The sequence below is a fragment of the Adhaeribacter rhizoryzae genome, from assembly GCF_008629685.1.
Classification (GTDB): domain Bacteria; phylum Bacteroidota; class Bacteroidia; order Cytophagales; family Hymenobacteraceae; genus Adhaeribacter; species Adhaeribacter rhizoryzae.
The window spans coordinates 1-115343 of record NZ_VWSF01000004.1 but is presented as its reverse complement, the minus strand read 5'-3'; the positions used below and the strand labels follow the sequence as shown (position 1 = coordinate 115343).

100 protein-coding genes and 1 tRNA gene (1 of these 101 running past the window's edge) are annotated in these 115343 nt (G+C 42.6%); 34 read left to right on the top strand and 67 right to left on the bottom strand.

Annotation, left to right across the window (positions count from 1 at the left end; all coding sequences use genetic code 11):
- Positions 1 to 478, bottom strand: the beginning of a protein-coding gene (locus tag F0145_RS07420; RefSeq protein ID WP_150087685.1) for a TonB-dependent receptor domain-containing protein. Its footprint begins 1958 nt before the window's first position; 478 of the gene's 2436 nt are visible here — the first part of the coding sequence; it begins with the start codon at positions 476 to 478; its stop codon lies off the left edge, out of view.
- A 523-nt stretch (positions 479 to 1001) separates the two neighbouring features.
- On the opposite strand from F0145_RS07420, the gene F0145_RS07415 reads away from it, so the two are divergent.
- On the top strand, positions 1002 to 1274 hold the full coding sequence (locus F0145_RS07415; protein WP_150087684.1) for a GNAT family N-acetyltransferase: 273 nt from the start codon (positions 1002 to 1004) through the stop codon (positions 1272 to 1274).
- A 265-nt stretch (positions 1275 to 1539) separates the two neighbouring features.
- The gene (locus F0145_RS07410; RefSeq protein ID WP_150087683.1) at positions 1540 to 2076 is read left to right on the top strand and encodes a YceI family protein; all 537 of its coding nucleotides are present in this window, start codon (positions 1540 to 1542) and stop codon (positions 2074 to 2076) included.
- 138 nt (positions 2077 to 2214) lie between these two features.
- Here F0145_RS07410 and F0145_RS07405 read toward each other — a convergent pair whose 3' ends face one another.
- Together F0145_RS07405 and F0145_RS07400 are read right to left on the bottom strand one after the other, a co-directional pair.
- Positions 2215 to 4401 carry a xanthine dehydrogenase family protein molybdopterin-binding subunit gene (locus tag F0145_RS07405; RefSeq protein WP_223815874.1) on the bottom strand — a complete coding sequence of 729 codons (2187 nt, stop codon included), beginning with the start codon at positions 4399 to 4401 and terminating at the stop codon, positions 2215 to 2217.
- A gap of 10 nt (positions 4402 to 4411) precedes the next feature.
- The gene (locus F0145_RS07400; protein WP_150087682.1) at positions 4412 to 4864 is read right to left on the bottom strand and encodes a (2Fe-2S)-binding protein; all 453 of its coding nucleotides are present in this window, start codon (positions 4862 to 4864) and stop codon (positions 4412 to 4414) included.
- A 1041-nt stretch (positions 4865 to 5905) separates the two neighbouring features.
- Between F0145_RS07400 and F0145_RS07395 the strand changes: the two genes are divergently transcribed.
- Positions 5906 to 6445, top strand: coding sequence for a DinB family protein (locus tag F0145_RS07395; protein WP_150087681.1), 540 nt, complete (start codon positions 5906 to 5908; stop codon positions 6443 to 6445).
- Between the two features lie 117 nt (positions 6446 to 6562).
- On the opposite strand, the gene F0145_RS07390 is transcribed toward F0145_RS07395, so the two are convergent.
- From F0145_RS07390 to F0145_RS07340, 11 genes are all read right to left on the bottom strand, one after another.
- A complete protein-coding gene (locus F0145_RS07390; protein ID WP_150087680.1) occupies positions 6563 to 7777 on the bottom strand; it encodes a zinc ribbon domain-containing protein in 1215 nt (404 codons plus the stop codon).
- Positions 7778 to 8693: 916 nt separating this feature from the next.
- Positions 8694 to 11270: a phosphoenolpyruvate carboxylase gene (locus tag F0145_RS07385; RefSeq protein ID WP_150087679.1), complete on the bottom strand. Its 2577-nt coding sequence runs from the start codon at positions 11268 to 11270 to the stop codon at positions 8694 to 8696.
- Between the two features lie 342 nt (positions 11271 to 11612).
- Positions 11613 to 11861, bottom strand: a complete 249-nt coding sequence (locus tag F0145_RS07380) for a hypothetical protein (RefSeq protein WP_150087678.1) — start codon at positions 11859 to 11861, stop codon at positions 11613 to 11615.
- Between the two features lie 367 nt (positions 11862 to 12228).
- Positions 12229 to 12630 (bottom strand): phage holin family protein, encoded by a 402-nt coding sequence (locus tag F0145_RS07375; protein ID WP_150087677.1) that lies wholly within the window; start codon positions 12628 to 12630, stop codon positions 12229 to 12231.
- A 114-nt stretch (positions 12631 to 12744) separates the two neighbouring features.
- Positions 12745 to 13770, bottom strand: coding sequence for a bile acid:sodium symporter family protein (locus tag F0145_RS07370; protein ID WP_223815872.1), 1026 nt, complete (start codon positions 13768 to 13770; stop codon positions 12745 to 12747).
- A gap of 453 nt (positions 13771 to 14223) precedes the next feature.
- Positions 14224 to 15528: a Gfo/Idh/MocA family protein gene (locus F0145_RS07365; RefSeq protein ID WP_150087676.1), complete on the bottom strand. Its 1305-nt coding sequence runs from the start codon at positions 15526 to 15528 to the stop codon at positions 14224 to 14226.
- A gap of 238 nt (positions 15529 to 15766) precedes the next feature.
- Entirely contained in the window at positions 15767 to 16573 is an 807-nt protein-coding gene (locus tag F0145_RS07360; protein ID WP_150087675.1) for an MBL fold metallo-hydrolase, read from the bottom strand.
- Positions 16574 to 16702: 129 nt separating this feature from the next.
- Positions 16703 to 17950 carry a carboxylate-amine ligase gene (locus F0145_RS07355; protein WP_150087674.1) on the bottom strand — a complete coding sequence of 416 codons (1248 nt, stop codon included), beginning with the start codon at positions 17948 to 17950 and terminating at the stop codon, positions 16703 to 16705.
- Positions 17934 to 19412 carry a RimK family protein gene (locus F0145_RS07350; protein ID WP_150087673.1) on the bottom strand — a complete coding sequence of 493 codons (1479 nt, stop codon included), beginning with the start codon at positions 19410 to 19412 and terminating at the stop codon, positions 17934 to 17936. Before F0145_RS07350 ends, F0145_RS07355 begins: the two co-directional genes overlap by 17 nt.
- 15 nt (positions 19413 to 19427) lie before the next feature.
- Entirely contained in the window at positions 19428 to 20153 is a 726-nt protein-coding gene (locus tag F0145_RS07345; RefSeq protein ID WP_223815870.1) for a C39 family peptidase, read from the bottom strand.
- 163 nt (positions 20154 to 20316) lie between these two features.
- The gene (locus F0145_RS07340; RefSeq protein ID WP_150087672.1) at positions 20317 to 20583 is read right to left on the bottom strand and encodes a hypothetical protein; all 267 of its coding nucleotides are present in this window, start codon (positions 20581 to 20583) and stop codon (positions 20317 to 20319) included.
- A 243-nt stretch (positions 20584 to 20826) separates the two neighbouring features.
- Here F0145_RS07340 and F0145_RS07335 point away from each other — a divergent pair, with 243 nt between their 5' ends.
- Positions 20827 to 21411 carry a TetR/AcrR family transcriptional regulator gene (locus F0145_RS07335; RefSeq protein ID WP_150087671.1) on the top strand — a complete coding sequence of 195 codons (585 nt, stop codon included), beginning with the start codon at positions 20827 to 20829 and terminating at the stop codon, positions 21409 to 21411.
- A 142-nt stretch (positions 21412 to 21553) separates the two neighbouring features.
- Here the strand turns inward: F0145_RS07335 and hisIE are convergent, their stop codons facing one another.
- The 8 genes from hisIE to hisG all read right to left on the bottom strand — a co-directional run bounded on the left by hisIE (position 21554) and on the right by hisG (position 28704).
- Positions 21554 to 22168, bottom strand: coding sequence for a bifunctional phosphoribosyl-AMP cyclohydrolase/phosphoribosyl-ATP diphosphatase HisIE (hisIE, locus tag F0145_RS07330; RefSeq protein WP_150087670.1), 615 nt, complete (start codon positions 22166 to 22168; stop codon positions 21554 to 21556).
- Complete coding sequence (hisF, locus tag F0145_RS07325; RefSeq protein ID WP_150087669.1) at positions 22165 to 22920, bottom strand: imidazole glycerol phosphate synthase subunit HisF; 756 nt, start codon at positions 22918 to 22920, stop codon at positions 22165 to 22167. The genes hisIE and hisF overlap by 4 nt, the downstream gene beginning before the upstream one ends.
- Positions 22914 to 23636 (bottom strand): 1-(5-phosphoribosyl)-5-[(5-phosphoribosylamino)methylideneamino]imidazole-4-carboxamide isomerase, encoded by a 723-nt coding sequence (hisA, locus tag F0145_RS07320; RefSeq protein WP_150087668.1) that lies wholly within the window; start codon positions 23634 to 23636, stop codon positions 22914 to 22916. The genes hisF and hisA overlap by 7 nt, the downstream gene beginning before the upstream one ends.
- Positions 23633 to 24214 (bottom strand): imidazole glycerol phosphate synthase subunit HisH, encoded by a 582-nt coding sequence (hisH, locus tag F0145_RS07315; RefSeq protein ID WP_150087667.1) that lies wholly within the window; start codon positions 24212 to 24214, stop codon positions 23633 to 23635. Before hisH ends, hisA begins: the two co-directional genes overlap by 4 nt.
- Before the next feature lie 169 nt (positions 24215 to 24383).
- On the bottom strand, positions 24384 to 25487 hold the full coding sequence (gene hisB, locus F0145_RS07310; RefSeq protein ID WP_150087666.1) for a bifunctional histidinol-phosphatase/imidazoleglycerol-phosphate dehydratase HisB: 1104 nt from the start codon (positions 25485 to 25487) through the stop codon (positions 24384 to 24386).
- Positions 25488 to 25490: 3 nt separating this feature from the next.
- The gene (gene hisC, locus F0145_RS07305) at positions 25491 to 26558 is read right to left on the bottom strand and encodes a histidinol-phosphate transaminase (RefSeq protein ID WP_150087665.1); all 1068 of its coding nucleotides are present in this window, start codon (positions 26556 to 26558) and stop codon (positions 25491 to 25493) included.
- A gap of 5 nt (positions 26559 to 26563) precedes the next feature.
- On the bottom strand, positions 26564 to 27856 hold the full coding sequence (hisD, locus tag F0145_RS07300; protein WP_150087664.1) for a histidinol dehydrogenase: 1293 nt from the start codon (positions 27854 to 27856) through the stop codon (positions 26564 to 26566).
- Positions 27853 to 28704 (bottom strand): ATP phosphoribosyltransferase, encoded by an 852-nt coding sequence (gene hisG / locus F0145_RS07295; protein ID WP_150087663.1) that lies wholly within the window; start codon positions 28702 to 28704, stop codon positions 27853 to 27855. Before hisG ends, hisD begins: the two co-directional genes overlap by 4 nt.
- 103 nt (positions 28705 to 28807) lie before the next feature.
- Here hisG and F0145_RS26125 point away from each other — a divergent pair, with 103 nt between their 5' ends.
- Together F0145_RS26125 and F0145_RS07290 are read left to right on the top strand one after the other, a co-directional pair.
- Positions 28808 to 28972: a hypothetical protein gene (locus F0145_RS26125; RefSeq protein ID WP_190277488.1), complete on the top strand. Its 165-nt coding sequence runs from the start codon at positions 28808 to 28810 to the stop codon at positions 28970 to 28972.
- 135 nt (positions 28973 to 29107) lie between these two features.
- A complete protein-coding gene (locus tag F0145_RS07290) occupies positions 29108 to 29977 on the top strand; it encodes a DUF2911 domain-containing protein (protein ID WP_150087662.1) in 870 nt (289 codons plus the stop codon).
- On the opposite strand, the gene F0145_RS07285 is transcribed toward F0145_RS07290, so the two are convergent.
- The 5 genes from F0145_RS07285 to mnmA all read right to left on the bottom strand — a co-directional run bounded on the left by F0145_RS07285 (position 29974) and on the right by mnmA (position 36644).
- Positions 29974 to 32415: a TonB-dependent receptor gene (locus tag F0145_RS07285; protein WP_150087661.1), complete on the bottom strand. Its 2442-nt coding sequence runs from the start codon at positions 32413 to 32415 to the stop codon at positions 29974 to 29976. The two genes, F0145_RS07290 and F0145_RS07285, sit on opposite strands and share 4 nt — an antisense overlap.
- Positions 32416 to 32419: 4 nt before the next feature.
- A complete protein-coding gene (gene rpe / locus F0145_RS07280) occupies positions 32420 to 33079 on the bottom strand; it encodes a ribulose-phosphate 3-epimerase (protein ID WP_150087660.1) in 660 nt (219 codons plus the stop codon).
- 86 nt (positions 33080 to 33165) lie between these two features.
- Positions 33166 to 34836, bottom strand: a complete 1671-nt coding sequence (locus F0145_RS07275; protein ID WP_150087659.1) for a S8 family serine peptidase — start codon at positions 34834 to 34836, stop codon at positions 33166 to 33168.
- Between the two features lie 2 nt (positions 34837 to 34838).
- Complete coding sequence (locus F0145_RS07270; protein WP_150087658.1) at positions 34839 to 35534, bottom strand: hypothetical protein; 696 nt, start codon at positions 35532 to 35534, stop codon at positions 34839 to 34841.
- A 3-nt stretch (positions 35535 to 35537) separates the two neighbouring features.
- Positions 35538 to 36644: a tRNA 2-thiouridine(34) synthase MnmA gene (mnmA, locus tag F0145_RS07265; RefSeq protein ID WP_150087657.1), complete on the bottom strand. Its 1107-nt coding sequence runs from the start codon at positions 36642 to 36644 to the stop codon at positions 35538 to 35540.
- 226 nt (positions 36645 to 36870) lie between these two features.
- Here mnmA and trpF point away from each other — a divergent pair, with 226 nt between their 5' ends.
- Entirely contained in the window at positions 36871 to 37491 is a 621-nt protein-coding gene (gene trpF, locus F0145_RS07260; RefSeq protein ID WP_150087656.1) for a phosphoribosylanthranilate isomerase, read from the top strand.
- 98 nt (positions 37492 to 37589) lie between these two features.
- On the opposite strand, the gene trmB is transcribed toward trpF, so the two are convergent.
- From trmB to holA, 9 genes are all read right to left on the bottom strand, one after another.
- Positions 37590 to 38261 (bottom strand): tRNA (guanosine(46)-N7)-methyltransferase TrmB, encoded by a 672-nt coding sequence (gene trmB / locus F0145_RS07255; protein WP_150087655.1) that lies wholly within the window; start codon positions 38259 to 38261, stop codon positions 37590 to 37592.
- 7 nt (positions 38262 to 38268) lie between these two features.
- Positions 38269 to 39561, bottom strand: coding sequence for a bifunctional folylpolyglutamate synthase/dihydrofolate synthase (locus F0145_RS07250; protein WP_150087654.1), 1293 nt, complete (start codon positions 39559 to 39561; stop codon positions 38269 to 38271).
- Positions 39562 to 39583: 22 nt separating this feature from the next.
- Complete coding sequence (locus F0145_RS07245; RefSeq protein ID WP_150087653.1) at positions 39584 to 40450, bottom strand: energy transducer TonB; 867 nt, start codon at positions 40448 to 40450, stop codon at positions 39584 to 39586.
- Position 40451: 1 nt separating this feature from the next.
- Positions 40452 to 40856, bottom strand: a complete 405-nt coding sequence (locus tag F0145_RS07240; RefSeq protein ID WP_150087652.1) for an ExbD/TolR family protein — start codon at positions 40854 to 40856, stop codon at positions 40452 to 40454.
- Positions 40857 to 40858: 2 nt separating this feature from the next.
- Positions 40859 to 41572 carry a MotA/TolQ/ExbB proton channel family protein gene (locus F0145_RS07235; RefSeq protein WP_190277487.1) on the bottom strand — a complete coding sequence of 238 codons (714 nt, stop codon included), beginning with the start codon at positions 41570 to 41572 and terminating at the stop codon, positions 40859 to 40861.
- 1 nt (position 41573) lies between these two features.
- Positions 41574 to 42785: an HU domain-containing protein gene (locus F0145_RS07230; protein ID WP_150087651.1), complete on the bottom strand. Its 1212-nt coding sequence runs from the start codon at positions 42783 to 42785 to the stop codon at positions 41574 to 41576.
- 1 nt (position 42786) lies between these two features.
- The gene (locus F0145_RS07225; protein WP_150087650.1) at positions 42787 to 44508 is read right to left on the bottom strand and encodes a TonB-dependent receptor; all 1722 of its coding nucleotides are present in this window, start codon (positions 44506 to 44508) and stop codon (positions 42787 to 42789) included.
- A 3-nt stretch (positions 44509 to 44511) separates the two neighbouring features.
- The gene (locus F0145_RS07220) at positions 44512 to 47571 is read right to left on the bottom strand and encodes a tetratricopeptide repeat protein (protein WP_150087649.1); all 3060 of its coding nucleotides are present in this window, start codon (positions 47569 to 47571) and stop codon (positions 44512 to 44514) included.
- Between the two features lie 188 nt (positions 47572 to 47759).
- Positions 47760 to 48803 (bottom strand): DNA polymerase III subunit delta, encoded by a 1044-nt coding sequence (holA, locus tag F0145_RS07215; protein WP_150087648.1) that lies wholly within the window; start codon positions 48801 to 48803, stop codon positions 47760 to 47762.
- Between the two features lie 205 nt (positions 48804 to 49008).
- Between holA and tyrS the strand changes: the two genes are divergently transcribed.
- The gene (tyrS, locus tag F0145_RS07210; protein WP_150087647.1) at positions 49009 to 50316 is read left to right on the top strand and encodes a tyrosine--tRNA ligase; all 1308 of its coding nucleotides are present in this window, start codon (positions 49009 to 49011) and stop codon (positions 50314 to 50316) included.
- A 161-nt stretch (positions 50317 to 50477) separates the two neighbouring features.
- Here tyrS and F0145_RS07205 read toward each other — a convergent pair whose 3' ends face one another.
- Positions 50478 to 50693, bottom strand: coding sequence for a histone H1 (locus F0145_RS07205; protein ID WP_150087915.1), 216 nt, complete (start codon positions 50691 to 50693; stop codon positions 50478 to 50480).
- Positions 50694 to 50812: 119 nt separating this feature from the next.
- Positions 50813 to 52060, bottom strand: a complete 1248-nt coding sequence (locus F0145_RS07200) for an aminotransferase class I/II-fold pyridoxal phosphate-dependent enzyme (protein ID WP_150087646.1) — start codon at positions 52058 to 52060, stop codon at positions 50813 to 50815.
- Between the two features lie 207 nt (positions 52061 to 52267).
- On the opposite strand from F0145_RS07200, the gene accC reads away from it, so the two are divergent.
- Entirely contained in the window at positions 52268 to 53770 is a 1503-nt protein-coding gene (gene accC, locus F0145_RS07195) for an acetyl-CoA carboxylase biotin carboxylase subunit (RefSeq protein WP_150087645.1), read from the top strand.
- On the opposite strand, the gene bshB1 is transcribed toward accC, so the two are convergent.
- The 8 genes from bshB1 to F0145_RS07155 all read right to left on the bottom strand — a co-directional run bounded on the left by bshB1 (position 53767) and on the right by F0145_RS07155 (position 62440).
- Complete coding sequence (gene bshB1, locus F0145_RS07190) at positions 53767 to 54486, bottom strand: bacillithiol biosynthesis deacetylase BshB1 (RefSeq protein WP_150087644.1); 720 nt, start codon at positions 54484 to 54486, stop codon at positions 53767 to 53769. The two genes, accC and bshB1, sit on opposite strands and share 4 nt — an antisense overlap.
- Positions 54487 to 54490: 4 nt before the next feature.
- On the bottom strand, positions 54491 to 55567 hold the full coding sequence (locus F0145_RS07185; protein WP_150087643.1) for a M23 family metallopeptidase: 1077 nt from the start codon (positions 55565 to 55567) through the stop codon (positions 54491 to 54493).
- Positions 55568 to 55692: 125 nt separating this feature from the next.
- Positions 55693 to 56631, bottom strand: coding sequence for a thioredoxin-disulfide reductase (gene trxB / locus F0145_RS07180; RefSeq protein ID WP_150087642.1), 939 nt, complete (start codon positions 56629 to 56631; stop codon positions 55693 to 55695).
- Positions 56632 to 56815: 184 nt separating this feature from the next.
- The gene (locus F0145_RS07175; protein WP_026464485.1) at positions 56816 to 57679 is read right to left on the bottom strand and encodes a sigma-70 family RNA polymerase sigma factor; all 864 of its coding nucleotides are present in this window, start codon (positions 57677 to 57679) and stop codon (positions 56816 to 56818) included.
- Positions 57680 to 57909: 230 nt separating this feature from the next.
- Positions 57910 to 60051: a polyribonucleotide nucleotidyltransferase gene (gene pnp / locus F0145_RS07170; protein ID WP_150087641.1), complete on the bottom strand. Its 2142-nt coding sequence runs from the start codon at positions 60049 to 60051 to the stop codon at positions 57910 to 57912.
- Positions 60052 to 60161: 110 nt separating this feature from the next.
- Positions 60162 to 60437, bottom strand: a complete 276-nt coding sequence (rpsO, locus tag F0145_RS07165; RefSeq protein ID WP_150087640.1) for a 30S ribosomal protein S15 — start codon at positions 60435 to 60437, stop codon at positions 60162 to 60164.
- Positions 60438 to 60544: 107 nt separating this feature from the next.
- Positions 60545 to 61966 (bottom strand): LptF/LptG family permease, encoded by a 1422-nt coding sequence (locus F0145_RS07160; protein WP_150087639.1) that lies wholly within the window; start codon positions 61964 to 61966, stop codon positions 60545 to 60547.
- Positions 61967 to 62044: 78 nt separating this feature from the next.
- Positions 62045 to 62440, bottom strand: a complete 396-nt coding sequence (locus F0145_RS07155) for an START-like domain-containing protein (protein ID WP_150087638.1) — start codon at positions 62438 to 62440, stop codon at positions 62045 to 62047.
- 116 nt (positions 62441 to 62556) lie between these two features.
- On the opposite strand from F0145_RS07155, the gene F0145_RS07150 reads away from it, so the two are divergent.
- Positions 62557 to 62630, top strand: a tRNA-Met gene (locus F0145_RS07150).
- Between the two features lie 132 nt (positions 62631 to 62762).
- Here F0145_RS07150 and rplT read toward each other — a convergent pair.
- The 8 genes from rplT to F0145_RS07110 all read right to left on the bottom strand — a co-directional run bounded on the left by rplT (position 62763) and on the right by F0145_RS07110 (position 72916).
- Positions 62763 to 63107, bottom strand: coding sequence for a 50S ribosomal protein L20 (gene rplT, locus F0145_RS07145; RefSeq protein ID WP_150087637.1), 345 nt, complete (start codon positions 63105 to 63107; stop codon positions 62763 to 62765).
- Positions 63108 to 63178: 71 nt separating this feature from the next.
- Positions 63179 to 63373, bottom strand: a complete 195-nt coding sequence (gene rpmI / locus F0145_RS07140) for a 50S ribosomal protein L35 (protein ID WP_150087636.1) — start codon at positions 63371 to 63373, stop codon at positions 63179 to 63181.
- Positions 63374 to 63440: 67 nt separating this feature from the next.
- Positions 63441 to 63971, bottom strand: a complete 531-nt coding sequence (gene infC / locus F0145_RS07135) for a translation initiation factor IF-3 (RefSeq protein ID WP_150087635.1) — start codon at positions 63969 to 63971, stop codon at positions 63441 to 63443.
- 102 nt (positions 63972 to 64073) lie between these two features.
- Positions 64074 to 66014 carry a threonine--tRNA ligase gene (gene thrS / locus F0145_RS07130; RefSeq protein WP_150087634.1) on the bottom strand — a complete coding sequence of 647 codons (1941 nt, stop codon included), beginning with the start codon at positions 66012 to 66014 and terminating at the stop codon, positions 64074 to 64076.
- Positions 66015 to 66026: 12 nt separating this feature from the next.
- Entirely contained in the window at positions 66027 to 67160 is a 1134-nt protein-coding gene (locus tag F0145_RS07125) for a tetratricopeptide repeat protein (RefSeq protein WP_150087633.1), read from the bottom strand.
- A 356-nt stretch (positions 67161 to 67516) separates the two neighbouring features.
- Entirely contained in the window at positions 67517 to 68302 is a 786-nt protein-coding gene (locus F0145_RS07120) for a tetratricopeptide repeat protein (RefSeq protein ID WP_150087632.1), read from the bottom strand.
- Positions 68303 to 68349: 47 nt separating this feature from the next.
- On the bottom strand, positions 68350 to 71049 hold the full coding sequence (locus F0145_RS07115; protein ID WP_150087631.1) for a DNA gyrase/topoisomerase IV subunit A: 2700 nt from the start codon (positions 71047 to 71049) through the stop codon (positions 68350 to 68352).
- On the bottom strand, positions 71042 to 72916 hold the full coding sequence (locus F0145_RS07110) for a DNA topoisomerase IV subunit B (RefSeq protein WP_150087630.1): 1875 nt from the start codon (positions 72914 to 72916) through the stop codon (positions 71042 to 71044). Before F0145_RS07110 ends, F0145_RS07115 begins: the two co-directional genes overlap by 8 nt.
- A gap of 340 nt (positions 72917 to 73256) precedes the next feature.
- Here F0145_RS07110 and F0145_RS07105 point away from each other — a divergent pair, with 340 nt between their 5' ends.
- From F0145_RS07105 to F0145_RS07090, 4 genes are all read left to right on the top strand, one after another.
- On the top strand, positions 73257 to 74390 hold the full coding sequence (locus F0145_RS07105; protein ID WP_150087629.1) for an AI-2E family transporter: 1134 nt from the start codon (positions 73257 to 73259) through the stop codon (positions 74388 to 74390).
- Between the two features lie 117 nt (positions 74391 to 74507).
- A complete protein-coding gene (locus F0145_RS07100; protein ID WP_150087628.1) occupies positions 74508 to 74981 on the top strand; it encodes a ferritin-like domain-containing protein in 474 nt (157 codons plus the stop codon).
- 482 nt (positions 74982 to 75463) lie between these two features.
- Positions 75464 to 76861 carry an exonuclease domain-containing protein gene (locus tag F0145_RS07095; RefSeq protein WP_150087627.1) on the top strand — a complete coding sequence of 466 codons (1398 nt, stop codon included), beginning with the start codon at positions 75464 to 75466 and terminating at the stop codon, positions 76859 to 76861.
- Positions 76862 to 77278: 417 nt separating this feature from the next.
- Positions 77279 to 78754, top strand: a complete 1476-nt coding sequence (locus tag F0145_RS07090) for a hypothetical protein (RefSeq protein ID WP_150087626.1) — start codon at positions 77279 to 77281, stop codon at positions 78752 to 78754.
- Positions 78755 to 78784: 30 nt separating this feature from the next.
- Here the strand turns inward: F0145_RS07090 and F0145_RS07085 are convergent, their stop codons facing one another.
- Positions 78785 to 79864 (bottom strand): DNA topoisomerase IB, encoded by a 1080-nt coding sequence (locus F0145_RS07085; protein WP_150087625.1) that lies wholly within the window; start codon positions 79862 to 79864, stop codon positions 78785 to 78787.
- A 273-nt stretch (positions 79865 to 80137) separates the two neighbouring features.
- Between F0145_RS07085 and F0145_RS07080 the strand changes: the two genes are divergently transcribed.
- A complete protein-coding gene (locus F0145_RS07080) occupies positions 80138 to 80962 on the top strand; it encodes a M48 family metalloprotease (RefSeq protein ID WP_150087624.1) in 825 nt (274 codons plus the stop codon).
- A 165-nt stretch (positions 80963 to 81127) separates the two neighbouring features.
- On the top strand, positions 81128 to 82300 hold the full coding sequence (locus F0145_RS07075) for an App1 family protein (RefSeq protein WP_150087623.1): 1173 nt from the start codon (positions 81128 to 81130) through the stop codon (positions 82298 to 82300).
- Between the two features lie 180 nt (positions 82301 to 82480).
- Here F0145_RS07075 and mtgA read toward each other — a convergent pair whose 3' ends face one another.
- The gene (mtgA, locus tag F0145_RS07070) at positions 82481 to 83203 is read right to left on the bottom strand and encodes a monofunctional biosynthetic peptidoglycan transglycosylase (RefSeq protein WP_150087622.1); all 723 of its coding nucleotides are present in this window, start codon (positions 83201 to 83203) and stop codon (positions 82481 to 82483) included.
- Positions 83204 to 83347: 144 nt separating this feature from the next.
- On the opposite strand from mtgA, the gene F0145_RS07065 reads away from it, so the two are divergent.
- Together F0145_RS07065 and F0145_RS07060 are read left to right on the top strand one after the other, a co-directional pair.
- Entirely contained in the window at positions 83348 to 83983 is a 636-nt protein-coding gene (locus F0145_RS07065; protein WP_150087621.1) for an LON peptidase substrate-binding domain-containing protein, read from the top strand.
- Between the two features lie 46 nt (positions 83984 to 84029).
- Positions 84030 to 85220, top strand: a complete 1191-nt coding sequence (locus tag F0145_RS07060) for a metallophosphoesterase (RefSeq protein ID WP_150087620.1) — start codon at positions 84030 to 84032, stop codon at positions 85218 to 85220.
- 2 nt (positions 85221 to 85222) lie between these two features.
- Here F0145_RS07060 and F0145_RS07055 read toward each other — a convergent pair whose 3' ends face one another.
- The gene (locus tag F0145_RS07055) at positions 85223 to 86131 is read right to left on the bottom strand and encodes a diacylglycerol/lipid kinase family protein (protein WP_150087619.1); all 909 of its coding nucleotides are present in this window, start codon (positions 86129 to 86131) and stop codon (positions 85223 to 85225) included.
- A 14-nt stretch (positions 86132 to 86145) separates the two neighbouring features.
- Positions 86146 to 86955 (bottom strand): M48 family metalloprotease, encoded by an 810-nt coding sequence (locus tag F0145_RS07050; protein WP_150087618.1) that lies wholly within the window; start codon positions 86953 to 86955, stop codon positions 86146 to 86148.
- Between the two features lie 233 nt (positions 86956 to 87188).
- Between F0145_RS07050 and F0145_RS07045 the strand changes: the two genes are divergently transcribed.
- Positions 87189 to 87389 (top strand): hypothetical protein, encoded by a 201-nt coding sequence (locus F0145_RS07045; protein ID WP_150087617.1) that lies wholly within the window; start codon positions 87189 to 87191, stop codon positions 87387 to 87389.
- A 116-nt stretch (positions 87390 to 87505) separates the two neighbouring features.
- Here the strand turns inward: F0145_RS07045 and F0145_RS07040 are convergent, their stop codons facing one another.
- Positions 87506 to 88342: a murein L,D-transpeptidase catalytic domain family protein gene (locus F0145_RS07040; RefSeq protein ID WP_150087616.1), complete on the bottom strand. Its 837-nt coding sequence runs from the start codon at positions 88340 to 88342 to the stop codon at positions 87506 to 87508.
- Positions 88343 to 88702: 360 nt separating this feature from the next.
- Between F0145_RS07040 and F0145_RS26520 the strand changes: the two genes are divergently transcribed.
- The gene (locus F0145_RS26520; RefSeq protein WP_223815868.1) at positions 88703 to 88918 is read left to right on the top strand and encodes a hypothetical protein; all 216 of its coding nucleotides are present in this window, start codon (positions 88703 to 88705) and stop codon (positions 88916 to 88918) included.
- Between the two features lie 93 nt (positions 88919 to 89011).
- Here F0145_RS26520 and F0145_RS07030 read toward each other — a convergent pair whose 3' ends face one another.
- Together F0145_RS07030 and F0145_RS07025 are read right to left on the bottom strand one after the other, a co-directional pair.
- On the bottom strand, positions 89012 to 89593 hold the full coding sequence (locus F0145_RS07030; protein WP_150087614.1) for a hypothetical protein: 582 nt from the start codon (positions 89591 to 89593) through the stop codon (positions 89012 to 89014).
- A gap of 499 nt (positions 89594 to 90092) precedes the next feature.
- Positions 90093 to 90566 carry a DUF4199 domain-containing protein gene (locus F0145_RS07025; protein WP_190277486.1) on the bottom strand — a complete coding sequence of 158 codons (474 nt, stop codon included), beginning with the start codon at positions 90564 to 90566 and terminating at the stop codon, positions 90093 to 90095.
- 299 nt (positions 90567 to 90865) lie between these two features.
- On the opposite strand from F0145_RS07025, the gene F0145_RS07020 reads away from it, so the two are divergent.
- On the top strand, positions 90866 to 92482 hold the full coding sequence (locus tag F0145_RS07020) for an ABC-F family ATP-binding cassette domain-containing protein (RefSeq protein WP_150087612.1): 1617 nt from the start codon (positions 90866 to 90868) through the stop codon (positions 92480 to 92482).
- A 61-nt stretch (positions 92483 to 92543) separates the two neighbouring features.
- A complete protein-coding gene (locus F0145_RS07015; RefSeq protein ID WP_150087611.1) occupies positions 92544 to 93263 on the top strand; it encodes a hypothetical protein in 720 nt (239 codons plus the stop codon).
- 100 nt (positions 93264 to 93363) lie between these two features.
- Here F0145_RS07015 and F0145_RS07010 read toward each other — a convergent pair whose 3' ends face one another.
- Both F0145_RS07010 and F0145_RS07005 read right to left on the bottom strand, forming a co-directional pair.
- Positions 93364 to 93519: a lmo0937 family membrane protein gene (locus F0145_RS07010; protein ID WP_150087610.1), complete on the bottom strand. Its 156-nt coding sequence runs from the start codon at positions 93517 to 93519 to the stop codon at positions 93364 to 93366.
- 58 nt (positions 93520 to 93577) lie between these two features.
- Positions 93578 to 93730: a lmo0937 family membrane protein gene (locus F0145_RS07005; RefSeq protein ID WP_150087609.1), complete on the bottom strand. Its 153-nt coding sequence runs from the start codon at positions 93728 to 93730 to the stop codon at positions 93578 to 93580.
- A gap of 325 nt (positions 93731 to 94055) precedes the next feature.
- Between F0145_RS07005 and F0145_RS07000 the strand changes: the two genes are divergently transcribed.
- Both F0145_RS07000 and F0145_RS06995 read left to right on the top strand, forming a co-directional pair.
- A complete protein-coding gene (locus tag F0145_RS07000) occupies positions 94056 to 94949 on the top strand; it encodes a 3-hydroxybutyryl-CoA dehydrogenase (RefSeq protein WP_150087913.1) in 894 nt (297 codons plus the stop codon).
- 3 nt (positions 94950 to 94952) lie between these two features.
- Complete coding sequence (locus tag F0145_RS06995) at positions 94953 to 97130, top strand: pyrroloquinoline quinone-dependent dehydrogenase (RefSeq protein ID WP_150087608.1); 2178 nt, start codon at positions 94953 to 94955, stop codon at positions 97128 to 97130.
- A 212-nt stretch (positions 97131 to 97342) separates the two neighbouring features.
- On the opposite strand, the gene F0145_RS06990 is transcribed toward F0145_RS06995, so the two are convergent.
- Positions 97343 to 98155, bottom strand: coding sequence for a 2,3,4,5-tetrahydropyridine-2,6-dicarboxylate N-succinyltransferase (locus F0145_RS06990; RefSeq protein WP_150087607.1), 813 nt, complete (start codon positions 98153 to 98155; stop codon positions 97343 to 97345).
- Positions 98156 to 98218: 63 nt separating this feature from the next.
- On the opposite strand from F0145_RS06990, the gene F0145_RS06985 reads away from it, so the two are divergent.
- The 6 genes from F0145_RS06985 (at position 98219) to mnmE (ending at position 105526) form a co-directional block, all read left to right on the top strand.
- On the top strand, positions 98219 to 99355 hold the full coding sequence (locus F0145_RS06985) for a glycosyltransferase family protein (protein WP_150087606.1): 1137 nt from the start codon (positions 98219 to 98221) through the stop codon (positions 99353 to 99355).
- A gap of 91 nt (positions 99356 to 99446) precedes the next feature.
- The gene (locus F0145_RS06980; RefSeq protein ID WP_150087605.1) at positions 99447 to 100445 is read left to right on the top strand and encodes a 3-oxoacyl-ACP synthase III family protein; all 999 of its coding nucleotides are present in this window, start codon (positions 99447 to 99449) and stop codon (positions 100443 to 100445) included.
- A gap of 273 nt (positions 100446 to 100718) precedes the next feature.
- Positions 100719 to 101375, top strand: a complete 657-nt coding sequence (locus tag F0145_RS06975; RefSeq protein WP_150087604.1) for a metal-dependent transcriptional regulator — start codon at positions 100719 to 100721, stop codon at positions 101373 to 101375.
- Between the two features lie 42 nt (positions 101376 to 101417).
- Complete coding sequence (locus F0145_RS06970) at positions 101418 to 103298, top strand: Nramp family divalent metal transporter (RefSeq protein WP_150087603.1); 1881 nt, start codon at positions 101418 to 101420, stop codon at positions 103296 to 103298.
- Between the two features lie 304 nt (positions 103299 to 103602).
- On the top strand, positions 103603 to 104133 hold the full coding sequence (locus F0145_RS06965) for a thioredoxin family protein (RefSeq protein ID WP_150087602.1): 531 nt from the start codon (positions 103603 to 103605) through the stop codon (positions 104131 to 104133).
- A 10-nt stretch (positions 104134 to 104143) separates the two neighbouring features.
- Positions 104144 to 105526: a tRNA uridine-5-carboxymethylaminomethyl(34) synthesis GTPase MnmE gene (gene mnmE, locus F0145_RS06960; protein ID WP_150087601.1), complete on the top strand. Its 1383-nt coding sequence runs from the start codon at positions 104144 to 104146 to the stop codon at positions 105524 to 105526.
- 84 nt (positions 105527 to 105610) lie between these two features.
- On the opposite strand, the gene F0145_RS06955 is transcribed toward mnmE, so the two are convergent.
- A complete protein-coding gene (locus F0145_RS06955; RefSeq protein ID WP_150087600.1) occupies positions 105611 to 107155 on the bottom strand; it encodes a glucuronyl esterase domain-containing protein in 1545 nt (514 codons plus the stop codon).
- 477 nt (positions 107156 to 107632) lie between these two features.
- Between F0145_RS06955 and F0145_RS06950 the strand changes: the two genes are divergently transcribed.
- Positions 107633 to 108391 (top strand): class I SAM-dependent methyltransferase, encoded by a 759-nt coding sequence (locus F0145_RS06950; protein ID WP_150087599.1) that lies wholly within the window; start codon positions 107633 to 107635, stop codon positions 108389 to 108391.
- Between the two features lie 52 nt (positions 108392 to 108443).
- On the opposite strand, the gene uvsE is transcribed toward F0145_RS06950, so the two are convergent.
- Positions 108444 to 109406: a UV DNA damage repair endonuclease UvsE gene (gene uvsE, locus F0145_RS06945; protein WP_223815867.1), complete on the bottom strand. Its 963-nt coding sequence runs from the start codon at positions 109404 to 109406 to the stop codon at positions 108444 to 108446.
- 313 nt (positions 109407 to 109719) lie between these two features.
- On the opposite strand from uvsE, the gene F0145_RS06940 reads away from it, so the two are divergent.
- From F0145_RS06940 to F0145_RS06930, 3 genes are all read left to right on the top strand, one after another.
- A complete protein-coding gene (locus tag F0145_RS06940) occupies positions 109720 to 110421 on the top strand; it encodes a RibD family protein (protein ID WP_150087598.1) in 702 nt (233 codons plus the stop codon).
- Between the two features lie 140 nt (positions 110422 to 110561).
- Positions 110562 to 111218, top strand: coding sequence for a 3-keto-disaccharide hydrolase (locus tag F0145_RS06935; RefSeq protein WP_150087597.1), 657 nt, complete (start codon positions 110562 to 110564; stop codon positions 111216 to 111218).
- 294 nt (positions 111219 to 111512) lie between these two features.
- Complete coding sequence (locus F0145_RS06930; protein ID WP_150087596.1) at positions 111513 to 114392, top strand: PVC-type heme-binding CxxCH protein; 2880 nt, start codon at positions 111513 to 111515, stop codon at positions 114390 to 114392.
- 308 nt (positions 114393 to 114700) lie between these two features.
- Here F0145_RS06930 and F0145_RS06925 read toward each other — a convergent pair.
- Positions 114701 to 115343: transposase (locus F0145_RS06925; RefSeq protein WP_150087595.1), on the bottom strand; the 643-nt coding region annotated here is incomplete at its 5' end.

Genomic DNA, 115343 nt, shown 5'->3' with positions numbered 1-115343 from the left:
CGGTAAGGGTGGGTACTTTACGCAACACATCGGCGGCCGTACCGCCGGCATTCGAAATATCTTTTTCGGCGTTGTACACCAGCCGGTCGCCTTTGTCTTCTACCAAGGCTTTTTGGCCGGTTACCTCTACCGCACCCAGCATTTTAGCTTCCGGACTTAGTTTAAAATTTTTTAGTTGCAGCGCAGGATTATTGGCCGTAAGATTTACCGGCAGTTTCTTGGTACTATACCCAATAAAAGATAATTCTAAGGTAAATTTACCTAAAGGCAAATCCGACAACAGAAAATTACCATTACCATCGGCTGTGGTGCCGGTTAATATTTTGGTGCCGTCTTTTAAGGTAACCGTTACATACGGCACCGCTTTCGCCGAAACAGAATCGGTAACCGAACAGGAAATTTTGCCAATGTTGCCCACCTGACCAAGTACTAGCATAGGCAGCAGGAACAGCAATAAAATGGTGAAAGATTTTTTCATAGTTTTGGTAATATTTGGGTGGCTAATACGAGCATTCAAAAATTATTAAAACAGAAAGGCTGTTGCTTGCCGGTTATCTGCCCCTCATCTTTACCAACCTTTACCAAAACCAAAATAGCCCTCCGCACGCCAGATGCGGGTACGGTACAGTTGGTTGCTTCCGTCCATCGGGATCTTATATTTTTCTTATTCAGACACTGGCACTTACCAGAATGGTTATTAATTTTTATTAAGTCCTGAATAATGAAAGCTTACTTGTATCCTAAGCTACAATCTAAAATTGCCGAAGTAAAACCAGAGTGAATGAAAGCCCGGGCAGAAGGAGTGAATTGTAGGAATATTAACTTAAATAAACAGAGTTGCTTAATTTTGCATTACCATCTAGTTGATAGATTATCCGTATAAAAATCAGCTTAGAATTTTACCTGCATTTTTTACTAATGAGATGGCGTTTAGAGCTTCTTAGTTTGGGAAAATGCTTGTCGCTTAATATTGCTCTAAAACTTTTTCTGAATTGATTAATATGAAGGTTATTCATGATCCGGCCGATTTGCGTTTTTACGCCGAAGTAAACGGCGATGAAGCCGAACTAACGTATACCTACCCCGAAGAAACGGTGCTGGATTTAGATTACACGTATATTCCCCCTTCGGCCCGGAACAAGGGTCTCTCTGACCAATTGGTACAAGCGGCTTTGGATTTTGCCCGTGAACAGAAATTCTTGGTTATACCTTCCTGCCCGGTAGTAGAAGCTTTCGTAAAACGCCACCCCGACTACCAGGACTTGCTTACCTAGTGCTTCGCCAAATTAAATATTAGAAATTATAAATGATTATCAAATTTATATTGAACCTAAACCCACTATTAGCAACCAGGATGGTGTAGCCAGCTAAACTCAAAATCAACCACAAGTAGCTATAGATAAAGGCTTTGCCGCAGATAATTTAATTTTAATGGAACAAAATTTACAAACTTACTGTATAATACCTAACACTGTTAGTTTTTAATACAACATTATCATATCTTTGTTTTTCTAAAAATTTTAACCTTATAAATCTAAAATGTCAGCAACAAAATGGTCTTTAGACCCATCTCATAGCGAACTGGGCTTTAAAATAAAGCACTTAATGATTTCTAACGTTTCCGGAAAGTTTACCAAATTTGATGTAGAAGCAGAAACGGAAAATAATGACTTTACCCTTGCAAAACTGGTAGCAAACATAGATGTAGCATCTATTGATACCAGCAACGAGCAACGCGATGCCCACCTGCGCAACGCCGATTTCTTTAGCGTAGAGGCGCACCCAACTATGAAATTCGTATCAACCGGCGTTGAGAAATTAGACGATGAAACATATAATCTTTACGGCGATTTAACTATTAAAGACACCACTAAGCCGGTAAAACTATCGGTAGAGCACAGCGGCGTAGCCACCGACCCCTGGGGTAATGTAAAGGCCGGTTTTTCTATTAGTGGCAAAATTAACCGGAAAGACTGGGGCATTAATTACAATGCAGCCCTGGAAACCGGCGGTGTTATGTTAGGCGAAGAATTAAAAATTCAGGGCGAAGTACAGTTAGTAAAGCAAGCTTCTTAATTTATAGTAACTATTATTTATGCTAAAAAGGCGGTCCGGTATTCGGGCCGCCTTTTTAAATATTTAGAGCGTACTCTTTTAAATATTATTAAGCCTGGTAAGTTTCTCTTCGGTTCGTTAGCAATACTGCAGTTGAGTTTATTTATTTTGTATACTGGCTTTTTTCAGGTGGGCTGCCAGCCCCTGGGGTACTAAAGGCAAAGTTTTAAGTTTAACACCCGTCGCATCAACAATAGCATTCCGGATAGCGGGGGCAATTGCCACAATGGGCGCTTCGCCCGCGCCCGCCGAAGGTAAGTCGGGGCGGTTTACCTGAATTATCTGGATAATGGGGGTGTCTTTAAAACGTGGTACCCGGTACTGGGCAAGGGTTGGGTTCAAAATTTTACCATCCTGAAAATCTATAGCTTCGAACAAAGCACCGCCCAAACCCTGCACAATAGCTCCTAAAATCTGGTTATCTAAATGCTCCGGGTTAATAATGGCGCCGCATTCAAAAGCAGTAGTGGTACGGATAACTTTTACTTCGCCGCTGTTGCGATCTACGGCCACTTCGGCGCAGGTAGCAGTGTAGCCGCCTTTTTCAGTACCGCCGGCAATTCCATAACCATGATCTTTAGGTGGTTTGTTTTTGCCCCAGCCAAATGCTTCGGCTGCCTTTTGGAAAACTGCGCGCAAACGAGGCTCCTGCAGGTTCTGCAACCGGAATGCCAATGGATCTAGGTTAGCTAATTGCGCTAAATCGTTCATCTGGGCTTCCAGCGCAAAAATATTAGCTACGGAAGCTAAGCCCCGGTAAGAGCCCTGGTTTAAAGGAGAATCTGAGGGGTGATAGGCGATTTGCTGGTTGGCTACCTCGTAGGGCATGCGAATACCGGCTCCACCGGAATTATAATTATGAAAATCCCAAGCGGTTATGGTGCCATCATTTTTAACACCGGCATTTACTTCTATTACGCCGGCCGGCCGGAAATAAGCCCAGGTGAATTCTTCTGCTCGCGTCCAGGTAAGTTTTACCGGTTTCTGGGCAACTTTGGCTAGCTTGGCTGCTTCCAGCGCGGCTTCGCCAGTGTGCTTGCCACCGTAAGCCGAGCCGGTATCGGGCATAATTACCCGCACTTGTTCTTCCGGAATTTTAAAAGCTTCGGCCAAATCATTTTGCACACCAAAAGGCCGTTGGGTTCCCGTCCAGACGGTAAGTTTTCCGTTTTCCCATTGGGCCAAAGCAGCCCGGGGCTCCATGGGCACATGCGCAATGTAATCAACGGTGTAAGTATTTTGGAGGGTTTTATCGGCAGCTGCTAATCCTTGTTTCAGGTCGCCTTTGGCGCCGCCACCATTTCGGCCACCGGTTTGTACGCCGGAGGCTTTTTCTTTTAAGTACGTGAATATTTCGGCACGGGCGGGCTGCGCCGAAGTTTTCCATTGGGCTTTAATGGCCGCAATAGCTTGATTAGCCGTGGGCAAATCCGGCGCAGCCACCCCTACAAAATCGCCTTCGTGTACTACGGTTACCCCTTTTATATTTTTTGCTCCGGTTAAATCTACGGCTTTAAGAGAAGCCCCAAATGCCGGCGGCCGCAATATTTTACCATACAACATGCCTAGCAGCTTCATATCCGAAACGTATTTGTGCCGGCCGTTAATAAAATCGCGGCCATTTACTTTCGGTACCGAGGTACCGGAAATTTTCCATTGGTTAACCGGCGTGGCTGCTGCATTATCCGGAATAATTTGCACTAATTGCTTGCCCTTAACTATTTCGCCGTAGCTCAGCTTTTTATTACCGGTCGGCAGCAATATTTTTCCGTCGGCCAGTTTCAAATTATTTTTATTAATCTTATGCTCCTGGCTGGCCATTTCTAAGATGGCTTCGCGGGCGGCTATAGCGGCTTTACGTAACTGACTGCCCATAGCCGGTGTACTGCGGCTGCCAAAAGTACCGGCATCGTACGGCACCTGATCAGTATCGCCCATTACCATTTGTATAGCAGCTACGGGCACCATCAATTCTTCTGCCACCACCTGAGCCAGCGAAGTTCTAATATTTTGTCCTACTTCTACTTTACCGGTAAAAACAGTTATGGTGTTGTCTTCGGCAATATGCAACCAGGCACCTATCTGATCGGTCGGATTCTTCTTATTTACAGAAGTTGCATTTTCTGGCGAGGCCAACACCGTTGTATCTTGCCAAACGAAAGCCACCGCTAAGCCGCTACCCAGCCATTTAAAAAATTTACGGCGGCTTATTATTGACCCGGTAGTGGCAATTGGTTCTTCTGTTTCATGGGTCACGAATGCTGTTACTGATTCTTGAGGCTTCATGGCTAATTGATTAAGCTTTGGAGGCGGCTTCTTTTATAGCAGTTACAATCCGGGGGTAAGTGCCGCAACGGCAAATATTCCCGTTCATAAAATCTATTATTTGCGATTCGGTAGGTTTAGGATTTTGGTTTAGCAAAGCCACCGTAGACATAACCATGCCCGAGGCGCAATACCCGCATTGAAAAACATCAACTTTTAAGTAGGCTTCCTGCACCGGGTGAAGCTTTCCTTTCACCTCCAACCCTTCGATGGTTGTAATGCTTTTGCCCTGTAAGGTATTTATGGGAGTGCGGCAGGAACGAACGGCTTTACCATCTAGTAAAACCGTACAGGCGCCGCACTGACCTTCGCCGCAACCGTATTTGGTGCCCGTTAAGTCAAACTCATCGCGCAGTACACTTAGTAAACTTGTTTCGGGTGAAGCCTTACTACTGCGTTTTGAACCATTTACTAGTAACTCCATAATTACTTGTTTTAGTGGGTTATTTAACCTAACGTATAAAATTTATAGCAAAAAGGCAAGTTATAATTGTGTACGTTGCTTTGCCTATATTCTAGAATAGAAATTAATATCAATTAATGATACGCTGGCAAATAATTGCTGGAAAAGAAATATTGTAATGTACCAGATAATCTGCTGTAATAGCTTGCTAATTTTAGCAACAAGTAAAAAGAGCAATATTGGTAATACTAAATTGCTTGAGACCTTAAAGCGAAAAAGGTAAATAGAAGAAGGTAAATATTAACTGATGTTACGCAAAAGAAGTGGAATATTAAATTGGGGTATTTTGAATTCACACCTGTCAAGCAGGCGGAAACTATTTAGTAGATAACCAAATAGTTTCCGCCTGAATGACCGGTGTGAGCTGTTTAAACTTATATAATTTAACCTTTTTGCGTAACATCAAATATTAAAACTTAGGCAATTACTTTAATTGGAGCGCTCACAAGCTTAATGCTAATAAACAAAAAAGCTTAATTAAAAGAATTAATTTGTGATAAAAGGCTGATGATTATTGGGGTTCAGGTGAGACTTAGCACGGGTTTTAGCCGCGGTAAGTTGTAGAACAAATCGGGCAATAAATAATATTCCAATATTTGCGACCACTAATAATATTAAAACAAAATAAATAAAAGCCATTATGTTTTTAAACAGGGTTTGTTAGATATAATATTGTAAGGAAAAGTAAATACTACCTGCAATTCTGATAACAAAAATATATGCTCTGAAAAGTAGAAAGTAAAATATTAGTTTAATCAACGGAATTTATCGTTAAACGAAGCCTTTTTGACTGTAAACACTTAATTATCAGCTTTAAATAAATTATTAAAAATAGCTTGTTCTGTAAATCAGAGAGGTACATAGCCAGATTTTTATTTCCGTGAAGAATTATTATCTAGATAACAGGTCTTCTTCGGGCAACAGTATATGCGGCTATAATGGGCAGACTAACTTATATTATATTGCGTAATCAGGAACACTTAAACGGTTGAAAAAATTTATATGCAAACACCAGCACAAACACAAAATAAATTAGAAGTATGGTTAAGAGGGCCGCTGCCCGAAGTACCTGCCCTTTTACAACCGGTGGCACATGCCTTATTGCAGGCCCGCGAAGAAGTGGAAGCGTTGCTGAAAAATTTTCCGGATAATTTGTTGTGGGAGCGTCCTAGCGGAGTAGCTTCCCCCGGTTTTCATTTGCAGCATTTAACCGGAGTATTAGACCGGCTTTTTACCTATGCCCGCCAGGAGTCTTTAAATAACGCGCAATTAGCGGCCCTGGCCGCCGAAGAAAAACCCACTGAACCGCGCCCCGGTACGCAAGATTTATTTACTTTATTTTACCAACAGGTAGATAAAGCCATTGCCCAACTAATTGCTACCGACGAAACTACCTTAATCCAAACCCGTGGTGTAGGCCGCGCCCAAATACCTTCAACTGTGTTGGGTTTACTGGTACATGCCGCCGAACACACCCAACGCCATGTGGGCCAATTATTGGTAACCGTAAGAATATTGGAAAAACAGCATCAGGCAGCATGATAGGTATATATAAATTATTTTAGAGGAGTAGCTATAAAAAGTGTTAGCTAAATATTTAAAATTTTATTTATTACTTTATGCAATATATTATGTTAAATAAGTTTATTAGTAGTAATATTAGAACCTACTAGCAGGCAGCTTTTCTTCTACATATATTTCGGCTTGGCGTGTTAACCGCCAGCCATTAGTACCCCGGTCTAATACCTTCTGAAACCAAATACGGCTATTTTTCAGGTTGATGATCACCTGCTTTAAGTGTACTGGTTTACCCGAGAGGTTTAATATCCGGTAAGCAAAATCAATATTTCCTTCGGTAAAATATTCCTGGTGGTTTATTTTAGTTATATAATAAGCAATTGTAACAATCCGGTTAGGGTTACCGGTACCAGGCTTTTTGCGGGCAAAAAATTCTTCTAATGAAATTTTATGTTCGTTTTTATAAACATCAAATTCATCTGCTTCTATTGTATTAGCAGCAGTTTTCCGGGAAACCGGATTGGTGCGTTGGCTATTTAAATTTGCTTGGGCAAAAATTACGGATTTACGGGGCGAGCGGCTTGGAAATTTGCTACCGTTTGTTGCCATTAGCAACAACTCGTTGGCTTTATCTAAGCCTTGGGCCGTAAATTTAAATTCATTTTCTTTTACCGTGCAGATATGTTTTTTAAAGAGGCTTTTCCAATTAGTACCTAAATTCTTAAACCGGGTTTCGGTTAATCTTTTTTCTTTGTACTGCTTCCAAACAACATCTTTTGTAAAAGTACCGGAGCCAAAACCCGAACTATAAAAAGCATAAATTAAAAGCCATTCATTTTCGCGGCAATCCAGTTTTACTTCTAAATCGTTCAGGTGCGGGTATTCCGGAATAACAGTAATATTTTCTTTAGGCTTGGGGTTTTCTGTTCTGAGAGCAGCCTCTACTGGTTCTGAACGCTGGCTTAAAGCAACCGAATTAACCTGTGGTGCAACAGATAGGCTACTGGCAATCTTATTTTCAGTAAAAGATAATTTTGGTTCCGGGCTTGCGCCCAGCTTATTTTTAAGTAAATCGGCAACTACTTCTTTAATTTCCTGCCCTACTTCATTGGTAAATTCTATTTCGTAAAGGCGCTCTTCTCCATTTTCTTTAAATTTAATTTTATTAAAAGTCTTTGGTGTTAGCTCCTGGTTATCCTGCACGGGTACGCCACAAGCAATACAGTGCCGCGCTCCCGCAACTAATACTTCCTGGCAATTTTTACATTTTACCTGATTGCCGCACTGATAACAGAAAATTGCTTTATCAAAAACAATTGTCCCACAAGCATTACAAGTAACCTCTTCCTTATGCATAATTGTATCAACTAAAGCAATACCAAACTACTTAAACAAATATAAGAACTCTGCTTCCAAATATAAGACTTACTTAAAATATTTTTCTATTCTGGATAATCAACACTTATCAACAATTGTCTACAACTATGGATAACTTACTGTTATTAACATCATCCAAACTAAAAGAGTTTAACATTGTGTTAAATATTTAATAAGATAAATCCTCCCTTATAAATAATTTAATCTCACCATATCCTAAATATTTATTTATAAGATAAACTCTTTATTGATTGAAGTTTATAAGCTTTGCATAATGTAAATCCATACTTATTGATTAAACATATTTTTATTTATTTACAAGCCCTTAAAGCTGTTTTATTTGAGGGATTAATCTATTGCTATAAATGTTTCTTCTAACTTGAGGATTTGCAGGTATTATTACTTTCTCTACTTCCCTAATAGCCTTTCCATTAATTAGAATGCATCGATGTATTAATTATCTAATTAAATATTTACTATTCTTTATGAATTATGAGAGTTAGTGGATGGTTGGGTTGGGTGTAGTTTGTTACGCTTAAGCAGAGCAGCTAAAAGCAAATGGAACGTTCAAAAGTATTTTTCCTGCCCGGAGATTAATTTAGTTCAAAGCTTATGCTAACCCCTCCCCTACCCTGCCTCTATTGGCAGTTGTTATAAAAAAGTAAACAAAATCTAGTTAATTGGGCAAGCTCCGGTACTTTTCAGCCTATTAACCTATGTAATATATTTCAGATTTTACGCTGTAATGATTTCTAAGCAGGTTTAAATCTTTCCGGATATGCAATTAAATAGTTATTTGTTTGTAGATGTTGGCAAAAAGCCTCTTTAGAGCAGGTACATAAAAAAAGCTCTGTTCCAAATGAAACAGAGCTTTTAAGCGGAATAATAAATTTTATTAAGCAGAATTTCTTTCGGCGTTGATTATTCCGAAAGAGCAACGCATTACTAGTTTTTCGTATATTTTCTTATCTCCTTCGTGCTGTTCCTGTTCTTCCATTTCCCGGATTCGGGTTAAGGCATATTGCTGAATGGTAATTAAAGGCAATTCTATGCGCTGCCGCAATTGAATTGATAATTGGTCAATAGGCTTATCGGCCATTAACTCATTCGCGCCAGATAAAAGCAACAGGTACTTTTTAGTACGTTCAAACTCTTCGTACATTATTTTCCAGAGCACACCGTATTTCGGATGCTTAGATAAATAAGCAGTGGCCGGGAAAAAGCATTTATTCATAGCCATTTCACAGTTATCGAGCAAAGTTTTAAAGAAAAGCGAGCTGTTGTAGAGTTCTTTTACTGCTTGCCATTGTCCGGTTGCTTCTAACCTTTGTAAGGCAGTTCCTACGCCAAAATAACCCGGCACATTTTGTTTCAACTGGCTCCAGGCGCCTACATAAGGCACAGCCCGCAAATCATCGAGGTTAAGCTGGCCAGATTTCCGTTTAGAAGGCCGGCTACCAATATTTGCTTCGGCATAATAACGCAATGGACTCACGTAATTAAGGTATTCCAAAAAGTCAGGGTGGTTTTTGAGCTGTTTATAAGCCTCATAAGCTTCCTGAGCTAAAGAAAGCAGCAAATCTTCTTCTTGCTCTGTAAGGGTATTTTCCCGGTCAGAAACCAAGCCATTGCTAATACCGGCATGCATTAACTGCTCTATGTTAAAACGGGCGGCATCGGCAGTGCCAAAATTAGAACTAATAGTTTGCCCCTGAATGGTAAGCTGAATTTCTTTATTGGCAATATTTCGGCCCATAGAAGCATAAAACTGGTGGGTTTTGCCACCGCCGCGGGCTGGTGGTCCGCCCCGGCCATCAAAAAATACAACTTCTACATTGTACTGGTTAGAAATATTCGTTAAAGTTTCTTTGGCCTTGTAAATACTCCAGTTGGCCATCAGGTAGCCGCCGTCTTTGGTACCATCCGAGAAGCCCAGCATAATGGTTTGAATATTTTGCCGGTTTTGCAAATGCCGCCGGTACGTAGGGTTTTCGTACAGCGTTTGCATTACCTGGCTGGCATTCTTCAAGTCTTCGATGGTTTCGAATAAGGGTACGATATCAATATTTAAATTATCTTTTTGCCAGCCGCTCAGTAAAAACAAGCCATAAACCTCCATAATGTTTAAGGCATTGGTACTGTGACTAATAATGTACCGATGACAACCTTCGGAGCCGTTGCACTTCTGAATGGTTTTAATTACCCCAATTGTTTCCAGCGTATCGCGGTACAAATCATTGGTAAATATTGCCGGATCTACTTTCTCTTTTATTTGGATTAAAGCCTCTATTTTTTCGGCTTCGGTTAATTGCTTGTAATTAGATGGCAACGCCGGCGTTAACTCCGAAATTTTTTCGAGCACCTGGCTGTGTACCGAACTATCCTGCCGGATATCCAAAGAAGCGAAATACAGCCCAAACAAGTCCAGTTTATTCAGCAGGTTTTCGACCTGGTTAATAAAAAGCCCGTTGTGGTATTTGGTAATGGTTTCTTTTATCTGAATTAAGGTATTCTGAATTTCTTCTTTGCTCAAATCGGCTTTGTAGCCTGGAACAAATAAATTATTGTACAGCCGCTGTTCTAAATCGCTAAGTAAATTGGCCACTCCTTTAAAAGTAAGCCGCTTTTTAAGCCGACGAACTTCCAGGTAATAAGATTTAACAATGCCTCCGCGCAGGGCTTCCGAAACTTTTAATGTTGTATCGGCGCTTACAAATGGGTTACCATCCCGGTCGCCGCCCGGCCAGAAACCCATCCGGATTAATGGATGTTTGGGATTAACAGCTTCCGAAAACTGGTTTTTGAGGTAAGACATTAACTGCCCGGCCGCGTTGTAAAATACGTTTTCTAAAAACCAGATTAAGTTAACGGCTTCGTCGTAAGGCGTTGGTTTTTCTTTTTTAAAGAAAGGCGTTTTACCTAATTGCTGCAAATACGAGTTAGTTAAAGCCGTATTATCGTTGTTCAGCGCTTTAGATAAATCATTAATAATGCCTAATACCTCGCTGGGGTAAAATTGGGTAGGATGTGCCGTAAGCACCAACCGCACCGAAAAATCTTTTAATTTTTCTTTTAGTTTAGCATGCGCCTTGTTTTGTAACACATTGGCTTCCAAGTTTTTGAGTGTACCCAAGCCTTGCATATCGTTAATCTGGCTAAAAGCAGCATCTTCCAGGGCATCAAATAAAACAACTTGTCGTTCGGCAAACTGAACAAAGCGGAATAACAAATCTAACTGCTCTTTTTCGGTGCCGTACGTAGTATACTGGCTAAAAAAAGAACTAATAATATCGGCCGGACTGGCTTCTTTTTTTAAGCCTTCTTCACAATGCAGCAAAAATAAAGATAAGTATACACCTGTTTTTTCCATGCGGTAAAACGGCAAAGAAGAAAAAAGGCTATTATACATCTCATATTTAAACCCAACCAGTGTCCGGAAAATCTGGGTGGTGTTATTCGTATAAGCACTCATGGTGTTTTGGTTAAATCCGAACAAATCTATTCTTTTCTGTTAATTTTTAAACTATGCAACCGGATAAATTACAATACTTTTGATTTTGTTTAAAAGAACCGCTTGTTTTATTTAATAATTTAAAAAATTTGAAAGGCCCTGCACTCACGCTTCATTACAGGCTAGTAATTACTTATGATTTTAAGCGTCTTTGCTTTACAGAATAAACAAATTCTGTTTACCGGTAAAGAAATTTTTAATTAAAAATTGGGATCAGCAAAAAAGGAGGCAGAAATAGTAGGAAGGCTAATTGAAAAGGTACACTACCAGGGTAAAAGTAAAGCACCAAGCAATATTAATTACTTAGTGTTTGGGTACCAGAATAAACTTAACGCCATCGTACTCAGAACTTTTATAAGCTTCCTTTTGAATAGATTCGAGGCGGTTTTCGTAATTTTCTATAATATGATCCGGAATAAAAAGCTTTTTTGTATTGCGAAGGTCCAGAACTAAGATATAACGATTTGTTTCAACAATCTTAACTACTTGTTTTAAAAACAGGTGCGAAGGCTGAATTAAATAATTATATATATGGTCTTTGTTCCGTAACATTTCTTTTTAAGTCGTAAATTTAAAGGCATTTGTTATCTTCTTTAAGTTTAACTTTTACTCCTTTTGAGTAGATATACTTAAAATATAACTTTTAGTTTTACTTAATAAGCAAATAATTTCTGCTAACTTTTATCTTAGTAGTATAAACCTATTTTAATAGAATATATTTAAATAATTTAATAGATAAATAAAGAACTAAAATAGGATTTTTACCAGATTTATTCAACAGAATCATCTATAAAGTAATTATGAAAATATAATTTATACTCTAATCGAGATTGCACTAGTCTGCATTAGCGGCGGAATCGAATAAAAAAACCTGCCATTATTATCTGGCAGGTTTAACTATTTTTGCAGGTTGTATTTTCTACTTTAAAACGATTAATTGCTCCTGTCTAGCTGGCAGGAAAGCTTCATTGTCATAATCCTCATCGGCCCGGGTACGATCTACTAAGGTACTTGCAATAGCTAAAGCAATGGCAATAACCAAAGCCGGCCAAAATCCTTTTACCTCAAAATTACGGGTAAGTTTATCGGCAATTTTAATTACAATAGCTGTAACTATTAATTTTATAATAAAACTAAGCAAGAACAAGGTAAATAAATTACCAATAAAGCGCAGTAACAAACCTATTGTAGCGTTTAAAATACCAATAAGTAAGGCTACCCACAAAGCAGTTAAAAAACTTTTTACATGAACCTGGGGCATAATATAGGCCAATAATAAAAGTACCCCGGCACTTACCAGAAGGTTAATAATAAAATCCATAGTTTTATATAGTTAAAAGTGTATGTAAAATGCTTTGTTCTACGAAACTTTTTAAAATTAGATAAGCTACCCGATTGTGTTTTAAAATAACCATTGCACCTGGTACAACCCTAATTATTCATAAGACGGTACTTTGGCCATGCGCTGGGCTAATATGCTGGCAAATATTAATTGCAAAGCATGGTAAATCATAATGGGTAAAAGCACCAAGCCCGCCATAGCAGCATCTGGAAACAACACTTTTGACATAACGGTACCGTGCACCAACGATTTTTTAGAGCCGCAAAATAAGGCTGTTATTTGGTTTTCGCGGTTTAGGTTTAAAGCCCGGCCAAATAAATAAACCAGGGCCATTACCAGAAAAAAGAGAAATGCCAACCAAAAACCAAGCACCAAAATATCGGTGGTGCTAAAATCGCGAAATAATTGGCGGGCAAAAGATTCGCAGAACGAGTTGAATACAATTATTAAAATAATGGTTTGGTCGAAGAGACGCAGCTTTTTCCGGTGGTTTTCAGCAAAATAACCAAAGCGCCGGTGTAAGCCAATGCCGAGTGCTACCGGTAATATTACCTGCAAGGTTAGCTTGGCAAATATTGGCCCGAACTCGAAGTCGCCGGTACTGGCCTGCAAGTACCAGCCCATCCAAAGAGGCGTTACAAAAACACCGAGTAAACTCGAAATGCTGGCATTAAATATGGCGGCCGGCAAATTACCGGCGGCAATAGAAACCATTACCACCGAAGAGGAAACCGTAGAAGGCAGCGCAGCCAGGTAAAAAGCGCCTAACCATATTGTAGCGGCTGGTTGGGTGGGCCACAAAGCTTTTGCAGCTAAAATTAACCCCGGAAATAAAATAAAAGTAGTGACCTGTATGAGTACATGTAAATGCCAGTTGCTTAAGCCTGCGCGTAGTTTCTCGGGACTCAGGCGCAACCCGTAAAAGAAAAATATTAAAGCAACCCCGTAAGTAGAAATAAATTCGAGTGGTAACGGACCATCTGACTTGCCCAAATCCGGCCAAAAGTAAGCTAACATTATAAGACCGAGCAAAGAAAGTAAAAAGCCATCTAAACCGGCACGGGCAGCTAATTCCTTTAATTTATTTCCAATGCTTTTGTTTTTAACTTTTTCTACCACTTCTGTTCGCGTTGATTTAACTATTTTAGATTAGCCACCGGGAATATTTTCTAGTGGCTAATTTATTTCCTAATACGGTTCTGATGCAAAAGGTATCAGAGCCACAGCCACCAGCAGCAATATTTATTTGATTCTTCTAAAAAAATAGTCTCCTGAAAAAGCTTTATTTCTAAATCCTTTCCGGGAGACTATAGCTATAATATTCTTTATATTTCTTTAAATATACTCTATTTCGATAATTGATTTGATTTTTTACAACTCTCTGGTAACTGATGTTTACAATAATAAAACAAGTAGGTTAAGCAATCCACCCTTGTCATTCAGGAGGAAACTATGTTGCAATCTGCCAAATAGTTTCCTCCTGAATGACAAAGATGAGCTCCATATACATTTACAATAAACTTTTGCTTAGCATCATTTATCAATAAAAGTAAAAACAGTTCCAGTAGTAGGTTAAACAACGTTGGGCACTATATAAGGCGCCCGATAAGGCCGGCTCAACATCAGGTTAGCAGTATTGTCGTTTATAAATTCTTCTTTTACCGGGTCGAAATTTAAGCTGCGGCCCAACCTATAGGAAATATTGCCCAGGTGCGCCAGCCCCGAAGCCAAATGACCAGTTTCGATGGGGCCATGCAGCAGGCTTTTATCGCGGGCGCGTACAGCATCAACAAAATTCTGGTAATGGTCGCCGCCGGCTTTACCTGCCGGACCGGGTGTGCGTTCTTTACCCAAAAAGGTTTTGTAATCGTTGTAGCCATTTACCACCATATAGCCTTTGTCGCCGTAAAAAAAGTTGCCAATCTCTACACCGTCTTCTTTATTCGTCATCCACGGACGCACCTCAAACTGAATCATTTTACCTTGTTTGGGATAATGATAAGTAGAAGTTAAAACTTCGGGCGTTTCCTTGCAGTCTTTCCAGAGATATTTTCCCCCGGTAGACGAAATAACTTCGGGCAAGCCTACATCCAAACCCCACAGACACAAATCGGTTTCGTGTACACCTTGGTTGCCTACATCACCGTTGCCATAGTTCCAGAACCAATGCCAGTTATAATGCACGTAATTTTTACTGAAAGGCTTTTCTTCAGCCGGTCCCTGCCATAAATCCCAATTTAATTCAGCCGGAGCTGCCGAAACGCCCTGGTCACCAATATCGGGCCGCCACTTAAATACCACCCCGCGTGCCATGTAAACATTGCCAATCAGGCCGTTGCGCAGGTGCTGAATGGCCTCCCGGATAGCTACCGAACTGCGCAATTGTACGCCGTGCTGCACTATGCGATTATATTTATTAGTAGCTTCTATAATTTTGCGGCCTTCAAATAAATTGTGCGAAGCCGGTTTTTCTAAGTAAACATCTTTACCGGCTTGGCAGGCCCAAATAGCAGCTAAAGCGTGCCAGTGATTAGGCGTGGCAATACTTACGGCATCAATATTTTTATCGTCGTACACCCGGCGCAAGTCGCCTTCCATTTTTACTTTCTTGCCGTATTTTTTCTCAAAGTCTTTAGCACCAGCCTGTAATACCGTTTTATCAACATCGCACAGGGCAGCTACTTCTACATTCTGCAGTTTTTTAAAACCCGAAATATGGTCTTTGCCCCGGCCATTAATGCCAATTACCGCCACCCGAATCCGGTCGTTAGCCCCAAAGGCGCTGGCCGGTATAATGGTGGGCATGGCTAAAACAGCTAACGAACCGGTAGTGGCAGCTTTTAGAAATTTTCGGCGGGAAAGTACGCTTTTTGTCATAGGTAAATAATTATTGGTGGTGGATAAAAGGTTGGTTTGGTAAGATATAAATTTTCGCGCCTTTATTCATAAATAAATGTAATATTTTAAATCTACTTTGCTGTTGGTCTGTTAAGATTTAGCAGTAGAAAAGCACAGCATTATTAAATCTTTACTTTAATCTTATCATAAACTTAAAGCTTTACTGGCAACCCATATCTTTAAAGTGTTGAAGCTTCTGTTTTGTGGAGGATGCTAATTATTTAAAAATCTGTAAATACCGACTGATGGAACGATTGAAAACAGCGCGGGCCTCTTGGGCAATGTGCGGCTCGAAAGCACCGTAAATTTTTTCGAAATTGAAACCGGCTAAAGAATCTTGAATATTTAATATATCGGATTTTGGCAACGGAATTAAGTTCGGGTAGCTGTACATAAAAGATACCGATTTGCGGTCCATAACTACCTGTACGGCATCGCCGGATAATAAAATGCCTTTATTAGCGGCGCCATGGGGCCAATGCAGCACACAAGCTCCCGGAAAATGACCACCGCAATTTATTACTTTTATACCGTCCCATAATTCCAGGTACGTGCCTTTCCAGAACTTAATTGCCGCGTCCGGACGCACCACCCATTGTTGATCGGCAGCATGAATGTAAATGGGAATATTACCAAAAGCGAGGCTATAATCTACCATGCTGGCATAATAATGCGGATGCGAAATAATAATGGCTTTAATGCCGCCCAATGCGCTTATCTGCCGCTTGGTTTCTTCATCCAGTAAGGTAATGCAATCCCAAAGAATATTGCCGCCCGGACTCTGCAACAAATAAGCTTTCTGGCCAATAGCAAATTTTGGTTCGGTCTGCAACCGGTAAAGCTGGGGCTCAACGGCGTATATTATATTTTTATATTCCTGCTGAAGCGCTTCTTGCGTAGTCCATTGCTGACCGTTCCAGTGTACGTATTGCCGGTCGTCTTCACAAATAATACAATTACTGGGCTCCGCTTGGGTAGCGGCTTGTTGCACACCGCAGGTAGTACAAATAAAATTAGTTTTCATAGATATATCTCGGCTAGGTTATTAACCGAAATATATTTGATGTTCCGAAAAATCAAAGTTTTATTTTGCTTACGCAAATATTCACGGGCATTGAATATTTGAACTTACTTATTCTTATTCAGGAGAATATTATTCAAACTTAAACATGCTGCCCTGCGCCAGACAATTAGCTAATTCGTGGTAAACTTGCTTGATTTTTTCTAAAGTTGGTTGCGGGCCCAAAGCCCGCAGCAAGCGTTCCGATAAATTACCTTTAATTAAAATAATGTTGATGACATCAGCAAACACCGGAGGCACTGGGTTTGTATGCTGAACTGCTGTAAAAAGATGTTGCCATAATTGGCCGGCACTACAAGCGGAAATATTATTTAAATTAAATAGCCGTAAATAAGCGGTGTTAGTAATATTTGCCTCTAGCCCGTGCTTCACTATGTCCAGAAATATAGGAGCTAATTCCTCTTCCGACCAGCTTTTCTGTTCCTGCAGCGAAACCCATTTTTCGGCTACTAATAATTTTAAAACTTCTACAATTAGGTACAGAATAGCTAAATCAGCATCCGGACATTCCTGGTTATCAATAATGCGGATTTCAATGGCATTCCGTTCAAATCGAGCAATAGCCCCGCGGGAGTTTAAGAATTCTTCCTGCAATATTCCTTCCGGGTCGTGCGGGGCAATATCGCGGTAAATACGTTTTAATATTTGCGCTTCGTAATCGGCAGCGCTAAAAACCGCTTCCGGAATAACTTTGCCCGCAATAGACGGAATTTTAATTTGATTCTGCCGGTAAACTTCCAGCCGTGAATCTACAAAGCCAGTAATATTGCCGTCGTAAACGGGTGAGGATGCACTTAGAGCCGGAATTAGGGGCAGTATTAACCTGATGGCGGCGTGCAAGCGGCCAAATTCTTCGTCGTTAGCAAAAGGCAAATTTAAATGGGTACTTTGCAAATTAGACCAGCCGTGCCCCTGACAGTTAAAAATACGATTATACGCTTCGTATACAGCATTATATTCGTGCGGCCAGAGGCGGGTATCGGTATTCGGGTTCATAAATGGGTGCATGCCCGAAGGCAGCAAACGCGCATTGTACCGCTGCAATATTTTATTAATATTATTAACCTGCTCCTGAAATAAGGCTGGCAGATTGGTTAGGTTTTCGGCTGGGCCATTGGTTTTCAGTTCAATTACATGCAGCACCAGTTCGTTAGACCAAGCCATTTCGGCAAACTCCACGACTGATACATAAGCACCTACCTGGTCGTATATTACTTTATCCGTAATGGGCTTTACTTGCAGCGTTTGCGAATCTACAATCATGTATTCCAGCTCCACGCCGTACCCCTGGAACAATTGTAGTTTAGGAGCCAGACTCATTCTTACTTACCTTTTTAGCATCTAACCTTCTTTTTATGCTTTTCATAATGGCTAGGTACAAATCTTTTTTCAGAATTTGGTCTTCCCAGCCATGATCAATACTGGGGTTATCGTTTACTTCTATCACGTAAGCTTTGTCGCCGATAACTTTTAAATCTACACCGTATAAACCATCGCCAATTAAGTTAGCGGCTTTCAGGGCCGTGTGCATCACAAAAAAAGGTACTTGCTCCATGGGCAAGGTTTCTACGTTGCCGGTGCTATTGCTTTTTTTGCCGTCCCAGTTATAAATCTGCCAGTGGTCTTTGGCCATAAAATATTTGCAGGCGTAAAGCGGTTGTTTATCAAGGATGCCAATGCGCCAGTCATATTCGGTGGGCATAAATTCCTGCCCGAGGATGAGTTCGGAGGTTAACAGCATTTGGTTTAACTGCTCTTGCAGGCTTTCTTCGTCTTTTACTTTAACCACGCCCTGCGAAAACGAACTGTCGGGCCGCTTTAGCACACAAGGCAACCCTAATTCTTTGGCTACCTGGCACCGGTTGTCTTTGTGGATGATCATGGTTTTGGGAATAGGCACTTTGGCCTTGGCCAATAATTCGGCCAGATAAACTTTATTCGTACACCGCAAAATAGACGTAGCATCATCTATCGAAATTAAACCGTCGGCTTCGGCGCGGCGGGCGAAGCGGTACGTATGGTGGTTTACCGAAGTGGTTTCCCGGATAAACAAAGCATCAAACTCGGGCAAACGCCGGTAATCGTCTTTCGAAATTAACTCTACGTAAAACCCCAAAGATTCGGCTGCACTCACAAATAGCTCCATGGACCGCCGGTTAGAAGGCGGCGCTTGTTCCGCAGGATTCACCAAAATAGCTAAATCGTATACCGACTTAGAGGCCCGCACGCCCGAAAAACGATTTTTGGCAAAGTATGCTTTCGCAAATTTTATGACGTAGCGCTGGTGTTCTTCCGGCACCTCGTTTAAAGGTATGGGCTGGATGCTTTGTAAAATCCACTCTTTGTTATACACGAACTGGGCGCGCAGCAAAGGCGCCTGAAACAACGTGTGCAGTTGCTTGCTCAGCTTTTCGTATTGTTTGGCTACGTTCTGCCCAAAATAGATGCTCAACGTAAAATTACGCGATTTCAGCCGGGATAAACTTTTCTGAATCAGTTCGTTTAGCTCCTCGGTTATGGCCCGCACAATGGTCTGGGACTTTAAATCCTGAATGGTAGTTACATTGGGAATAGCTTTATGGCCCCGCGCTTCGGCGAGTAACGATACATAGTAACCGGTACTTTGGTATTTGTACGAGCGGCACAAATTAAAAATTCGGACGTTTTTAATTTCGGTAAAAGAAGCATCCGTCAGGTAGGTTTTTGCCAGCACCACTTCCACTTCGTCAATTGTGTTATACTCCCAATCTTCGGGATTATTGACCACTACAATCTTGCGCATGTTATCTTTCTAAGGTCATTCGGGCGGTTCAATGACTAATAAATTAGCATCGTACGTTACAATGCCCAGCATGATGGCATTTAAAAGGCGGCTAATTTTAACTTCGTAATAATTATTCTGAAAAAAGGGATTTTCCTGGTAAGGGTCAGCCACAATAATGTGTTTTTCGTCCTGGCTCAGGCCACATAAAACTACAAAATGGCCCAAAGGGTAGCCCTGAATATCGTCGTAAATACTTTCGTTGCGTTCGTTTACGCGCTCGCGGGCACAATTATAAAGGTAAGTCGCGCTTAATCCTGTTAAAACCGGAACCCCTTTTTTAAAATAATTTTTCAGTAAGGATAAGGTCAGGTCGGCGTACTTAATTTCGCCACCTAAATCTAAAAAATCGATATAAGCTTGGGTGGCATTATGTAATTTGGGATCGGTTTTGTGTTGCAATTGTTCCCGCAGGTTCTGAATTAACTTGTTTTTATCTGGGTGCAAAAACCAGGTAGGATCAAAAACCTGCAGGTTGTAAGAATAAATTTTAGCCCGGTAGCCTCTTTTCAGGGCATGGCAAGCCAGAAAAACCGCCAGCGTTCCACCTTCCTCTAAAAAAGAGACTTCCGAAATAACCTGCTCCAGCGAAATTTCATCGTCGAAGTACCGGTAAACCGCGTGCAGGCTGGTAGGCCCACAGGTAGAATCGTCGGGTTGGGTTAATATTTTTAATTTATTCAGTATTTTAACGGGTAACACAAGCGCGTAAAATTGTTTTTCTGGTACAGTATGCGATATATACGCATACGACAATTTTAGTTTGGCCTTACCCCTATAATCTTAACCTATAACTTAGGGTTATTATTTTATCTTCTTTCGGTTTATCTGAAAATTATAAGCTAATCGTAAACCACGTTCCCGGCTATTCCAGTGATTTCAGGTAAGCTAAACCTTTGCGCGAAATAATGTATTGCTGGGTATTCGAACGGGGATTATTGCCAACGGTAAATTGCAAAAACCGATCGCTCACCAACCGGGTAATATATTTGCGAACATGGTAAGGTTTAACTTCCACGTTAATAAATTTCAATATTTCTTCCTTATTCCGGGCCGTAATACAAAATTTAAGAATTTCCATTTTAACATCTTCCACCACCGGTTTTCCTAAATCGCGCAGGTAAGTTTCCATAAACACATTTGCATTTGTTATGGCGGTATAACCACGCAAAACCCTGATTGTTTTAGGATTAAGAGGTGTTATCTATATTATAAAAGAAATAAATTTTTGGTTAAATTAAGAAATAAAGGTTCTTTAATTAATTGACATACAATATTTTAAAATAAACGCAGCATAAAATATATGATTTTAGATACTAGGTTTGGAAAGAGGAAATATTTTAATTAAATTTATTGAACAAACGTTCATTCATAAATGAAAACAGCTTTTGACATAAAAAGAGAGAAGAGTAAGCAGCAGATTCAGGAAGCGGCATTAATCTTATTTGCGGAGCATGGCTTTGAAAAAACATCTATCCGGATGATTGCCCAGAAAGCAAATATTTCGTTGGGTTTACTGTATAATTATTATGCGGGTAAAGATGAGTTATTAAAAGAAATATTCCGATTAGGCCGCCAGGATATACATGCTACCCTGGCACCGGACAACGATAAAAATCCGCAGAACGATATTGAAAATCATATTCGGTTAACATTTAAAACGTTAAAACAGAACCGACCTTATTGGAAACTCGTGCACAGCATCCGGATGCAATCGCCGGTAATGCAGAAACTGGAAACCGAAATAAAAGCCGAGAACGAGCTAATTCAGAGAAAAATAGAGGAAAATTTATTTAATGCCGGTATACCCTTTCCGGGCTTGGAAGCTAAACTTTTGTTTGCCACCATCGATGGCATTGTTAACCATTACCTGCTCTACGACAACTACCCCGTAGATGATATTGCCAATTTGCTTATTTTAAAATACCGGGAACAAGCCCAAAAGCACCGTTCTGTTTAACATAAATAATAAAACTATGTAAAAAGAAAACAGGCTTAGAAATAACATTGTCTAAGCCTGTTTTATATAACTGAAAGTTTAAATATTAAGAAAAACTAAATGCCACGATAGATAGACGCAATATTAACAGTTTAACCGCAGTTTACTTTTTATGTCTTTCTTCCAGCACATGAATTACATCGCTGAGTTTCATGTCGGAACCGGCTAACAATACCAGCAAATGGTAAAGCAAATCGGCCGCTTCGCCTTTCATGGGTTCTTTATTGCCGGCAACAGCATCTATTACTACTTCTACGGCCTCTTCTCCTACTTTCTGAGCCATTTTTTGAATGCCTCTTTGGAATAGCGAATGGGTGTAAGAATTTTCGGAAGGATTATTTTTACGATCCTGAATTAAATTTTCTAAATATTCCAGGAACAAAGCGCTACCATTACCTACCGGAAAAACTTCTTTTTGGTCGGTGAAACAGGTAGCAGCCCCGGTATGGCAAACCGGCCCAACCGGATTTACTTTAATCAGCAACGTGTCTTGGTCGCAATCCTGCTGAATGCTAACCACGTTTAAATAATTACCAGAAGTTTCACCTTTGGTCCAGAGGCGGTTTTTAGTGCGTGAAAAGAATGTAACTACTTTTTCCCGTTGCGTTTGGGCCAAGGCTTCTTCGTTTAAGTAACCCAGCATTAAAACTTGCCCGGTGGTATTATCCTGAATGATGGCCGGAATAAGGCCGCCTGATTTTTGAAAATCTAAATTCATAAGCGTATTGGAAGATTTTGGTCCGCCAGGTATTTTTTTAGGAAAGGTATTTCTATTTCGCCGAAATGAAAAATACTGGCGGCTAAAGCTGCATCGGCCTGAGCTTGCTGGAAAACTTCGGAGAAATGCTCTACGGAACCAGCTCCGCCGGAAGCAATAACCGGAATAGTTACCTGCTTAGAAACGGCACCGGTAATATCCAAGGCAAAGCCGTTTTTGGTACCATCGTTGCTCATGGAGGTTAGTAATATTTCGCCGGCTCCTAAATCAGTTATTTTTTTGGCCCAGTCTACGGTTTCGTAAGGTGTTTCAACGGTGCCGGCCCGGCTAAATACTTTCCAGCCTTGCGCGGTTAATTTGGTGTCTATGGCCACGGTAATGCATTGGCTGCCGAAGCGTTTGGCCAGTTCGTTTACCAGTTCTGGGGTTTTTATTGCCGCCGAATTAACAGAAACTTTATCGGCACCTTCCTGCAACAGCAACTCTACATCGGCAATGCAGCTAATGCCGCCGCCCACCGTAAAAGGTATATCCAGGTGGCGGGCAATATCCCGGACCAATGCCGCAAACGTTTTGCGCTCTTCGTTGGTGGCGGTTATATCCAGAAACACCAATTCGTCGGCTCCTTGGCGCGCATACTCAGCCCCCAGTTCTACCGGATCACCGGCATCCCGAATATTCTCGAACATAATGCCTTTAACCGTGCGGCCATTTTTTATGTCGAGGCAAGGAATAATGCGTTTGGTTAACATACAAATCTTTTTAATTCCGGCAAGGTAATGGTGCCTTCGTAAATGGCTTTGCCAATAATGGCCCCGAACAAACCTGCCGCCTGCAGTTCTTCTAAATCCTGCATGGTGGTTACGCCGCCGCTGGCTATTATTTTAGCACCGGGGAAAGTTTTTACCAGGTTGGTATAGGTAGCAGTAGCCGGCCCCTGCAATTTACCGTCTTTACTAACATCGGTGCAAATAAAGGTGCTGCCGCCTTTAGCCAGGTAATCCGAAACAAAATCGGTAACCGTAACATCCGACTGATCGGCCCAGGCGTTAATGGAAATGGTATTATCGCGGAAATCGGCCCCAATGTAAATGCGGTCGGTACCATACTTTTCTAGCCATTGGGTAACTGTCTCGGGTTCGCGCACGGCAATACTGCCAGCCGTGATGTGGCCGGCACCCGCCGAAAATGCTTGTTCAATGGCGTCCTGCGATTGAATACCACCGCCAAAATCAATATCTAAGTTGGTAGCATGAGCAATCGCTTCCAAAACGGCTAAGTTTACGGGTTTACGGGCGCGGGCGCCATCTAAATCTACTAAGTGCAGGTGGGTAATACCTTCTCCTTCAAAACGCCTGGCTACTTCTACCGGGTTGCTGTCGTAAGTTTTCTGCTGACTAAAATCGCCCTCGGTGAGGCGCACACATTGGCCGCTTATAATATCGATGGCCGGAATAATTCGCATCATAAATCTAAAAAGTTCTGCAGGATTTTAGTACCGGTGGGGCCGCTCTTTTCGGCGTGAAATTGCACGGCGTAAAAATTCTGGTATTGTACGGCCGCACTAAATGGTGCCGGATAATCGGCGGCCGCAATCGTATGTTCACTTTGGGGAACGTGGTAGCTATGCACAAAGTAAACGTAATCCTGCTCGTTTAGCCCTTTCATTAAAGGGCTTTTCAAGTTATAAATATTGTTCCAGCCCATGTGCGGCACCTTCAAATCGGTTTGGAAACGCTTTACATCCAAAGGAATAATATTTAGCATGGGCGTATCATTTTCTTCGCTGTGGCGGCACATAAGTTGCATGCCCAGGCAAATACCCAGAAAAGGCTGCTTAAGCGTAGGAATAATTTTATCTAAACCGTCGGCTTTTAGTTGGCGCATGGCCGAATTGGCTTCGCCTTCTCCCGGAAATATTACTTTGTCGGCCTGCTGAATAGTCTCGCGATCTTCGGTTAAAGTAGCCTGCACACCTAAGCGCTCCAGCGCAAACCGCACCGACTGCACATTGCCTCCTTTATAATCAATAATAACTACGTTCATATTTAAGTTGTTAGTAGTTAGCTATTAGTAGTTAGTTTTATTATTTCTCTGGGAAAGAACTAAAAACTAATTACTAACCCTAATTTGCTGGCAGTTAGTGATTAGAAATTAGTTTTGATATTTTCCTGAACCAAAACTAATAACTAATTACTAACTACTAATTACTAAATTACAAAACTCCTTTGGTACTGGGCAAAGCCATATTGGTAACATCGCGGGCGACGGCCATTTTAATGGATTTGGCAACGGCTTTAAAGATAGCTTCTATTTTATGGTGCTCGTTAGCGCCTTCGGCTTTTACATTCAGGTTGCACTTGGCGGCATCACTAAACGATTTGAAGAAGTGGTAAAACATTTCGGTGGGCATATCGCCAACTTTTTCACGTTTAAACTCGGCATCCCAAACTAACCACGGCCGACCAGAAAAATCAATCGCTACCTGAGCCAGTACATCATCCATGGGCAATAAATACCCATACCGGCTGATGCCCATCTTATTTCCTAAAGCCTGACCGAAAGCTTCGCCCAGAGCAATAGCCGTGTCTTCAATGGTATGGTGTTCGTCGATGTGCAAATCGCCTTGCACTTGAATTTCCATATCAGCGCCGGAGTGTTTACTCAGCTGCTCCAACATGTGGTCGAAGAATCCCAAACCAGTATGAATTTGCATATGGCCTTTGCCGTCGAGGTTCAGGTTTACTTTTATTTTGGTTTCGTTGGTGTTCCGGATTACTGCAGCAGTACGGTCAGGTAACCGCAGAAACTGGTATATTTCGTCCCAGGAGGTAGTGGTAAGTGCTGCCCGATCATCGGCACTTTTACCTAAAAATATACTTTTGGCCCCCAGGTTTTCGGCTAATTGAATATCCGTTAAACGATCGCCGATTACGTATGAATTAGCTAAATCGTAAGTTTCGGCAAAATAAGCTTCTAACATGCCAATAGCTGGCTTGCGGGTAGGCAAATTTTCGTGCTCAAAACTCCGGTCGATGTGAATATTGCTGAAAGTTATGCCTTCGCCTTCCAATATTTCGAGCATTTTGTTTTGGTACGGCCAGAAAGTTTCTTCGGGATAAGAGCTGGTGCCTAAGCCGTCCTGGTTCGTAACCATTACAAAATCGTAATCCAGCTCAGTTTGTATTTTATATAAGTTGCGGATAACGCCGGGGTAAAAACTAAACTTCTCGAAAGAATCAACCTGAAAATCGGTAGGTGGCTCTAACAGGATGGTACCATCCCGGTCGATAAATAAAACTTTCTTTTTACTAGTCATTATTTATTTAACTAAATCTTTTTCTCCGTAAGCTTTTAAAGCTTCTACCAGGGCTTTGTTTTCGGTAGCGGTGCCAACTGAAACCCGCAGGCAATTATAACAATTAAGCTGGTTGGTGCGGTTGCGTACCACTATGCCTTTCTGCAGCAAATAATCATATATCTTATTTGCATCCGTCACCTGAATAAGTAAGAAGTTGGCATCAGAAGGATATATTTTCTGAACCACCGGTACTTCTTTTAAGGCTTCCTGCAAATATTCGCGGCCATGATTTATTTCGGAAATCATGCCGGGTAATAAGTCGGCGCGTTGCAGGGCTTCCAGGGCAATCAGTTGGGTAGCTTCGCTTATATTATAAGGTGGCTTAATTTTGTTCAGGAAATTAATAATCTCCACAGAGGCAAAGGCCATTCCTAAACGTACCGCCGCCATGCCCCAGGCTTTGGAAAAAGTTTGGAGCACCACCAAGTTCGGAAACTCGGCCAGGCGTGTGGTCCAGCTTTCTGCATTGGCAAAATCAATATAAGCTTCGTCCACTACCACCAAACCGGCAAAGTTCCGCAAAATATATTCAATGCTTTTGGGGTTAATCAGGTTACCGGTTGGGTTGTTGGGCGAGCACAAAAATATTATTTTGGTGTTGGCATGAATCTGCCCTTGCAGTTTGCTGATTTGAACCTGAAAATTTTCGTCGAGACCAATGTGCCGGAGAAAAATATCGTTCAGGTTGGCGGCCACATCGTACATGCCGTAAGTAGGGCCAAAAGTTAATATTTCATCGTGACCCGGTTTGCAAACCAGCCGGATTAATAAATCGATGGCTTCGTCGCTGCCGTTGCCCAGGAATATTTGGTTGGGCTCCACGGCTTTAATCAGCGCAATTTTAGCTTTTAATTTCCGCTGGTAAGGGTCCGGGTAACGGTTAAAAGATTGGTTTTGGGCCAGGCTGCCCAGGTTATTCTCGTTGGCATCAATGTATATGCTGGCTTCGCCTTCGAACTCATCGCGGGCCGAAGAGTAAGGTTTCATGGCCAGAATATTAGACCGCAATAGTGTTTTTATATCAAACATAATATTTATAAACTTTCTAATTGCTTTAACCGGATGGAGACTGCATTTTTATGGGCATCTAAACCTTCGGCAGCCGCCATAGTTTCTACGGTATTGCCTAACTGCTGCAAACCCGCCGCCGATATTTCCTGAAAAGTAATTTTCTTCACAAAGCTATCCAGCGAAACGCCGCTGTAAGCCCGGGCAAAACCATTGGTAGGCAATGTGTGGTTGGTACCGGAAGCATAGTCCCCAAAAGATTCGGAACTGTAATTACCTAAAAACACCGAACCGGCATTCATTACTTTATCGGCTACCTGCTCATAATTTTTTACGGCCAATATTAAATGCTCCGGCGCGTATAAATCCGAAAAGGCCAGCATTTGGTTTACATCGGCTAAAACCACCCCTAAACTATTATTTAGTGCTTTTTGAGCTACTTCCCGCCGAGGCAAAACGGCTAATTGGGTTTCCAACTCTACTTCTACTTTCTGAATTAAACCTTCCGAATCAGATAACAATATTACCTGCGAGTCTGGTCCGTGTTCGGCTTGCGAGAGTAAATCGGCAGCTACAAAAGCCGGGTTAGCGGTTGCATCTGCCATTACCAATACTTCGGAAGGACCGGCCGGCATATCAATGGCTACTCCCAGTTTGCCTACTAATTGTTTAGCTACTGTTACGTATTGGTTGCCCGGACCAAATATTTTGTGAACGGCCGGAATATTTTCGGTACCAAAAGCCAAAGCCGCAATGGCCTGCGCGCCGCCCACTTTTAAAATGCGGTTAATACCTAATAAATGAGCAGTATATAATATTGCCGGGTGAACGGAGCCATCTTTGGCCGGGGGCGTGCATAAAATAATACTGCGGCAACCTGCCAGTTGGGCCGGAATACCCAGCATCAAAAGCGTAGAAAACAAGGGGGCCGAACCACCCGGAATATACAAACCTACTTTATCAATGGGAACACTTTTGCGCCAGCAAGTAACACCGTTTACAGTTTCAACTTTCCGGATTGGCTCGCGTTGCTGCTCATGAAAAGCTTTAATATTTTGCGCTGCTTCCTGAATGGCCGTTTGTAAAGCTGTTGGCACCAAGTTACCGGCAGCAATAATTTCAGCATCCGTAACCCATAAATCAGTTAGGCTTACGCCATCAAATTTTTGAGTAAGTGCCTTAACCCCGGCATCTCCTTCGGCTTTTACCTGGTCAAAAATGGCTTGGATGGCGGGCTCAATAGCGGCTAGTTGCTGAACCGGTCGCTGCGTCAGGGCGGGCCATTCGGCCGGAGCAGGATAAAGTTTTTTCCGGATCATAAAATCATTTTTTCAATCGGAACTACCAGAATTCCCTGGGCACCGGCTTCTCTTAATTTTTCTATGATTTCCCAGAAATCGTCTTCGTTTACCACCGAGTGCACCGAACTCCAACCTTCTTCGGCCAACGGCAGAATAGACGGTGCTTTCATGCCGGGCAACAATGATTTTATGGTAGGGATTGCCTCGTTGGGCGCATTCAGCAAAATATATTTAGCCTTTTGGGCCTTACGTACCGATTGAATCCGGAACACCAGTTGATTTAGAATTCTGGTTTTTTCAGCCGATAATTCCTGGTTTGAGATTAGAACTGCTTCGGACCGGAAAACACTTTCTACTTCGCGTAACCCGTTGCTGATTAAAGTACTGCCAGAACTCACAATATCGCAGATGGCATCGGCCAACCCTATACTGGGTGCAATTTCTACCGAGCCGCTAATGGTATGAATATGGGCTTTTACGCCTTGTTCGTCTAAATAAGCTTGTAATAAATTAGGATAAGAAGTAGCCAGGTTTTTATCTTGTAAATCCTGAATATTGCGGTACTCCGCCGCTTTGGGAACAGCAATAGATAAACGGCACTTAGAAAAACCAAGCTTCTGAATAGACAATTGCTGTTTTCCTTCTTCTACCAAAACGTTTTCACCCACAATGCCAATATCGGCTACGCCGTCGGCCACATAGCCCGGAATGTCATCGTCCCGCAGGAATAATATTTCGAGCGGAAAATTAGTAGCCTCGGTTTTTAATTTAAGCGAACTGTTGATAAAAGAAATGCCGCACTCCCGAATCAGGTTTAAAGAATCTTCACTTAACCGGCCGGACTTTTGAATAGCTAAACGGATCATGTATTATAAAATATTGTCAAAGATATAACCCAAACACGAATGTTGTGCTTAAAAAAGAGGAATAATCCCGTAAGGAGATTTTGAGTATAGTTTATTATTCCTCGTGGCAGGAATGATGATGGTAAAAGCAATGCAAAAAAGAGGCTGGGCTGCCGGGAAATCCTTCGGTAGATACGATAGAGGGAATATTTCTTTTGCGGTTGCTCATTATGCCGCCAAAGGTAAACGGTTTTGCCGAATTTCAAAAACAGATAAAGCTAAAGTTTAATTTTTTAGGAAAATTTGTACATAATGCCATATTTTTGTAAATACATTTAAAACTTGGAGCATAACTGGCATAATTTTTTCCTGTTATTCAAAACAGGCCTTTGCCACCCTAATTATTAGTTTTGAGAAAGAAGATATGAATAAGCACCTGTTTACGACTTTGCTTTTCTGGATATGTTGTAGTTATGCCTTTGCGCAAATCCGGTTGCCGCAGGCTAGCCCCGAAGCAGTAGTTTCCCAAACCATTGGCTTAACCGATATTACGGTAACCTATCATACGCCAGGGGTAAAAGGCCGGCCGGTGTGGGGCAAATTGGTTCCTTACGGGCAAGTTTGGCGGAGCGGGGCCAACGAGGCCACCATTATTTCTTTTTCTGAAGATGTAAAAATTAATGGTCAGGATTTGCCGGCCGGTACTTACTCGTTTTTTACGTTACCCGAAAACGAAACAAACTGGTTTGCAATATTTAATCGCAATACCGAATTATGGGGAACCGATGGCTACAAACCGGAAGAAGATGTTTTACGGGTACCGGTTAAACCAGAAGCTGCTCCTTTTCACGAGACTCTGCTGTATTATTTTTCGGATATTCAGGCCACCGAAGGCCGCCTGAATTTAGTTTGGGAAAAACTTAAAATTCCGTTTACCATTACGGTAGAAGTATTTAATAAAACAGTAGCCACTTTAAAAGAAGATTTAACCCAGGTAAAATCCGACGATTGGAACAGTTACGCCCAAGCCGCTCAGTTTTTAATTCAGAACAACAAGCAACACGAACTGGCCCTGCAGTGGATAAATAAATCAATTAAAATAAAAGAAAATTTTTATAATAACTGGTTGAAGGCGCAATTGCTGGCCCAAAAAGACGAATACGAAGAAGCTATTAATTTAACCAAAAAAGCTTTAAAGCTGGGCAATAAAGAAGATAAAACCTTTACACCGCTAAGCCACGAAATGGAACGCTCCCTGGATGTTTGGAAAGTTAAAAGGCACAACCGGGATTAAAAGCGGGTAATAAATCGCAAATTCAGCAACCGCGACGATAAATAATTAGGCACGGCGTAAGTAATCTGGTTTACATCCTGCACATAATTATAAGATACCACATTATTGGTGGCCAGCAGGTTTAATACTTCCAAACCCAGCCATAAACTTTCCAGACCAAATTTACTTTCGTTATCGTGCCGCAAGGTAATTAATTTAGAGAAGCCAATATCTACCCGCTTGTAACCCGGCATATTATAATGGTTGCGGATACCTTCTATGCCGGGCGGACTAAAAGGCAAGCCGGTGCCATAAACCAGGTTCAGGTTCATTTTTACGGTAGGGTCGTTGGGTAATTGGTCCTGGAAAAATATTCCTAAGGTAACGCGTTGGTCGGTTGGCCGCCGGATATAACCCAAAGGTTCGCGGCCAATTACATTCCGGGTCTTTGGGTCGTAAATATTAGCAGAATCGCCGGCAATATTTTCCCGCGCCGACATAATGCCCAAACTAAACCACGATTCGGCGCCTTTAATAAATTCCCCGTTAATGCGGGTATCAAACCCAACCACATACGCCTTAGCGTTATTTTTGGCGTAATACCGCAGCCGCACATTGTCTACTTCGTACGGAATTACGTTGGTCAGGTACTTGTAATAAGCTTCGGTAGTTAATTTAAAATCGCGGTTCCAGGCTTTAAACCGGTATTCGTTGCCCGCAATAAAATGCACCGACTGTTGGGCTTTCAAATTCTGGTTCAGGTCACCAGCCAGGTCGCGGAGTTCGCGGTAAAAAGGTGGCTGGTGGTAAACACCAACTGCAAATTTAAAAGAAAGCTGCTTGTTATTGGGTACTACAAACGCATACTGCACGCGCGGACTAACTGTTAGATCTTTATTATAACTCCAATAGTTGGCCCGCACCCCGTAAGTAAGGGTTTTGCCACCTGCCCAGCGCAGTGTTTGCTGGGCATAACCGCTAAACCGGTCCGAATTCAAGAAAATATTTGTTTTCAGTACATTTCTGATATCTACAAAATCAGCCGAATCTACAAACCGGTACTCATCCAAAATATCCTGCAAACGCTCGCGGCTCCATTTTAATCCCCATTGCACCTGATTCCGGTTATTTAGCTCCCAAATATGGCGGGTTTCCAGCGCAAAAATACGGGCATCTAAATTATTGCGGGCGTAATTATACTCGGTACCGGCATCGCGCTGCTGTACGCAATTATTAAAATCCGGGGAGTTCGGGTCCAGGTCAATATCACAGAAATTATAACCAGCTTCTATGTTGCGCAATTCCCGCTCCCGCGACAGCAAAGAAGAAATAATAAAATGAGCCGTGTAAGCATCATTAAACCGGTGCTGTAAATTCAGGCCACCCTGGTAAGCATCATATTCCATCCGCTCTCGCCCTTCGTAAGCTACCCGCAGCCGCACGTACTGGTTAACGGTGCCAAAAGTAGTTTCGCGTAAGCTGGGAATTACTAAATATTTATTGCGGGCCAAACTACCCACAAACCCCAGCGTAGTACGTTCGGGATTATCTTTTTTACCTAAGTTTAAGTTAAAGTAACCTTGTATATCGCCGAACCGCGGCTGGTAATTACCACTGGTTTGCAAGCTGCGGTTAAACAGCAGTTGGGCATTTTTGTAACGGGTACCCACCAGGTAAGTAAATCTTTTATTGCGGGTAGTTCCTTCCAGGTGCGCTGCACCACCCAACAAACCACCCGTAACTGAACCAGCAAAGTGAGTAGGTATTTTATAATCAATATTTAAGACCGAAGATAATTTATCGCCGTATTTCGGCTGCCAACCGCCGGCCGAGAATTCAATATTATCTACCAGGTCGGGGTTAATAAAACTTAAACCTTCCTGTTGGGCATTCGAAACCAGAAAAGGCCGGTATATTTCAATGCCATTTACATAAACCAGATTTTCGTCGTAATTGCCGCCACGAACCGAGTAAGTAGAAGATAATTCGTTGTTGCTAACTACACCGGGCAGGGTAACTAATATTTTGTTAAACTCCCCAAAAGGAGTTGGGAGTTGCTTGGTAACGCGTGGTTCCAGGCGGGTAATGCTTACTTCATCGCGGGCATTATTGGGGTTGCGGCCGGTAATGGTAACGGTTTGTAAAGCAGTTGTATCGTTGGTCAGCAGCACGGTAATATTGCGCTGTTCGCCGGCTTTTAACTTTAAATTTACTTGCTGTTCTCTGTAGTTTATATATTTGATTATAAGTACTATATCCTTATCAGCCGGAACAGAAAGTTTAAATATTCCCTGAGCATTGGTAAGGGTACCGGTAGTGGTGTTTTTAATCCCCACCGAAGCAGACTCTAAGGGAGTTTGATTGGGGGCGACAACTTTACCGGTAACTGTAGCTTGCTGGGCAAAAACCCGAAATGAAAATAATAAAAGCAAACAACAGGTAAAAAGCTTCGGGTGCATTCAACTAAGATTTAACCTGATTTTTAAGGGCCGAAATGGTTTTTAAAGGCTCCGACGAAGAAAACACAAAATTACCGGCTACCAAAACATTAGCTCCTTCTTCAATTAACGCCGGTGCATTCTGCAGGTTAACGCCCCCGTCAATTTCAATTAAGGCGCTGGAGCCGCTTTCCCGGATTAAACTTTTTGCTTCTTTTACCTTTTGGAAAGTGCGTTGAATAAATTTTTGACCGCCGAAACCCGGGTTAACCGACATAATAAGTACCAGATCCAAATCCTGAATAATTTCGGATAAAACTCGAACGGGCGTGTGCGGATTCAGGGCCACGCCGGCCTTGGCACCGGTGTCTTTTATTTGTTGTACGGTGCGGTGCAAGTGCGTACAAGCTTCGTAATGCACCGTAATATTATCGGCACCTGCCGCCCGAAACTGATCTACGTAGCGGCCCGGCTCCTGAATCATTAAATGCACATCTAAAACCTTTGTAGCATATTTTTTTAACGCCTCCAGCACCGGAAAACCAAAAGAAATATTAGGTACAAACACCCCATCCATTACATCAAAGTGAATCCACTCGGCTTCGCTTTGGTTAAGCATGTTTACTTCGGACTGAATATTGGCAAAATCGGCGGCTAAAAGCGAAGGCGCAATAATAGTGTTCACGGGAATTTGTTAATTAAGCTGGTTTTTAGCTTATGCAGCTAATATTTGTATTCAGGAATCTTAATAAGTATGCCTACTTTAAACGTTTAAATTTTTAAAAACTTAAAAGTAGTTGGTCCATTATTCCCGGCAATTACACAGTTATAAATACCCGGCCCCAACGAAGAAATATCTACTACTACATTGCGGCTGACCGGCGTAGTTGTAATTACTTCTTTTACTACTTTTTGAGCAATGGTATTGTAAATAGTAACGAAAATCCGCTGATTTACAAATTCTTTACTCATTAGAATCTGTAATTGGTTATTCTGCACCGGATTCGGAAATATTAAAGACTTATTTTCTTCTTCCTGCGCTAACGCATGGGCTCTGGTGAAATTAGGAATACCATAACCCAGCAGAAAATCGGGTTTGGAGGCTTGCGAAGCGGTTCGTTCGAGGTATTTTATTACCTGCATATTGGTAAGCGTGGGGTTAGCCTGCCAGAAACCAACTGCCAAACCACACAAAATGGGTCCGGAAAAAGAAGTACCATTAGCTCTTACTACTTGGCCGCCCGGCGAAACTACGGCCGAGAGCAATCCTTGGGCTACCAAATTAGGTTTAATCCGACCATCGGCAGTAGGACCAACCGAACTAAAGCCGGCGCGCCGCCCCAAAGAGTCTACAGCCCCTACACTAAGAATTGAATCGGCATCGGCGGGTGCGCCAATGTACCGCCAGGATTTATTGCCCTCGTTGCCGGCACTGTTTACTACCAGCATTCCGGTAGCAGCGGCATAATCAGCGGCTCTGGTAATAATAGCGGTGCTGCCGTTTAAATCGTTATAAGTATAACTGCGCGAAGGGGCATCAAACGTGGTATAGCCTAAAGAAGAATTAATAACATCTACCCCGGCGCTATCGGCAAATTCGGCGGCCAGCAACCAGTTTACTTCTTCTATGTTGTGCTCGCTGCGCGTATCTTCGGTAATAAATAAATAATAATTGGCTTTATAAGCATTGCCCACAAAACTACCGGGTTGGTAAGCGGCCAGAGTAGATAATACATTGGTGCCATGATTATCTTTTTCAAAAACATCCTGGTTTTTATCTACAAAATCGTAAGTAGCTTTTAAGCGGTTTTCTTCGAACAAATGCGTAAAAGCGGGTGCGCGATCTACCCCAACAAAACCACCATCAAACACGGCCACGTGCATGCCCTCTCCCCTAAAGCCAGCTTCGTGCATTTGTACTACACCCAGCATATTAGCCTGGTTGTAAGCCGCTCCGTAAGTTTGCCGGTCGGTATTAGTCCGGCGATTGTTTAGATTAGCTGGTTTGGGCGCAGCATTTCCGTTCCGGATGGTAACCGTATTGGTATTACGACGGCTTAAGGTTTGGCCATTTTTAACAAAAGGCAGCTTCACCAACTCCTTGTAAACACTGGAATCGCAGAATACTACGGCTGCATTAAACCAACGGGATGCATATAAAACCTCCGCACCCTTGTTTTTGAGGCCAGTAGTATAAACCGGATTTACGGGTAAATCGCGGGGAGTAATATTTAATTGTTGTTTATGCCGGCGGCTAATAGCTCGGTCAGATAAATATTGCTGCGGATTATCCAGTGAATACGGCGAATTAGCTTTATCCCGGAAATAAATCAGGTGTTTACGGGGCTGTCCGCCAGATTGCGCAACTACCGGCAGGCATAACCCAATGCCTAGTAGTAAAGAGAAAAGAAATTTCGTAATATCACCTTTCTGACACGTCATTATTAATCCGCTGCGTAAAAAGTATTTAATTTATAAACTCGCTGGAGGCCCTTAGCTACTCTGGTGGGGTCCGGAATATTCTCTGGCGCTTTTTGGGCATATTCGTACAAGGTAAATTTCTTATAAACCAGCCCCACCTTGTAAGCATAAACTTCTTTGCGGTCGTCCAGCGTAACCAAGTCGGGTTCGCCTTGTATTACCGTTACAGTAGAATCGTAGCGAATATTATTAAGAGTAAACGGCTGATTTACAGTATTAAAGGCATAATCATCTGCATCCAGAATATTAAAAGCATTGGTATCCCAAAATTTACCTTCTTTCACCGGAAACACCAGGCTAATTGTTATAAAATTATTCTGGGTTCGCCTAACATTGGTTGAAGATTTGTTAATTGAAACCAACGTATCGTTACCCCAGGTAGCATCGGCATTATTTCTCCGGGAGCGGATTACGCGGTAAGTTTGTTCGTTCGCGGCGTTTTGGAAAACCGATTCAACCAATTCCCGCACCTGGTATTTGGTTGAATCGTATTGGTTACTAATAACCTTGGTTTCCGTAACATCATAAATCCAGTAATTGCCAACTTTAATCGGGTAATATTCTCTCCCGATTTCCGCTTCAGTGGTACTAATAACTTCTTCTGAACACCGTGTAAACAGCAATACTACCGTTAATCCTAAAAGCAGGTTTTTAAGCATAAATTATTCTGCGTTATAGCTACGTTCAATCCAGCCGCCGCCAATTACATCGTTGCCTTCGTAAAAAACAGCCGCCTGGCCCGGCGCAATAGCATGTACGCCTTCTTTAAATTGCACCAGCATTTTATCTTCAACCTGCTCAATAACCGCGGGCGTACCACCATCGTTATAGCGCACTTTGGTAACCGTTTCGGTTGGTTTACCCCATAAATCGGCGTATTTGCTCAGGTTAAGCTTACCTACGGTCATGGCGTTTTTGGCTAAATCGTTGTAATTGCCCAGAATTACGCGGTTTTTATCTTTTTCGATGCGGGTTACATAAGCCGGGAAGCCCAGCGCCACACCTAAACCTTTGCGTTGACCAATGGTGTAAAACGGATAACCTTCGTGTTTACCTACTACAGTGCCGTCTTCCATTACAAATTCTCCACCGGCAACTTCGGCTTCTAAACCGTTTACGCGGCGCTTTAAAAAGCCGCGGTAATCGTTATCCGGAATAAAACAAATTTCATAAGACTCCGGTTTTTGTACCAATTCGTGAAATCCTCTTTCCAGAGCCATTTCCCGAATCTGCGTTTTTCTTAAGTTGCCCAACGGGAACAAGGTCCGGCTTAAACTTTGCTGCGAAATCCCCCACAAGGCATACGATTGGTCTTTGTGCTCATCTAACCCTTTGGAAATAACAAAGCGGTTATTTTCTTCTCTTAAATTGGCGTAATGACCGGTGGCAATAAAATCACAATCCAACTGATCGGCCCGGCGCAGCAAAGCATCCCATTTAATGTGGGTGTTACACAACACGCAAGGGTTCGGCGTCCGTCCCGCAATATATTCGTCGGTAAAATGGTTAATTACAAAATCGCCAAATTCTTCGCGGATATCAATAATATAATGCGGAAAACCTAAATTTACGGCAATATTCCGGGCATCGTTTATGGAATCGAGGCTGCAGCAACCTGTTTCTTTGCGGTTCCCCCCCGAAGAAGCATAATCCCAGGTTTTCATCGTCATGCCAACCACTTCGTAGCCTTGCTCGTGCAGCATTACCGCCGCCACCGACGAATCTATGCCGCCGCTCATTGCTACCAGTACCCTACCTAACTTACTCATCTATTTTTAATCTAATTTATTCAAACAAAAACTTCTGCAAATATACCAACAACGATTGAGCAATATAGGTTTATCTCTTTATTTTTAATTTTTAACAGCAATCTTTTAAGTAAAACAGGAGTAAAAAGAATAATATTTACCGGAACCAGATAAAGCATTACTTTTACCTTTGCTCTTAACAGACAGATATTATTCAGGTAATACTTTAACTTCTTACCATAAAAGCATGAATTTAAAAACCTTAGTAGCCGTTAACAACATTAATAATTTAAGCGATGCCCGCTATTGTGCGGGTATGGGCGTAGATATATTAGGCTTTTGTTTAAGCGAAGGAAGTCCGGGTTATACCGCACCCACTGCGGTTAAAGAAATTGCCGGCTGGGTATCGGGCGTAAAACTTGCCGGCGAATTTTTAGATGAACCTGTAGATTTAATTAACGAAGTAGTTGATGCCTGCGGTTTACATTTGGTGCAACTAAACCAGCCGTATTTGCTAGACGATATTGCAACCATAAAAGTACCGGTTATACAGCGGGTAACTATTAATAAAGATTCCGACCAAAGTCAACTGGTTGATTACTTTCGGGTTTACCACAACCAGGTGCGTTATTTTTTAATAACCACCAACGATTTTAGCAGCATCGACGAAACCAATATTCCATTTCTGGCCGATTTAGCCAGGAGCTTTCCCATTTTATTAGGCTTTGGCATTACGCAAGAAAATGTTTTAAACCTGTTGCAGGAGATAAATCCGGCCGGCATAGCTTTGAAAGGTGGCCACGAAATTAAACCCGGCCTGAAAACATTTGATGAATTAAGCCAAATTTTAGAAGAACTGGAAGATTAACTTTCGAGCTGGGTTAAAAAACAAATAGTCATTTTATTATATAAATGGCTATTTGTTTGCAGAATTGGCCTTATGAAAAACCAGAACTCTAATATTTATTAATTTTTAGTAGTGCCAGTATTGGTATATTGTAAATATTTAATAGGCAAACCTTCGGCTAAAAACCGTTTTTCGTAGGTAGTCTGAATATTAAGCGTATGATGCTGTAAATCGGACGCATACAGATCATAAGTGTAAATGAAGCCCTCGGGGTTACGTTCTTGCAGCAACTCCAGCGTATATTGAAAAAGCTCCAGGTTATCGGTTTTAAAATGAATAAGGCCGCCGGGTTTTACCAACGACTCATATAAGTTGAGATAGCGCGGGGAAGTAAGCCGTTTTTTTACATCACCTTTCTTGGGTCGGGGGTCCGGGAAAGTAATCCAGATTTCGCTTACTTCGCCGGGAGCAAAGTTTTCACCCAAGTGCTCAATAAAATTTCTTAAGAAAGCTGCGTTGGTTAAGCCGTTTTCTTCGGCAATGGTGCTGCCTTTCCAAAGCCGCGAACCTTTAATATCTACTCCAATAAAATTTTTATTCGGAAATAAATTGGCCATTCCAATGGTATAATCGCCTTTGCCGCAACCTATTTCCAAAATTAAATCGTGGTTATTGCCAAAGAATTCTTCCGACCATTTTCCTTTTAAGCTGGTAAATAATGCCTTACCATTTTCAATTACATTTTGCCTTTCGGCAATTACCTTAAAACGTTCTAATTTAGATCTTCCCATTTATCAATTACAATCCTTCAAACTCAGCAACTACAAAAGTGCTGCCGCCAATAAAAATAACATCTGCCGGAGCCGCAACCCGCTTAGCCGCTTCGTATGCCAAATTCACATCCGGATAGGCTTCTCCGGTTAAACCAATTTCGCGGGCCATAAGTGCCAATTCCGGGGCCGGCAAGGCCCGGGGCAAATGTGCCTGACAAAAATAATAGTTATATTCCGGGGGTAATAATTCCAGTATTTTAGTTACGTCTTTATCTTTAACTACCCCAAAAACCATGTGTACCGCCGGGCGCTTTAAACTTTTAAGTTGCTGAATTATTTGTTTAATGCCATCTTCGTTATGACCAGTATCACAAATAGTTAAAGGCTCATGCGAAACCACCTGCCAACGACCTTTAAACCCGGTAATTTGGTTTACATTGGCTAAACCTTCTTTTAAAGCCGCTTCTGATATTAAGAAACCTTTCTCGCTTAATATTTGAATAGTTTTAATAACCCCAGGTAAATTAAAGATTTGGTAATTACCGGCTAAACCTAATTCTAGGTTTGGGTATAATAAATTATTGTTTTGCTTAACGCGAAAATATTGGCGACTGAGTTCAATTTGCAAAGGTTCAATTGCAATCTCCTGGTCGGCGAAATGCAAAGGTGCTGCTTCTGCTTCGGCCTTTTTGGTAAATACATCCGCAATTTCGGGTTGCGTTTTGCTGATTACAGCCGGAATATTTTTCTTGATAATGCCGGCTTTTTCGGCGGCAATAACAGCTAAATCGTTGCCGAGTATATTTTGGTGATCGAGGCTGATGTTGGTTATCAGGGAAACCAGCGGGGTAATAATATTAGTAGAATCTAAACGGCCGCCTAAACCAACTTCCACTACAGCTATATCTACCTGAACATCGGCAAAATATTTAAAGGCTAAAGCCACCGTCATTTCAAAAAAAGAAGGTTTAATTTTTTCGAAAAGCGGAATATTTTCTTCTACAAACTTTATTAAATAATCAGCCGGAATATCGGCACCATTTACTTTAATGCGCTCGGTAAATTCTTTCAGGTGCGGCGATGTGTAAAGACCAACCCGATAGCCGGCACTTTGCAGCACGGCGGCCAGCATATTAGAACTGCTGCCTTTGCCGTTAGTGCCCGCTATATGCACACAAGGAAAATTATTTTGCGGATTACCCACGGCCTGGCAAAGCGCAATGGTATTATCCAGGTTTTTAGTTAAAGCGCTGCTTCCTACCTGCTGAAACATAGGCAACTGCTCATACAAGTAAGTAAGGCATTCCTGGTAAGTCATTTTAGAAACCCAGAAGGGTATATTAGCGGGAGCGGATAATGAAAGTTATGGTTCCGGTAGCACCCTTATCGGTAGAAGCGCTGGCGTTGGTCCGGCTGAAGGACGTTTTAAATACTTCGTCACGGTACCACTTTACTACCTGCGGTGATACATTGCTTTCTACTACCTGTACGGTTTCAATATTACCATCCGAATCTATGGTTATCCGGAATTTAACGATACCACTTTCGTTTTCGTAAGGATCGTCTTTTGGTTTAAGATCGTAGCGCCAGCCAGGCATTTGCAAACTAGGACCACCACCCCCGCCACCCGGTTTGCCGTAAAGGTTTTTAGCTTCCATTTTTCCTTCCGGGTCGCCTTTGTCGCCTACAGCACCTTTGTCGTCGCCGTTGTTGTTACCCGTAGGGCGATTGCTGGTACCAGCGGTTCCGTTGCCGGCACTATTGGTAACTGTTTTTCCCGGATAAAGAGATTTAGGTTTTTCTACAACTTTTACTTCTTCTTTGGGCGGTTCCGGCTTAGGTTTTACTTCTTCTTTTTTAAAAGCTACCGGATTCTCGTTATTAGTTGTTAAGGCTTGCTGCGGCTCGGCTTTTACCGCTGTTTGCACAGGTTCTACTACCTCAGGTTTAGTAGGTGTAGGCGCTTTGGTTGGCGGACGGCTATCTTCGCGGTTAGGTGTTTCATTAGCAACCGCCGTACTCTGTACATCGCCGCTGCCGGTAGCATCCATGCCAAAATTTAATTCAATGCCAAACTCCGGTAATGGCGGATCCGGAGCCCGCCAGGCCATAATATAAAATAATAGCAATAACAGTAAGGCATGAAATGCAAGACTTACGGCTAAAGCAATTTTTCTATCTTTTTGTTCCTGACTGGTTTCTAACATTTTATTCAGTTGGCAAAGTTGCCAAAGTTACTTTTGCTTTTAACTCGGTGGCAATACCTGCTACTTTTACCAAATATTCTACCGGCACCGATTTATCTACGTGTAATACCACAACACCTTCTCCCCCTTGGGCGGTTCCGGCTAATAAGTTTTTTAACTCCGCTTCAATATTTTCGAATGCCATGGGCTTATCATTTACGAAATATTGCAGGTCTGGGGTAATGGTAACGCTAATCTTCTGCATAACAATGGTAGAAGATTTACTAGATGGCAAATTAACCGGCAACCCCGAAGGCGTTACAAAATTGGAAGTCAGCATGAAAAATATCAATAACAGAAAAATAATATCTGTCATCGACGACATGCTGAACTCCGGGTTAACTTTATTTTTAGAACGAAAATTCATGCTTATAACTGTGGCTCCTGTAGTAAATCCATAAACTCAATGGCGCTGTACTCCATGGCATGCACAATTTTATCGATTTTGGACACTAAATAATTATAACCTACATAAGCTGGTAAACCAATAATCAGGCCGGCCGCTGTAGTTACCATAGCCTCGTAAATACCGCTGGATAATAATTTAGGACTTACCGAACCTTCGGCCTGCGCAATGGCAATGAAAGCCTGAATCATACCGGTTACAGTACCTAAGAAGCCCAGCATGGGGGCCGCCCCTGCTACCGTTGCCAACGTAGATAAGTTTTTTTCCAGATTGCTAACTTCAATTTTACCCACGTTTTCAATAGCGGCTTCAATATCTTTTAACGGGTTACCCAACCGCGAAATACCTTTTTGCAACATGCGCGAAACCGGTGTATTGGTTTGGGCACATAATAATTTAGCGCCGTTAATATCGCCGGCCAGTACCATGTTTTTAATCCGGTCTACAAACCGCATCGAACTAGCTGCCTGCGCCTTTTTTAAAGACAACAACCGTTCCACAAAAATATAAATACCCACTATAGACAATAACAACAGCGGTATCATGGCCCACCCGCCGGCCATTGCTAAATCAAATAACGAAACAGATTCGGGCGCGCCGGCGGCTCCGGTGGTGGCAGCCGCTGAATCGGCTGGGGTGGCAGTAGTGGTAATTTGTAAAAGCAGGTTAAGCAACATGTTAATATTTAAGTATCCAGATGTTTTTTCCGTAATTTATTTTAAGCTTGGGTAAGTAAACTAAGGCTTCTTCTTTTGTATTAAAATCAGCAATAGATACCCGATACAACTTGCTATCGCCAAAAGGGAATATTATCCGTCCTTGGGCGCCGTACCGGTTAGCTACTTTGCGGCTATAATCGGCTTTGGGTAAAGTAGAATAGCCGCCGGCAATTACATAGTACCGTTCGGTAGTTTCTTTAATATTAATGCCCAATTTTTTTGCGGGAGCTACCGCCGTTGCAGCAGGTGATGCCACTTCTTTGGTAGTTACAGTTGCATTAGTAGCCTCAATTTTATTGAGTGCCGCAGTATTGCTCTTGGTTGCTGTTTCGGCAGAAACAATATTTTCGGTAGCTGGCAGCACTTCCGGCGTAGATTCAGCCGGCGCTGTAGTTGTTATTTCGGTTGTTTGGGAATTTACCAGATTTGGACTTTCCGAAGCAGGTTCTTCAGGTGCAGAAATCGGTTCTTCAGCGTAGGTTTCGGCAAATTGTTCTGCTAATGATGCTGGTTTAGGCGCTACCGTATTGGCCGCAATATTTAATACGGCAAATGGGTTTAAAGAGCTTTGGCTGTACTCGTTTTGTAAAGATAAAACGTAAAGGGCCGTGCCGCTTAAACCCGCAATTACCATAATAGCGGCTGTATCGTACACTTTCCGTAACCTTCTACGCCAGGTTAATTTGGTAAGCGGTGCCGGATGCTCGGTTTTCTTGTCGTGGAGTAAGCTGCGCAGGTTGTTGGTAGCAACGGCTGTTTCGAGGGGCCTTGCTATTAATTCGGGCAAGCCAAAGCTATCTTCCAGGAAATTATCGGCCGGTACGTAATCAAACTCCAGTTTTTGCGCGGCATTATACCGGAACAACCCAATTCCTTTTAGTTCGTGCCGTTGGTTCTGCAGCAAAGAGGCCTGTAATTGCCTCACAAAGGTAGTTACTTCGGCTTGGGCGGCTTCGGTAGTTAATTTCCGGTCGTACGCCAACGTACTAATGAGCAGGCCATCGTTCAGCTTTAGCTTTTCGTTAAACGCAATGCGCTTAGACGGTGCCGCCAAAGTATTTTTTACCGGATGAATACGAGCCGGCGCATAATGGGTAATTAAGCCGCCAAAATCCGGAATAATTACGCAATCGTGCTCAAATAATAATTTATGAATATGCTCCTCTACCATATTAGAATATATATGATGCACCAATTATCAACTGCAAGCCTTTGTTAGGATAATTTACGAACCGTTGGTACTGGTTGCCCAGCAGGTTGTTTCCCATTACAAATGTTGAAAATTTATTCGAGATTCTATAATCTACTTTTAAATTTAAGTCGGTAATGTTATCCGTCTCTTTCAGCACGGGCCGGTAAATACCTTCCTGGTCGAGCCGGAAAACCTGCCCGTAGGTGCGGCTAAGATAATAAAGTTCGGTATGGAAATATATTTTATCGTTGTAATTATAACTACCAAAAATATTAGTCTGGAAAGCCGGGCGGTGGAAAGGCTTAGCCAATAAATCGGGGGTATATTTATTAATTTCGGTTTTAAAGCCTAACCGGAACCGCTCTGAGTATGTGTAAGACAACTCTCCTAAAAAGTTTATGACTTTGGTAGTACCGTTATCGTAAACCAAATCAAACTTAGTAGAATCGGTTTGGCTCGCGTTATAAAAAGCTAAATTGCGGAAGCTCTGGTAACCGGCCCGGGCCGTAAATTTAAGGCCACTCCCCAAATTACCGGTAAAACCGCCGTAAAAATCCAGAATTTTGTTTTCATCGGCTACCTGCACATCTTCGTTCAGAAACGGATTTTCCTGGGTTAAATCGTGTAGCGTCACCCGTTTTAAATCGCCTTCTACGCCGGCAAATAATTGAAATTGGTCATCTACAACTTCGTACCCAACTCTTACCGATGGGTAAAAGTTAAATTTACGGGCGTTGTTTACTTCGTCGCCGGTATAAGCAATTACAGCTCCCAACGATAAGCTTACCAAATCCGAAACACTTTCGTAAGATGGCCGCAACCGGAAATAACCGCGGTTTACCGAAGCTGAATCTTTATAGCCCACAAAAGAGGCTTTAGCATCTACCTGAATTTTTGCGGTTTCGTCTAACTCGTAACCTACGCCAATATTGGTTAATATATTAGATTCACGCGCACCGTAACGGTTGGTAAAATATTTAAATCCTATGCCGCCCTGGTACTGCAACTCGCTTTTAGAAACCTTGTTGTTAAAGAATATATCGGCACCAACCCGGTTAAACACTTGCTTAATCGTATCGCGGTCAACATCTTCAAGCGCAGGATGATAACCATAAAAATTATACCGGTCGTGGTTGTAGTACAGGTTGCCGCCTACGGTTAAATCGCGCGTGTACGACTCGGCATTAAATTTAATTTCGGAATTAGTAGCGCCGGAATTGCGACCATCAACGGGGCCTTTACCCGAACCCACGTGGCTTACATCGGCACCGTAAGCATATTGGTTATCGCGCTTATTATGGAAATAGCCTTTAACATAAGCGGTGCTGTAATTGCCCAAACCTACTTTTAAATAATTGCCGTTTACCTGCGTTAAATCTTCTTGCTTAATGGTTAATACCCGCAGGGGCAGGTTTAAATTATTAGTGGTTAACCGGTAATCGGCAAAGCGGTAATTAACCTGGCGCGGTTTTTTTTCGGGCGGCGGAATTCTTAGTTTCTCAAAGTTGCGGGTAGCTTCGGGCAATTCGTTCACCCGGTTTTTTTCTACTACAATTTCGGCATCTTCCAGTTTGTTTTTTTCGCCCCAGCCCGTTTGCTGCGCGGCCAAGGGCAAAGACCAGAAAACACCCAGGCTGCAAAACGTTATAAAACTTATTTTTTTCAGGTTATTATGCATATTCAGTTTATTGGCGCTGCGCATGAATTACTTACTTTTTTTTACCTCGTTGGTGCTGGTGCTATCGGGCGTAACGGCCGGGGCTGTAGTCGGTGCATCAATGGCTGCTAATTTGGCTTTTGCTTCGTCTACCAGTTCTTTAATAGTAGCATTTTCGATAATGGAGTTTAAAGTTGCTTTCGCCTGGAACATTTCTTTCTGCGCCACATAATTATCGGCAATTAATAAGAAAGATTTTACCAGCAAGTAATCATAATTGGCAAAGGTAGTTCCTACTTTTTGCGCCGCATCCAGCGATTCTTTGTACTTGTTTTGCTTGTAATAAATTTCAGCAATAGCATATTGCGCTTCAGCGCCGTTGGCATCGGTAGCCGAAGTAGCCGTGGCCGTAAATTGTTTTAAGGCTTCGTCGAGGTTACCCTGGCCGTAAGTAGCTTTGGCTTTATACAACAAGCCGGAGTTGTACGCATTTAAAGCAGCATTTCCCTGGGCAATTAGTTCATCGGCCACTTTAGCCGTATTGGCAAAATCGTTTAGCAAATAATAGCTGCGCATCATGCCCATCAGCGCGTTGGCTTGTTCGCGTTTATTAGCCGATACTTCGCTTAACTTGCTATAATATTTAATGGCTTCGGCGTAATTTTTACCATCAAACTCCAGTTCGGCGGTCCGCTGCAGAGCGCGGTTCATGTATTCTGTCTGGTTTTCGGCTACTACTTCTCTAAATTGCACCAGCGCCACATCTTTCTTGTTCGATTTTAAATAAGAATCGGCCAGGAAATATTTAGCATCGCCGGCGAAAGTAGTATTGGGGTACGTTTTAATATAATTTTCCAGTTTGGTAATGGCCTGTGCGTATTTCTCGTTGAAGTACAGCGTCTTAGCTGCTTCAAATTCAATACTTTCCAGAGCATTACTTTGCGGGTTAGCCGCCCGGAACCGCGCAATATAAGGTTCCAGCCCTTCGGTCTGGTTATTGGCCGTCATGGTTTCCTGTAAGCTCAGCAACGCATTGGAGGCAATTTTAGAAGACGGATATTCATCCAGTACCCGCTTAAAATCCGCAATGGCTTCGTTCGGCTTTTTCAGGTTATTGTAGGCCAAACCTCTTTTTTGCAGCGCGTACGGTACCAGGCGGCTGGAAGAGCGGTTTTGAATTAAATCGGTAAAGCCCGAAATAGCAGCGGCATAACTGCCAGCTTCAAAATCCAATGCTGCTTTCTGGTAAACACCTTCATCGGCGTACTGCGATTTCGGATATTGGGTTAACAACGTGCGTAGGCTTTGGGCGGCTTCTTCGCGTTTACCTGTTAGGCCATAAATTACGCCTTTCTGAAAATAAGCATAATCCCGATCCTGGGCATTTTGCGTAATGGCTTGGTCGTATAAACTTAAAGCCTGCGCATAGTTTTTGGCAATATAATAACAATCGGCTAACCGGATAATGGCATCGTTCAGGTAAGCCGGGCTGCTTTTGGCCGAATTATCGTTGATGTAAGCGGCAAAATGCGTTTGGGCTTTATCGTACTGCTTGGTGTTGTAATAAGCGTAGCCAATGCCGTAACGGGTTTTGGGGTAATATTCGGTTTTATTGGCATTGGTAGTCCGGAATACCGCACCGTAGCTGTTAATAGCATCGTTGTAGCGCTGGGCAAGCGAATAAGCTTCGCCTTTCAGGAAATGGCTGGCGGCTTTTAATTCGTTATCGTAAGGATGTTGCAACGATTTATCCAGTAACTGTACGGCTTCCTGAAAACGGCTATCGTTAAATAATTTAACGCCTTGGTAATAAGTTACCCGCTGGTAGGTCTGGTTAATGCGTTCGCTGCGGCTGCTCAAGCTTTCGATGTGCCGGATGGCTTCGGCGTAATTATTGGAGTTCAGGTACGACTCACTTAAAATATCATCGGCTTCAGAAGCAAATTTCGACTTGGGGAATTTCTTGTTAAAATCCGCCATAGCATTAATTACTTCACTAAAATTGCCGGTTTCGTAGTTTAGCTGGGCGTACTTAATGTAAGCCGCTTCGGTAATTTGCTTATCAAACTCCTGCCGGCGGGCCTGGTCGAAAGCGGTTAAAGCAAACTGCGGATTTTTTTCTTTCAGGTAACTTAAACCTAAATGGTAAGCGGCATTCTGGCCCAAAGCATCTTTTTGCAAGGCCACATTTTTGAGGTAATTAATGGCGTTCTTAAAATCGCCTACCTTATAATAAGAGAAACCAATTTTGTACTCCAGGTTATTCTCTATGTCGCGCTTACCTTTTACATACTCGTTAAAGTAGCGGTTAGCATTTTTATAATCGCCCTGCTGAAAATAAGCATCGCCTACCAAAGCCCGAATTTCATCGGCGTTTTGTGGCAGTGGTTTATTTTTTAGCACGCCTTCGCCGTACGAAATCACTTCTTTTAAGTCGCCCTCCCGGTAAGATATTTGGGTGAGCATGTACGGCACAATTTGTTTATAGGCTTCGTTTTTTTCGGCTTCTTTTAAATCTTTTTTGGCACCAGCATAATCGCCGTCCTGGTAAGCAATATAACCGGCGTAATAATTAGCCGCGTAAACATAATCGTGGTTTCCGGTTTTGCTGCGGTCAAATAAGGGTTTGGCTTTTTTAAAATCTTTTTGCGCGAAATAAGAATAAGCTAGTTTAAACTCCGCTTCTTTGGCCTGTTTGGTATCCAGCTTATTAGTTGGTACTTTCTCCAGGTATTCAACCGCTTTGTTGTAATTCTTTTTATTAAAATAGAACAGGCCGAGTTCGTAATAGGCCAGCGAAGCTTTTGGGTGCGCCGGGTAAGCACTGGCAAAATCCAGAATCAGGTTTTCGGCATTGTTATGCAATAAATATAGGCCACTTACCGCATAGTAATATTGGGCATCGGCCGTTTGGGTAGCATCGTGCTGCAAGCTAACGTATTTGGCAAAAGCCTGCTGTGCGGCACCGTACAACTGGCGATCGAATAATTCCAGCCCTTCCTGATAATACCGTTCCTTAGAAGTAAAAGCTTGCTGATGCTGGGCTTCGGCCCAATGCGTGCCCCCTACCAAAGCCGATGTAATAATTATTTTATGGAATTTGTTCATACCAATAGTTATGACCTGTGTCCTTCCGGAACTACTTGAATCGTCAAAAATAATAAAAATTAGGTTGTAGAGAAGTAGTTTTAAGCCGGAAAATAGATTAAGTAGCGAATATAAATATATGGCCTGAACTTACCGCAATAACTAAACCGGCTGCTGCTACATAACGCCCCGCCCCATATATTATTGGTTTAATTTATTAAAACTTCTTCCGGAATGGGATGCAGAATTTTAAAGACCAGCTCCCGTAATATTTCGCCGTCGGCCATGTTTCCGCCTTCAATGCCTTTCGATTGCAAATCGGCCACCCGAATAAAATGAATAATTTGCACGGTACGGGCATAATTATAAATGCGCATGGCCTGCAAATATTCTTTTACTAAAAAACTGCGGTTACCTAAACTCTTGCTAATAGCACTTTCGGATTTATCGGGAGCCGCGTGTAAACACAACAGCTTCGTAAAAAAAGAAAACAGCAAGGTAATATTAGGAATAAGCGGGTTGTTTTTGGGGTTTGCTTCGAAATAATTAACAATCCGGTTGGCTTTTAAAACATCCTGGTTAATAAGGGCGGTTTGCAGCTCAAAAATATTGTAATCTTTGCTGATGCCTACGTTTTCCTGCACCAGATTTTCCGAAATGGTTTGGCCTTCTTTCAGGTTGATAGCCAGTTTGTCAATTTCGTTGGCTAACCGCGAAATATCGGCGCCAATATATTCGCTTAAAAGTAAGGTAGCTTTGGGGTTTATTTGTAAGCCTTTATTTTTAATGTAGCTGTTAATCCAGGCGGGTACCTGGTTATCGTACAGCTTTTTGGTAGTAAGCAGAACGGCGTGTTTATTAACGGTTTTGGCAAAAGCCTTGCGGCCATCTAACACCTTGTGTTTATAGCAAAACACCAAAACTGTGCTGGGCAATGGGTTCTGGAAGTAAGCTTCCAGTTGTTTAATGCCGGCTTCTTTATCAATATCGGCGGTGGCCTGGGCTTCTTTTACAATAACAACTTGCCGTTCGGCCATCATGGGGTAACGCTTGGCCTGCAGCAGAATAGTTGCCACGTCTACATCTTTGCCGTATAATACTACCTGGTTAAAACCTTTATCACTTTCCGATAAAACCTTTTCCTCAATAAAATTCGCAATTAAATCAATATAATAGGGTTCTTCGCCCTGCAAAAAGTAAATGGGCGCGTATTGCTTATTCTTAAGTTTAACTAATATTTCGTCGGCAGTCATAAAACAAAAATACGGCAGCAAACCCGAAGGAACAAGTAAAGCGCTAATTAGGTTTGCTCTTGCCGAACCAGGCTATTTACTGTTGACCATTAATAAAAACTCTTCCAATATTCCGGCTATTGTTTTTTAAGGCGGCCCAAAATTTCCGCTATCTTTGCACCGCAAAAAAAGCAGGTTAACTAACTGCTTCAGCTAATTACAAAACATGAACCTGATTGAAGAATTAAGATGGCGGGGCATGCTGCACGATTTCATGCCCGGCACCGCAGAACAACTGGCCTCCGGCATGACTACCGGCTATATTGGTTTTGACCCAACTGCCCACTCTTTACATATTGGCAACCTGGCCACCATTATGCTGTTGGTGCATTTGCAGCGCGCCGGCCACAAACCCATTGCCTTGGTAGGCGGCGCTACCGGCATGATCGGCGACCCTTCCGGTAAATCGGCCGAGCGGAATTTATTATCGGAAGAAGTTTTACAAGCCAACCAGGCCGGTATTCACAAGCAGCTAACCAAATTTTTAGATTTTAATTGCGGCGCCAACTCCGCCGAAATGGTGAATAATTACGATTGGTTTAAGGAATTTAGCTTTCTGGGATTTTTGCGCGAAGTAGGCAAACACCTTACAGTTAACTACATGATGAGCAAAGATTCGGTTAAAAAACGGATTAACGCCGACGAAGAAGGCGATCGGGCTGAGGGTCTCTCCTACACCGAATTTGCTTACCAGTTAATTCAGGGTTACGATTTTTACCATTTGTACAAGCATAAAAATGTACTGCTGCAAATGGGCGCCTCCGACCAGTGGGGTAATATTACCACCGGTACCGAATTAATCCGGCGCATAGATGGCGGTAAAGCTTTTGCTTTGGTGGGTAAACTGGTTACCAAAGCCGATGGCACTAAATTCGGGAAATCGGAAGGTGGCAACGTTTGGCTCGATCCTACTCTAACCTCACCTTACCAGTTTTACCAGTTTTGGCTAAACCTGGCCGACGATGAAGCTAAAAAATTAATTAAGGTTTATACCCTTTTGCCCCAGGAAGAAATTGAAGCTTTAGTTAGTCAGCACGACGAAGCGCCGCATTTGCGTACCCTGCAAAAAGCCTTGGCCAAAGATGTAACTACCCGGGTACACTCCGCTGAAGATTATTTGGCAGCCGTTGAAGCCTCCGAAATATTATTTGGTAAAGGCGATATTAGCGCTTTAAAGAAATTACCGGAAGCTTTGCTACTGGCTGTATTTGAAGGCGTTCCCCTGGTTTCGGTTACCCGCCAGAACTTAGAAAATGCGGCTACGGTATCAGATTTGCTGGCCGAGGCGACGCACAACCAGATTTTTGAATCGAAAGGCGAAGCTAAACGCATGATTCAGAATGGTGGCGTGAGCATTAACCGGCAAAAAGTAACTTTAAACGATGCTGGAAACGCTTTTGAATTACTGCACCATAAATATTTGGTGGTTCAAAAAGGCAAGAAAAATTATTTCTTGATTGCTGTTTCGGAATAGAAATTTTATTGCAGAAACTAATTATATATTCTCACTAGCCAAAATGCTATAAGGTTAAAGAATACAAAAGCTGTAAGCAGAATAAAAATAGCTTAAAACTAAAAAAAGTGACCGGAGCGGTCACTTTTTTTGTTTGTGTTCAGCTTTAAATTAAGTTCGGCTTACTTTTTTGCTTTGCTTGCTTTAGCTGCATCTTCGTTGGCAGTATTATTTTTCATATCCTGCACCTCTTTACGAAGCTCTTGCGCTAAATTCTTCAGGTCTTGCATACCTTTACGAACACGCGTACCTGCAGCGGAATTGCCTTTCTCGTAGAACTTCTCGAAGTCTGCTTCTAGCGACATTACTAAATCTTTTACTTTACTGAACTGGTTCATTAGTTTTTTGTTATGTGTGTGGAACATGTATTTGATCGCTCTAATATAGTAAAAATTGAATTAGAAGCAAAAAAAACGCATTATTTTACTATTTAAAGCGAAATCAACTTATTATTCTTCTACGAAACAGCTGGTATTGCAGTTTGTTTAGAGTAAATTCCTTGTTCTAACTTTTGCGATATTTTCTCAAAAGCACTAATGGTTTCTTCCACATCTTCTAAAGTATGGGCAGCCGTTGGGATTAACCGGAGCATAATTACGTCTTTCGGCACCACTGGGTAAACCACAATCGAACAGAAAATACTAAAGTTTTCGCGTAAGTCCAGTGTTAAAGCAGTAGCATCCGGAATTTGTCCTTTTAAAATTACGGGTGTAACGCACGACTGGGTAGTACCAATATTAAAGCCCCGGCTCCGTAAGCCATTTTGCAAGGCGTAGGTAACTTCCCATAACTTATCTTTTAACTGCGGTTGCGTCCGCAATAATTCCAAACGTTTAAGGGCACCAATTACCAAAGGCATTGGTAACGATTTGGCAAAAATCTGGGAGCGCATGTTGTAACGCAAATATTCAATTACCTGCTCGGGGCCGGCTACAAAAGCACCAATGCTGGCCATCGACTTGGCAAACGTCGAAAAATAAACATCAATGCCATCCTGCACCTCAAAATGCTCGCCGGTTCCGGCGCCGGTTTTTCCCTGGGTACCAAAGCCGTGGGCGTCATCAATAAATAACCGGAAGTTATATTTTTCTTTTAAAGCAATAATAGCTGGCAGGTTACCTAAATTACCCGACATCCCGAAAACGCCTTCGGTAATCACCAAAATAGCGCCGCCGGTTTCGCCCACCATGCGGGTAGCCCGCTGCAGTTGCTTTTCCAGGTTATCCATGTTATTATGGGCGTACACAAAGCGTTTGCCCTGGTGCAGCCGAACGCCGTCAATAATACACGCATGCGATTCTGCATCGTAAACAATTACGTCGTGCCGGTCAACAAGCGCATCAATTATCGAAACTACTCCCTGGTAACCAAAATTTAGCAACAAAGCATCTTCTTTCTGCACAAAATCAGCTAGTTCGCTTTCCAGCAACTCGTGCTGCGTAGAATTACCCGACATAATCCGGGCACCCATCGGCGTTGCCATTCCCCATTCAGCAGCGGCATCTGCATCCACCTTTCGTACTTCCGGATGGTTTGCTAACCCCAAATAGTTATTTAAACTCCAGGTTAGCACTTCTTTACCCCGGAAAGTCATGCGGGGTTTTATTTCTCCTTCCAGTTTCGGAAAAGTAAAGTAACCATGTGCGTAATGCGAATGACTTCCTAGCGGGCCACGGTTAGCAAGTAATTTTTCAAATAAATCCACTATCTCTGGTTTTTATACAAAATCTATGAAACAAAGTACAACCTAAAAGTTTTAAGTTGCACCATTTTTTAGTGGGAACAAATTTATAAGTTTATCTTATCATATCCAATGATAGCACCTTGGCTTTTAATGCTAATTTAATGAAGGAGTGTTTTTAAATTAGGTGGTAAACCTGTTTCTTTGAACTATCAGGTAAGTAATTGCTTTATGAAAAAAATCAGCAAAATATTAGTAGCTAACCGGGGCGAAATAGCCTTGCGGGTAATGCGTTCGGCTAAAGAAATGGGAATAAAGACCGTTGCTATTTACAGCGAAGCCGACCGCTTAGCCTTACACATACGTTACGCCGACGAAGCCGTGTGTGTGGGCGGCCCAAAATCTGCTGATTCTTACCTGAATATTAATAAAATTCTGGAAGTTTGTAAGCAACTTAATGTAGATGCCATTCATCCGGGGTACGGCTTTTTATCAGAAAATGCCAACTTTGCCCAGGCAGCCGCAGCTGCCAACATTATATTTATTGGTCCGGAGCCAGCATCTATTCGTTTAATGGGAAGTAAATTGGCGGCCAAAGCTGCTGTAGCTAATTACAATATTCCCATGGTACCGGGCACGGATACAGCTATTACAAATATTGACGAAGCCAAGAAAATTGCCGCGCAGGTTGGTTTTCCTATTTTAATTAAAGCAAGTGCCGGCGGGGGCGGAAAAGGCATGCGCATAGTTTCAGAAGCCGCTTCTTTTGAGGAGCAAATGCAGTTAGCCGTAAGCGAAGCAATTTCGGCTTTTGGCGATGGCGCGGTATTTATTGAGAAATATATTGGTTCGCCGCGGCACATCGAAATTCAAGTACTAGGTGATACCCACGGCAATATTGTGCATTTATTTGAGCGGGAATGTTCTATTCAGCGCCGGCACCAGAAAGTAATAGAAGAAGCACCTTCATCGGTGTTAACCCCTGCCTTGCGGGCGCAAATGGGCCAGTGCGCTGTAGATGTAGCCCGGGCGTGTAATTACGTGGGAGCCGGTACCGTAGAGTTTTTGCTGGATGAAAATCTTAATTTCTACTTCCTGGAGATGAACACCCGGCTGCAGGTAGAACACCCCGTTACCGAACAGATAACCGGTTTAGATTTAGTTAAAGAACAAATTAAAATTGCGCAGGGCGAACCTTTAGCTTTCGGGCAGGAAGATGTGAAAATTTCGGGTCATGCGCTGGAACTGCGGGTATACGCCGAAGACCCGCTGAACAATTTTTTACCGGATATTGGCCGGTTAACCACCTACAAACGGCCCCAGGGTTTAGGCGTGCGGGTAGATGATGGCTTTGAAGAAGGCATGGAAGTACCTATTTATTACGACCCCATGATTGCCAAATTAATTACCTACGGGCATAACCGCCAGGAAGCCATCGACCGGATGATTCGGGCCATTGATGAATACCAAATTACCGGCGTACAAACAACCTTAGCTTTTGGCAAATTTGTGATGGAGCACGAGGCTTTCCGCTCGGGTAATTTCGATACTAAATTTATTCAGAATTATTTTGGGCCCGAAAGTTTAGCACCGGCAATAAATACCGATGAAGAACAGTTGGCGGCCGTACTAGCCGCTTTTTTCTACGAACAAAATAAACCCCAGGCTGCCGGTACTGCTTCTGAAAATAATTACAACACCGGATCAAACTGGAAAAAGAACCGGCTGTTTTAAATTAAATCAAACAGATTCCGAACCCCAATCTGGCGTTCCTTGGTAAAGCCTTCGCCGAATACCACCCCAATGGCATGGCCCATCTCGCGGGCCCGTGCTTCCACAAATTTTAAAAAGTTCGGGTCCGAAATATAGGTGTTGGGCGAGGTATTTTCCGGATCGAAAAACTGGGATTTAAAGGCTTTAATGGTAGCTAATTTTTCTTCCCAGAAATCGGTAATATCTACTACCAAATCCGGCTGAATATACCGGTCCTGAATATAATGGTAAACAGCTTTGGGCCGCCAGGCTTCCTGCTCCTGCCCAGCCTCATCAGTAGTTTTAATTTGTTTTAAACCGGCCAAAAAACAAGCTTCCGATGCAAAAGCCGAGCCCCGGCCATGGTCGGGGTGCCGATCGTGAAAGGCGTTGGCCAGAACAATTTCGGGCTGAAATTGCCGGATTACCTTTACCGCCGCCATTAACTGGTCTTTCTCGCTCCGGAAAAAACCATCGGCCAGGCCTAAATTTACCCTTATGTGCAAGCCCAATAATTTAGAAGCCGCCTCCGATTCCTGCGCCCGGATTTCAGGGGTGCCCCGGGTGCCTAATTCGCCTTGCGTAATATCAGCAACACCTACTTTTTTGCCTCGACGAATGTGCGAAATAATAGTACCCGCACAACCTAATTCAACATCGTCGGGATGAGAAGCAAAAGCCAGAATATCTAATTTCATAATATTATTTAATACGAATGCTGCGGCCAGGACGCAGGGTAGTGCGCCCCGAAATGCCATTTAACCGGGTAAGCTGCGAAACCGAAACGCCATAACGCTTGGCAATACCGCTTAACGTATCGCCACTACGGATTTTATGGGTTACAACTCTCCGGGCTGAACTGGTCCGGCTGCGGCTGGAAGTTTTTTTAACCTGATTATAATAATTAAATAAAGCTGCCGATATTTTAAATTCTTCCGCCATTAAAGCATAATCCGGAAAATCATACATGCGCTCCGGATCGAGCGGATTACCCTGGTAACGAACCTCAAAATGCAAATGCGACCCGGTACTCCGGCCAGTATTGCCGCCCCAACCAATTAACTCGCCCGCTTTTACATATTGTCCGGTTTTTACAATGGCTTGTTTTAAATGACCATACAAAGTTTCGAGGCCATTATAATGCCGTACTACTAAATAATTGCCGTAGCCACCGCCATCCCACTTCGAAATACGTACCACACCATCAAATACGGCCCGCACCGAATCGCCGGTATTTAGATCCAGATCGGTGCCGTAATGCCAGCGGTAACCCCGGAAACCAAAATCGGAAGTAACGGGCGTTTCGTTTAAGGGCATTTTACTATAGCGTTTATTGGCCGCATCTACCAGTTTCAACGGAATTTCTTCTTTAATCTGGCGGCCATCCATGTGGTAAGGATTAATATTCCGCGTGTCCCAAATGGCGTAATAACCCGCTACTTTTATCCAGGTACTATCTACCAGTACCTCCTCCGACATTTCGACAATACTTTGCTGCCCTAAATCGAGCGAAGAGGTATCTTCACTAACAATAGAAAGTTTCTTAGCCGGATTAAATGGTACCGACCTTCCGGCATCTGATTTATCATCCGGATAATCTTCATATTTAAGCAACACGGTTGTATCCGGCCGCACGTATTTAATCTGAGGCGATTTGGGTTTGAAGAATTCTTTTGATTTAGAATTATTACCTTTTCGTTGGGCATAGCCGGGCAGGTTACCCACCAACAAAAATATAAGCAGAAGTAAATAATTTATTTTAAGTTTATTCAATAACATTAGCCTTTAAATTTAGCTGCCTGGGGCTTGGTTTCGACAAATCAGGCATAATTTTTATTAACCACAGGCAGCTATTTTTATTGTATTGTAAATGCTGAATCTACTTAAAACAGAGATTCAGATAATTAGTGAATTTCGTTTGCTACCAAATAGCGCTCGGCATCCAGCGCGGCCATACAACCAGTTCCGGCGGCCGTAACTGCCTGGCGGTATTCATTGTCCTGCACGTCGCCACAAGCAAAAACCCCGTCTACGTTGGTTTTGGTAGAACCCGGAATGGTACGCAGGTAGCCTTGCTCATCGTGGTTAATGTAATCCAGGAATATTTTAGAGTTTGGTTCGTGCCCAATGGCCACAAAGAATCCCGAAACCGGTATTTCGGTTAATTCGCCGGTAACTGTATTTTTCAGCCGCACGCCTTCAACGGCCTGGTCGCCCAGAATTTCATCCGTTACCGAATTCCACATAACCTCAATTTTAGGATTGTTTTTAACCCGGTGCTGCATAATTTGCGAGGCCCGCATTTCGTCGCGGCGCACTATCATGTATACTTTGGAGCATAAGTTAGCCAGGTAAGTCGCTTCTTCGGCAGCAGTATCACCGGCTCCCACAATAGCCACTTCCTGTCCGCGATAAAAAAAGCCATCGCAAACCGCACAAGCCGAAACTCCATTGCCATTTAAACGGGCTTCTGAATCCAAGCCCAGCCATTTAGCGGAAGCACCCGTAGCAATAATAATTGTATGGGCCTCCATCGAATGACTGTCATCAATCGTAACTTTTAAAGGCTTACTCGAAAAATCAACGCCGGTGGCAATGCCATAGCGGATATCCGTACCAAAACGTGCCGCCTGGGATTTAAAATCCTCCATCATCTGGGGGCCGTTTACGCCCTGCGGATAACCAGGATAATTTTCAACATCATTGGTTATGGTAAGCTGCCCGCCGGGCTGTAAGCCTTGGTACATTACCGGTTGCAGACCGGCGCGGGCTGCGTAAATAGCCGCCGTATAACCAGCCGGACCAGAACCAATAATTAAACATTTTATAACTTCAGAATCCATTACTATTTAAAGTATTTTTTGTGGCTGCAATATTACAAAATATTCTGCAGCTAATTTCACTACCCCAAAACCAGAACCTTAAAATGAATAAGAATAAAAGAGGTGCTTTTGAGGAAAGAATGGCGTAACAAGCATAAAAAACAAAAAGCCTTAACTGGAGGGTTAAGGCTTTTTGTTTAATTTATTAACCTAAATATGGTTTCAGGGCTTTGCTGCGCGAGGTATGGCGCAACCGCCGGATGGCTTTTTCTTTAATCTGACGCACGCGTTCGCGGGTTAGGTTAAATTTTTCGCCAATCTCTTCGAGGGTTAAAGAATGTTCACCGTTTAAACCAAAGTAAAGCGTAATTACATCGGCTTCGCGTTTGGTTAAGGTAGATAAGGCGCGTTGTACTTCTTTACGCAAAGAGTCGTTCATCAGGCCGGTATCCGGCGATTCTTCATCTTCGTTTTCCAGCACATCTAACAACCGGTTTTCTTCTCCCTGCACAAACGGGGCATCTACTGATACGTGGCGGCCGGAAATTTTTAGGGTATCAACAACTTCAGAAGTGGTTAATTCCAGTACTTCAGCAATCTCTTCCGGAGATGGTTCGCGTTCGAACTTCTGCTCCAGTTCGGAGAATGATTTGGATATTTTATTTAAAGATCCTACCCGGTTTAAAGGTAAACGCACAATCCGCGACTGCTCGGCCAAAGCCTGCAGAATAGATTGGCGAATCCACCAAACGGCGTAAGAAATAAATTTAAAACCACGGGTTTCGTCAAAGCGTTTAGCGGCTTTAATTAAACCCAAATTACCTTCGTTAATTAAATCCCCTAAAGACAGTCCCTGGTTCTGATATTGTTTCGCTACCGAAACCACAAACCGAAGGTTGGCTTTCGTTAACTTTTCTAACGCAAACTGATCGCCTTCTTTAATGCGCTGGGCTAACGTTACTTCTTCGTCGGGAGTAAGCAAATCAACCTTACCAATCTCCTGTAAATATTTATCCAGTGACTGGCTTTCGCGGTTGGTTATTTGTTTACTTATTTTAAGCTGTCTCATTAGAGTATTGTCTAAATAATTTTATATTTTTTAATTAGTTAAGATCTTTCAGTTACAATTACCAGCTCTTTTTACATATGTTAGGGAGGTCATCACAACCTCCCTTTACCATGTTTTATTAAAAGCTAATCTTCTTTTTAGGGCTGAAGTAAGTGCTTTTATTATTTAATTAAAGTACTTACCTTTCTCGTAACTGAATTTATACTAAAATTAGTTCGCCGAAGCGCAGCTTATTTTTTTTCGCCTACATTTTCCGGTTTCGGCAACAATGCTTTCCGAGACAACTTAAATTTACCGGTTTTCTTATCTACGTCCATTAACTTTACTTTTATCTCTTCGCCAATTTCCAGTACACCTTCCAGGCTTTCTAAACGCTCCCATTTCACTTCCGAAATGTGCAGCAGCCCATCTTTGCCGGCCATAAACTCAACGAAGGCACCGTAAGGCTGAATAGATTTAACTTTACCTACGTAAACTTCCCCGATTTCAGGCACCGCCACAATAGCTTTTATTTTACGTACGGCCTCCTGCATGGCTTCCTGGTTCACCGCGAAGATATTAACGTAGCCTTTTTCGTTTTTCTCTTCAATCTGGATAGTTGCGCCGGTATCTTTCTGAATCTGCTGAATTACCTTACCGCCCGGCCCAATAACAGCCCCAATAAATTCTTTCTCTATTATTATGTTCTGCGAACGTGGTGTATGCGGTTTATAATCCACATTAGGCTGGGTAATGGTTTTAGCCATTTCGCCGAGGATGTGCAAGCGGCCTTGTTTAGCTTGGCTTAAAGCTTGCGACAAAACTTCGTTACTTAAACTCAGCACTTTAATATCCATCTGGCAAGCCGTAATACCATCTTTGGTACCAGCCACTTTAAAGTCCATATCACCTAAGTGGTCTTCATCACCCAGAATATCTGACAACACGGCAAATTTACCGGTTTCGGTATCAGTGATTAAGCCCATAGCAATACCAGCTACGGCACCTTTCACCTGTACGCCGGCATCCATTAAAGCCAAGCTACCGGCACAAACCGTAGCCATCGAAGAAGAACCGTTTGATTCCAGAATATCCGATACAATCCGGATGGTATAAGGATTTTCTTCTTCGCCCGGCAATACTTTACGCAAAGCCCGCATGGCCAAATTACCATGACCTACTTCCCGGCGGCCTGGGCCCCGGTTAGGTTTTACTTCGCCGGTAGAGAAAGCCGGGAAATTATAATGCAGGATAAATTTGTTGTAACCCGAGAACATAGCTCCATCAATCATTTGCTCATCGAGCTTGGTACCCAGGGTAACGGTGGTTAACGATTGGGTTTCGCCGCGGGTAAATACCGCCGAACCGTGCGTAGAAGGCAAATAATTCACCTCCGACCAAATAGGACGAATTTCATCCAGTTTACGACCATCTAAACGGAACCGTTCGTTTAATACTACGTTCCGGACCGCTGCCTTTTCGGCATCGTGGTAATATTTAGAAATTAACTCTTCGTCAACTTCCTGATCGGCCGGTAGTGATTCAATAAATTCTTTTTTAATAGCACCAAAAGCTTTTTTACGCTCGGCTTTAACCGGGTTGGCACCAGCGGCTACCTGGTAAGCTTTGTCGTAAACTGCTTTAAAAATCTGATCTTTCAGCGCTTCATCGTTATTTTCGTGAGAATATTCGCGTTTTTCCGTAGCACCTGCCTCCTGGGCAAAGTCTAGCTGCGCCTGGCACTGGTCTTTAATGGCTTCGTGCGCAAACTGTATAGCGGCCAGCATTTCTTCTTCCGATACCTCATTCATTTCGCCTTCTACCATGGCTACCCCTTCCAGAGAGCCACCAACAATCATGTCAATATCAGCCCGGCCTAAGTCGGTTAAGGTTGGGTTAATAATGAACTGGCCATCAATGCGGGCTACTCTTACCTCGGAAATAGGGCCATTGAATGGAATATCCGAAACCATAATAGCTGCTGATGCGGCTAAACCAGCTAAAGCATCTGGTAAAACTTCATTATCAGCCGAAATCAGGCTGATTAGAACTTGTGTTTCCGCATGGTAATCATCCGGAAAAGTTGGCCGCAGTACCCGGTCAACCAAACGGCTGATCAATATCTCGTAATCCGATAAACGGGCTTCTCTTTTAAGAAAGCCACCCGGAATTTTACCGGAAGAAGCAAATTTCTCCTGATAATCTACCGACAAAGGCAGGAAGTCTACGCCGGCCCGTGCTTCTTTAGCCGAAACTACCGTAGCCAGCAACATGGTGTTACCCATTCTTACCACTACCGAGCCGTCGGCTTGTTTCGCCAGCTTTCCGGTTTCCAGGGTAATTTCCCTGCCGTCGGCCAGACGTATGGTTTTATTTATAACTTTATAAGACATCTTTTAAAACATTAAAAAGCAGGCTGGTGCCTGCAAGAGATTTGTATGAAGAGAAAGGAACAGGTATAAAAATATTAGGGAACCCTTGTTATGAATTCCCTAATAGTTTATTATTTTCTTATACCTAACTCACTGATAATGGAGCGGTATCTCTCGATATCAGTTTTTGATAAGTAGTTTAAAAGTCTTCTTCTTTTACCAACCAGTTTCAGCAGGCCTAACCGGGTAGAAAAATCTTTCTGGTTAACTTTTAAATGCTCTGTCAGGTGGTTAATACGATGGGTAAACAGACCGATTTGCGATTCAGGAGAACCAGTATCGGTTTTAGACTTACTTAAACTGTTTTTTTCAAAAATTTCTTGTTTCGCTTCAGTTGTTAATTTCATCGGGGTATTTATACTTATCAATCTTTTTCCGAGTGTATTTATATATAAGGCGCAAAGTTACAAAAATGTTTCCTTTATTGGAAATATTTTCCTAAACTTTCCAATAGCTATAGTTTATTTTTCTTTAATCGTAAGCTTAATTTTCGCCAGAAGTCAATTTCGAGCAAGTTAGAATCGTTGCGGGCCTGGTACAGAAAGAAGAAACCAACCGGTAACAATATTAAATTGGCGGCCCACATACCCGCTGGCACCAGCACCAAGCCTTCACGGCCCCATTTTTCGCCCAATATGGTGAGCACGTAATAAATAATAAAAAACAGAATCGAAATAATTACCGGCATACCCAAACCGCCTTTCTTAATAATGGCTCCTAAAGGAGCACCAATCAAGAACATAATTAAACAGGCCGCCGACTGGGTATATTTTTTATAAATTTCAATTTCGTAGTTATTAGCTTCCCGGTAAGTCACTTTCCATTTATCGGCGGTAGAGGTGGTATAGCTGCGAATATTGCGGGCCTTGTTGGCCGCCGCCGAATAAATATCGCGGGTTACCGGCTCCAGCTTACGTTTTTTAGCCTGGGCAACTTTGGGTTTGGTAGCTCTACGGGCCGAATCTACGGGCAAGTAAGTATAGTAAGGGCTTATTTGCACACCGCTAATTTTCTTTTCCTGCTTTAATTGGCTCCGGAGCGAGTCGGTAACATGATCTAACTCTTTAATATTCAGCATCATTTTGCTGCCCTTAAACAATTCTTCGCGCGTACGATCTAAATTAAAAGAAGAAAGATTGAACAGCAGTTTATTTGTATTGAACTTTTGCCGGAAAAAACCAGCGCCATTATTATTGGTAGCCGACATAGAACCTTGCTGCGCCCCTTCGGCAAACAACTGACCATTAAAAAGGTCCAGCGCCAAATATTGTTCGTTAAACTTGGTGTACATGCGCCCCGAATCGGCCAGAATAACGTTGGTGTTGCCGTTAGCGTCGGAGTGGTCGTAAATCATAACTCCTTTCAGCGTAGAACCATCGTCGAACTTTTTATCTACTTTAATGCTGTACCCCGGAATGCCATTGTAAAATATTTTCTCCCGGATATCGAGCGAAGGTTTCTTTTGCCGGATATCCCAGAGCAGGCTGTAAGCTTTTAGATTGGCTTTCGGTACAATCTTTTCGTTAAAAAAGAAGGCCCCGATAGATAACAGTAACGCTACAAAAAAAACTGGCCGCAAAATACGGAGCAGCGAAATACCGGAAGTTTTAATAGCCGTTAGTTCATGGTGCTCGCCCAGGTTCCCGAAAGTCATTAGCGACGAAAGTAAAACAGCCAGCGGCAAAGCAACGGGCACCATGTTTAAACTAAAGTAACCCAGTAACTGAATAATTACCTGGATGCCTAAATCTTTGCCAACTAAATCGTCGAGGTATTTTAGCATATATTGCGTGAGCAGAATAAATTCTACTACCGCAAAGGTTAAAACAAAGGGACCTAAAAAAGACTTTAATATTAGTTTATCTAATTTTTTCATGTAGGGTTAAAGCAATAAATATTCCTATTGCTTTTATAAATTCAGGCTTGGCTACCTTAAGCTATTGAATAACGAAATTTACCCGCCAATAATTTCACGTAAACTCACAATCAGGCCATCCCACAATTCTTTCATTTCTTCCATATCGTCTTCTTCCGAATAATCTATTACGCGTAAGTACTGTTCCTGGGTCAGGTCGCTGGTTTCAATGGTAAAATCCATGTAACTGGCATCCTGGTCGTGTTTCCGATCGTCGGTCAGAAAAACAAAGCGCACTGATTTATTTAACCGGTGGTTGGTCATTTCGGCAAAGTGGTTCTGGTTATCCCAAACAAAGTTTAAGGTTCTGTCTTCGTTTATAATAACTTTATCGCAAAACCACTGCTCCAGCCCAGAGGCAGTACTCAAGTAAGGGTAAATCATCTTGGGAGAAGCGTTAATGATGCGTTCGCAAACAAATTTATGCTTTTTCATAGCATTTAGATTAGAATGTGGAGAGGAAACGGATGTTCAAATAAAGGCAATATTTTTATTTTAAAAAAAGTTGTGTTTGTTTGTTTCTTATTTATACATTTGCACCGCAATAAAGCGGCGGGGTAGCTCAGTTGGTTAGAGCACAGGATTCATAACCCTGAGGTCAGGGGTTCAACTCCCCTCCCCGCTACAAAGCTCCAGGTGAATAACTTGGGGCTTTTTTTGTTTTAAATATATAATTTTGCCTATTATAAGCAACAATAACCAAAATAAAAAAAGCTTAGCGACTAGCTAAGCTTTTTTTATTTTATTTTAGTTAAGATTATTTAACTTTTTCAACGATACCTTTAAAAGCAGCCGGTTGATTCATGGCTAAATCGGCTAAAACTTTCCGGTTCAGGTTAATATTGGCTTTCTTTAAAGCACCCATAAACTGGGAGTAAGATAAACCATATTCCCGCACCCCGGCGTTAATACGTTGAATCCACAAGGCCCGAAAATCTCTTTTCTTGGCTTTGCGATCGCGGTAAGCGTAAACTAAACCTTTTTCAACGGCATTCTTGGCTACAGTCCAAACATTCTTACGACGTCCGAAATAACCCTTTGCCAGTTTCATAATGCGCTTTCTTTTTTGTCGGGCGGCAACGACATTAACGGATCTTGGCATTTTAACTTAATTTTTGGAGATTGGTGATTCCGTAGGAATTCTTTTTACCAGGCCCCGGGTGAAAAATAATTTTAGATGTTGAGCATTGCTCTTACGCGGTTCTCGTCAGCTGTGCTAACCAGGCCCACGTGCGTTAAGGCTCTCTTCTGTTTGGTTGTTTTCTTTGTCAGGATGTGGCTTTTAAAAGCGTGTTTACGCTTAATTTTGCCAGTACCTGTTAAAGAAAACCGCTTCTTTGCACCAGATTTAGTTTTAACTTTAGGCATTGTTTAAAAATTTAGGTAATTGGTTTTTAACTCTTTAACGGCCGAAATAATTCAAACCTATTTGTTTCTACTTTTTAGGCTTTGGTCCCAGGAATAAAAACATCCGTTTTCCTTCTAGTTTTGGCAGTTGTTCTACTTTGGCTACGTCTTCCAGGGCCTGAGCAAATTTCAGCAACAACACCTCGCCTCTTTCTTTAAACACAATGGTTCGTCCTACAAAGTGTACGTAAGCCTTAACCTTGGCCCCGTCTTCTAAGAAAGCCCGGGCGTGTTTTACTTTAAATTCAAAATCATGGTCATCGGTATTAGGGCCAAAGCGGATTTCTTTCGTAACCACTTTCTGCGTTTTGGCCTTCATTTCCCGTTGCTTCTTCTTCAAGTCATACTTGAACTTAGAGTAATCAACAATACGACAAACCGGGGGTTCAGCTTTAGGTGATATTTCCACCAAATCCAGGTTTTGTTCCCGGGCAATGCGTAATGCATCGTCCGTTGAATAAACGCCGGTCTCCACATTCTCACCAACTAATCTTACCTGCCGGGCCAGAATCTTATTGTTGATTTTGTATGGTTCCTCAACGGCACCACGCTGCGGCATACGTCTGTTAGTATTCGTATTGATAATTTTGCCTCCTTAAATAACAGTTTTTATAATCAAGGTGCGAATATCGCACTAAATAAGTTATTTTAAAAAAAAATTCTAGTTTTTACTTAAAATATCTGCCAGCACCTGCTTAAAGTTCTGAATAAACAAGTCTACGGTTAAGTTACCCATATCGCCTTCGCCGTGTTTCCGCACCGAAATAATTTCGTTTTCCTGTTCCTTCTCCCCTACAATTATCATGTAAGGCACTTTCTGAACTTCCGCATCCCGAATTTTCCGGCCAATTTTTTCATCGCGGTTATCTATAAAGCCCCGAATGTCTTCCTGCAATAAGCGTTGGTAAACTTTTTCGGCATACGCATGGTATTTTTCCGAAATAGGCAATATGGCAAATTGATCGGGGCTTAACCAGATAGGGAAATTACCGGCACAATGCTCAATTAATACCGCCACAAACCGCTCCAGCGAACCAAACGGCGCACGATGCAGCATAACGGGCCGTTGCTTGGTGTTATCCGGCGCGGTATATTCCAGTTGGAAGCGTTCCGGCAAATTATAATCTACCTGAATGGTACCTAATTGCCATTTCCGGCCCAAAGCATCTTTTACCATAAAATCAAGCTTCGGTCCGTAAAAAGCGGCTTCGCCGAGTTCGGTTACAGTACGGAGGCCTTTTTCCTCAGCGGCTTCAATAATGGCGCTTTCGGCTTTTTCCCAAGCTTCGTCGGTACCAATATATTTCTGCTTGTTCTCTGGGTCGCGTAGCGATATTTGAGCAGTATAATCATCAAAGCCCAACACTTTAAATACATACAGCACCAAATCAATTACTTTAATAAATTCTTCTTTTACCTGATCAGGCCGACAGAAAATATGGGCATCGTCCTGGGTAAAGCCACGCACCCGGGTTAAACCGTGCAGCTCCCCGCTTTGCTCGTAGCGGTAAACAGTACCAAACTCTGCCAAACGCAAAGGTAAATCGCGGTAAGAACGGGGTTTGGTTTTGTAAATTTCGCAGTGGTGCGGGCAGTTCATCGGTTTTAGCAAAAACTCCTCGCCTTCATTCGGGGTGCGAATAGGCTGAAAAGAATCGGCGCCGTATTTTTCGTAGTGCCCAGATGTTACATATAATTCTTTGCTGCCAATGTGCGGGGTAACTACCTGCTGATAACCAGCGCGGGTCTGGGCCTTGCGCATAAAGTTCTCCAGGCGCTCGCGCAGCATGGTGCCTTTGGGTAACCACAACGGTAAACCCATACCTACTTTCTCGGAGAAAGCAAATAATTCGAGTTCTTTACCTAGTTTGCGATGGTCGCGGCGTTTGGCTTCTTCCAGGCGCTCCAGGTATTCGGTTAGTTCTTTTTGTTTCGGAAAAGTAATGGCGTAAACGCGGGTAAGTTGCTCGCGTTTTTCATCGCCGCGCCAGTAAGCGCCGGCCACGTTCATGAGCTTAGCCGCCTTTATAAAACCAGTATTGGGTATATGCGGCCCGCGGCACAAATCAACGAAGTTGCCCTGGGAATAAAAAGTAATAGAACCATCTTCCAAGCCTTCGAGCAAATCTAATTTATACTGATCGCCTTTGGTTTTGAAATATTCAATTGCTTCGGCTTTAGGTACCGGCCGGCGGACGTATTCACTCTTGTTGCGGGCCAATTCCAGCATTTTTTGTTCAATTGCCGGAAAATCATCCTGCGACAATTGCTTACCGCCCAAATCTATATCGTAATAAAAGCCGTTTTCAATGGCCGGTCCAATACCAAATTTAACGCCCGGGTACAAAGCTTCCAGGGCTTCGGCCATTAAGTGCGCCGACGAATGCCAGTAAGTAGCTTTACCTTCGGTATCGTTCCAGGTAAGGAGTTGTACCGCAGCATCCGATTGAATGGGCCGGCTTAAATCCCAGATTTCATTATTTACTTTTACGGCTAATACATTGCGAGCCAGTCCTTCGCTTATGCTGGCGGCTATTTCCATGCCGGTAACACCCGGCTGGTATTGCCTCACCGAATTATCTGGCAAAGTAATATTGATCATTATTATTTATAATTAATAAACAGTGTCTTGTACGATAACATCCGGCATAATTATATCCGGCATAATATTATAGTTGCGCGTTCTTCTCAGGCTATCCCGCTGCATTTTTCTCAAACCCCAGGCCGAGCGGCGAACACCCCACATGGATTTTACATCGTTTGGTTTCCGTTGCAGCACGAGATTATAAGCCGCTAAAGCATCCTGGTACCTGCCCGTTTTTTCATAGCTTTCGGCCAACATTTCCTGAGCTTGGTCTAGGTTGTTTAGCCTGGTTGCTATCTTTTCCAGGTGCGTTACCACGCTGGCAAAATTACCTTTTTTATAATCTATTAAAGCCAACTGGTAATTAGCTAAATAAGAATCTGCATCTAATTTATGGGCCTGGGTAAAACTAAAATAAGCACTATCCTGCCGTTTTAGGCCTTTATACCGGAGGCCCTGCTGGTACCATAAAAAAGCATTAGTTGGTTCCAGGGCTTTTCCTTTTTTCAGGTGCACTTCTGCTTCCGGATAATTTTTTTGCGCGTTATAAATACTACTTACGTGTAAATAAGGATGCACAAAATCGGGCGCGTTCCGGATGGCCCGCCGGTATAACACTAAGGCCGAAGCGGTATCGCCTAGTGCCGCCCGGGCAATTCCTTTATAAAAAAGGCCATATTCATTATCGGGTTCTTCGTTTAGCGCCAAATTTACTTTTTCGAGCGCGCTCCAATAATTTTTCTTCTTTATTAAGAGTTCTGCTCCCAGTAAATACCCGTTAGCACCCTTTAAGCCCAACTTTTCTGCTTCTTCCACCACCTCCAGCGCCTGGGTAATATGGCCCATGTCCCGCAAAATAACAGCTTTCCAGAAATAATATTCCGGTTGGTTGCTGTTAAATTTTATGGCTTGTTCAATATCAGCTAAAGCCTTTTCCAGTTTTTTATCCTGCAAATAAAGTTTAGCCCGCTTGGCATACAAACCGGCATTATTCTGGTCCAGGTTTAGCGCTTCGTTTAAGTCGGCTATTTTAATTTCGCTAACGCCTACCAGTGCCTTTTTATTTACCATGGGGTCCTGGTTTATTACTTCGGTAGAGCAAGCAGTTATGCTAAACAAATATGCTCCCAGCAGTAAGCCCGATATGCCGCCTAAACCTTTCATAAACTAAATTCCGGTGCTAAATTATTACTAATTCTGCTATGATCATAAAGAATAGTAATTCCGTATTTTGCTTACTATTATTATAGGTGTTTAAATAATTATGAAATTTGCCAGACAGCATTTGGTTTTCACCTGGTTGTGCTCCCGATTACTTGAAAATATTGTTTTCCGGAAAACAATATTTTATTGCCAGCCGCGCTTGTTATGTAAACACATAATTATTTAATATCAGCAGCTTTAAGTTAAAACAGGTTAATTCCTAATATTAGATGATTAGGAATTAAAAATTGCTGCTTAATAAAGCTCAGAGGCTAATTTATTGGAGATTACTAAAAAGATCAATTTGCAGATAAGCGTTAAACAGACGTTTTAGCCAGGTTGTGGAGTAGGGCCTTACAACGGCGGCTTAACTCTAAATCATCGGAAGTTACCAGTTGCAGCGTAATTGCTCTTTCGAGTACTTCAACGCTTTTCGCTGTATTTTTCATGTCGCGGTAAATAATAGCTAAATCGTAATAACTACTAATATTGGCCGGATTGCATTGAATGGATTTATTGAGAGATTGAATAGCTTTGTAATTACTGGCGCCAACCTGCATACCGCCACCGGTTAATTTAGAAGCGGTACATTCAAAAAAATTGAGGTTAGCTACTTTGTAATGCCAGCGTCCTAATAATTGCCAGGCTTCGGCGTGCATTGGATTAAGTGCCAATGCTTTATCCAGGTGTTCTTTTACTTTTCTGATTTTGACCATGCGCTCTTTTACTCCCGAAATAACCGATAAATTATTTAAGGCTGCTGCCATGGCATAATGGGCATAGGCACCATTGGCATTAACGGCCAAGGCTTTCTGGGCATAGTCTAAGGCCGAGGTAAAAAATTGGTTTTTTTGGGTTTCGTCAGAAAAGCGGGTACCAATCCGGAGGTCGAGTAAACTTAACTTATATAGCGCTTCGTAATTGTTAGGATCGTGGGTTAAAACCAGTTCAAATTTTTGCAGGGCCTCTCCGTCTTTGTACTCCAGGTACAAACGGTTTGCTTCTTTTAATAATTCATCGGAAGGTAAGGAGGCAAGCGCATGACCGGCAACCGCCAGCCATGTGCCTAATCCCAAAATAAAAAATTTAAAGGTTCTTAACATATACTACTTTTGTCAGTCTAAAACAGAAAATAGCATAAAAGCAAGAACTAAAATAAATTTAATTGTTTCTTAGCTTTAACAGGCTTATCTTCTATACTATCTATATTACTTATTTCCAGCGGAATAGTTGCCGTATCCACAGATATTTCAACTTTATTTGATAGCGCTACCGGTATAGGTTTTGGCACTTTTTTTACCTGCTTCGCTCCCGGACCAGGCACCACTTCTTCTTCTGGTTTTTTAAGTATTTGTATATTATGTATTTTAAAATAATTCAGCTTGTTGCCAGTTGCCTTCCAGCCTTTCACATCAATAAAGAGGTTCAGGCTGATTGTTTCGGTTTCCTTTTCGCTCTTCTTATCTTTCTGGTACTTTACCTCCGCAATTGGTTCTTCCTGCGTTGTTACAGAAATTAATTTAGAACCTTTACTTTCGTTCAGGTATGAGAAACGCTTACCGGTGGTGCGGGTCTCAATCCGGAACCGCTTCACGTAATATTGCTTGTTCTCCCCGTCGTAATGAATAGCCGTAACCACCCGCTCCGGATCAAACTTTTCAATTATCTCAATATTCTGAACATCGTAATGGTTAGTTAAATCGAACGAAGTAAGTTCGTAACTACCATCTTTAAACAACACCAGAATCGTATCTTCGGTATTAAAGCTTCCCAAATAACGCCCTCTGGATTCGGTATTTAAACGGCCGATAACTTCATCGTAGTATATCTCGCGGCCACCTAAAGTCGATTCGCCCAGGCTTTTCTGTACTACTTTCTTCACCGGGTACTTCGTAACCATGTTGCCCTGCGAACCTTTGCCTTTAATCATCAGCTCGGCAAAGTCGTAGTCGAAAGTTTTAACCCTGGCCGTAGACGCCGGTGCCAGCGTAATAGTTACAATTTCCGATTCACTATTTGGGTTAGCGGTTAAATAATGAACCTTTGAACCCTTATTGCCTTTGGTTAAATCGTATTCCTTATCGCGGGTTACGCCATTTACCGAGAAACGCTTGGCCATGGAAATACCGGATTTACCATCAACGTAAATCATGTTGTACACCATGTGCTCGTCGTTCTTGTTGTAAATACCGGCATAAATAATATCCTTGCCCACAAAAGTTTTCTCGGCAATTTTAGTTACTCTAAATTTCCCGTCTTTGGTAATGGCAATAATATCGTCCATGTCGGAGCAATCGCACACGAACTCGTCTTTCTTCAATCCGTACCCCACAAAACCGTCGGCCCGGTTAATATATAACTTTTGATTCGCGATTGCAACTTTTTGGGCCGTAATTACATCAAAGGTTTTAATCTGGGTTTTGCGGTCGCGACCCTGCCCGTATTTCTTCAACAGGTTTTCGAAATAAGCAATGGCAAAGCGCACCAGGTTAGCCAGGTTGTCGGCTACTTCGGCCATTTCATCTTCCAGCTTGCTAATATATTCGTCGGCTTTAAAAGAGTCGTACTTCGAAATTCGCTTAATTTTTATTTCGGTCAGGCGAATAATATCTTCCTGGGTAACTTCGCGGCGCAGCAATTTTTTAAAAGGTTTCAGACCTTTGTCAATCGCTTCCAGTACGGCTTCCCAGGTAGTACATTCTTCAATTTTGCGGTAGATGCGGTTCTCAATGAATATTTTTTCCAGCGACGACATGTGCCATTTCTGGTCGAGTTCAGCCGCCCGAATTTCGAGTTCCCGCTTCAGTAGTGCCAACGTTTTCTGCGTCGAAATCTGCAGTACGTCGTCGGCCGTCATAAAATGCGGCTTGTCTTCGATGATTACGCAAATATTCGGCGATATAGAAATTTCGCAATCGGTAAAGGCGTAAAGCGCATCAATAGTTAAATCGGGTGAAACACCGGGCGGCAATTGCACGTGAATTTCCACGTTGGCCGCCGTATTATCTACTACCTTTTTAATCTTGATTTTATTCGCTTCGCTGGCTTTTACAATAGATTCCATTAAAGCCGTGGTGGTAGAACCATAAGGCACATCCCGGATAATCAGCAAAGATTTATCTACTTTTTCAATGGTAGCTCTTACCCGAATCCGGCTGCCCCGCGCGCCACCTTTGTAATCGGTCACGTCAATCATGCCGCCCGTCTGGAAGTCCGGCAATACTTGCGTTTTCTTACCTTTCAGCACATCAATAGAAGCTCTAATCAGCTCCTTAAAGTTGTGCGGCATAATCTTCGTAGACAACCCTACGGCAATACCTTCTACGCCTTGGGCTAATAGCAACGGGAATTTTACCGGTAAAGTAACCGGCTCGTTTTTGCGGCCGTCGTAAGAAGCCTGCCAAACGGTGGTATCGGGATTGAAAACTACATCCAGGGCAAACTTAGATAAGCGGGCCTCAATATAACGGGGTGCAGCCGCACTGTCGCCGGTGCGTACATCGCCCCAGTTACCTTGTGTTTCTATTAATAAATCTTTTTGCCCCAGGTTTACAATAGCATCGCCAATAGAAGCATCGCCGTGCGGGTGATACTGCATGGTTTGTCCGATTACGTTGGCTACTTTGTTAAAGCGACCATCGTCCATTTCTTTCATGGCGTGCAGGATGCGGCGCTGCACGGGTTTTAAGCCGTCTTCTATGGCCGGTACGGCCCGTTCCAGAATAACGTAGGAAGCGTAATCTAAAAACCAGTTCTGGTATAAACCATCAACCGGGGTTATATCGTGTATTTTTTCTTCGCTTTCAAACGGTTCGTTTAAAAGCCCTTCATTTTCAGTATCGTTAAGCATAAATTTCTTCTTCTACGTCGGCAACAATGTCTTTCTCCACCTTCAGGTTCTGAATAATAAACTGCTGACGCTCGGGCGTGTTTTTGCCCATGTAATAGCTCAGCGTTTTCGGGATAGAGGTGTCGGCGTGCAGAATTACCGGCTCCAGGCGAATATTATCGCCAATAAATTTACCAAACTCATCCGGCGATATTTCACCTAAACCTTTAAAACGGGTAATCTCCGGGTTTTTGCCCAGCTTTTTCATGGCTGCCTGCTTCTCTTCTTCGTTGTAGCAGTAAATGGTTTCCTTTTTGTTGCGTACCCGGAACAATGGGGTTTCCAGGATAAACAAGTGGCCATTTTTTACCAAATCCGGGAAAAACTGTAAAAAGAACGTAAGCAGCAATAACCGGATGTGCATGCCATCTACGTCGGCATCGGTGGCAATTACCACGCGGTTGTAGCGCAAATCTTCCAGGCCTTCTTCAATATTTAAAGCGTGCTGCAGCAAATTAAACTCTTCATTTTCATATACTACTTTCTTTTTCAGGCCATAGCAGTTCAGCGGTTTACCCCGTAAACTAAATACGGCTTCCGACTCCACGTTCCGCGATTTAGTAATAGAACCGCTCGCCGAGTCACCCTCGGTAATAAATAAGGTTGAAAGCAAGTGCTTTTCGTTTTGCTCGTCGGTAAAGTGGATGCGGCAGTCGCGGAGTTTGCGGTTATGCAGGTTGGCTTTCTTTGCCCGTTGATTAGCCAATTTTTTAATGCCGGCCATATCTTTGCGTTCGCGCTCACTTTGCTCAATCCGTCTTTTCATCGCATCGGCCACGGCTGGATTTTTGTGCAGGAAGTTATCTAAATGCTCCTTCACAAAATCGTTGATGTAGCCGCGCACCGTTGGGCTATCGGGTCCCATTAAGATAGAACCTAGTTTGGTTTTGGTCTGTGATTCGAAAACCGGTTCCTGCACCCGCAAACTAATGGCACCAATTATAGAGGCACGCACGTCGGAGGCTTCGTAATCTTTCTTAAAAAATTCTTTTACTGTACGGGCAATGGCTTCACGGAAAGCTGCTAAGTGCGTACCGCCCTGGGTGGTATATTGGCCGTTTACAAACGAATAATATTCCTCACCGTACTCGTCGCCGTGCGTTAAAGCAATTTCAATATCTTCACCTTTCAGGTGAATAATTGGGTAACGCAAACTTTCGGGATCGGCTTTGCGGCCGAGTAAATCTTTTAGACCATTCTCCGAATAATATTTCTGACCGTTGAAATTAACCGTGAGCCCGGCATTCAGGTACACGTAATTCCACATCTGATTCTCTAAATATTCCGGAATAAACCGGTAATTCTTGAAGATGGTATCGTCGGGGACAAAAGTGATTAAAGTACCGTTGCGCTGGGTAGTCTCGGTTACCGGATGGTCTTGCACCAGTTCGCCACGTTCAAATTCAGCCACTTTCATTTGCCCGTCACGTACCGATTGCACCCGAAAATAGCTGGCTAAGGCATTAGTGGCTTTGGTACCTACCCCGTTCAGACCAACTGATTTCTGGAAAGCTTTGCTATCGTATTTACCACCGGTGTTTATTTTAGATACGCAGTCGATTACTTTGCCCAGCGGAATGCCCCGGCCGTAATCGCGTACCTGTACTTTGTGTTCGGAAATTTTAATTTCAATGGTTTTGCCATTGCCCATCACGTATTCGTCGATGGAGTTATCAATAATTTCTTTTACTAAAATGTAAATACCGTCGTCCTGGGATGAGCCGTCGCCCAATTTCCCAATGTACATTCCTGGCCGCAAACGAATGTGTTCGCGCCAATCCAGGGAGCGGATACTGTCTTCGGTATAAGCATTATTTGTTTCTGCCATTCTTAAAAAGCAATAAATTTTAGAATAAAATTAGACTAAAGGTAAGGATTTAATCCGATACGGAAAACCGGTGAATGAGCCGCTAAAGGCCAAAGGGCGTAAAAAATCACGTAAAATGTTATAAAACAAGCATCTTTATTCTGGTTTATAAGTAACCAAATTCAGACGGAACAGGTTCAATAAAAAGCTATTTTAATTGGCTTTTTTGCTAATATAAAGAGCAAAACGGATTAATAAAAATTTTTAATTTTATACCCGCCAAGCCCAGCGAAAAATATTACCCTATATTCCCAAACAAAATAAAACGCCTTACGCTTAAAGAGCTAAACCTTAATTTTATATGGAACTTAAATTACCCGACTACTTAAAATACACCATTATTTTATTGGGGCTAATATTATTGCTCTACCTGCTCCAGATGTTTCAGTCTTTTCTGGTGCCTATTCTTTTTTCGATGTTATTTGCGTTGCTGTTGCTGCCTATTTCGGAGCGGCTGGAAAGAAAAATGCCGCGTTCGCTGGCTATTATTACCAGCTTAATATTTATTGTTTTGGTACTGGGCTTACTAATTTATCTATTATCGATGCAGATAGCCAGCTTTTCCGAGGAGATGAAGAATATTTCGGATAAGCTGCTGGTGTTTGTAAATAAAATTCAACAGTTTCTTTTTCAGAAGTTTGGCATACAGCCCACCAGTAAAAATGAGCTATTAAGCAAAAACTTAACAGCCTTGCAGGAAACCGGCACCCGCTTTTTAGGCAGCACCATTTCGGTTACCACCGGCGCTTTAAGTGTAATTACGCTGGTACCCATTTATATATTTTGTATGCTGTATTACCGCGATCATTTCCGGCGGTTTATTTTCCAGTGTATTTCCAGGGATAAGCGCGATGCCTTCATGACCACCATGGATAATATTCAGAAAGTAGTGGAAAGCTATATTTCGGGCTTAATGATTGTGATTGTAATTGTAGCCATCCTGAATACCGTAGGCCTCATGATTATGGGCGTGCCTTATGCTATTTTCTTTGGCGCGTTTGCCGCCGTTTTAACCATTATTCCTTACATCGGCATATTAATTGGGGCTTTGCTCCCGGCCATGTATACATTAATTCAAACTGGCTCTTTGCTGAATGCCGTAATTGTAATTGGTATATTTACATTTGTGCAGTTTTTAGAAGGTAATTTTATAACACCCAATATTACCGGTTCTAAAGTAAGTATTAACCCTTTTGCAGCTATTCTGGCCTTAATTATTGGCGGCGAAATTTGGGGTGCGGCCGGCATGATATTATCTATTCCGGTAATTGCCATGTTAAAAGTAGTTTTCGATGCCTACGAGCCTTTGCGCCCCATTGGTTTTGTATTAGGCGATACCAACCAGCGCAATGCTGAGCCCGGCTTTTTTAATAAACTAATTAACCGGTTTAAGAAGAAAGTGAAAGAGCAACCTTCTGAGCAGGAACCCAAATAAGGCGTGTAACTTAAAAAGCCTGAATCCGGTATATAGTTTTACCCCTACTCCAAACTATTAACAAAATATTATTTGGCTTAGGGATAAAAGCGTATAAACCTTAGATAACGAAAAACTATGAATAATAATTTTGAAGAAAAAACCTTTAGAGCCGTAAACGACCTGGTAGAAACTGCTAAAGCTGGAATGAAAGGTTACGAAACGGCCTCCGAAAACGTAGAAAATCCCCAGATTAAGTCTGAATTGAGCCGTTTAGCTCAACAACGGGCTTCTTTCGTGAACGAATTAGAAACGCAGGTTCGCCAATATGGCATTGAAACCCGGAACGACAACACCGTAGAAGGTGTAGTAATGGATGCGGCTAATGCGGTGCACCGGGGTTGGATAAACCTAAAATCGGCAATTACGGGCAACAGCACCGATGCTATTTTAAACGAATGCGAAAACGGCGATGCGGCCGCCCTGAAAACATATGAGCAAGCCCTGGAAATTCAGGATTTACCAGTAGATGTCCGGACCGTAATTGAACGCCAGCATCATGATATTTTAGAAGCTAAGAACCGCTTAACAACCCTAAAAACAGGAATTTAAAGAATTAGTAAGTTTAGTGTTTGTTAGGAAAAAAGCAGCCAATAAGGTTGCTTTTTTTTGTGCCTTACTTTTGATAGCGTAATTATATATTAAAGCAATATTTAATACCAAATAGTAAATATTACCTTCCATAAAACCCACCTTTATTTTTGTCATCCTGCAAGGACCTTTTGGTTAGAAAATCAAGTAGGTAATATACCTTTTAACGCTAGTTGCCTGTAAGAACATCTAAACAATAGATTGTTTCAAAATGACAAAGAGCGTATTTATGGAAGTTAGCTTATACTATTTGGTATAATATACCCAAATAGTAAATCTTCATCTACTTAGAATATTGTTCTTTAAATTTAAATATTTTTAATTAAGCGTTTTACTAACTATATTAGTTTTTACTAACAAAGGAAACGCATTTGCTATTTTTGTGGTTTAGAAAAGAGGCCGTTCTTAGCCCCTCAATTGTACTTGCTAAAAGATTAAGTGTTTTGTACGCCATTATAGATATTGAAACCACGGGTGGTCAGCCGGCCCAGGACAGAATAACCGAGATTGCCATATTCATTCATGATGGAAAAGGCATTGTAGATAAATACCATACTCTTATTAATCCGCAGCGGCCTATCCCCTACTTTATTACCCAACTTACCGGCATTACCGACGACATGGTAAAAGACGCGCCTAAGTTTCATGAGGTGGCTAAAGAAATTGTGCAGTTTACCGAAGGAAAAATATTTGTGGCCCACAACGTCCGATTCGATTATTCTTTTGTAAAAAAAGAATTCGGCGATTTAGGGTATAATTACCAACGCAAAACCTTATGTACCGTTAGGCTTAGCCGCTCGCTTATACCGGGCTTACCATCTTACAGTTTAGGTAAACTTTGCCAGAGTGTAAATATTGAGTTAAAAATGCGCCACCGGGCCATTGGCGACGCCGAAGCTACGGCCATTCTGTTCGACCGCTTGCTTAAAATAAACCAGCCGGCCATCGACGGCACCCCGGATGCGCTGGAAAGCAGTAAAAATGTAATTTCCTCGGCGGTTAAAACCTCGTTGCTACCTCCCCAAATTAATCGCGACCAGGTAGACGCTTTGCCCGACAAAGCTGGTGTTTATTACTTTTACGACAGCGACGGCGAAATTATTTACGTGGGCAAAAGCATTAATATTCGTAAGCGCATTATTCAGCACTTTAACATTGATTACAAAAGCAAAAAATCGCTGGAGTTTAAAAACCGGATTGCCGATATTTCTTACGAATTAACCGGAAGCGAATTAGTGGCTTTGTTGTATGAGTCGGACGAGATAAAAAGGCTGAAACCTTATTATAACCGGCAACAACGCCGCAGCGTGTTTAACTCGGGCATCTATGCTTATTTCGACCAGAACGGGTACAAGCGGTTAACCTTCGATAAAGTTAGCAACGATCGTATTCCGCTCATTGCTTTATCTAACCACCATAAATCCAAGAGCTTTTTATTTCACAAAGTCGAGAAATTTAACCTTTGCCAAAAGTTATGCAGCCTGTATAAATCTAACGGCGCCTGCTTCGATTACCAGGTTCACCAATGCAACGGGGCTTGTATTGGCAAAGAATCGCCGGAAGAATACAACGCCCGGGTAGATGCAGCCATAGATTCTTTTAGTTTTGAGCACGATAATTTTGTATTAATTGGCAAAGGCCGCACGCCCGAAGAAAAATCGGTGGTTTGCATTGAAAACGGCCATTACTTAGGCTTCGGGTTTATCGACGAAACTTTTAGTGCAACAAATTTTAATGATTTTAAAGAAATAATTAAACGCTACAACGATAACAAAGACGTGCAACAAATAATCCGGGGCTATATGCGCTCAGGCATGCGCGATAAATTAATTGTGTTTTAATACCCAGGAATATGCCGGCTTAAACATTACTTAAATATTTGATTGCCTTGCTTTTGCGTTATCATTGTTAACAAATCGGCTTACCGTACTCCTTTCCTAAAACTTTAACCCCAACCAGCCTATAAAATTATTTTCGGGTTTGATTATTATATAATATTCAAACCTGAACTGAGGCTGCTGTTCCAGGTAATTTCTATTAAACCTTTTTCATTAAAACCAGTTCCTAGACCAAGTTTAGCAAATAATATAGAATATTTATAATACTTTATTTCTCTATTTACGTTAAAGTAAACTACACCTGCTGGCTATGTTTACTTACGTATTTACTGGCGCTTAAATTAACCTAATGTGCGCTTCGCACAGACAAAAATGCACGGCAAAGGAAAAAAGCTATTATATTTTAAATATTCAATTAATATGGTTCATTGGCTAACCCGGCTAACTATTATTCTTTGCGCTTGTTTTTTGTGGAGCTGCGCCCGGCACCATTATTTTCAGGAAGATGCCTTGTATAAACCCGCCGAAAAAGAAAAACTGGCACCACCAAAACCCGGCTATGTTTGGGCAACGGCTGGCAGGCATTATAATCGCTCGGGCTTGCACCAGTTAATCTGGGGAAAACATTACCGAACCGTTTGGGCAATACCGGTGGAAGTACCCATATTAAACCCAGCGGAATTAGCAGGTGGTTTAATGCCAGTAGAAAAAGGTGGCGGGCTGCAAACTACCAGCCTGACGTTAGTAAACCCGAACGGCCGCACGTTTACCTTGCGCACCCTCGATAAAGATCCGGCTAAATCTTTATCATCTTTCTGGCAAAAAACTTTTCTGCAGAACCTGATGCGCGACCAAACTTCGGCCATTAATCCCTACGCCGCTTTTACCATACCGCCGCTGGCCCAGGCGGCCAATATTTTTCATACCAATCCAAACTTATATTATGTGGCGGCTACGAAAACCGGGTTGGGCCAGTACCAGCAAAACTTTAGCGGCAAATTAACCATGTTGGAAGAAAAATTTGTAAATGAAAAATCATTACCACCCGCGTTTAAGCAAGCTAAAAATATTCTTAATTCCGAAAAGCTTTTCGAACAACTTAAAAAATCTCCGCACCAACAAGTAGATCAGTTGGCTTTTGCCCGCGCCCGATTGTTCGATATTTTAATTGAAGATTTAGACCGGCACGAAGGCCAGTGGAATTGGGCCGAATACCCCACCGCCGCGGGTGGAAGCTTATACAAACCCATTCCTAAAGACCGCGATTATGCTTATTATCAATTTGCCGATGGCCTGATTCCGTGGCTGCTTACCCGCCGCATATTGGTGGGCCACATAAAACCTTTTATTCATAATATTCCGGATGTAGGTGGTTTAACCCATAAAAGCCAGAAGTTAGATAAACAATTATTAAACCAGCTAACCGCCGAAGATTGGCAAAAAGTAGCTAAGGAATTGCAGGCAGCTCTTACGCCAGCAGTAATTCAGCAGGCCGTTTCCCGGTTTCCTAATTCGGTATATGCGCTTACCGGCGAAAAAACCAGGAAAGAATTAGAAACCAGGGTACAAAAGCTCCCCGAACTGGCTCAGGAATATTATAAACTTTTAACCCAGGAAATAAAAATATTGGGCACCGAACAGCAGGAAAAATTTGTGGTGCAGCAGCAAGCGGCTAAAACAACGCTGGTAGAAGTATTTACCATACCAACAAACGCCGGCGAACAGCCCAGGCTGCTATACAAGCGGGCTTTTACTTTTCCGGAAACAAAGAAAATAACCTTGGATGGTTTAGGTAATAACGACCAGTTTGTAATTAATAAACCGAATAAAAAGAAACCCGAAATAAAAGTTAAAGCCAGAAAAAACAAGCACGAAATAATTGCCACGCACGACTAACCGCAATAAACTTAATTGGTTCTTTGTTAATTAATTGGGCTTAACCGTTTTTAACATATTTAATACCATTTTCTCTACCGGCGACAAATAAGAAGTGCCGGTGCTGGGCGCATCGTGTTTTTTCAGGTAATCGTATAATTTATCTTCTTTAAAAATATCGAGTACTTGCGGGTGTACGTAATATTTGCTGCATACCGTAGGCGTATTGCCTAAACCTTTGGCCACTTGTTTAAAAGCTTCTTTCACGGTTTTTTCTTTTTCCAGTTCGGGGCGTTCGTCCAGTAATTGTTCCAGGCATTGTACCATTAACACGGTACCGCCCCAGGTTCTAAAATCTTTGGCCGTGAAATCCTGCTGGCTTATTTCCTGAATATATTCGTTTACATCGCCCGACTCTAAGGTTTGCCGGTTGCCTTCTTCATCGAAATATTGGAATAAATCGTACCCTGGTATATCCTTGCATTTTTTTACCAGTTTAGCCAGGCGCCGGTCCTGAATATCAATTTCGTGTTCCACGCCTTTTTTACCCACAAAACTAAATTTCAGATTATCGCCTTCAATTTTCACATGGCGGTCGCGGAGGGTAGTTAAGCCGTAAGATTTATTCGATTGGGCATAATAGCGGTTACCTATCCGGATTAAAGAATTATCGAGCAGGTTTAGCACAATAGCCGCTATTTTTCTCTTGTTTAACTGCCGCTGTGCTAAATCTTTTTCAATATGTTCCCGCATTTGCGGTAAGCTTTCGCCAAAAGCGATCATCCGGCCAAATTTAGTTAAGCTGCGTACATCGCGCCACTTGGGATGGTAAATATATTGCTTCCGGCCTTTCTGGTCGCGGCCGGTTACCTGAATGTGGCCGTTGGCAGATGGGCTTATCCAAACATCGGCCCATGCCGGCGGAATTATTAATTTCTTAATGCGTTCGAGTGTTTTTTCATCCGCCACCGGCTCACCTTTCGGGTCCAAAAAAATAAATGCTTCGCCTTCTTGTACGCGGGTAATTCCTTTTTTTGTATCGGGCAAGTACCGCAATCCAGCCATCGAGGCGGTGCCGGCCGGATCGGCATATAAAGCGTGTACGTCTACTTCTGCTAAACTTTTAGCCATTTTCAGGTTTATAATATTTCTTCCAGATTAGGAATGTTCTTTATAACCTAATTTATACTAAAAGGTTTTGCCGAGCCGCCGGGGTAAATTTTTGTATTTCAAGGTTTAATATTTACCACCAGAAGGTTCTGTTTTCTCTATAAATATTCATAAGCAATAAAACTTCATTTTTCGTACTATAAAGTTATGCCGCTAGTAGTATTGCGGCTGAAAAACCTAACCTAAATTATTAATAGCTTTGCTTTATTTGCGCTAAATTTTAGAACCCTAACCATGAAAAAAATAATTATTAATTACCGCTTGGCTTATTTTGGTTTGCTGCTGGCTTTTCTAACCCAATCGTGCGCCAAAGATAAAAACGGCGACCGGCTATTGTTTTCCATAGATCAAGATATTGCTTTGGGCGAACAGGTAGCGCACACCGTAGATTCTACTTACCGGGCCAAAGGCCAGTTAATCGAACGCAATAATTCCCGTTATGCCCCCGCTTATCAGCACCTCGACGCCATCGTGAACCGGGTATTAAGTTCGGGGCAAGTAGCTTATAAAGATGAATTTAAATGGGATACCAAAATTATTAAAGACGATAAAACCCTGAATGCTTTTGCTACGCCGGGCGGCCATATCTACGTTTTTAGCGGCCTCATTAAATATTTAGACAACGAAGATCAGTTTGCCGGTGTGTTGGGCCACGAAATTGCCCATGCCGATAAACGCCACACCACCAAGCAGTTGCAAACCCAATACGGCATTAATTTATTGCTGGCAATAGTAGTTGGCGAGAACCAGGGTGCCCTTACCCAAATTGCTACAGGCTTAACCGGTTTAAAATTTGGCCGGGATGCCGAACGCGAAGCCGATGATTTTTCGGTGGTATATTTAAGTGGCACCAACTATGCCTGCAACGGCGCGGCCGGCTTTTTCCAGAAAACCCAATCCGAAAACCAATCGGCTGGCGTGCCGGAATTTTTAAGTACCCACCCCGACCCGGGTAACCGGATTGAAGCCATTAACAATAAAGCCCAGCAACAAGGCTGCAAAACTACACCGTCGGGTTCTACCAGCTTTACCCAAATGAAGAATATTCTCAATCAGTAACCCAACCCTAAAAAAAAGAGTAGATCCCGGTATAAAAAACCGGGATTTTTTATTTTTGGCGATTTATGAAGCCCTTTATCTACTTTACAGAAGAATTTAGATTTCAATATATTTACTCTTTATACAACTACTCCGGCTAAAGCTTCGGAGGTAAATATTACCCTTATGGCACAATGGCAAAAACACTTTACCCGTCTGGCATCTAACCTCGAAGACAAAGCCGATAATATTATTTTAAATATTCGCCAGCGACTGGGCCTGTTTAGCCCTTTGCAAATAATTACTTACCGGAGTTATGGCACCCGTAACCGCCTTTACCTGAAAGGCCGGGTATTAGCCGATAAAGGCATTACGCCGCCCGCCGATACTGATACTTTCTTTACCAATATTCTGAACATGTACCGCCGGTTCGAAAGCGACGAAATACCCAATGCCCGGCTCAAGATTAAGTTTCAGGACCAGGAACATTTAACTACTACCGACAAAGAAGGCTATTTTGTAATTAACCTGGAGCCCACCACGCCACTGGAACTAAACGATATTTGGCATTATATGGTAGTAGAACTAGTAGATGCCCCCGTAGAAATACCGGATGGTTTGCAGGCCCAAGCCGAAATATTAGTGCCACCTTTGGATGCAGAATACGGCATTATCAGCGACATAGACGATACCATTATTAAAACCCAATCTACGGATATGGTGGCGATGTGGGGCAACGTGGTTTTTAACAATGCCCGCACCCGACTGCCTTTTGCCGGCGTTTCGGCTTTTTATAAATCGCTGCAACTGGGCCGCAACGGCAAACGCAATAATCCTTTCTTCTACGTATCTAGCAGCCCCTGGAATATGTACGATTTGCTGCACGATTTCCTGGATATAAACGAAATTCCGCACGGCCCCATTTTGCTCCGCGATTTTGGCTTAGAGAAAGAAAAGCTTTTCCGCAGCGACCACATGGGTCATAAGTACAAAGAAATTCAGAATATTTTATTGACCTACCCCGAACTGAATTTTGTGCTCATCGGCGACAGCGGCCAGGAAGATGCTAATATTTACCGTGAAGTAGTGAAGAATTTCCCTACCCGAATTCTGGCCATTTACATCCGCGATGTGCAATTACCCGACCGGGCTAAAATGGTGGTGGAAGTATCGGAAGAATTAAAACAGGGCAAAGTAGATATGGTGCTGGTACAAACATCGGTAGAGGCCGCCGAACATGCCGCCGCAGCCGGTTTAATTTACCGCGAAGAAATACCGGCTATTGTGGAAGAAAAAATTAAAGACGAAAGCCCTGAACCGGAAGAAAACTCAACGCCCACTGCTGAAAATCCGTCCTAGATTATTTCTTTATTGAAATATTAGCATGTTAAAAAAGAGGGCTATTTAATCCACCTCTGTCATTCAGGAGGAACCTATTTAGCAGGTAGCCCAATAGGTTCCTCCTGAATGACAAAAACGGGCTGCTTAAACTAAAAAAATGTATTCAAGGAAATTCAAATTAAAGCCAGGAATTTAATCTTACTTAATATTTTTAGCGGTGATGGACTGAACATGGGCAACGCCTCCCAAACGGCGCATGTTTAGCACTACCCGCCGCCGTTTGCGCAATATGGCCCCCGATGGGTTTTTAACGGAATATTTAACCGGGTTGGGCAATACCGAAGCAATAAGGGCAGCTTGATTAGGCGTAAGATCTTTCGGCGCTTTTTTGAAATATATGCGGGAGGCTTCTTCAATGCCAAAAATACGGTCGCCCATTTCGGCAATATTTAAGTATACTTCCATAATGCGTTTTTTGCCCCAGAGCAATTCAATCAGAAAAGTAAAATAAGCTTCTACTCCTTTGCGCAGGTAACTGCGGCCGTGCCACAAGAATACGTTTTTTGCTACCTGCTGACTAATAGTACTGCCACCCGCTACTTTTTTGCTGGTTTGGTTGTGTTCAAAAGCGCCTTTCATGGCTTTAAAATCGAAACCATCATGTTTTAAAAATAATTGGTCTTCGGCCGCAATCATAGCCAGGGGTACGTTAGGAGTTATGTCTTCTAGGGCTACGTAGGTGTACTGGATTGTTTTATTTGGTAGATCTTGCTTACCGGCCGCAGCGCGCCGTTTAAACATGTGCAAAGTAGCCGGCGGGGGCAGCCACCGATAAATTAAAACCCATAAAACGCTTCCCAGAAATAAGGTTAAAATTAACTTTATAACCAGGGCTTTAATATTTAGATTTAATTGCTTCATGTTTAAGTATCGCGCAAAAATATTAAATTAAGATAAAAGTAAACCGTTATGTTTCGGGGAAAGCAGTAGCAGGGCTATTACAAGAGCTTTGGTTCCCCGCAATATTTCGTATAAAAGAATACTTTAGTTACTTAACTAACCTAAATGACCCGATTTTTACCTTTGTTTCCGTTAAATATGGTAGTTTTTCCGGGCGAAAAACTAAACCTGCATATTTTTGAGCCCCGCTACAAACAATTAATTCAGGAATGCCAAACCACCGGCATCACCTTTGGTATTCCGGCTTATTTACACAACAAAGTATCGGCTTTGGGCACCGAAGTAAAGCTTTTAAATATCGAGAAAATACACCCGAAAGGCGAAATGGATATAAAAACCGAAGGCCTGCGCATTATCCGGATACTTGATTTTTTTAAACAAGCGCCCAATAAATTTTACCCGGCCGGCACCATCGAAGAAGTGCCGGATTTAGTTAACGAAGACTGGCAACTCAAAATAAAAATTAACGAAAGTATTCGGCAGCTTTACAGTATTCTGGGCATTAATAAAATATTTATGAAGCTGCCCAATAACTACCGTGTTTTTGATATTGCCCACCACCTGGGCCTTACCACCGAACAGGAATATCAGTTGTTACAATGCCCCGATGAGCTGTCGCGGCAGGAAATGGTGTGGCATCATTTGCAAAAAATTTTGCCCGTGGTATTAGAAACCGAAAAATTAAAAGAACGCGTTAAAATGAACGGCCACTTTAAAAATGCGGTGCCGCCTAACTTTTAGGTCCGTAATCAGGTATGTAAGCTAAACGAAGTTCTTACCCGGGTACATGGTTTATAGTTATATCTTCTATTTCTTATTATCGGTTTGCTTTGGATTTTTAATTGCCTATTTAATTGAACGAAGATACCGGCGCCAACCTTATTTTAAGTTTCTGGCCGATAATCAGTTAGCCGATTTGCCGGACCTGCCCAAACCTATTCACTCCGTAGCCTTGCTCGGCGACCCCGGTAGCATTTCGGATGCTGAAAACGACCCCATTTTAATATTAATGCGCAAATGGATGGAAAAAAACGGAACAGACGGCACGTTGCTAATTCTGGGCGATAATATTTACCCGACTGGTTTGCCGCCTTTTTCGGGCTATAAACGCGAACAGGCCGAACACCGCATTATGGCGCAGCTCCAAACGTTTAAACAACACCAGGGGCAGGTAATATATTTAAGCGGCAACCACGACTGGAACAAAGGCCGCTCTAACGGGTTGCAGTACGTGTTGGAGCAACAAGAATTTATCCGGAAAGAATTAAACTGCGCGAACAGTTATTTACCCCTGGATGGCTGTCCGGGGCCGGTTTCGATGCCGCTGGCACCCGGTTTGCAGTTAATTGTTATAAATACGCAATGGTGGGTACAAAAAGGCGTGCGGCCCATTGGCAAAAATTATAATTGCACCGTAGATTCCGAAGAACAGTTTTTTCTGGAGCTTAGCCGTTTGCTGCACCAGCACCGCAACGATTGTATTGTATTGGCGGCACACCATCCGTTGTTTAGCAATGCCCAGCACGGCGGACGCTCTACGGTTAAGCAGCATTTTTTTCCGTTAACAGCAGCCCACAAGAAACTTTACGTTCCCCTGCCGGTTGCCGGTTCAGTATACCCGGTTTATCGCAAATATTTTGGCGCTTACGAAGATATGGCGCATCCGCGGTACCGGCGCTTACGCAAAAAATTATTGCGCTTACTCCACCAGCATAATAATATTATTTACGCGGCCGGCCACGATCATAACTTGCAATATTTTCCGGTAAGAGGCAATCATTACTTGGTAAGCGGCTCTGGCTCCAAAACGGCTTTTGTTAAAAAAGGTGGCAAAGCGGTTTTCACCCACGAGCACAAAGGATTTTTCGTGGTGGATTTTTACAGTAATAATGAGGTATGGCTGCGGGTTTTAGAACCGACAGCTTTGCTCGGGCAATCGCACGAGGTAATATTTCAGCGGAAAATAATAGGCACTTAATTTTACTCTTCTTCCGTAATTGCCGGCATCAGCACCGCCAGACTTTTGCTATTCATTTTAACGGTAAAAGGGCTTTTCATATCCACCAGTTCGCCGTCTATCTGCAAAATATCATCGGGGCTTTTCTGAATGGTAGCCGACTTGCACTTTAAGATGCGGGAATAAACCGAATTATGAATTTTATCGGTGTATAAGCTAAAGAGTAAACCAATGGCGGCGGCTTTCGGGAAAGGTTCTATTAAACAAATTTCAAAATAACCATCGTCTATAATGCCGCTGGGGTTAATGGTGGCATTGCTGCCAAAAGCGTTGGCATTGGCAATGGTTACCATAAAAGCTTCGCCTTCCCAATATTCTTTATCGGTTTGTATTTTATAGAAAAAAGGCGTGTAGTTAATATATTCCTGTAAAGCAATCCAGGCATAAGCGCCGGGCCCACGGGTTTCGCCTTCGTTAAATTTCTTTACAATAAAAGCATTAAAACCCAAATCGCTTAAATGAAAAACCGTTTCGCCATTAATATCCAAAGAATCAATCTTTTTAATAACGCCGGTTTTTAGCAGCGCCAGGGCCTGGTCAATTTCCTGGGGTATGCCAATATCTTTAGACAAGCCATTACCCGAACCCAACGGAATGATGCCCAAAGGTATTCCGCGATGGTTTAAAATATTGGCTACTAAACTTACGGTGCCGTCGCCACCTATAGCCACTACTGCATCCGGCTGATGGTGCGTTATAAGCTGTTTAATTTCTTCGTTATCATCTACACCGGTAGTATGGTAAAAAGATAAATGTATCTGGTGTTCGGCGCAATATTCTTCAATCATGGCCTGCACCTCTTCTTTGCTGATATCGCCCGAAATGGGGTTAAGAACAAATAAAACCTTCTGAATAGAAGCTTTGTGTGACATATAAGATAAACAGGTTATTGAATTAATCCACTGGGTATACCTTCGGGAAATTCTTCCTGAATAGCGGTTTGAATACGGGTAATGCGGTTTTCGGGGTTTGGGTGGGTCTGGAAAAATTCAACGCTGCCGCCGCCGGAGCGGCCCGCTCCCAATATTTCCATTACCCCAATCATCGCCCGCGGATCGTAGCCGGCGTCGGCGGTAAACCTAACCGCCCATTTATCCGATTCCAGTTCATCTTCGCGGCCGTATTTTAAGGTCATGAGTTTGGCAATAGCGGCCGCCGCAATGGCGCCGGAGGCACTGGCAGGCCGGTCTGGGTCGTAAGTAGCAATGCCGGCCGCGCTGGATAAGCCTTGCGTTAATTTGGCTTTAGCGAGTTGCTCCGCCGAATGCCGGGCAATTACGTGCCCAATTTCGTGGCCTAACACCCCCGCTAACTGTCCTTCAGTTTGTAGTTTTTGTAAAAGTCCCGCGGTAATAAATATTTGTCCGCCGGGTAAAGCAAACGCGTTAAGGGTACTTTCGTCGGCTAGTAAATGAAAATCGAACTTATAGGGGCTGGTGCCGGCTTTGGTTTGTTGTACCAACCGCTGTCCTATTTCTTTAACCTTGGCCGTAGCTTGCTGATCGGGATGCAAACCTCCGTACTGGGCTGCCATTTCGGGCGCAGCCTGCAAACCCAAGGCAATTTCCTGGTCCACGGTCATGTCGATGTGCTGGGTTTCGCCGGTAATTTCGTTGGGTTCTCTTTTACACCAATAGCTAATGAGCGATACCCCGGCAATTATTAATGCGATAATATATTTAAATGCGCCGCGCATAATTTCAAGTATTAATACGGGTGTATGAACGCTAAACTACGGGTATAGTTTCAGGTGAATTTTACCAAAGGCATAAATATTTTCAGAGCAAAATCAAGGCATAAAAACCGTTGAATTTGGCCCTATTTGGGCGCTAATCAGAAATTAAAAAAAAACTATATACCCGAAGCTAATTATAACGTAAAAGAGGAACACTTTAAAATCAGCAATAAATAATTTAAAATATTAAAACCATGAACATAAAAAGATCTTTTGGCGCTTTGTTAACAATATTAGGTATAATAGGCATTATATGGGGCGCTTACAGTTTTATGACAGGCGGCGGGGCCGGCGTGCCGGGCGGACGCTTTAACGCGCTAATACCCTTTGTAGTAGGACTCATTTTCTTTGGTTCGGGTATAGGATTGGTAAAAGGTACCAAAGACGAAGCTTAATCGCGTTTTAATTAAACTTAAACAGAAGAAGCCCGCTGAAATAATTATTCAGCGGGCTTCTTCTGTTTAATATTTTATTCAATATTGGGCTTAAGCCTAAATTATTTTGAGTTGAACTATATACTTGCCTGGTTGCTCGATGGAAAAATTTTGTGTTCGGCTGCATACTGCGCCAAAGCGCCGGATTTATTCAGGTAGACCGATGCGTACGTATTTACATCGGCATCTATATACAATACCGTTTGGTTTTTAATCACCTCAATAATTTTTTTGTTTAGTTCCTGCGGAACCGCCGGACAGCCGTGGCTGCGACCTAACCTACCCTGTTGTTTAATAAAATTATTGCTCACGTAATCGGCCCCGTGTACGACAATGGCACGCTGGTAAGCATTAGAATTAAAGCCGGTATCCATACCGTGCAATTTTAAGGATAAGCCGTGTTTTCCAAAATAAGTATTGCCGGTTACATAAAAGCCTAAACTGCTCTGGTGCGAATTTAATTTATTAGAAAAAACAGTCGCCATTTCGGCCCCGCTTCCCTGCCCATGCGCCACTAAAGTATGATATAACAGCTTTTCGTTTTTTAAGTCAATAATCCACAAACGCTTTTGGCGGCTCGATTTGCTAAAATCAACAATCGATAAAATTGATTTAGACGCAGATACTTTTTTACTCCGTTTAAGATTATGGAAACCAATAACAGCTTTCCGGTAAATAGCCAGTTTTAAACCTTTGCCTCTTAAGTCCATCCGGTCAAAACTATCTTTTAAATAATCTTCAAAAGCTTCTTCAGCCAGTAACTCGGCTTTAACCGGCTTAGTAGCTTTAATTGGCACCGTATTAACCGCCGCAAGCGCAGGTTGGTGCAACGCAGTACCGGGACTTTGACTAACAGCGGGCTTGGTAAACGCAAATAAGATAAAAGCGGCACTTAAAACAGTGTATCTTTTCATAAATGCTTTTTATTAGGGTACTGTACTAACGTGTGTTTTTGCTATAATTGTTCCCAATATAAAATTTTAAAGCTATTTATTCTTAATTCTCCCAACGGAACAGCATCTTTGCAGAATATTTTCTATCTATAACTCAGAAACATGCGTTTTTTATTCTTGAAACCTCTATACCATAAGTTTACTTTATTAAGAAATTCAGCTTGTTACACTGCCGCATTTTTTTCTTGTTTTGTACTTTTTAATGGCTGTTCCTCGCCCGTTAATTTACCGGATTTTAACGAAAAAGCTTGGCGGCAGGATGTACGCAGTTGTCAGGATATTCGACCTGGTTTAGTTGCCGGATTAGAAAAAAATAAAGCTATGTTAATGGGCTTAAACCACACCGATATTTTAGCCTTGTTGGGTAAACCCGAAGGAAACTCGCTTGAAAAAAGCGGGGAACGGGTATATTCTTACTTTATTCAGAAGGGCACCCAATGTGAAAACGAAAAAGTATTATCTAAAGCCAGCAAAGTGCTTATCCGGTTCGATGCACTGGACCGGGTGTATAAAATTAAATTTGAAAATAATATTTAGTAACTCAACTCTCAAGTTCTGTAATAAAAAAAGCCACTGCATATAGCAGCGGCTTTTTTTATTACAGAACTTGTATTTAGTAATTTTTTAAATTTAAAAATTATTAATCTTTTCTGATTTCATCTTACCCGAACGTTTCTCCTTTTTAGCTTTTTTCTTTTCTTTAGCATCGTTACCGTTTACATTGGTATTGCTGTTATTGTTAATATTGGCATCGCTGGGGTTTGCCGCGCCACCGTTAACAGATGTACCAGTTGCTGCGCCACTTTCTAAAGACTGTCCGCCATAACCAGTTGCCTGATAGGTATTACCAGCGTTATTCATTGGGGCACGGCCCTGGGTAGCTAAATAAGCTGTAAATTGCTCTTGCGAAACAGTTTGGGCCAACTGTTTTTCGAAGTCTTGATTTACTGCCTGCAGTTTTTGCTGCCGGGTAGTGGCATCATTAACATACATGTTATTAATTTCTCTTATCTGCTCGTTTTTAGCCCGGCTTAAATCGCGCAACCGAATATATTGCCCTTCGTTCAGCTGCATTTTATTAGATAATTGCCGGATTTGATCGTTGGTACTTACCGAGGAAACAAAATCTTTATTCGTTCGGGCATCATTATTCTGAGCCGAAGCCACGAACACTCCCAATACAAATACTATACTTAAAATCAACTTTTTCATAGACTTATAACTTTAGTTTACGAACTCTATTTTAAATTTCAGGCCCTTCTAAAACCTAATAAAAGATAGCAAATATTTAGGTTTAAACCTACAACTATCTGGTATTTTATACGTAATCCGCCACATTTGGTAAAGAAAAAAGTGCTTAATTTTAATAATTAGGGCCATTTTTAATTTTTGCCATTACTAACCCGTTAAAGCTGAAGAATTTTGCTCCGTGCTTACTTTATTTGTTTCCTAATGCCACTTATTAGTTAATGGCCGAGCTTACAGCATTAACTTATTAAATCTCAGTTATCTGGCATTTAGTTATACCAAACTTTTCAACAACTCACGCACTGGCAGCAATCTAAATAATGTTTATGGCGGAGAGACAAGTTAAAATTAAAAACCAGTTTGCCCGATAATGCAAAAAGCCGGCAATTGGCCAGCTTTTGCGTTGTATTTCATAAATGTTAGTTGCTGCAATGCTGCAACATTTTAAATGCAGAATATTTATTTAGGCTTTGCGGTTCTCGAAGCTGCCACCAGAATTATCGTACAGCATCATAAGGGTATAACCGGTAAAAGCACCCACAACCAGCCCTAACAAGGTAATAGAACCAGCCAAAGCCAATGGCGATAAAAATGCCCCAAAGTAATCTTGGGTACGTAAGGAGTTTTGGTAATCCTGGTCTATGTAGTGGGCGTACAAGAAAATGAAAGCCGCATAAAGTGCCGAACCTACCAGGCCCACCACAAAGCCAATGCCCAAGCCGGGTAAATAAGGCATGTGCCCGCCCCGGGAGCGCTTAAATGTACCTATAGCTAATATTACCGCTATAATTACAAATATATGGCTACCAAAACGAACCACTTCACTATCCGAAAGGCCCAGTAAAACCATTATGATAAAATAAACAATCATTAATACACACGCAATTATACCGTATCGAATACCGATAGTAGGTATGGAGACTTTTTCTGTTGCCATATTCATAAGTTTTAAGGTAAACTTTTTATATAAAATAAAAAGTTGGGTATTGTTTCTTCCTATATGTTTGAAATAATATACTTGGTTATCCGGCTCTGTGTTTTATTATTTAATCTTTTTTTCTGTTTTAATACGATTAAAGCCAATTGGAGCAGCCTGTTAAACAGCTAATAAGAGTACAAAAAAGATGTTTAAATGTTTTGAACCTCCGGTTAAACTGCTTGGTTTATTTATAAATTCTGTATTAAAAATTTAACTAAAATAAATTTCGTACCTTTGCGGCCGAAAATATTCCTGATATGATTAGTACCTCCAATGTTAGCTTGTCGTACGGCAAACGCACATTATTTGAAGACGTAACCATTAAATTTGTACCTGGTAACTGTTACGGCCTGATTGGGGCAAATGGTGCCGGTAAATCTACTTTTCTGAAAATATTATCCGGCGATATTGATCCACGGACCGGCCGGGTAGAAATACCCAACGGTATGCGCCTGGCGGTGTTAAAGCAGAACCACTTTGAGTTCGATGAATTTCCGGTGCTGCAAACCGTAATTATGGGCCACAAACGCCTGTATGATATATTGCAAGAAAAAGATGCTATTTACGCCAAAGAAGATTTTACCGAAGAAGATGGCTTGCGGGCCTCGGACCTGGAAGCCGAATTTGCTGATTTAGAAGGCTGGAACGCCGAAAATGATGCTGCTACCCTTTTAAACGGATTAGGCATTACCGAAAACCTGCATTATTCTTTGGTAAAGGAACTAAGCGGCAGCGAAAAAGTACGGGTTTTGCTGGCCCAAGCTTTATTTGGTAACCCCGATATTTTATTACTCGATGAGCCAACTAACCACTTAGACGCCGAATCTATTCTGTGGCTGGAGCATTTTCTGGAAAGTTTTACCAACACGGTAATTGTGGTATCGCACGACCGCCACTTTCTGGATGCGGTGTGTACGCACGTAGCCGATATTGATTACGGTAAAATTCAGTTGTACGCCGGTAATTATTCTTTCTGGTACGAATCGAGCCAGTTAGCTTCTAAACAAAGAACCGAAGCCAACAAGAAAACCGATGAAAAGCGCAAAGAACTGGAAGAATTTATCCGGCGGTTTAGTGCCAACGCTTCTAAATCAAAACAAGCTACCTCGCGGCAGAAATTACTGAATAAATTAACCCTGGAAGATATTAAACCTTCTTCCCGGAAGTACCCTTACATTCAGTTTAAACCCGAACGGGAAGCCGGAAACCAGTTGTTAACGGTAGAAAATTTAAGCAAAACCCTCGAAGACGGTACCGTTTTATTTAAAAATATCAGCTTTACCGTTGATAAAAAAGATAAAATTGCGGTTCTGGGCCGTAACGATTTATCGGCTTCTACTTTCTTCGAAATATTGATGGATGAAATAACAGCAGATAGTGGCTCCTATACCTGGGGTACTACCATTACTTCTGCTTTTTTCCCGAAAGACAATGCCCATTATTTCAATACCGATTTAAACCTAGTAGATTGGTTGCGCCAGTTTTCCGAGGAAAAAGACGAAAGCTTTATTCGCGGCTTTTTAGGCCGGATGTTGTTTTCCGGCGAAGAATCGCTAAAGAAAGCCAATGTTTTATCTGGGGGTGAAAAAGTGCGGTGTATGTTATCTAAAATGATGCTGCAATCCGGTAACTTCCTGGTGCTGGACGAACCTACGAATCACCTGGACCTGGAATCGATTACGGCATTAAACAACGGTTTAAAAGATTTTAACGGCACCATCCTGTTCGCTTCCCACGACTTACAATTTGTAGATACTATTGCCAATCGCATTATTGAACTTACGCCTAAAGGTATTATTGATAAGCGCATGAGCTACGAAGAATATCTGGAGGATGAGCAAATAAAAGCGTTGCGGCAAAAAATGTATAGTTAAGGCGCTATATACTTTTACAAAAGTTAAATCGTTTTGCTTGTAAACTTTAGAACCCGCAGCAATGCAGCCTACCTTATTTACGCGCTTAAGCCGATTGGCTATTTTGTTAATATTCTTTTTCCTGGGTAACTGGGCTACGGCCGTGGCCCAGGAAAGAGATAGTACTCAACAAAAACCACAACTAGAAACCATGCCACCGGCCATGCCGGCTAAACCACCCGTAGAAGCGCCGCCGCCCGTGCAAGCGCCCACACCGGAACCAAAACCTGAACCTGCCGCGAAAGTCGAAAAAGAAGAACCGCTCGAAAGCAAGCCCAGCATTCTGGAAAAATTATTTATTGGGGGCAGCGGCGATTTAGGATTTAGCAGCAGTTCTTACTATGGCAATTTTTTTAATATTGGCGCTTCGCCTATTTTGGGTTACCGCCTTACCAAACGTTTGGCCGTAGGCCCAGGCTTAGTGTATAATTATTATAATTTGGGTGGCCGATCTTTCAGCGATTATGGCGCCAAGGCATTTACCCAGGTAATTATTTACAAGGCTTTTTTCCTACACGGCGAACACCAAATAATTAATACCCAAACCTACGATCAAACCGGCCAAATTATTCCGGATAACCGGGAAAATATTCAATCTACTTTGGCGGGGGCCGGCTACCGGCAAATGTCGTCTAGTCGGTTTGGCTTCGACTTATATTTATTGTTTAATATTGCCAATACGTACGAAGTAAATAATTCCCGTCCTATTATTCGGGCCGGTATAATTTATAATTTAAAATAGTTAAAGGGCGTTTAATGCCGCTAAACTAAATTTAGAAATAAGCAGAAATAAAAAGAGCGCCTGAAAAGCGCTCTTTTTTTATATTTATTGGCCGACAACCTTAAGCTGCCCCGCGAATTAATCTCAAGATAATGGCAATAACGGCAATAACCAATAAAATATGGATAACGCCACCTACGGTATCACCAAATCCTAAAAAGCCAATTAACCAAAGTATTACTAATACAACTGCAATAATATACAATAAATTTCCCATAGTTTTGATTGTTTAATAGTCGAGTTTAAAATTTAAGGTTTAAGTTTGAAAAGAGTAGTTAAGCACTGCGAATTAAGCGCAGTATAATAGCGATTACGGCAATTACCAGCAAAATGTGAATAATGCCGCCCACCTGATTAGGAAAGCCTAAAAATCCGATGAGCCAGAGTATAATTAATACTACCGCGATGATATAAAGCAAATTTCCCATAGTTTGATTTTTTTTAATGAATGACAGTCAAGTTTTTTATTGTTTTGGTTTGAAACGCTTCAAAAACAAGCCTTTATAAAAATAGTCTTGTTTTTTAAAGTAACTTAATTTTTAATTTTTCCTATTTACGCAGATATATTCCAAAAGATTTATATAGGTATATTTTTTTTATTTCTTTTTACTAAAACCTGCTAAAATAACCAAATTGTATCCGGACTTTTCCTCCCATTATACTGGATTATTTAAAACAAGTTTTACCCTGGCATACCTTAAAATATATAAATTTAGTGCGGCTATTTTAAACCAGCCTTTACAGCATACTATGATAAAAAAAGTAACCATTATTGGCGCGGGTACCATGGGCAACGGCATTGCTCACGTTTTTGCGCAGCATCATTTTAAAGTAACTTTGGTTGATGTTTCGGCAACAGCTCTAGAAAAAGCCTTAAGTACCATTACCAAAAATCTGGATCGGATTATTAGTAAAGGCGACTTAACCGAAGAAGAAAAAAAAATAACTTTAGCCAATATTCAGACCCAAACCGACTTAAAAGCCGGAGTTGCCGAGGCTGATTTAGTAGTGGAGGCCGCCACCGAGAATATTGATTTAAAATTAAAAATATTTAAAGACCTGGATGTTTTTGCCAAACCCGAAGCCATTCTGGCCTCCAATACTTCTTCTATTTCCATTACCCGTATTGCCGCCGCCACCGCTCGCCCCGCGCAAGTAATAGGCATGCACTTTATGAACCCGGTACCGGTAATGAAACTCGTAGAAGTAATTCGGGGCTATGCAACCTCAGCCGAAGTAACCGCCACCATTATGGATTTGGCTAAAAGTTTAGGCAAAACCCCGACGGAGGTTAATGATTATCCGGGTTTTATTGCGAACCGTATTTTAATGCCCATGCTCAACGAAGCCATCTACGCTTTGTACGAAGGGGTAGCGGGGGTAAACGAAATAGATACGGTAATGAAATTAGGCATGGCGCACCCCATGGGACCGCTGCAACTAGCCGATTTTATTGGCCTGGATGTTTGCTTATTTATTTTAAAAGTAATGCACGATGGTTTTGGCAACCCCAAATATTCCCCCTGCCCCTTACTGGTAAATATGGTACAAGCAGGGCACCTGGGCGTAAAATCGGGTAACGGCTTTTATACTTATACTCCTGGTTCGAAAGATTTAGTAGTGGCCGCACAATTTAACAAATGGTAATAAATGAATTTGAATATTTTCTTAAAAAAGCACCTAAGCTTCTCGAAACCGCTGCTTTTGGTTTTAGCTGCATTGGCTAGCTGTACCCAGATTAACCAGAAAGTAAATCAGGCAAAAGCCCGCGTGGGCGAGGAAAAAGAGTGGCCGGTTTACGGAGGTAACGCCCAGGGCAACCGCTATTCCGGCTTAGACCAGATAAACACCCAAAATGTAAACCGCTTGCAGATTGCCTGGACGTATCATACCGGCGATAATACCGGAAAAGGTACCGAAATGCAAAGTCAACCAATTATTAAAAACGGAATTTTATACACCGCTTCGCCCAAGTTAAAGGTGCTGGCTTTAGATGCTGCTACGGGTGCTTTACGCTGGCAATTTGATCCGTTTAAAGATAAAGAACCAACTCTCCACGCTAACCGGGGGGTTGTTTACTGGGAAAATGGCAATGATAAACGAATATTATTTACAGCCGGTGCCGTTTTATATGCTTTAAACGCTGATACCGGCGAACCTGTAACTTCTTTCGGTAAAAACGGACAGGTAAGCTTATATGAAGGTTTAGGCCGGGATGTAAAGGGCTTCTATATTGTAGCTACCACCCCCGGTATTGTTTATCAGAACCTTTTGATTTTGGGTTCCCGGGTTTCCGAAAATGCTGATGCTGCGCCTGGCTTTGTGCGGGCATATAATATTGGAACGGGAGAAATTGCCTGGGTTTTTCGCACAATTCCGCAACCCGGCGAGTTTGGCCACGATACCTGGCCGGCCGATGCCTGGGAATCGGTAGGTGGGGCAAATGTCTGGAGCGGCATGAGCCTCGACGAAAAGCGAGGCTTGGTATTTTTACCGACAGGTTCAGCTTCTTTCGATTTTTACGGCGGCAACCGGCCCGGCCAGAATTTATTTGCCAACTGTATACTGGCTATAAAAGCAGCTACCGGCGAGCGCGTCTGGCACTACCAAACCGTACACCACGATATTTGGGATCGGGATTTACCTTGCCAGCCTAATTTGGTAACCGTAAACCACAACGGAAAAAAAGTGGATGCGGTAGCCCAAGCCACCAAATCAGGATTTATATTCCTGCTGGACCGCGAAACGGGAAAACCTTTGTTTCCATTAGAAGAAAGACCCGTACCAAAATCAGATTTACCGGGCGAAGTTGCCTGGCCTACGCAGCCTATTCCTTTAAAACCCGCTCCTTTTGCCCGCCAAGCATTTACCGAAGCTGATATTACAGATATTTCGCCGGAAGCTCACGCCCATGTAGCCGAACGGTTTAAGCAAGTAAGATCCGGCCAGCCTTTTATTCCGCCGAGTAAAGCAGGTACGGTTATTTTTCCCGGGTTTGATGGTGGTGCCGAATGGGGTGGCAATGCTTTCGATCCGCAGAGTGGTGTTTTGTATATAAATTCGAACGAAATGCCCTGGATTCTAACCATGGTAGATGCCAAACCCAAAACCTCCGAAAAATTATCGGCCGGAGCGCAGCTTTACCAGCAAAATTGTGCTTCCTGCCACGGGCCAGACCGCTTAGGCGACCAGCACAGTTACCCTTCGTTGGTGCAAATACAGGACCGGCTCAGTCGCCGCGACATAGAATTAACCGTAAAAAATGGCCGGGGCCGTATGCCGGCTTTTGGGCATATACCCGAAAATAACCGACAGGCTATTATTGATTTTATTATTAATCCGAATATTAAATCAACCAACGAACAAAATCAGGAAAAGGTAATAGCCAGCAAAATTCCGCAGTTACCATATACCCATACGGGCTACCACCGCTTCTTAGACCAGCAAGGTTACCCGGCCGTTAAACCGCCGTGGGGTACTTTAAATGCCATAAACCTGAACACCGGTGAATATTTGTGGCAAGTGCCATTAGGAGAATTCGCTGAACTAACTAAAAAAGGCATACCTCCTACCGGTACCGAAAACTACGGTGGCCCTATTGTAACGGCCGGCGGACTGGTATTTATTGGCGCAACAAAAGACGAAAAGTTTCGGGCTTTTGATAAGAAAACCGGTAAAATTCTTTACGAAACCACTTTGCCGGCGGGCGGCTACGCAACACCTAGTACTTACCAGGTAAATGGCAAGCAATATATTGTAATCTCCGCCGGCGGCGCAAAAATGGGTACAAAAGCCGGCGATGCCATTATAGCCTTTGCCCTCCCGTAATTTCGTTAGTCGTTAATCGTTGTTCGTTATTCGACTTCATGCTAACGAAAATTGGTTGTAGTGAACTTTAACAATAGAAAAAGCCGCTGGAGAGAATTAAATTCTTCACAGCGGCTTTTATTTTAAGCTATTTTCGTACAAAATATTAATCAGTGTCCAAATATCGAACATCCGAAAATCGAATAACGAACAACGAATAACGATTAACGAAACTAAACCGCTACGGCATTATCACGCAGCGCATCGTTTAAAGAAGTTTTCAGGTCGGTGCTTTCTTTGCGTTGGCCAATAATTAAAGCGCAAGGCACTTGGAAATCGCCAGCCGGGAATTTTTTGGTGTAAGAACCCGGAATAACTACCGAGCGGGGTGGCACATAGCCTTTATATTCTTTGGGCTCCGAACCGGTGATATCAATAATTTTAGAGCTGCCGGTAATGGTTACACCGGCACCAATTACGGCTTCCTTACCAATGCGGCAACCTTCTACCAAAATACTTCTGGAACCAATAAAAGCGCCATCTTCTACAATAACCGGTGCGGCCTGTACAGGTTCTAGTACCCCGCCTAAACCAACGCCCCCGCTCAGGTGTACGTTTTTACCAACCTGGGCACAACTGCCCACGGTGGCCCAGGTATCTACCATGGTACCGGAATCTACATAAGCGCCAATATTTACGTAAGAAGGCATCATAATTACCCCCCGCGCTAAAAAGGCACCGTAACGGGCAATGGCATGAGGTACTACGCGCACACCCAATTCGGCGTAATTTTCTTTTAAAGCAATTTTATCGTGAAACTCGAACGGGCCGGCTTTAATCGTTTCCATTTTCTGAATTGGGAAATACATTAAAACTGCTTTTTTTACCCATTCATTAACTTTCCAGTTTTCACCGTCGGGTTCGGCTACCCGAATTAAGCCTTTGTCTAAATCGGCAATAACATTGCGGATGGCTTCGGTGGTTTGCACTTGTTGTAATAAGGAACGATCTTCCCAGGCTTGTTCTATAATTTGCTGCAGCGTCATATTTAGGTTAGGGTTAATACCAGTTACATAGGTTTAAACCGTAAAAGTAGTAGTTTTACCTTAATGAAAGAAACTAGAATTCTGCTGGCATCGGTCTTAAAGCCCATTAACGACTCCCGCATGTTCCGGAAACTTGGTCTTTCATTAGCCAAATTGCCCCAAACCCAAATACAAATAGTTGGTTACGCGGCGCCCAAACCAGTTGCTCCGGAAAATATCTCTTTTTATCCGTTGTTCCGGTTTAAGCGCTTAAGTATAAATCGTTTTCTGTCTTCCTGGCGTTATTTTAAATTATTGCTACAAGTATCGCCCGCGGTTATTATTATCGGCACGCACGAACTTTTGCCGGCAACGCTACTTTACAAAATATTCCGGAAGTGCCGGGTTGTTTATGACATTCGCGAAAATTATTACCTGAACCTGACTACTCAGGGCATTTATTCGCCTGGGCTAAGCCGCTTACTGGCCAATATTATTCGCCTCACGGAACGCTTAACTGCGCCTTTTATAGATTATTTTTTTTTGGCCGAAAAAAGTTATGCCACCGAGTTACCTTTTCTGAAAGAAAAATATCTTATACTGGAAAACAAATATCAACCGGCTGCCCCGCCAATAAATAACGATTTATCATCAGCGGGCCAAAAAATTTCGGCGAAAGAAATTAACTTACTTTACAGCGGCACTATTTCGGAACTGTACGGCGTATTTTGGGCTATAAATTTACTGGAAGCTCTGAACCAGGTAGCCCCAATTTTTAGGTTAACAATTATCGGGTATTGTCCGCAGCCAGAGGTTTTAATTAAATTAAAAAACAGAATAGCCGCCAATTCATCTATTAATTTAATTGGCGGCGATTACCTGGTGCCTCATGCGGATATTTTAGCAGCAATCCAAAATAGCCACGTAGGCTTATTGCCTTATCAGCCGCACCCCAGCACCTTTAACTGTGTGCCTACCAAATTATTTGAATATTTAGGCAATGCCTTGCCCGTAATAATTCAGCGCAACCCATTGTGGGAAGAATTAATCAGACAATATGAAGCCGGTTTAAATATTAACTTTCAGAATTTTGATGCACCAGCCATTTACGCAACTTTAATCAACCAAATTTTTTATGGGCATAAAAATTTAAATACCGTTTTCTGGCAAACCGAAGAAGAAAAGCTGCTGCACTGGGCGCAAACTATTTTACCAATTTAACGTATTTAATTAGCTTGTTCTTAAAAATATTTTTAGATTAGTCTAAACTTTAATTTTAATCCTTTATATTTGATATCTAAACTTACACCATATGCGACGTGCTAAAATTTCCGGCGTAGGCCACTATGTACCCGAACGGGTGGTTACCAACCATGATTTGGAAAAAATAATGGCTACCACCAACGAATGGATTGTTGAACGAACGGGCATTCAGGAGCGGCGGTATTTTCAGGAAGGCACCGACACCACGGCCAACATGGGAACCAAGGCTGCGCGGAAAGCACTGGAAATGGCCGGCTTGCAACCTTCCGATTTAGACTTGATTATTTTTGCTACGCTAAGCCCCGATTATGTTTTTCCGGGATCGGGGGTGCTGGTGCAGCGGGAACTGGGTTTAAAAAATATTCCGGCTTTAGACGTACGCAACCAATGTTCGGGCTTTGTTTATGCGCTTTCGGTCGGCGACCAGTTTATAAAAACCGGTATGTACAACCATGTGCTGGTAATTGGCTCCGAAATTCATTCGTCGGGCCTGGATTTTACCGATCGGGGCCGCGCCGTATCGGTAATATTTGGCGATGGTGCCGGAGCCGTAGTTTTGTCGCCTGCTGAATCGGAAGACCAGGGAATATTATCGACGCACCTGCACGCCGACGGCGAACTGGCCGAAGAACTAGCCTGCACCTTCCCCACCAGCAACGTAGGGGAAAGACTCACGCACGAGATGATTGATAACGGCTCTATTTATCCTTACATGAACGGGCAAACCGTTTTTAAAAATGCCGTGGTCCGTTTTCCGGAGGTGATAAACGAGGCTTTAACGCACAATAATTTACAGGCTACCGATATTGATATGCTGATTCCGCACCAGGCAAATTTGCGGATTACTAGCTTTATTCAACAAAAAATGGGCTTGCCCGACGAAAAAGTATTCAGCAATATTCAGCGCTACGGCAATACCACAGCCGCCTCTATTCCGATAGCGTTAAGCGAAGCCGTGGAGCAAGGAAAAATTAAACAAGGCGATTTGGTCTGCCTGGCCGCTTTCGGCAGTGGCTTTACCTGGGCCTCCGCTTTAATCAGATGGTAAAATTACAGTTAACAGTAAACAATTAGCAGTTATCAGTAATCAGTAAACAGTCAGGGCTTGACCAAAAGTGGCAATCATTTTCTCTGGTTTTTTAATTATGAAGGAAACGTAGGTTCAAATAATTAGAAATCAATAGAAATTGAAACAAGAGTAAGCTTGCAACTTCTAACTGTTCACTGCTAATTGTTTACTGTCACTGCTAACTGTTTACTGATAACTGATAACTGCTAACTGTTTACTAATAATTGATAACTGTTAATTGATAACTGCAAAGTGCATAGTCATACTGAAGAAAACTACATTAAGACAATTTATAAACTTTCGACCGACGGGAAAGATGCGGTAAATACAAATGCCATTGCGGAAGTGCTGCAAACCAAGCCGGCTTCGGTGAGCGATATGCTCAAAAAATTAAGCAGTAAAAATATAATCCACTATGTAAAGTACCGGGGCGTTTTCCTGACGCCGGAAGGCAAAAAGAAAGCTTTGCAAATAATTCGGAAGCACCGCCTTTGGGAAGTTTTTCTGGTAAAAAAATTAAACTTTAGCTGGGACGAAGTACACGAGGTGGCCGAACAAATGGAGCACATTCAAAGCCCGTTGCTCATTCAGCGCCTCGACGAATATTTAGGATTTCCGAAGCAAGATCCGCACGGCGACCCGATTCCGAACGAAAAAGGAGAAATAAAACAGCACCAGCAAAGATTAGCCGCCGACCTGGATATAAACGAAAGCGGCGTAGTAGTAGGCGTAAAAGATACCCAGCCAGCTTTTTTGCAGCACCTGAATAAAATTGGTATTTACCTGGGAGCCAGCCTGCAAGTATTGGATAAAGTAGATTACGATAAGTCGCTGGAAGTAAGCATAGAAAATAACAAAAGCGTTTTAATATCCGCCGAAGTTTCCAAAAACATTTTTATATCGGCCTAAAAAGTACTGCATTGAACCAAAATATTACACAAGTTAAACACCATGCTTAACCGGACAAATGTTGGCAGTAAATCGCTCGAAGAAGTTAATGCTTCGGTTGATACTACTGTTCAGAAAGGTTTTTTCAGAAAGCTGTTTTCGTTTATGGGGCCAGCCTACCTGGTTAGTGTGGGCTACATGGACCCCGGCAACTGGGCCACTGATATTGCCGGTGGCAGTCAGTTCGGCTACAAATTAATCTGGGTTTTGCTAATGTCGAACATTATGGCGTTGCTGCTGCAAAGTTTAAGTGCGCGCCTGGGTGTAGTTCGGGGTTTAGATTTAGCCCAGGCTTCCCGCGAAACTTACCCTAAATTTATAAATATTCCGCTTTATTTCTTAGCCGAGATTGCCATTGCGGCCTGTGATTTAGCCGAAGTACTGGGCATGGCCATTGGCTTGCAATTGTTATTTGGCATTCCGCTGTTGTGGGGCGTTACCATTACCGTACTCGATACCTTTTTATTATTATTTCTGATAAACCAGGGTATGCGCAAAATGGAGGCTTTTATTCTGGCCTTGGTAAGTATTATCGGGTTTGCTTTTGTAATGGAAATGATATTTGCCAAACCCGATATGGGCGCTTTGGTGCAGGGTTTTATTCCGACCATCCCGAACAACGAAGCTTTGTATATTGCCATTGGTATTATAGGAGCAACGGTAATGCCGCATAATTTGTACCTGCATTCGTCGTTGGTGCAAAGCCGTAAATTCGAGCGCAGCGCCTCCGGTATCCGGCGGGCACTTAAATTTAATTTTATCGACTCGGCCATAGCCCTAAATCTGGCCTTTTTTGTAAACGCGGCTATTCTTATTCTGGCAGCATCGGCCTTTTATCGTAACGGCTACGTTAATGTTTCGGAAATAAAAGATGCACACAAGTTTCTGGCACCTATGCTGGGCACCGAATGGGCACCTATATTATTTGCGGTAGCCCTGATTGCGGCTGGTCAAAGCTCCACTTTAACAGGTACATTGGCCGGGCAAATTGTAATGGAAGGTTATTTAAACCTGCGCATCCAGCCTTGGTTACGCCGCATGATTACCCGTTTAATTGCCGTTATTCCGGCCTTCTTTGTTATTTTGTATTACGGCGAAGACGAAACCGGGCGTTTACTAATATTTAGTCAGGTTGTTTTAAGCTTGCAGTTGGGCTTTGCCGTTATTCCGCTTATTCATTTTGTAAGCAATAAATACAAAATGGGCGAATTTGTTATTGGGCTGAAAACCCGTCTGGCCGCCTGGGTAATTGCTACCACCATTGTAATTCTTAACGCCAAGTTGGTATTCGACCAGGTAGTAGAATGGGTTACTACCAGTTCCAATCCTATGCTTATCTGGTTGTTGGTTGTTCCGGCCATTTTAGCAGCCTTCCTGTTGCTGTTGTATATAACCTTTCAGCCGCTAGTTTCTAAGGTTATGAACTTAAATTTGGCGGGTACTACGCCCACCTTGCCTTACCAGCACCAGCAAAAACCAGCTTATCGCCGCATTGCCATTAGCCTCGATTTTTCTAAAGTAGACGAAAACGTAATTAACAGTGCGCTGGCCATCGGCACCAAAGAAGCAGAATATTTGTTAATCCACGTGGTAGAAACGGTGGGTGCGCACGTGTTCGGTAACCAAACCCACGATTTAGAAACAAAAACCGACTCCAGCCATTTGCAGCAATATGCTACCGAACTACAACAGCAAGGTTTTCGGGTTTCGGTGGAATTAGGCTTTGGCAACCCCAAACGCCGCATTCCTACCCTGGTTAAAAACTTTGAAGCCGATTTATTGGTAATGGGCTCGCACGGCCACCGTATGATGAAAGATGCTATTTTCGGCACTACCATCGATGCCGTACGCCATACCGTTAAAATTCCGGTATTAATTATTTGAGGAAGTTAAAATATTAGTAGCGTAAATATTGTTCAAAGAAAAAAGCTTTATGTTAGTTTAGGGTTGATTTTCGTTAAGGTTATTAGAAATTGGAATACAATTATCAAGCTGAATATTGCACATTGCGTGCATAATTTATTTTGGTTATTGATCCCACATCTGTCATTCAGGAGGAAACTATTTAGCAGGTAGCCAAATAGTTTCCTCCTGAATGACAGATGTGGGTTTTATAAATAGAAGTAATATTTCCATTTACTTAATTTCAATTGTAAAGGCAGCTTCTTTTAAATAATAAATTTAAATAATGAATAACTTTTCGCTGCGGGCATTTACGGGTTTACTTTGCCTGCTCTTGCTACTGGGCAGCTTTACGGGTAAGCCCGCGAAAAAAGGAAAAATAAATTGGTTAAGCCTGGAGGAAGCGGCTGCTCTGAATAAAAAGGAGCCCCGTAAAATGGTAATAGATGTTTATACCGATTGGTGCGGCTGGTGCCGGAAAATGGACCAGAGTACTTTTTCGAATCCGGAGGTTGCCGAATACGTAAACAAAAACTTTTACGCGGTAAAACTCGATGCCGAAGGTAAAAAGCCCATTACGATTAACGGTAAAACCTATAATTATAATGCACAATATCGGTCGCATGAGGTGGCAATTACTTTGCTGAGTGGTCAGATGAGTTACCCATCTACAGTTTACCTCGACGAGCAAATGAAAATTCTCGCGCCCGTTCCGGGTTATCTCGATGTACCGGCTTTTAAAGAAATATTAACTTATTTCGGAGAAAACCATTACAAGAAAAAAACTTTTCAGGAATACACGGCCGCTAAAAAATAAAACTAAGTTCTTGTATTATTCTACTAACTCTCCTGACACTATTGTTGCTTTAGCAACAGCTTCCGGTAAAGGCGCTATTGCCGTTGTTCGTTTATCGGGCCCCGAAGCTATAAATATTACGAATAAAATATTCCACGGCAAAAACCTGGACCAGCAAGCCTCACATACCCTGCACTTTGGCTCCATTCGCGACAACGGCCGGGTGCTGGATGAAGTAGTGGTTTCGCTGTTTAAAGCGCCTCACTCCTATACCAAAGAAAACGTAGTAGAAATTTCCTGCCACGGCTCCGATTATATTGTAGAACAAATTATCCGGCTTACCCTGCAACACGGTGCCCGACTGGCCCAAGCTGGCGAATTTACCAAACGCGCTTTCCTAAACGGCCAATTGGATTTAGCCCAGGCCGAAGCCGTAGCCGATTTAATTGCTTCCGATTCCCGGTTGTCGCACGAAGTAGCCATGAAGCAAATGCGCGGCGGTTTTTCGCAGGAAATAAAAAACCTACGGGCGCAGCTTATTCATTTTGCCTCGATGATTGAACTGGAACTGGACTTTAGCGAAGAAGATGTGGAATTTGCCGACCGCACTGCTTTGCAAAACCTGATTTTTAATATTCAGAAACTCATCCGGGATTTATTGAAGTCATTTGAGTTTGGCAACGTAATTAAGCACGGCGTGCCGGTAGTAATTGTAGGAAAGCCCAATGCCGGTAAATCTACACTGCTCAACGTTTTGCTGAACGAAGAAAAAGCCATTGTTTCGGATGTAGCTGGTACCACCCGCGATTTTATTGAGGATGAAATCTCCATAGAAGGCATCAGCTTCCGGTTTATTGATACCGCCGGTTTACGCGAAACCACCGACAAAGTAGAAGCTATTGGCGTAAAGCGAACCCTGCAAAAAGTTGAAGAGGCTTCCTTGGTAATATATTTATTTGATATTGCCACCACCACGCCAGAAGAGTTAACCCAGGAAATAGAAGCCTTGGCGCTGGATGAAAATACGCCAATAATAGCTGTCGCGAACAAAATAGATACGGTAAGCAGTAGCAATTTAGAAACCTACCGTCAAATTGCCGATACTATTGCCATCTCCGCTTCAGAAAAAGCAGGCATTGAAACTTTGAAGCAAAAACTCCTGGAAAAAGTAAGAGGCAACCAACTAGATACCAGCGACCAAACCATTGTTACCAATTTGCGCCATTACGAAAACCTCCAGCAAACCTACACCGCCCTCGACGATGTGCTTACCGGCATCAGCAGCAACATCAGCAGCGACTTTCTAGCCGCTGATATTCGTCGGGCGCTCTATGCCTTAGGACAGATTACCGGGGAGATAACCACCGATGATTTGCTGGATAATATATTTTCGAAGTTTTGTATTGGGAAGTAAAAGCAAATGACAATAATTTCAGGTGATAACACCTGAAATGGCTAAAATTTATTGTACAAAGAACTATCTCTTCTGTATAGCTTATTACTTGGCTTTTGCAGAAGTAGGCTGCAAAAATTTATTAGCCCAGGGTATAAAATATTTAAAATTAGGCGCATCGGTGTGGCCGCCATCGTGCTGCCGCCAGGCCAGTTCGCCATCCAGTAAACTTACATTTACGCCCGGCATTTTGGCAGTTTTATAATCATAACCAACTCCCAGGTCTTTTGCCCCTAATAATTTATATACTGGACCGGCGGCTACGGTTGCCATGTAACTGCCCTGCTGGTCCAGCCATTTAGAATCGCCTTTTTCCGGAATACCGTAGCTGATAAAAGTTGGGCGGGGTGCGCATAATGCAATTAATTGGTGCGCATCAACCGGAATATCGTTTGCTGTTTTGGCACCAAAAGAAGCTGCAGCAGCACCGTATTTCAGAAAATTGCCTGCCATCCAATGGTATTCCCCGCTAGCCGTTAAATTTTCTACGGCTTCTCCAAAGTTGCGCCGATGCAGTTTAGCCCCGCCCTCGCCCGAAGAACCAATTAAGCCCAGGGCAAACCGCTGATCAAAAGCCAAGGCCACTAAAGCCGCTTTGCCATACCTTGATACCCCCTCAATGCCAACCTGTTTGGCGTTTACGGTCGGGTCGGTTTCGAGGTAATCGAGGGCCCTGGAAGCACCCCAGGCCCAGGCACGTAAAGCGCCCCAATCTTCCGGCTTGCGTGGTTGTCCTTTATTTACCAAGCCAATGATGCCTTTGGTTAGGCCGGCGCCATTATCGGCCTGGATGCTACCGGGTTCAATCAAAACATAGCCCCAGCCGGCCGCCAGCAATTGTTGGGTAGGCGGCGGGTCGCCGGCCGGGGGCGGACCAAAAGGATTAACTGCAACAGAAGCAATGGGGTTATAAGCTGGATATTGCTCAAATATTGCTTTCAACGAAGGATCGGTTTTAACCAATAATTCTTTTAAAGCGGCATTTATTTTTTCCAGGCTTTCTTTGGGAGGCTGCGCCGGCGCGGGCAAAGCACTGCGGCTAAACATCATGAGCACCGGCACCGGCCCTTTGGCGTTGGCCGGGGTAACTACCGTTATGGCAATATTTACGTTCAGCAACGGATACTCTGAATTATCTACCTGACCAACTAGTTGTTTGGCCATTACGGGTATAAACCCCACCATTTCCCTTTCGGCAATCAAGGTTTTCCAGGTAACTTTAGGTACTTTCTGGGGCACCCGGCCAAAAACTTCCCGCTCAAAATCATCTATTATTTCGGGCCGGCGCTGCTTCCACCAAACGTCGGATGTGGTAACTTTTTTGCCGTTTTTAAGCGTTAGCACCTCTGGTAAATTTGGGTAAGGATTGGCTAAAGATTCGTCGTAGTTAGCATGATTGGGTGCCGATTCATCGCCGCTAGGTCCGGGCCGCAGCATTTTTATGCCCAGTTGCTTCAGCATATATTCATGGTCTTGGGCGGTGGTAAAATTTACTACCGGCTTATAAGCCGAAGTGGTGCCGGTAGTAGCCTGCTGCGCCGATGCCGAGGAAACAGTAAAAGCAAACCATAAATAAATTACTTTTTTCATGTGGTGGCAGATAATAAATTAATTGTATAACTATTATAAAGCAGAAGTACGGGAAAAACTTTTCGGGCAAACCGGCTTATAACAGCGCCTGCATAATAACCTAAATGGGTGGCATAAAAGATTATAATAAACCCGCTGGTATATTTTTAGCCCAATATACAATTTGTAGCAACTCAACCATGCAAAGTGTTTAATATTAACTTAAAATACCTTTTACCAGCTACTTATAAATTATTTTAATTCATAAAGCTACCAAAATTTAAAAAGTAATTATCCATTAAAGCTATAATATAGGTGCAGTAAAATATTCCTTAGTACTTACAACCAATATATCTTGATTTATGTATTTTATAAATTAAATTATATTTTAATTGCTTTGATTTAAAATTATTGTTTACCTTACCCCCACTTATTTAAATATCCTTTGCGCTAAGCAATAAAGTAGTCGACTAATATTATTTGGAATTAAGTACAAATATGATGAATGAATTACTCGAAAAAATATTTAGCACTGGTGAATTTGTAAATAAAAAACGGGAGCCGGTTAAAATTCACTCCGAAACGCCCAAATATCAGTGTGAGTTTCTGCAGCAATTAATCCGAGAAAACCAATGCAGCCGTTCCATAGAAATAGGTTTTGCCTACGGCCTCTCTACGTTAGCTATTACCGAACAAATAACCAAAAACGGTGGCATTCATTTAGTAATCGATCCGTTTGAGTATGAACATTGGGAAGGCAACGGATTAGATTTAATTGAGCAAGCCGGGTACCTGCCGTCTTTAACTTTTGTAGAAGATTTTAGCTACAAAGTTTTACCCGAGTTACTAAAACAAGAAAAACAGTTCGATTTTGCCTACATCGATTCTACTAAAGTATTCGACTTTTTAATGGTCGATTTCTTTTATTTAGATAAAATAATGGCTAAAAACGGCATTATTGTATTCGACGATGTTAATTTTCCCGGCATTAGAAAGCTACTCCGGTTAATTGCACAGTTTCCGCACTACGAAGTGCTTTCCCAAACGCCCGTAAACCCGGAGGGCCCTAAAGCGCACAATATTAATTCCATCATAAAAAAATTGCCGCGGGTAAATACCTATTTAAAACAAAAAGTAAAATCTTTGATTAACCTGGAGTTGTTAAAAGATGCCAAGCTGGGCATTAATAATCATTGTGTGGCATTACGAAAAATTGATTCTGACCACCGAAACTGGTACTGGCACCTGGAGTTTTAATTTCTGGTTAATTATTCCCCAAACAGCTCGCTAGCAAAAGAGCCATTAACCGCTAAGGATTAGAAGCCGGCATGTTAAACGTTGCCAGATATTTAGCTACGGCTAACTCTTTGGCTTTGGCTTCAAACATAATATCTACTTCCTGGCCATAGGTATTTACCGGTTCGTACAAGTAATCGGCGTGGGCCGTGGCACCGGCAGCGGGGTCTTCGTACTTTTTCTTGGAACTTGAAAAATGCACAACCGGGGTTATGTCTTCGGGCCAGGTACTCACCGCAGCTAACAAAGCTTCCTGTTCAGATAAGCCGCCGGTGCAAAACTGATGATGAAAATAATCGAACGTAATGGGAATATTTATTTGCTCGTGCAGCCATCGTAAATCCTGTACGCTAAACATATTGGCCTTATCGTCGTTTTCTACTGCCAGCCGCTTCCGGACATTTTCGGGCAAAAGCGTAAAATTTTGAGCAAAACGGGCCATAGCAGCAGTTTTATCGCCAAATGCGCCGCCCACATGAATATTTATTTTAGCATAATGCGATTGGGGTAAATGCAGTAAATCCATAATATCGGCGTGGTTTCTTAGCTCGTGTATCGTTTTAGTTAACACATGCTCCGAGTTGGCGGCCAAAACATTAAATGGCCCCGGGTGGTAAGTAAGCCGTAAATTATTTTGCGCCGCCTTTTTGCCGCAGCGTTGCAGCACAATTTTAATATCTTCGTAATCGGGCAAATCGGCTATCTGGTACTGGCTCATCCAGGGCATCATATCCGAACTCATCCGAAAAAACAAAATATTGTTTTGAATATTCCAGTCAATTATTTTCTCAAAATCAGTAAAGTTAGCCAGCGCTAAACCAGAAGCATAGATTATTCCTTTCTCCAGGAAAGTCCGTTTCATCATAGAGCGGTTTACCTGAATTTTCTGAGCCGCCAACGTTAAATTAATGGATGCATAGCCTACGCGCATAAATTTACCTGTTACTTTTTTGGCCGAAGCTAGCCCAGCGTACAAAATTTATTTCTCTTATGCCCTTTACGGTTTCGCTAAATATTCAGCGGTTATCAGCCATAAAAGCAGCAATATATTAGTAGCCATAAACCACCACTTTCTATAATTGTTTTACCAAACAGCATATTAGCCGCTCCTGCTTCAAAATCTTTAACGGATTCTTAATTGCTTCTGCAACCAATAGCAACCCGGCTTTGCGGCCACGGCATTGCCCCTAATCAATCCCAAAACAAAATTTTTCAGCACAAAACATTTTCTATTGCGTTCTTTCCAACATTCTTCTAAATGAATTTTTAACGAATAAGTAATTTATACCATGAAACCTTATGTTATTTGCCACATGCTGGGGTCGGTTGATGGCCGGATTAAACAAGATATCTGGGGATTTAAAGACCACCACAAATATTTCGAAGAAACTGCCGCCCAAATAGAAGCCGATGCCTGGCTGGTAGGCCGCGTTACCATGCAGGAATTTTCGAGTAAACAGCAATATTCGCTTGCACCTGCAGAAAAAACCATCCCGAAAGAAGATTTTGTAGCCGACCAGCCGGTAAAATCCTTTGCCGTGGTAATCGACCCGTCGGGTAAATGTTTCTGGGACACCAACATGGTTTCTACCGAACACGTGATTGAAGTACTAACCGAAAAAGTACCGGACGGCTACCTCGAACATCTCCGCAGCAAAAATGTATCGTACTTGTTTGGGGGTAAAGAAGAACTGGATCTGGATTTGGTTTTACAAAAACTGTATAGTCTTTTCGGCATCCGTACCGTGCGCATCGATGGCGGCGGCCACGTAAACGGCTCTTTCCTGAAAGCCGGCTTAATAGACGAATTCAGCCTGGTGCTGGCACCCGTTGCCGATGGGACCATTGGTTCACCAACCGTTTTTGAAGCCGAAGCAGGTTACGGCAACCGCCGAGCCACGCATTTCAAAATTAAATCAGTCGAGCAGATTTATGGAGATTTCTTATGGATTCGTTACCTGGTTGTGAAGGAGAATAATCAGGATAGATAATCAAGGATATTAAGTAAAAATAATTTATTTTTAATCGACGCTTACTTTCTTTAGATTTCCAAAGCGGGTAAGGTACTTGCGTGCCTTACCCTTAGGATTTTAAGCAGATTTAGGAGCAAATTAATTCAATCCACCACGCTATGAGAATTTTACTCTTCCTGTTAGTCCTTTTTGTTTCAAATATTCCCAACTCCATCAGTCAGCCAAAACCCAAACAAGTGCGGTTGTTCGATGGCAAAACTTTTAGGGGCTGGGAAGGCGATACCCTCCGGACCTGGCGCATTCAGGAGGGCGCTTTGGTGGGCGGCTCGCTTACCGCAAAAGTACCGCACAACGAATTTATCAGTACTACCAAAAGCTACGCTAATTATATTCTGAAGTTAAAATTTAAATTAACCGGTTCCGAAGGTTTTATAAACGGCGGGGTGCAGTTTCATAGCCAGCGCATTACCAATCCGGCTTACGAAATGATTGGTTACCAGGCCGATATTGGCAAGGGCTTCTGGGGTAGTTTGTACGACGAATCGCGCAGAAATAAGCTACTCGCCACCGCCGATTCCATGCAAATAAAAAAACTACTCCGACCCAACGACTGGAACGACTACCAAGTACACACCGAAGGCCAGCGCATCCAAATATTCCTGAACGGCACCCTAACCGTCGATTACACCGAAACCGATTTAGCAATACCGCAGTCGGGCCGCATTGCCTTGCAAATTCACGGGGGCGGCAAAGCCCAGGTTTATTACAAGGATATTATTCTGGAAGAATTGCCGGCAAAGAAAAAGCGGCTGTAATTATTAATACTTTAAAACTTGCGTGGTTTAGAGCCCGGTGCTCGTAGTTACATTTAAATACGAAAGATGCTCCGTTAAGTCAATATTTCTAAATAAGATTAACCGGTTAGGCAGCAAAATAGCTTTACAGTAAATACCAGGCTGGTTTCTTTTTAAAGTTTACAAATCTTGTTACCTTAAGAAATACTTCGTGCTCGTGTTTAGTAAAAGAATAATTGTAAAAAATATTCTATATACTAAACTTTGTAATTCAGGCCACAAGCTTTTTTATCCACCCAAAATATAGTTTAAACTATGATATTGCCCCGTTTATTGATGCTGCTGCTACTGGCAGTATTGCTCCAACCAACTATTAGTTACAGCGCTACCCCACCTAAAAACAATATTAACTCCAAAGCCGCCGCCCGCTACGACCGGGATTATACCTTGCAGGCAACCATGCTGGGTTATTTTGGTACCGATGGCAAACGGAATCCGGTGCTGCAAGCCCGCAAAGGCGAAACCGTTCGCATTAAAATTGTGAACGGCGAACTCATGACCCACGATATTGCCCTGGAAAAAATGGGTATTAAAAGTAAAGTACTGGTAGAAAAAGGCGATACCGCCAGCATTGTTTTTAAAGCTGCCCAAAGCGATACTTATTTCTGCTCGATTCCGGGCCACCGGGCTGCTGGCATGGTGGGTAAGTTTGAAGTAGTAGAAGGCCCCATTACCAAGGCCGCTACCGTAGCCGGCATGCTGCCAAAAAAAGCCGGCAAAACCCTGAACCTGAATTTCGAAAAAGGCACTCTGCAAGACTGGACCGCCACCGGCGATGCTTTTACCAACCCATTGTTTTCGCAGGACCCCTCGCCGGTACACGAAAAAGATATGAAAATTAACTTTTCGGGTAAATATTTTATCAGCAGTGGTGGCACCAAAAACTACAAGCAAACTGGCACGCTTACGTCGGTGCCTTTTACGGTTACACAGCCGTTTGCCGCTTTTAAAGTTTCGGGCGGGGCCTTGCAAGACACCCGCGTAGAACTGGTGCAAGCCGATAACAACAACGTTTTCTTCCAGATTACCGGGACCGGCCGCGCTACCCTGCAGCCGGTGGTGGTAGACCTGAAATCCGTAATGAATAAAGAAATATTTATTCGCCTGGTCGATAATGAAACCGGCATTTCTACCATTCCTTATATTGGCGATGACCGTTGGGCGCACATTAACTTCGATGATTTTCAGTTTTACCCCACCCGGCCCGAATTTTCGAACGAATTAAAACCGAGTGATATTATTATTCTGCCGCCTTTAGATCCGGTGGTTCACGCTGGCTTATCGGGTGCCGAAGCTGCTAAAAGCATGACGACCAAGCCCGGCTTTTCGGTAAAATTAGCTGCTGCCGAACCCGATATTATTCGCCCGATTAGCTTTACCATAGATACCCGCGGCCGCTTGTGGGTAGCCGAAGCGCATACTTACCCGGTGCGAGCGCCGGAAGGCCAGGGCAAAGACCGTGTATTAATTTTTGAAGATACCAACGGCGACGGCACCCTGGATAAACGCATCGTGTTTATGGAAGGCCTGAATTTAATTAGCGCCATTGAAGTAGGTATGGGTGGGGTTTGGTTAGGTTCCGCGCCGCACTTATTATTTATTCCGGTAGATAAAACCGGCGACAAACCGGCCGGTCCGCCGCAAATATTACTCGATGGCTGGGGTATTCACGATACGCACGAAATTCTGAATAATTTCCGCTGGGGGCCGGATGGCTGGCTTTATGGCACGCACGGCGTATTTACCCACTCCAACGTAGGCGCACCGGGCACCCCCGACGACCAACGCACCAAGTTAAATGCGGGCGTTTGGCGTTATCACCCCATCAGCAAAAAGTTTGAGTTGTTTGCCGAAGGCACCAGTAACCCGTGGGGCATTGATTGGAATGATCATGGCCATTCGTTTATTACGGTTTGTGTTATTCCGCACATGTTTAATATTATCCAGGGCGCGCGCTACCACCGGCAGGCCGGCAACCACTTTAATCCTTACACCTACGACGATATTAAACAATCCGGCGACCACGTGCATTGGGTAGGCGATCGCGGGCCGCATGCGGGCAACTTCCGCTCCAACGCCAAAGGTGGGGGCCACGCCCACGCCGGCGCCATGATTTACCTGGGTAACGAAAACTGGCCGCAAGAATACCGCAATAAAATATACATGAATAATATTCACGGCAGCCGGGTAAACGTAGATCAGCCTAACCGCAAAGGTTCCGGTTACTCCGTAAGCCATAACGAAGATTTTTTGTTAACCAACGACACCTGGTCGCAGTGGCTCAACTTCCGCTACGACCCCAGCGGCTCGGTGTTTGCCATTGATTGGTACGATAAAAACCAGTGCCATAGCCCCAACCCGGATGTACACCAGAAAACAATGGGCCGTATTTTTAAAATCAGCCACGAAACCGATAAATGGGTAAAGGTTGATTTAGCAAAAGCCTCCAGCCTAGATTTGGTAAATTACCATTTAAATAAAAATGAGTGGTATGTACGCAATGCCCGCCTGGTTTTACAAGAGCGCGGACCGAATAAGAAAGTCCACAAAGCCCTGAAAAAAATATTAAACAACAACCCCGATGTAACCCGCCAACTACGAGCGCTTTGGACCTTGCACGCGACCAAAGGACTTTCGGAAAAAGAGCTGCTGCACTTACTAAACCATGCAGACGAAAATATGCGTAGTTGGGCTATTCAGTTGTTGGCTGAAGACAAAAACTTATCGGAAGCGGCCCTGAAGAAATTTGCCGAAATGGCAAAAACAGATAATTCGGCTTTGGTAAGATTGTACCTGGCCTCGGCGATGCAACGGACGGCTCCCGAAAAAAGATGGGAAATCATTGCCGCTTTAATGCAACACGCCGAAGATAGAGACGACCACAACCTGCCTTTAATGCTGTGGTACGCTTTTGAACCAACCGTACCCACCGATATAAACCGGGCTATGGAAATGGCACAACAATCGAAAGTACCGCTCATTTTAAAATATACCATTCAGCGGGTGGCAGCTATAAAATCGGGCGCTTCGGTAAAACTCCTGCAAGACTTGCAGCAACGCCTGGAAAAAACAGATCATACCCATCAGAACCACGAAATATTAGCTTTAATTAAAAAAGAATTACAGCCGAAATAAAGTTTAAATTGCAAAAAGGAGATACGCCCAAAAGTTAACCTCCTAAATATTCAAATATTTAAAAGCCCTTGAAAAAAACTCAAGGGCTTTTTTATTGGCTGTAATTAATACCAATTCCTATAATCACTATCTTAAGGCTGAACAGGCATTAATTTAAAATAAAGTTTCTTTGTTGTGTATTTAGGGCGCTTTGGTATTGAGTGGTACTTTTTCTGCCTTTTCAGCTTGTGCCGGTTCGGCTTTTTTTTTCTTCTTGATGAGTTTAACCCTTCCGCCCTCCGGGCACCTTCCCTAAATTAGGGCTACGATTAGGACACAAATTTTTGGGCCAGGGTCCACCCGTGCAAGATATGCTGAAAGTAAAGCCAACCGCGCAAAAGGGTAATCACCCCCGCCTGCTTTTCGTGGGGTTTCCACCCGCCTAATCGGGCTATTATCCAGTAGCACCATTGTAAAGAGTCTTGGGGGTAAGGATTCCGCTGCTTGGCTGTTTTTCCTTCATAGCGTTTTTGTAAAGCCTGCAGACAAGCGACTTCCTGCTGGGTAAAGCTTTCTGCCAGCGGCACGGCTTCTTTCTGTTTAGAAGCCAGGTGCAAGAGCATTATCTTGCTAGCGGCAAACAAAGCCAGCAGCGTGAGTTGCACTAAAGCTTTGCCGGTTTCTAAATCCAGCAGTTCCACCTGCAAGCCTTTCTGCTTTAACAGCCGGAAGACCTGCTCAATGTTCCAGCGTAAACTATACCAGTAGATTAGCTGCTGCGCCTGTTGTTGGGTTTGGACTACATGGGTCGTGAGCAAGCGCCAGTAAATGGGCGCTTGCCCGGCGGGTGCATCTATTTCCTTGGCTTCTACCACATACAGGGCTTTGCCCACGCCTTTCATAACTAACCCCACTTTTGCCCAGCGTAAAGCCACTACCGCTTGCCTGGCTACGCGGCCGCGGCGGGTTTCG

Coding starts and splice junctions, on each gene's coding strand:
- F0145_RS07415 (WP_150087684.1), top strand. CDS start 1,002: ATGAAGGTTATTCATGATCCGGCCGATTTGCGTTTTTACGCCGAAGTA.
- F0145_RS07410 (WP_150087683.1), top strand. CDS start 1,540: ATGTCAGCAACAAAATGGTCTTTAGACCCATCTCATAGCGAACTGGGC.
- F0145_RS07405 (WP_223815874.1), bottom strand. CDS start 4,401: ATGAAGCCTCAAGAATCAGTAACAGCATTCGTGACCCATGAAACAGAA.
- F0145_RS07400 (WP_150087682.1), bottom strand. CDS start 4,864: ATGGAGTTACTAGTAAATGGTTCAAAACGCAGTAGTAAGGCTTCACCC.
- F0145_RS07395 (WP_150087681.1), top strand. CDS start 5,906: ATGCAAACACCAGCACAAACACAAAATAAATTAGAAGTATGGTTAAGA.
- F0145_RS07390 (WP_150087680.1), bottom strand. CDS start 7,777: ATGCATAAGGAAGAGGTTACTTGTAATGCTTGTGGGACAATTGTTTTT.
- F0145_RS07385 (WP_150087679.1), bottom strand. CDS start 11,270: ATGAGTGCTTATACGAATAACACCACCCAGATTTTCCGGACACTGGTT.
- F0145_RS07380 (WP_150087678.1), bottom strand. CDS start 11,861: ATGTTACGGAACAAAGACCATATATATAATTATTTAATTCAGCCTTCG.
- F0145_RS07375 (WP_150087677.1), bottom strand. CDS start 12,630: ATGGATTTTATTATTAACCTTCTGGTAAGTGCCGGGGTACTTTTATTA.
- F0145_RS07365 (WP_150087676.1), bottom strand. CDS start 15,528: ATGACAAAAAGCGTACTTTCCCGCCGAAAATTTCTAAAAGCTGCCACT.
- F0145_RS07360 (WP_150087675.1), bottom strand. CDS start 16,573: ATGAAAACTAATTTTATTTGTACTACCTGCGGTGTGCAACAAGCCGCT.
- F0145_RS07355 (WP_150087674.1), bottom strand. CDS start 17,950: ATGAGTCTGGCTCCTAAACTACAATTGTTCCAGGGGTACGGCGTGGAG.
- F0145_RS07350 (WP_150087673.1), bottom strand. CDS start 19,412: ATGCGCAAGATTGTAGTGGTCAATAATCCCGAAGATTGGGAGTATAAC.
- F0145_RS07340 (WP_150087672.1), bottom strand. CDS start 20,583: ATGGAAACTTACCTGCGCGATTTAGGAAAACCGGTGGTGGAAGATGTT.
- F0145_RS07335 (WP_150087671.1), top strand. CDS start 20,827: ATGAAAACAGCTTTTGACATAAAAAGAGAGAAGAGTAAGCAGCAGATT.
- hisIE (WP_150087670.1), bottom strand. CDS start 22,168: ATGAATTTAGATTTTCAAAAATCAGGCGGCCTTATTCCGGCCATCATT.
- hisF (WP_150087669.1), bottom strand. CDS start 22,920: ATGTTAACCAAACGCATTATTCCTTGCCTCGACATAAAAAATGGCCGC.
- hisA (WP_150087668.1), bottom strand. CDS start 23,636: ATGATGCGAATTATTCCGGCCATCGATATTATAAGCGGCCAATGTGTG.
- hisH (WP_150087667.1), bottom strand. CDS start 24,214: ATGAACGTAGTTATTATTGATTATAAAGGAGGCAATGTGCAGTCGGTG.
- hisB (WP_150087666.1), bottom strand. CDS start 25,487: ATGACTAGTAAAAAGAAAGTTTTATTTATCGACCGGGATGGTACCATC.
- hisC (WP_150087665.1), bottom strand. CDS start 26,558: ATGTTTGATATAAAAACACTATTGCGGTCTAATATTCTGGCCATGAAA.
- hisD (WP_150087664.1), bottom strand. CDS start 27,856: ATGATCCGGAAAAAACTTTATCCTGCTCCGGCCGAATGGCCCGCCCTG.
- hisG (WP_150087663.1), bottom strand. CDS start 28,704: ATGATCCGTTTAGCTATTCAAAAGTCCGGCCGGTTAAGTGAAGATTCT.
- F0145_RS07290 (WP_150087662.1), top strand. CDS start 29,108: ATGAATAAGCACCTGTTTACGACTTTGCTTTTCTGGATATGTTGTAGT.
- F0145_RS07285 (WP_150087661.1), bottom strand. CDS start 32,415: ATGCACCCGAAGCTTTTTACCTGTTGTTTGCTTTTATTATTTTCATTT.
- F0145_RS07275 (WP_150087659.1), bottom strand. CDS start 34,836: ATGACGTGTCAGAAAGGTGATATTACGAAATTTCTTTTCTCTTTACTA.
- F0145_RS07270 (WP_150087658.1), bottom strand. CDS start 35,534: ATGCTTAAAAACCTGCTTTTAGGATTAACGGTAGTATTGCTGTTTACA.
- mnmA (WP_150087657.1), bottom strand. CDS start 36,644: ATGAGTAAGTTAGGTAGGGTACTGGTAGCAATGAGCGGCGGCATAGAT.
- trpF (WP_150087656.1), top strand. CDS start 36,871: ATGAATTTAAAAACCTTAGTAGCCGTTAACAACATTAATAATTTAAGC.
- trmB (WP_150087655.1), bottom strand. CDS start 38,261: ATGGGAAGATCTAAATTAGAACGTTTTAAGGTAATTGCCGAAAGGCAA.
- F0145_RS07250 (WP_150087654.1), bottom strand. CDS start 39,561: ATGACTTACCAGGAATGCCTTACTTACTTGTATGAGCAGTTGCCTATG.
- F0145_RS07245 (WP_150087653.1), bottom strand. CDS start 40,450: ATGTTAGAAACCAGTCAGGAACAAAAAGATAGAAAAATTGCTTTAGCC.
- F0145_RS07240 (WP_150087652.1), bottom strand. CDS start 40,856: ATGAATTTTCGTTCTAAAAATAAAGTTAACCCGGAGTTCAGCATGTCG.
- F0145_RS07235 (WP_190277487.1), bottom strand. CDS start 41,572: ATGTTGCTTAACCTGCTTTTACAAATTACCACTACTGCCACCCCAGCC.
- F0145_RS07230 (WP_150087651.1), bottom strand. CDS start 42,785: ATGGTAGAGGAGCATATTCATAAATTATTATTTGAGCACGATTGCGTA.
- F0145_RS07225 (WP_150087650.1), bottom strand. CDS start 44,508: ATGCGCAGCGCCAATAAACTGAATATGCATAATAACCTGAAAAAAATA.
- F0145_RS07220 (WP_150087649.1), bottom strand. CDS start 47,571: ATGAACAAATTCCATAAAATAATTATTACATCGGCTTTGGTAGGGGGC.
- holA (WP_150087648.1), bottom strand. CDS start 48,803: ATGACTGCCGACGAAATATTAGTTAAACTTAAGAATAAGCAATACGCG.
- tyrS (WP_150087647.1), top strand. CDS start 49,009: ATGAACCTGATTGAAGAATTAAGATGGCGGGGCATGCTGCACGATTTC.
- F0145_RS07205 (WP_150087915.1), bottom strand. CDS start 50,693: ATGAACCAGTTCAGTAAAGTAAAAGATTTAGTAATGTCGCTAGAAGCA.
- accC (WP_150087645.1), top strand. CDS start 52,268: ATGAAAAAAATCAGCAAAATATTAGTAGCTAACCGGGGCGAAATAGCC.
- bshB1 (WP_150087644.1), bottom strand. CDS start 54,486: ATGAAATTAGATATTCTGGCTTTTGCTTCTCATCCCGACGATGTTGAA.
- F0145_RS07185 (WP_150087643.1), bottom strand. CDS start 55,567: ATGTTATTGAATAAACTTAAAATAAATTATTTACTTCTGCTTATATTT.
- trxB (WP_150087642.1), bottom strand. CDS start 56,631: ATGGATTCTGAAGTTATAAAATGTTTAATTATTGGTTCTGGTCCGGCT.
- F0145_RS07175 (WP_026464485.1), bottom strand. CDS start 57,679: ATGAGACAGCTTAAAATAAGTAAACAAATAACCAACCGCGAAAGCCAG.
- pnp (WP_150087641.1), bottom strand. CDS start 60,051: ATGTCTTATAAAGTTATAAATAAAACCATACGTCTGGCCGACGGCAGG.
- rpsO (WP_150087640.1), bottom strand. CDS start 60,437: ATGAAATTAACAACTGAAGCGAAACAAGAAATTTTTGAAAAAAACAGT.
- F0145_RS07160 (WP_150087639.1), bottom strand. CDS start 61,966: ATGAAAAAATTAGATAAACTAATATTAAAGTCTTTTTTAGGTCCCTTT.
- F0145_RS07155 (WP_150087638.1), bottom strand. CDS start 62,440: ATGAAAAAGCATAAATTTGTTTGCGAACGCATCATTAACGCTTCTCCC.
- rplT (WP_150087637.1), bottom strand. CDS start 63,107: ATGCCAAGATCCGTTAATGTCGTTGCCGCCCGACAAAAAAGAAAGCGC.
- rpmI (WP_150087636.1), bottom strand. CDS start 63,373: ATGCCTAAAGTTAAAACTAAATCTGGTGCAAAGAAGCGGTTTTCTTTA.
- infC (WP_150087635.1), bottom strand. CDS start 63,971: ATGCCGCAGCGTGGTGCCGTTGAGGAACCATACAAAATCAACAATAAG.
- thrS (WP_150087634.1), bottom strand. CDS start 66,014: ATGATCAATATTACTTTGCCAGATAATTCGGTGAGGCAATACCAGCCG.
- F0145_RS07125 (WP_150087633.1), bottom strand. CDS start 67,160: ATGAAAGGTTTAGGCGGCATATCGGGCTTACTGCTGGGAGCATATTTG.
- F0145_RS07120 (WP_150087632.1), bottom strand. CDS start 68,302: ATGTTAAGAACCTTTAAATTTTTTATTTTGGGATTAGGCACATGGCTG.
- F0145_RS07115 (WP_150087631.1), bottom strand. CDS start 71,049: ATGCTTAACGATACTGAAAATGAAGGGCTTTTAAACGAACCGTTTGAA.
- F0145_RS07110 (WP_150087630.1), bottom strand. CDS start 72,916: ATGGCAGAAACAAATAATGCTTATACCGAAGACAGTATCCGCTCCCTG.
- F0145_RS07105 (WP_150087629.1), top strand. CDS start 73,257: ATGGAACTTAAATTACCCGACTACTTAAAATACACCATTATTTTATTG.
- F0145_RS07100 (WP_150087628.1), top strand. CDS start 74,508: ATGAATAATAATTTTGAAGAAAAAACCTTTAGAGCCGTAAACGACCTG.
- F0145_RS07090 (WP_150087626.1), top strand. CDS start 77,279: ATGGTTCATTGGCTAACCCGGCTAACTATTATTCTTTGCGCTTGTTTT.
- F0145_RS07085 (WP_150087625.1), bottom strand. CDS start 79,864: ATGGCTAAAAGTTTAGCAGAAGTAGACGTACACGCTTTATATGCCGAT.
- F0145_RS07080 (WP_150087624.1), top strand. CDS start 80,138: ATGAAAAAAATAATTATTAATTACCGCTTGGCTTATTTTGGTTTGCTG.
- F0145_RS07075 (WP_150087623.1), top strand. CDS start 81,128: ATGGCACAATGGCAAAAACACTTTACCCGTCTGGCATCTAACCTCGAA.
- mtgA (WP_150087622.1), bottom strand. CDS start 83,203: ATGAAGCAATTAAATCTAAATATTAAAGCCCTGGTTATAAAGTTAATT.
- F0145_RS07065 (WP_150087621.1), top strand. CDS start 83,348: ATGACCCGATTTTTACCTTTGTTTCCGTTAAATATGGTAGTTTTTCCG.
- F0145_RS07060 (WP_150087620.1), top strand. CDS start 84,030: ATGGTTTATAGTTATATCTTCTATTTCTTATTATCGGTTTGCTTTGGA.
- F0145_RS07055 (WP_150087619.1), bottom strand. CDS start 86,131: ATGTCACACAAAGCTTCTATTCAGAAGGTTTTATTTGTTCTTAACCCC.
- F0145_RS07050 (WP_150087618.1), bottom strand. CDS start 86,955: ATGCGCGGCGCATTTAAATATATTATCGCATTAATAATTGCCGGGGTA.
- F0145_RS07045 (WP_150087617.1), top strand. CDS start 87,189: ATGAACATAAAAAGATCTTTTGGCGCTTTGTTAACAATATTAGGTATA.
- F0145_RS07040 (WP_150087616.1), bottom strand. CDS start 88,342: ATGAAAAGATACACTGTTTTAAGTGCCGCTTTTATCTTATTTGCGTTT.
- F0145_RS26520 (WP_223815868.1), top strand. CDS start 88,703: ATGTTAATGGGCTTAAACCACACCGATATTTTAGCCTTGTTGGGTAAA.
- F0145_RS07030 (WP_150087614.1), bottom strand. CDS start 89,593: ATGAAAAAGTTGATTTTAAGTATAGTATTTGTATTGGGAGTGTTCGTG.
- F0145_RS07025 (WP_190277486.1), bottom strand. CDS start 90,566: ATGGCAACAGAAAAAGTCTCCATACCTACTATCGGTATTCGATACGGT.
- F0145_RS07020 (WP_150087612.1), top strand. CDS start 90,866: ATGATTAGTACCTCCAATGTTAGCTTGTCGTACGGCAAACGCACATTA.
- F0145_RS07015 (WP_150087611.1), top strand. CDS start 92,544: ATGCAGCCTACCTTATTTACGCGCTTAAGCCGATTGGCTATTTTGTTA.
- F0145_RS07010 (WP_150087610.1), bottom strand. CDS start 93,519: ATGGGAAATTTATTGTATATTATTGCAGTTGTATTAGTAATACTTTGG.
- F0145_RS07005 (WP_150087609.1), bottom strand. CDS start 93,730: ATGGGAAATTTGCTTTATATCATCGCGGTAGTATTAATTATACTCTGG.
- F0145_RS06995 (WP_150087608.1), top strand. CDS start 94,953: ATGAATTTGAATATTTTCTTAAAAAAGCACCTAAGCTTCTCGAAACCG.
- F0145_RS06990 (WP_150087607.1), bottom strand. CDS start 98,155: ATGACGCTGCAGCAAATTATAGAACAAGCCTGGGAAGATCGTTCCTTA.
- F0145_RS06985 (WP_150087606.1), top strand. CDS start 98,219: ATGAAAGAAACTAGAATTCTGCTGGCATCGGTCTTAAAGCCCATTAAC.
- F0145_RS06980 (WP_150087605.1), top strand. CDS start 99,447: ATGCGACGTGCTAAAATTTCCGGCGTAGGCCACTATGTACCCGAACGG.
- F0145_RS06970 (WP_150087603.1), top strand. CDS start 101,418: ATGCTTAACCGGACAAATGTTGGCAGTAAATCGCTCGAAGAAGTTAAT.
- F0145_RS06965 (WP_150087602.1), top strand. CDS start 103,603: ATGAATAACTTTTCGCTGCGGGCATTTACGGGTTTACTTTGCCTGCTC.
- F0145_RS06955 (WP_150087600.1), bottom strand. CDS start 107,155: ATGAAAAAAGTAATTTATTTATGGTTTGCTTTTACTGTTTCCTCGGCA.
- F0145_RS06950 (WP_150087599.1), top strand. CDS start 107,633: ATGATGAATGAATTACTCGAAAAAATATTTAGCACTGGTGAATTTGTA.
- F0145_RS06940 (WP_150087598.1), top strand. CDS start 109,720: ATGAAACCTTATGTTATTTGCCACATGCTGGGGTCGGTTGATGGCCGG.
- F0145_RS06935 (WP_150087597.1), top strand. CDS start 110,562: ATGAGAATTTTACTCTTCCTGTTAGTCCTTTTTGTTTCAAATATTCCC.
- F0145_RS06930 (WP_150087596.1), top strand. CDS start 111,513: ATGATATTGCCCCGTTTATTGATGCTGCTGCTACTGGCAGTATTGCTC.